This window comes from Candidatus Bandiella woodruffii (assembly GCF_034359465.1).
Classification (GTDB): domain Bacteria; phylum Pseudomonadota; class Alphaproteobacteria; order Rickettsiales; family Midichloriaceae; genus NDG2.
Window position 1 is genome coordinate 725248 of sequence record NZ_CP110820.1, and the last position, 112309, is coordinate 837556.

At 36.5% G+C, this 112309-nt stretch carries 124 protein-coding genes, 6 tRNA genes and 9 pseudogenes (1 of these 139 cut by a window edge); 55 read left to right on the forward strand and 84 right to left on the reverse strand.

From position 1 onward, the window contains the following. The 9 genes from kdsB to rpe form a co-directional block, all read right to left on the reverse strand. A protein-coding gene (gene kdsB / locus Bandiella_RS04470) for a 3-deoxy-manno-octulosonate cytidylyltransferase (RefSeq protein ID WP_323732555.1) crosses the window boundary here: on the reverse strand, positions 1–589 show its 5' portion. Its footprint begins 119 nt before the window's first position; 589 of the gene's 708 nt are visible here — the first part of the coding sequence; it begins with the start codon at positions 587–589; the stop codon falls past the left edge of the window. Positions 590–731: 142 nt separating this feature from the next. Then, positions 732–807, reverse strand: a tRNA-Lys gene (locus tag Bandiella_RS04475). 71 nt (positions 808–878) lie between these two features. Then, positions 879–1298, reverse strand: coding sequence for a nucleoside-diphosphate kinase (ndk, locus tag Bandiella_RS04480; protein WP_323732556.1), 420 nt, complete (start codon positions 1296–1298; stop codon positions 879–881). Positions 1299–1475: 177 nt separating this feature from the next. Then, positions 1476–2270 carry an enoyl-ACP reductase FabI gene (locus Bandiella_RS04485; RefSeq protein WP_323732557.1) on the reverse strand — a complete coding sequence of 265 codons (795 nt, stop codon included), beginning with the start codon at positions 2268–2270 and terminating at the stop codon, positions 1476–1478. A gap of 15 nt (positions 2271–2285) precedes the next feature. After that, complete coding sequence (locus Bandiella_RS04490) at positions 2286–2762, reverse strand: RT0821/Lpp0805 family surface protein (RefSeq protein WP_323732558.1); 477 nt, start codon at positions 2760–2762, stop codon at positions 2286–2288. A gap of 124 nt (positions 2763–2886) precedes the next feature. Then, on the reverse strand, positions 2887–4797 hold the full coding sequence (gene rpoD / locus Bandiella_RS04495) for an RNA polymerase sigma factor RpoD (protein ID WP_323732559.1): 1911 nt from the start codon (positions 4795–4797) through the stop codon (positions 2887–2889). A gap of 45 nt (positions 4798–4842) precedes the next feature. Further along, positions 4843–6621 (reverse strand): DNA primase, encoded by a 1779-nt coding sequence (gene dnaG, locus Bandiella_RS04500; RefSeq protein WP_323732560.1) that lies wholly within the window; start codon positions 6619–6621, stop codon positions 4843–4845. A gap of 31 nt (positions 6622–6652) precedes the next feature. Then, positions 6653–6949, reverse strand: a complete 297-nt coding sequence (locus Bandiella_RS04505; protein ID WP_323732561.1) for a hypothetical protein — start codon at positions 6947–6949, stop codon at positions 6653–6655. Between the two features lie 161 nt (positions 6950–7110). Next, positions 7111–7779 carry a ribulose-phosphate 3-epimerase gene (rpe, locus tag Bandiella_RS04510; RefSeq protein WP_323732562.1) on the reverse strand — a complete coding sequence of 223 codons (669 nt, stop codon included), beginning with the start codon at positions 7777–7779 and terminating at the stop codon, positions 7111–7113. 87 nt (positions 7780–7866) lie between these two features. Here rpe and glpX point away from each other — a divergent pair, with 87 nt between their 5' ends. Both glpX and recO read left to right on the forward strand, forming a co-directional pair. Continuing rightward, entirely contained in the window at positions 7867–8799 is a 933-nt protein-coding gene (gene glpX / locus Bandiella_RS04515; protein ID WP_323732563.1) for a class II fructose-bisphosphatase, read from the forward strand. Between the two features lie 7 nt (positions 8800–8806). Next, positions 8807–9541: a DNA repair protein RecO gene (gene recO, locus Bandiella_RS04520; RefSeq protein ID WP_323732564.1), complete on the forward strand. Its 735-nt coding sequence runs from the start codon at positions 8807–8809 to the stop codon at positions 9539–9541. A gap of 158 nt (positions 9542–9699) precedes the next feature. Here the strand turns inward: recO and Bandiella_RS04525 are convergent, their stop codons facing one another. The 7 genes from Bandiella_RS04525 to Bandiella_RS04555 form a co-directional block, all read right to left on the reverse strand. Continuing rightward, positions 9700–10200, reverse strand: a complete 501-nt coding sequence (locus Bandiella_RS04525) for a hypothetical protein (RefSeq protein WP_323732565.1) — start codon at positions 10198–10200, stop codon at positions 9700–9702. A 73-nt stretch (positions 10201–10273) separates the two neighbouring features. Then, on the reverse strand, positions 10274–12175 hold the full coding sequence (mutL, locus tag Bandiella_RS04530) for a DNA mismatch repair endonuclease MutL (RefSeq protein WP_323732566.1): 1902 nt from the start codon (positions 12173–12175) through the stop codon (positions 10274–10276). Between the two features lie 17 nt (positions 12176–12192). Next, positions 12193–12780, reverse strand: a complete 588-nt coding sequence (plsY, locus tag Bandiella_RS04535) for a glycerol-3-phosphate 1-O-acyltransferase PlsY (protein WP_323732567.1) — start codon at positions 12778–12780, stop codon at positions 12193–12195. After that, a complete protein-coding gene (pheS, locus tag Bandiella_RS04540) occupies positions 12780–13808 on the reverse strand; it encodes a phenylalanine--tRNA ligase subunit alpha (protein WP_323732568.1) in 1029 nt (342 codons plus the stop codon). Before pheS ends, plsY begins: the two co-directional genes overlap by 1 nt. A gap of 5 nt (positions 13809–13813) precedes the next feature. Further along, the gene (gene rplT, locus Bandiella_RS04545) at positions 13814–14182 is read right to left on the reverse strand and encodes a 50S ribosomal protein L20 (RefSeq protein ID WP_323732569.1); all 369 of its coding nucleotides are present in this window, start codon (positions 14180–14182) and stop codon (positions 13814–13816) included. Between the two features lie 19 nt (positions 14183–14201). Further along, positions 14202–14402: a 50S ribosomal protein L35 gene (gene rpmI / locus Bandiella_RS04550; protein ID WP_323732570.1), complete on the reverse strand. Its 201-nt coding sequence runs from the start codon at positions 14400–14402 to the stop codon at positions 14202–14204. A gap of 358 nt (positions 14403–14760) precedes the next feature. Then, positions 14761–15465, reverse strand: a complete 705-nt coding sequence (locus Bandiella_RS04555; RefSeq protein ID WP_323732571.1) for an IS6 family transposase — start codon at positions 15463–15465, stop codon at positions 14761–14763. 238 nt (positions 15466–15703) lie between these two features. Between Bandiella_RS04555 and htpG the strand changes: the two genes are divergently transcribed. From htpG to Bandiella_RS04575, 4 genes are all read left to right on the forward strand, one after another. Beyond that, on the forward strand, positions 15704–17584 hold the full coding sequence (htpG, locus tag Bandiella_RS04560; RefSeq protein WP_323732572.1) for a molecular chaperone HtpG: 1881 nt from the start codon (positions 15704–15706) through the stop codon (positions 17582–17584). After that, positions 17581–18492: a signal recognition particle-docking protein FtsY gene (ftsY, locus tag Bandiella_RS04565; protein WP_323732573.1), complete on the forward strand. Its 912-nt coding sequence runs from the start codon at positions 17581–17583 to the stop codon at positions 18490–18492. Before htpG ends, ftsY begins: the two co-directional genes overlap by 4 nt. A 175-nt stretch (positions 18493–18667) precedes the next feature. Beyond that, positions 18668–19431, forward strand: a protein-coding gene (locus Bandiella_RS04570) for an IS5 family transposase (RefSeq protein WP_458693264.1) whose coding sequence is annotated in 2 segments (ribosomal slippage) — positions 18668–19028 and positions 19028–19431 — 765 coding nt in all. Because the reading frame shifts where the segments join, the coding sequence is not laid out codon by codon here. Beyond that, on the forward strand, positions 19428–19850 hold the full coding sequence (locus tag Bandiella_RS04575; RefSeq protein ID WP_323732574.1) for a thermonuclease family protein: 423 nt from the start codon (positions 19428–19430) through the stop codon (positions 19848–19850). Before Bandiella_RS04570 ends, Bandiella_RS04575 begins: the two co-directional genes overlap by 4 nt. Before the next feature lie 422 nt (positions 19851–20272). On the opposite strand, the gene Bandiella_RS04580 is transcribed toward Bandiella_RS04575, so the two are convergent. Further along, positions 20273–20722 carry an IS1 family transposase gene (locus tag Bandiella_RS04580; protein WP_323732575.1) on the reverse strand — a complete coding sequence of 150 codons (450 nt, stop codon included), beginning with the start codon at positions 20720–20722 and terminating at the stop codon, positions 20273–20275. Between the two features lie 58 nt (positions 20723–20780). Between Bandiella_RS04580 and Bandiella_RS04585 the strand changes: the two genes are divergently transcribed. Further along, positions 20781–21119, forward strand: a complete 339-nt coding sequence (locus Bandiella_RS04585; RefSeq protein ID WP_323732576.1) for a hypothetical protein — start codon at positions 20781–20783, stop codon at positions 21117–21119. A 167-nt stretch (positions 21120–21286) separates the two neighbouring features. Here the strand turns inward: Bandiella_RS04585 and Bandiella_RS04590 are convergent, their stop codons facing one another. The 6 genes from Bandiella_RS04590 to tig all read right to left on the reverse strand — a co-directional run bounded on the left by Bandiella_RS04590 (position 21287) and on the right by tig (position 28370). Beyond that, complete coding sequence (locus tag Bandiella_RS04590; RefSeq protein ID WP_323732514.1) at positions 21287–21637, reverse strand: transposase; 351 nt, start codon at positions 21635–21637, stop codon at positions 21287–21289. 20 nt (positions 21638–21657) lie between these two features. Beyond that, positions 21658–22269 (reverse strand): transposase, encoded by a 612-nt coding sequence (locus Bandiella_RS04595; RefSeq protein ID WP_323732577.1) that lies wholly within the window; start codon positions 22267–22269, stop codon positions 21658–21660. 484 nt (positions 22270–22753) lie between these two features. Beyond that, a complete protein-coding gene (pheT, locus tag Bandiella_RS04600; protein WP_323732578.1) occupies positions 22754–25135 on the reverse strand; it encodes a phenylalanine--tRNA ligase subunit beta in 2382 nt (793 codons plus the stop codon). Positions 25136–25154: 19 nt separating this feature from the next. Next, on the reverse strand, positions 25155–26420 hold the full coding sequence (clpX, locus tag Bandiella_RS04605; RefSeq protein WP_323732579.1) for an ATP-dependent Clp protease ATP-binding subunit ClpX: 1266 nt from the start codon (positions 26418–26420) through the stop codon (positions 25155–25157). Continuing rightward, positions 26413–27024 (reverse strand): ATP-dependent Clp endopeptidase proteolytic subunit ClpP, encoded by a 612-nt coding sequence (clpP, locus tag Bandiella_RS04610; protein WP_323732580.1) that lies wholly within the window; start codon positions 27022–27024, stop codon positions 26413–26415. Before clpP ends, clpX begins: the two co-directional genes overlap by 8 nt. Before the next feature lie 26 nt (positions 27025–27050). Beyond that, positions 27051–28370 (reverse strand): trigger factor, encoded by a 1320-nt coding sequence (tig, locus tag Bandiella_RS04615; protein WP_323732581.1) that lies wholly within the window; start codon positions 28368–28370, stop codon positions 27051–27053. 113 nt (positions 28371–28483) lie between these two features. Here tig and Bandiella_RS04620 point away from each other — a divergent pair, with 113 nt between their 5' ends. Then, the gene (locus tag Bandiella_RS04620) at positions 28484–29851 is read left to right on the forward strand and encodes a cation:dicarboxylate symporter family transporter (RefSeq protein ID WP_323732582.1); all 1368 of its coding nucleotides are present in this window, start codon (positions 28484–28486) and stop codon (positions 29849–29851) included. Between the two features lie 294 nt (positions 29852–30145). Here the strand turns inward: Bandiella_RS04620 and Bandiella_RS04625 are convergent, their stop codons facing one another. The 11 genes and pseudogenes from Bandiella_RS04625 to Bandiella_RS04675 form a co-directional block, all read right to left on the reverse strand. Beyond that, positions 30146–30802: a phosphatase PAP2 family protein gene (locus Bandiella_RS04625; RefSeq protein ID WP_323732583.1), complete on the reverse strand. Its 657-nt coding sequence runs from the start codon at positions 30800–30802 to the stop codon at positions 30146–30148. Then, a complete protein-coding gene (locus tag Bandiella_RS04630) occupies positions 30799–31218 on the reverse strand; it encodes a cytochrome c maturation protein CcmE (RefSeq protein ID WP_323732584.1) in 420 nt (139 codons plus the stop codon). The genes Bandiella_RS04625 and Bandiella_RS04630 overlap by 4 nt, the downstream gene beginning before the upstream one ends. Positions 31219–31343: 125 nt before the next feature. Beyond that, positions 31344–31727 (reverse strand): DNA-directed RNA polymerase subunit omega, encoded by a 384-nt coding sequence (gene rpoZ, locus Bandiella_RS04635; protein WP_323732585.1) that lies wholly within the window; start codon positions 31725–31727, stop codon positions 31344–31346. 14 nt (positions 31728–31741) lie between these two features. Next, entirely contained in the window at positions 31742–32353 is a 612-nt protein-coding gene (rplI, locus tag Bandiella_RS04640) for a 50S ribosomal protein L9 (protein ID WP_323732586.1), read from the reverse strand. Positions 32354–32370: 17 nt separating this feature from the next. Further along, entirely contained in the window at positions 32371–32628 is a 258-nt protein-coding gene (gene rpsR / locus Bandiella_RS04645; protein WP_323732587.1) for a 30S ribosomal protein S18, read from the reverse strand. A gap of 7 nt (positions 32629–32635) precedes the next feature. After that, on the reverse strand, positions 32636–32974 hold the full coding sequence (rpsF, locus tag Bandiella_RS04650; RefSeq protein WP_323732588.1) for a 30S ribosomal protein S6: 339 nt from the start codon (positions 32972–32974) through the stop codon (positions 32636–32638). A 73-nt stretch (positions 32975–33047) separates the two neighbouring features. Next, positions 33048–34385: an AarF/UbiB family protein gene (locus Bandiella_RS04655; RefSeq protein WP_323732589.1), complete on the reverse strand. Its 1338-nt coding sequence runs from the start codon at positions 34383–34385 to the stop codon at positions 33048–33050. Between the two features lie 149 nt (positions 34386–34534). Then, complete coding sequence (locus tag Bandiella_RS04660) at positions 34535–35305, reverse strand: cytochrome c1 (protein ID WP_323732590.1); 771 nt, start codon at positions 35303–35305, stop codon at positions 34535–34537. 126 nt (positions 35306–35431) lie between these two features. Then, a pseudogene (locus Bandiella_RS04665) lies at positions 35432–36134 on the reverse strand (IS6 family transposase). Positions 36135–36297: 163 nt separating this feature from the next. After that, positions 36298–36465, reverse strand: coding sequence for a hypothetical protein (locus tag Bandiella_RS04670; RefSeq protein ID WP_323732591.1), 168 nt, complete (start codon positions 36463–36465; stop codon positions 36298–36300). After that, a complete protein-coding gene (locus Bandiella_RS04675) occupies positions 36466–36801 on the reverse strand; it encodes a hypothetical protein (RefSeq protein ID WP_323732592.1) in 336 nt (111 codons plus the stop codon). 143 nt (positions 36802–36944) lie between these two features. Here Bandiella_RS04675 and Bandiella_RS04680 point away from each other — a divergent pair. Then, positions 36945–37033 (forward strand) — tRNA-Leu (locus Bandiella_RS04680). Between the two features lie 88 nt (positions 37034–37121). Here the strand turns inward: Bandiella_RS04680 and dgt are convergent. The 4 genes and pseudogenes from dgt to Bandiella_RS04705 form a co-directional block, all read right to left on the reverse strand. Further along, positions 37122–38267 carry a dGTP triphosphohydrolase gene (gene dgt, locus Bandiella_RS04685; RefSeq protein ID WP_323732593.1) on the reverse strand — a complete coding sequence of 382 codons (1146 nt, stop codon included), beginning with the start codon at positions 38265–38267 and terminating at the stop codon, positions 37122–37124. Between the two features lie 10 nt (positions 38268–38277). Continuing rightward, positions 38278–38354 (reverse strand) — tRNA-His (locus Bandiella_RS04690). A 166-nt stretch (positions 38355–38520) separates the two neighbouring features. After that, a pseudogene (locus Bandiella_RS04695) lies at positions 38521–39191 on the reverse strand (IS6 family transposase). 16 nt (positions 39192–39207) lie between these two features. After that, entirely contained in the window at positions 39208–39447 is a 240-nt protein-coding gene (locus Bandiella_RS04705; RefSeq protein WP_323732595.1) for a hypothetical protein, read from the reverse strand. Between the two features lie 20 nt (positions 39448–39467). On the opposite strand from Bandiella_RS04705, the gene Bandiella_RS04710 reads away from it, so the two are divergent. From Bandiella_RS04710 to Bandiella_RS04720, 3 genes and pseudogenes are all read left to right on the forward strand, one after another. Beyond that, entirely contained in the window at positions 39468–39680 is a 213-nt protein-coding gene (locus Bandiella_RS04710) for a hypothetical protein (protein ID WP_323732596.1), read from the forward strand. A gap of 88 nt (positions 39681–39768) precedes the next feature. Next, positions 39769–40526, forward strand: a pseudogene (locus tag Bandiella_RS04715) (IS5 family transposase). 56 nt (positions 40527–40582) lie between these two features. After that, positions 40583–41128: pseudogene (locus Bandiella_RS04720) on the forward strand (IS6 family transposase). A gap of 109 nt (positions 41129–41237) precedes the next feature. Here the strand turns inward: Bandiella_RS04720 and Bandiella_RS04725 are convergent. Together Bandiella_RS04725 and ygfZ are read right to left on the reverse strand one after the other, a co-directional pair. Then, positions 41238–41489 (reverse strand): hypothetical protein, encoded by a 252-nt coding sequence (locus Bandiella_RS04725; RefSeq protein WP_323732597.1) that lies wholly within the window; start codon positions 41487–41489, stop codon positions 41238–41240. Between the two features lie 312 nt (positions 41490–41801). Continuing rightward, the gene (ygfZ, locus tag Bandiella_RS04730; protein ID WP_323732598.1) at positions 41802–42581 is read right to left on the reverse strand and encodes a CAF17-like 4Fe-4S cluster assembly/insertion protein YgfZ; all 780 of its coding nucleotides are present in this window, start codon (positions 42579–42581) and stop codon (positions 41802–41804) included. Between the two features lie 191 nt (positions 42582–42772). Here ygfZ and Bandiella_RS04735 point away from each other — a divergent pair, with 191 nt between their 5' ends. The 3 genes from Bandiella_RS04735 to Bandiella_RS04745 are packed head-to-tail and all read left to right on the forward strand — an operon-like array spanning position 42773 to position 44425. After that, positions 42773–43318, forward strand: a complete 546-nt coding sequence (locus Bandiella_RS04735; RefSeq protein WP_323732599.1) for a shikimate kinase — start codon at positions 42773–42775, stop codon at positions 43316–43318. A gap of 52 nt (positions 43319–43370) precedes the next feature. Beyond that, positions 43371–43580 carry a hypothetical protein gene (locus Bandiella_RS04740; protein WP_323732600.1) on the forward strand — a complete coding sequence of 70 codons (210 nt, stop codon included), beginning with the start codon at positions 43371–43373 and terminating at the stop codon, positions 43578–43580. A gap of 23 nt (positions 43581–43603) precedes the next feature. Continuing rightward, complete coding sequence (locus tag Bandiella_RS04745; RefSeq protein WP_323732601.1) at positions 43604–44425, forward strand: GTP cyclohydrolase II; 822 nt, start codon at positions 43604–43606, stop codon at positions 44423–44425. A 169-nt stretch (positions 44426–44594) separates the two neighbouring features. On the opposite strand, the pseudogene Bandiella_RS04750 reads toward Bandiella_RS04745, so the two are convergent. After that, positions 44595–44807, reverse strand: a pseudogene (locus Bandiella_RS04750) (DDE-type integrase/transposase/recombinase); the annotation flags it as partial. 95 nt (positions 44808–44902) lie between these two features. Here Bandiella_RS04750 and Bandiella_RS04755 point away from each other — a divergent pair. Beyond that, positions 44903–45573: pseudogene (locus Bandiella_RS04755) on the forward strand (IS6 family transposase). 179 nt (positions 45574–45752) lie between these two features. Continuing rightward, positions 45753–45878: a hypothetical protein gene (locus Bandiella_RS04760; protein ID WP_323732602.1), complete on the forward strand. Its 126-nt coding sequence runs from the start codon at positions 45753–45755 to the stop codon at positions 45876–45878. Between the two features lie 52 nt (positions 45879–45930). Here the strand turns inward: Bandiella_RS04760 and Bandiella_RS04765 are convergent, their stop codons facing one another. Genes Bandiella_RS04765 through yajC form a run of 4 tightly spaced genes read right to left on the reverse strand, consistent with a single transcriptional unit; the run spans position 45931 to position 47510 of the window. Beyond that, complete coding sequence (locus tag Bandiella_RS04765) at positions 45931–46464, reverse strand: NuoB/complex I 20 kDa subunit family protein (RefSeq protein ID WP_323732603.1); 534 nt, start codon at positions 46462–46464, stop codon at positions 45931–45933. Continuing rightward, complete coding sequence (gene ndhC, locus Bandiella_RS04770) at positions 46455–46826, reverse strand: NADH-quinone oxidoreductase subunit A (protein WP_323732604.1); 372 nt, start codon at positions 46824–46826, stop codon at positions 46455–46457. Before ndhC ends, Bandiella_RS04765 begins: the two co-directional genes overlap by 10 nt. Positions 46827–46833: 7 nt before the next feature. Then, positions 46834–47160 carry a 2Fe-2S iron-sulfur cluster-binding protein gene (locus tag Bandiella_RS04775; RefSeq protein ID WP_323732605.1) on the reverse strand — a complete coding sequence of 109 codons (327 nt, stop codon included), beginning with the start codon at positions 47158–47160 and terminating at the stop codon, positions 46834–46836. A gap of 8 nt (positions 47161–47168) precedes the next feature. After that, on the reverse strand, positions 47169–47510 hold the full coding sequence (gene yajC / locus Bandiella_RS04780; RefSeq protein ID WP_323732606.1) for a preprotein translocase subunit YajC: 342 nt from the start codon (positions 47508–47510) through the stop codon (positions 47169–47171). Positions 47511–47825: 315 nt separating this feature from the next. On the opposite strand from yajC, the pseudogene Bandiella_RS04785 reads away from it, so the two are divergent. Further along, a pseudogene (locus Bandiella_RS04785) lies at positions 47826–48535 on the forward strand (IS6 family transposase). A 40-nt stretch (positions 48536–48575) separates the two neighbouring features. Here the strand turns inward: Bandiella_RS04785 and Bandiella_RS04790 are convergent. Then, positions 48576–48962, reverse strand: coding sequence for an IS6 family transposase (locus Bandiella_RS04790; protein WP_407651238.1), 387 nt, complete (start codon positions 48960–48962; stop codon positions 48576–48578). A gap of 373 nt (positions 48963–49335) precedes the next feature. Here Bandiella_RS04790 and typA point away from each other — a divergent pair, with 373 nt between their 5' ends. After that, positions 49336–51147, forward strand: coding sequence for a translational GTPase TypA (typA, locus tag Bandiella_RS04795; protein WP_323732607.1), 1812 nt, complete (start codon positions 49336–49338; stop codon positions 51145–51147). Positions 51148–51301: 154 nt separating this feature from the next. Continuing rightward, entirely contained in the window at positions 51302–52006 is a 705-nt protein-coding gene (locus Bandiella_RS04800) for an IS6 family transposase (RefSeq protein ID WP_323732571.1), read from the forward strand. Positions 52007–52152: 146 nt separating this feature from the next. Here Bandiella_RS04800 and Bandiella_RS04805 read toward each other — a convergent pair whose 3' ends face one another. The 6 genes from Bandiella_RS04805 to Bandiella_RS04830 form a co-directional block, all read right to left on the reverse strand. Then, positions 52153–52635: a DNA polymerase III subunit chi gene (locus Bandiella_RS04805; protein ID WP_323732608.1), complete on the reverse strand. Its 483-nt coding sequence runs from the start codon at positions 52633–52635 to the stop codon at positions 52153–52155. Then, positions 52632–57401 carry an NAD-glutamate dehydrogenase domain-containing protein gene (locus tag Bandiella_RS04810; RefSeq protein WP_323732609.1) on the reverse strand — a complete coding sequence of 1590 codons (4770 nt, stop codon included), beginning with the start codon at positions 57399–57401 and terminating at the stop codon, positions 52632–52634. Before Bandiella_RS04810 ends, Bandiella_RS04805 begins: the two co-directional genes overlap by 4 nt. A gap of 192 nt (positions 57402–57593) precedes the next feature. After that, a complete protein-coding gene (locus tag Bandiella_RS04815; RefSeq protein ID WP_323732610.1) occupies positions 57594–58445 on the reverse strand; it encodes a zinc-binding dehydrogenase in 852 nt (283 codons plus the stop codon). Between the two features lie 17 nt (positions 58446–58462). After that, on the reverse strand, positions 58463–59038 hold the full coding sequence (locus tag Bandiella_RS04820; protein WP_323732611.1) for a DUF5394 family protein: 576 nt from the start codon (positions 59036–59038) through the stop codon (positions 58463–58465). Positions 59039–59249: 211 nt separating this feature from the next. Then, a complete protein-coding gene (locus Bandiella_RS04825) occupies positions 59250–62366 on the reverse strand; it encodes an efflux RND transporter permease subunit (protein WP_323732612.1) in 3117 nt (1038 codons plus the stop codon). 126 nt (positions 62367–62492) lie between these two features. Next, positions 62493–63197 (reverse strand): IS6 family transposase, encoded by a 705-nt coding sequence (locus tag Bandiella_RS04830; protein WP_323732571.1) that lies wholly within the window; start codon positions 63195–63197, stop codon positions 62493–62495. 41 nt (positions 63198–63238) lie between these two features. Between Bandiella_RS04830 and Bandiella_RS04835 the strand changes: the two genes are divergently transcribed. Beyond that, positions 63239–63577 (forward strand): DDE-type integrase/transposase/recombinase, encoded by a 339-nt coding sequence (locus Bandiella_RS04835; protein ID WP_323732613.1) that lies wholly within the window; start codon positions 63239–63241, stop codon positions 63575–63577. Between the two features lie 43 nt (positions 63578–63620). Here the strand turns inward: Bandiella_RS04835 and Bandiella_RS04840 are convergent, their stop codons facing one another. Continuing rightward, positions 63621–63902 carry a hypothetical protein gene (locus Bandiella_RS04840; RefSeq protein ID WP_323732614.1) on the reverse strand — a complete coding sequence of 94 codons (282 nt, stop codon included), beginning with the start codon at positions 63900–63902 and terminating at the stop codon, positions 63621–63623. Between the two features lie 105 nt (positions 63903–64007). Beyond that, positions 64008–65270, reverse strand: a complete 1263-nt coding sequence (locus tag Bandiella_RS04845; RefSeq protein WP_323732615.1) for an MFS transporter — start codon at positions 65268–65270, stop codon at positions 64008–64010. Between the two features lie 176 nt (positions 65271–65446). Here Bandiella_RS04845 and ppa point away from each other — a divergent pair, with 176 nt between their 5' ends. The 5 genes from ppa to Bandiella_RS04870 all read left to right on the forward strand — a co-directional run bounded on the left by ppa (position 65447) and on the right by Bandiella_RS04870 (position 68349). Beyond that, complete coding sequence (gene ppa, locus Bandiella_RS04850) at positions 65447–65977, forward strand: inorganic diphosphatase (RefSeq protein ID WP_323732616.1); 531 nt, start codon at positions 65447–65449, stop codon at positions 65975–65977. A 3-nt stretch (positions 65978–65980) separates the two neighbouring features. Then, positions 65981–66682, forward strand: coding sequence for an oxygen-dependent tRNA uridine(34) hydroxylase TrhO (gene trhO / locus Bandiella_RS04855; RefSeq protein WP_323732617.1), 702 nt, complete (start codon positions 65981–65983; stop codon positions 66680–66682). A 139-nt stretch (positions 66683–66821) separates the two neighbouring features. Then, on the forward strand, positions 66822–67181 hold the full coding sequence (locus Bandiella_RS04860) for an NADH-ubiquinone oxidoreductase subunit NDUFA12 family protein (RefSeq protein ID WP_323732618.1): 360 nt from the start codon (positions 66822–66824) through the stop codon (positions 67179–67181). Positions 67182–67208: 27 nt separating this feature from the next. Continuing rightward, entirely contained in the window at positions 67209–67775 is a 567-nt protein-coding gene (mlaD, locus tag Bandiella_RS04865; protein ID WP_323732619.1) for an outer membrane lipid asymmetry maintenance protein MlaD, read from the forward strand. Positions 67776–68055: 280 nt separating this feature from the next. Next, positions 68056–68349: a DUF2155 domain-containing protein gene (locus tag Bandiella_RS04870; protein WP_323732620.1), complete on the forward strand. Its 294-nt coding sequence runs from the start codon at positions 68056–68058 to the stop codon at positions 68347–68349. 68 nt (positions 68350–68417) lie between these two features. On the opposite strand, the gene Bandiella_RS04875 is transcribed toward Bandiella_RS04870, so the two are convergent. From Bandiella_RS04875 to secA, 3 genes are all read right to left on the reverse strand, one after another. Continuing rightward, on the reverse strand, positions 68418–69071 hold the full coding sequence (locus tag Bandiella_RS04875) for an L-threonylcarbamoyladenylate synthase (protein ID WP_323732621.1): 654 nt from the start codon (positions 69069–69071) through the stop codon (positions 68418–68420). Between the two features lies 1 nt (position 69072). After that, positions 69073–69816, reverse strand: coding sequence for a uracil-DNA glycosylase (locus Bandiella_RS04880; RefSeq protein ID WP_323733406.1), 744 nt, complete (start codon positions 69814–69816; stop codon positions 69073–69075). Between the two features lie 81 nt (positions 69817–69897). After that, on the reverse strand, positions 69898–72552 hold the full coding sequence (secA, locus tag Bandiella_RS04885) for a preprotein translocase subunit SecA (RefSeq protein WP_323732622.1): 2655 nt from the start codon (positions 72550–72552) through the stop codon (positions 69898–69900). A gap of 376 nt (positions 72553–72928) precedes the next feature. On the opposite strand from secA, the gene Bandiella_RS04890 reads away from it, so the two are divergent. The 6 genes from Bandiella_RS04890 to Bandiella_RS04910 all read left to right on the forward strand — a co-directional run bounded on the left by Bandiella_RS04890 (position 72929) and on the right by Bandiella_RS04910 (position 74901). Continuing rightward, the gene (locus Bandiella_RS04890; RefSeq protein ID WP_323732544.1) at positions 72929–73354 is read left to right on the forward strand and encodes an IS1/IS1595 family N-terminal zinc-binding domain-containing protein; all 426 of its coding nucleotides are present in this window, start codon (positions 72929–72931) and stop codon (positions 73352–73354) included. Beyond that, positions 73303–73647: an IS1 family transposase gene (locus tag Bandiella_RS07550; RefSeq protein ID WP_407651266.1), complete on the forward strand. Its 345-nt coding sequence runs from the start codon at positions 73303–73305 to the stop codon at positions 73645–73647. The genes Bandiella_RS04890 and Bandiella_RS07550 overlap by 52 nt, the downstream gene beginning before the upstream one ends. Positions 73648–73736: 89 nt before the next feature. Then, positions 73737–74060 (forward strand): 50S ribosomal protein L21, encoded by a 324-nt coding sequence (gene rplU, locus Bandiella_RS04895; protein ID WP_323732623.1) that lies wholly within the window; start codon positions 73737–73739, stop codon positions 74058–74060. 1 nt (position 74061) lies between these two features. Continuing rightward, positions 74062–74310 (forward strand): 50S ribosomal protein L27, encoded by a 249-nt coding sequence (rpmA, locus tag Bandiella_RS04900; protein ID WP_323732624.1) that lies wholly within the window; start codon positions 74062–74064, stop codon positions 74308–74310. 34 nt (positions 74311–74344) lie between these two features. Next, positions 74345–74421: transfer RNA gene (locus tag Bandiella_RS04905), tRNA-Ile, on the forward strand. A gap of 240 nt (positions 74422–74661) precedes the next feature. After that, positions 74662–74901, forward strand: coding sequence for an IS1/IS1595 family N-terminal zinc-binding domain-containing protein (locus Bandiella_RS04910; protein ID WP_323732625.1), 240 nt, complete (start codon positions 74662–74664; stop codon positions 74899–74901). A gap of 58 nt (positions 74902–74959) precedes the next feature. Here Bandiella_RS04910 and Bandiella_RS04915 read toward each other — a convergent pair whose 3' ends face one another. Next, positions 74960–75643, reverse strand: coding sequence for an IS6 family transposase (locus tag Bandiella_RS04915; RefSeq protein WP_323732626.1), 684 nt, complete (start codon positions 75641–75643; stop codon positions 74960–74962). Next, positions 75640–76403 (reverse strand): IS5 family transposase gene (locus Bandiella_RS04920; RefSeq protein WP_323732627.1). Its coding sequence is split into 2 segments (ribosomal slippage): positions 75640–76031 and positions 76031–76403, totalling 765 coding nucleotides; the frame shifts between segments, so codons are not numbered across the junction. Before Bandiella_RS04920 ends, Bandiella_RS04915 begins: the two co-directional genes overlap by 4 nt. Before the next feature lie 169 nt (positions 76404–76572). Here Bandiella_RS04920 and Bandiella_RS04925 point away from each other — a divergent pair. The 4 genes and pseudogenes from Bandiella_RS04925 to Bandiella_RS04940 form a co-directional block, all read left to right on the forward strand. Then, positions 76573–76791, forward strand: a pseudogene (locus Bandiella_RS04925) (DDE-type integrase/transposase/recombinase); the annotation flags it as partial. A gap of 18 nt (positions 76792–76809) precedes the next feature. Next, positions 76810–77556: an IS1 family transposase gene (locus tag Bandiella_RS04930; protein WP_323732628.1), complete on the forward strand. Its 747-nt coding sequence runs from the start codon at positions 76810–76812 to the stop codon at positions 77554–77556. Continuing rightward, positions 77541–78152, forward strand: coding sequence for a transposase (locus tag Bandiella_RS04935; RefSeq protein ID WP_323732477.1), 612 nt, complete (start codon positions 77541–77543; stop codon positions 78150–78152). The genes Bandiella_RS04930 and Bandiella_RS04935 overlap by 16 nt, the downstream gene beginning before the upstream one ends. 20 nt (positions 78153–78172) lie before the next feature. Further along, positions 78173–78523 (forward strand): transposase, encoded by a 351-nt coding sequence (locus Bandiella_RS04940; RefSeq protein WP_323732514.1) that lies wholly within the window; start codon positions 78173–78175, stop codon positions 78521–78523. 371 nt (positions 78524–78894) lie between these two features. Here the strand turns inward: Bandiella_RS04940 and Bandiella_RS04945 are convergent. Together Bandiella_RS04945 and Bandiella_RS04950 are read right to left on the reverse strand one after the other, a co-directional pair. Next, positions 78895–78971: transfer RNA gene (locus Bandiella_RS04945), tRNA-Asp, on the reverse strand. Between the two features lie 18 nt (positions 78972–78989). Continuing rightward, positions 78990–79065 (reverse strand) — tRNA-Val (locus Bandiella_RS04950). Positions 79066–79389: 324 nt separating this feature from the next. Between Bandiella_RS04950 and Bandiella_RS04955 the strand changes: the two genes are divergently transcribed. The 4 genes from Bandiella_RS04955 to Bandiella_RS07670 all read left to right on the forward strand — a co-directional run bounded on the left by Bandiella_RS04955 (position 79390) and on the right by Bandiella_RS07670 (position 84809). Then, entirely contained in the window at positions 79390–80391 is a 1002-nt protein-coding gene (locus Bandiella_RS04955) for an aspartate-semialdehyde dehydrogenase (protein WP_323732629.1), read from the forward strand. After that, positions 80388–81605 (forward strand): pentapeptide repeat-containing protein, encoded by a 1218-nt coding sequence (locus tag Bandiella_RS04960; protein WP_323732630.1) that lies wholly within the window; start codon positions 80388–80390, stop codon positions 81603–81605. The genes Bandiella_RS04955 and Bandiella_RS04960 overlap by 4 nt, the downstream gene beginning before the upstream one ends. Position 81606: 1 nt before the next feature. Continuing rightward, positions 81607–84597, forward strand: coding sequence for a hypothetical protein (locus Bandiella_RS04965; RefSeq protein WP_323732631.1), 2991 nt, complete (start codon positions 81607–81609; stop codon positions 84595–84597). Positions 84598–84695: 98 nt separating this feature from the next. After that, complete coding sequence (locus Bandiella_RS07670; RefSeq protein WP_458693265.1) at positions 84696–84809, forward strand: transposase-like zinc-binding domain-containing protein; 114 nt, start codon at positions 84696–84698, stop codon at positions 84807–84809. Here the strand turns inward: Bandiella_RS07670 and Bandiella_RS04970 are convergent. The 4 genes from Bandiella_RS04970 to Bandiella_RS04985 form a co-directional block, all read right to left on the reverse strand. Continuing rightward, positions 84806–85114 (reverse strand): IS1 family transposase, encoded by a 309-nt coding sequence (locus Bandiella_RS04970; protein ID WP_323732632.1) that lies wholly within the window; start codon positions 85112–85114, stop codon positions 84806–84808. The two genes, Bandiella_RS07670 and Bandiella_RS04970, sit on opposite strands and share 4 nt — an antisense overlap. Beyond that, positions 85111–85874 (reverse strand): IS5 family transposase gene (locus Bandiella_RS04975; RefSeq protein ID WP_323732633.1). Its coding sequence is split into 2 segments (ribosomal slippage): positions 85111–85502 and positions 85502–85874, totalling 765 coding nucleotides; the frame shifts between segments, so codons are not numbered across the junction. Before Bandiella_RS04975 ends, Bandiella_RS04970 begins: the two co-directional genes overlap by 4 nt. Before the next feature lie 30 nt (positions 85875–85904). After that, a complete protein-coding gene (locus Bandiella_RS04980) occupies positions 85905–86045 on the reverse strand; it encodes a hypothetical protein (protein ID WP_323732634.1) in 141 nt (46 codons plus the stop codon). Continuing rightward, positions 85994–86386, reverse strand: coding sequence for a transposase-like zinc-binding domain-containing protein (locus tag Bandiella_RS04985; protein ID WP_323732635.1), 393 nt, complete (start codon positions 86384–86386; stop codon positions 85994–85996). Before Bandiella_RS04985 ends, Bandiella_RS04980 begins: the two co-directional genes overlap by 52 nt. Positions 86387–86406: 20 nt before the next feature. Here Bandiella_RS04985 and Bandiella_RS04990 point away from each other — a divergent pair, with 20 nt between their 5' ends. The 6 genes from Bandiella_RS04990 (at position 86407) to lpxB (ending at position 92626) form a co-directional block, all read left to right on the forward strand. After that, entirely contained in the window at positions 86407–86751 is a 345-nt protein-coding gene (locus Bandiella_RS04990; RefSeq protein ID WP_323732636.1) for a hypothetical protein, read from the forward strand. Further along, positions 86700–87044: an IS1 family transposase gene (locus tag Bandiella_RS07555; protein WP_407651266.1), complete on the forward strand. Its 345-nt coding sequence runs from the start codon at positions 86700–86702 to the stop codon at positions 87042–87044. The genes Bandiella_RS04990 and Bandiella_RS07555 overlap by 52 nt, the downstream gene beginning before the upstream one ends. A gap of 125 nt (positions 87045–87169) precedes the next feature. Then, positions 87170–88513, forward strand: coding sequence for a M23 family metallopeptidase (locus Bandiella_RS04995; RefSeq protein WP_323732637.1), 1344 nt, complete (start codon positions 87170–87172; stop codon positions 88511–88513). Between the two features lie 3 nt (positions 88514–88516). After that, positions 88517–89635 carry a peptidoglycan DD-metalloendopeptidase family protein gene (locus tag Bandiella_RS05000; RefSeq protein WP_323732638.1) on the forward strand — a complete coding sequence of 373 codons (1119 nt, stop codon included), beginning with the start codon at positions 88517–88519 and terminating at the stop codon, positions 89633–89635. A 13-nt stretch (positions 89636–89648) separates the two neighbouring features. Continuing rightward, the gene (metG, locus tag Bandiella_RS05005) at positions 89649–91133 is read left to right on the forward strand and encodes a methionine--tRNA ligase (protein ID WP_323732639.1); all 1485 of its coding nucleotides are present in this window, start codon (positions 89649–89651) and stop codon (positions 91131–91133) included. After that, entirely contained in the window at positions 91130–92626 is a 1497-nt protein-coding gene (gene lpxB, locus Bandiella_RS05010; RefSeq protein ID WP_323732640.1) for a lipid-A-disaccharide synthase, read from the forward strand. Before metG ends, lpxB begins: the two co-directional genes overlap by 4 nt. 198 nt (positions 92627–92824) lie before the next feature. Here the strand turns inward: lpxB and hemC are convergent, their stop codons facing one another. The 6 genes from hemC to Bandiella_RS07560 form a co-directional block, all read right to left on the reverse strand. Next, the gene (hemC, locus tag Bandiella_RS05015; protein ID WP_323732641.1) at positions 92825–93730 is read right to left on the reverse strand and encodes a hydroxymethylbilane synthase; all 906 of its coding nucleotides are present in this window, start codon (positions 93728–93730) and stop codon (positions 92825–92827) included. 4 nt (positions 93731–93734) lie between these two features. After that, positions 93735–95402: a ribonuclease J gene (locus Bandiella_RS05020; protein WP_323732642.1), complete on the reverse strand. Its 1668-nt coding sequence runs from the start codon at positions 95400–95402 to the stop codon at positions 93735–93737. Positions 95403–95407: 5 nt separating this feature from the next. Continuing rightward, positions 95408–96451 (reverse strand): rod shape-determining protein, encoded by a 1044-nt coding sequence (locus Bandiella_RS05025; RefSeq protein WP_323732643.1) that lies wholly within the window; start codon positions 96449–96451, stop codon positions 95408–95410. Between the two features lie 268 nt (positions 96452–96719). After that, the gene (locus tag Bandiella_RS05030; protein ID WP_323732644.1) at positions 96720–97310 is read right to left on the reverse strand and encodes an MFS transporter; all 591 of its coding nucleotides are present in this window, start codon (positions 97308–97310) and stop codon (positions 96720–96722) included. After that, positions 97307–98152 carry an MFS transporter gene (locus Bandiella_RS05035; RefSeq protein WP_323732645.1) on the reverse strand — a complete coding sequence of 282 codons (846 nt, stop codon included), beginning with the start codon at positions 98150–98152 and terminating at the stop codon, positions 97307–97309. Before Bandiella_RS05035 ends, Bandiella_RS05030 begins: the two co-directional genes overlap by 4 nt. 140 nt (positions 98153–98292) lie before the next feature. After that, complete coding sequence (locus tag Bandiella_RS07560) at positions 98293–98526, reverse strand: IS1 family transposase (RefSeq protein ID WP_407651279.1); 234 nt, start codon at positions 98524–98526, stop codon at positions 98293–98295. A 77-nt stretch (positions 98527–98603) separates the two neighbouring features. On the opposite strand from Bandiella_RS07560, the gene Bandiella_RS05040 reads away from it, so the two are divergent. Continuing rightward, positions 98604–99367, forward strand: a protein-coding gene (locus Bandiella_RS05040; protein ID WP_458693264.1) for an IS5 family transposase whose coding sequence is annotated in 2 segments (ribosomal slippage) — positions 98604–98964 and positions 98964–99367 — 765 coding nt in all. Because the reading frame shifts where the segments join, the coding sequence is not laid out codon by codon here. A 54-nt stretch (positions 99368–99421) separates the two neighbouring features. On the opposite strand, the gene Bandiella_RS05045 is transcribed toward Bandiella_RS05040, so the two are convergent. Next, on the reverse strand, positions 99422–99571 hold the full coding sequence (locus Bandiella_RS05045) for a hypothetical protein (RefSeq protein WP_323732646.1): 150 nt from the start codon (positions 99569–99571) through the stop codon (positions 99422–99424). 81 nt (positions 99572–99652) lie between these two features. Here Bandiella_RS05045 and Bandiella_RS05050 point away from each other — a divergent pair, with 81 nt between their 5' ends. Further along, positions 99653–99805 carry a transposase-like zinc-binding domain-containing protein gene (locus tag Bandiella_RS05050; protein WP_407651239.1) on the forward strand — a complete coding sequence of 51 codons (153 nt, stop codon included), beginning with the start codon at positions 99653–99655 and terminating at the stop codon, positions 99803–99805. Positions 99806–99972: 167 nt separating this feature from the next. Here the strand turns inward: Bandiella_RS05050 and Bandiella_RS05055 are convergent, their stop codons facing one another. From Bandiella_RS05055 to Bandiella_RS05065, 3 genes and pseudogenes are all read right to left on the reverse strand, one after another. Continuing rightward, positions 99973–100323: a transposase gene (locus Bandiella_RS05055; protein ID WP_323732514.1), complete on the reverse strand. Its 351-nt coding sequence runs from the start codon at positions 100321–100323 to the stop codon at positions 99973–99975. 20 nt (positions 100324–100343) lie between these two features. Then, positions 100344–101024 carry a transposase gene (locus tag Bandiella_RS05060; protein ID WP_323732647.1) on the reverse strand — a complete coding sequence of 227 codons (681 nt, stop codon included), beginning with the start codon at positions 101022–101024 and terminating at the stop codon, positions 100344–100346. A gap of 57 nt (positions 101025–101081) precedes the next feature. Further along, positions 101082–101668 (reverse strand): annotated as a pseudogene (locus Bandiella_RS05065) (IS5 family transposase); the annotation flags it as partial. 17 nt (positions 101669–101685) lie between these two features. On the opposite strand from Bandiella_RS05065, the gene Bandiella_RS05070 reads away from it, so the two are divergent. After that, positions 101686–102297, forward strand: coding sequence for a transposase (locus Bandiella_RS05070; protein WP_323732577.1), 612 nt, complete (start codon positions 101686–101688; stop codon positions 102295–102297). Positions 102298–102317: 20 nt separating this feature from the next. After that, positions 102318–102668 (forward strand): transposase, encoded by a 351-nt coding sequence (locus Bandiella_RS05075; protein ID WP_323732514.1) that lies wholly within the window; start codon positions 102318–102320, stop codon positions 102666–102668. 160 nt (positions 102669–102828) lie between these two features. On the opposite strand, the gene Bandiella_RS05080 is transcribed toward Bandiella_RS05075, so the two are convergent. Continuing rightward, positions 102829–102951 carry a hypothetical protein gene (locus Bandiella_RS05080; protein WP_323732648.1) on the reverse strand — a complete coding sequence of 41 codons (123 nt, stop codon included), beginning with the start codon at positions 102949–102951 and terminating at the stop codon, positions 102829–102831. Between the two features lie 258 nt (positions 102952–103209). Here Bandiella_RS05080 and Bandiella_RS05085 point away from each other — a divergent pair, with 258 nt between their 5' ends. Both Bandiella_RS05085 and Bandiella_RS05090 read left to right on the forward strand, forming a co-directional pair. Then, positions 103210–103770 carry a nucleotide exchange factor GrpE gene (locus Bandiella_RS05085; protein WP_323732649.1) on the forward strand — a complete coding sequence of 187 codons (561 nt, stop codon included), beginning with the start codon at positions 103210–103212 and terminating at the stop codon, positions 103768–103770. A gap of 129 nt (positions 103771–103899) precedes the next feature. After that, positions 103900–104385: an IS1 family transposase gene (locus tag Bandiella_RS05090; RefSeq protein ID WP_323732650.1), complete on the forward strand. Its 486-nt coding sequence runs from the start codon at positions 103900–103902 to the stop codon at positions 104383–104385. Here the strand turns inward: Bandiella_RS05090 and Bandiella_RS07565 are convergent. Both Bandiella_RS07565 and Bandiella_RS05095 read right to left on the reverse strand, forming a co-directional pair. Further along, complete coding sequence (locus tag Bandiella_RS07565) at positions 104380–104760, reverse strand: IS1 family transposase (RefSeq protein WP_407651267.1); 381 nt, start codon at positions 104758–104760, stop codon at positions 104380–104382. The genes Bandiella_RS05090 and Bandiella_RS07565 overlap by 6 nt on opposite strands. Beyond that, positions 104673–105098: an IS1/IS1595 family N-terminal zinc-binding domain-containing protein gene (locus Bandiella_RS05095; RefSeq protein ID WP_323732544.1), complete on the reverse strand. Its 426-nt coding sequence runs from the start codon at positions 105096–105098 to the stop codon at positions 104673–104675. The genes Bandiella_RS07565 and Bandiella_RS05095 overlap by 88 nt, the downstream gene beginning before the upstream one ends. Here Bandiella_RS05095 and Bandiella_RS05100 point away from each other — a divergent pair. Then, a complete protein-coding gene (locus Bandiella_RS05100; RefSeq protein ID WP_323732651.1) occupies positions 105070–105456 on the forward strand; it encodes an IS1 family transposase in 387 nt (128 codons plus the stop codon). The two genes, Bandiella_RS05095 and Bandiella_RS05100, sit on opposite strands and share 29 nt — an antisense overlap. Positions 105457–105641: 185 nt before the next feature. Here Bandiella_RS05100 and pnp read toward each other — a convergent pair whose 3' ends face one another. The 6 genes from pnp to Bandiella_RS05130 form a co-directional block, all read right to left on the reverse strand. Then, positions 105642–107924, reverse strand: coding sequence for a polyribonucleotide nucleotidyltransferase (gene pnp, locus Bandiella_RS05105; protein ID WP_323732652.1), 2283 nt, complete (start codon positions 107922–107924; stop codon positions 105642–105644). Then, positions 107925–108197, reverse strand: coding sequence for a 30S ribosomal protein S15 (gene rpsO / locus Bandiella_RS05110; RefSeq protein WP_323732653.1), 273 nt, complete (start codon positions 108195–108197; stop codon positions 107925–107927). A 14-nt stretch (positions 108198–108211) separates the two neighbouring features. Next, entirely contained in the window at positions 108212–109087 is an 876-nt protein-coding gene (gene truB / locus Bandiella_RS05115; protein ID WP_323732654.1) for a tRNA pseudouridine(55) synthase TruB, read from the reverse strand. 27 nt (positions 109088–109114) lie between these two features. Further along, positions 109115–109840, reverse strand: coding sequence for a pseudouridine synthase (locus tag Bandiella_RS05120; RefSeq protein ID WP_323732655.1), 726 nt, complete (start codon positions 109838–109840; stop codon positions 109115–109117). A gap of 303 nt (positions 109841–110143) precedes the next feature. Beyond that, complete coding sequence (gene pal / locus Bandiella_RS05125) at positions 110144–110674, reverse strand: peptidoglycan-associated lipoprotein Pal (RefSeq protein ID WP_323732656.1); 531 nt, start codon at positions 110672–110674, stop codon at positions 110144–110146. Positions 110675–110787: 113 nt separating this feature from the next. Continuing rightward, on the reverse strand, positions 110788–111339 hold the full coding sequence (locus tag Bandiella_RS05130) for a CarD family transcriptional regulator (RefSeq protein WP_323732657.1): 552 nt from the start codon (positions 111337–111339) through the stop codon (positions 110788–110790). Between the two features lie 115 nt (positions 111340–111454). On the opposite strand from Bandiella_RS05130, the gene Bandiella_RS05135 reads away from it, so the two are divergent. Together Bandiella_RS05135 and Bandiella_RS07570 are read left to right on the forward strand one after the other, a co-directional pair. After that, positions 111455–111880: an IS1/IS1595 family N-terminal zinc-binding domain-containing protein gene (locus tag Bandiella_RS05135; RefSeq protein ID WP_323732464.1), complete on the forward strand. Its 426-nt coding sequence runs from the start codon at positions 111455–111457 to the stop codon at positions 111878–111880. Next, on the forward strand, positions 111829–112173 hold the full coding sequence (locus tag Bandiella_RS07570; RefSeq protein WP_407651266.1) for an IS1 family transposase: 345 nt from the start codon (positions 111829–111831) through the stop codon (positions 112171–112173). The genes Bandiella_RS05135 and Bandiella_RS07570 overlap by 52 nt, the downstream gene beginning before the upstream one ends. Positions 112174–112309: the final 136 nt, after the last annotated feature.

A 112309-nucleotide genomic window follows, 5' to 3' on the forward strand; every position in this document is an offset into this window, starting at 1 on the left:
TTTCCAAATAAGATGGAGCCATTGAAATAAAGCTTTTTAATGACTTAGGGTTGAACCCATAAATACCTACATGCTTATAATTTTTATCAAACTTTATCGGCGATCTCGTGAAATATAAAGCCATATTTTGGTAGCTCACGATCGCTTTCACAACGTTTGGGTCATCAATTGAATTCTTTTCCGATATTACAGTAACAGCAGTTGCAATATCAACATCACAATTGCTCTCGTCATTTAATAAGTCATTTACAGCAATTATTGTTTGCGGGCTTATATAAGGCATATCGCCTTGCAAATTAATTATATAATCATATTCTTGATCCAGTGCATCATACCCTTGAAAAACCCTATCCGTCCCAGATTGTAACTTGGAATCAGTGGCAATGTAATTATATCCATAGAGCTTCACCAAATTTTCCAGCTCCTCGTCACATCCAGCAATCACAACATCTCCCAAGTTTGCCTTAAGCGCCTGTTGATACACCCTAATTACCATAGGCAATCCATCTATGTTGATTAAAGGCTTTTTAGGCAATCTAGTAGAACCAAGCCTTGCTGGTATAATAATAACTGTTTTTTTTGAAGACATTACAACAACCTGAAGACAATTTTGGCACACTGAGCGAGACGCAAAGCGTGGCAACCCCACACAAGCAACAAGCAAAGTGGTAACAAATTTAAGGTTATCCAACTATACAAGGACACTTGCAGTATTTTGTCTATAGCATGGATGGTGATCCCGACAGGATTCGAACCTGTGACCTACTGATTAAAAGTCAGTTGCTCTACCAGCTGAGCTACGGGATCTCAAAACTAACGAATTGTAACATATAGTGCAGGCTAAAACAAAGCTTTTTTCACTATATGCTTTAATTAATTCATCTAACGATTTCAGTTTCAGCAAAGAAAAATGCGATTTCTTTGCATGCATTATCAAAAGAATCAGAACCGTGTACCGAGTTGGCCTCAATATCCTGGGCAAATTCTTTTCTAATAGTACCGATTGCAGCTTCAGCCGGATTTGTTGCCCCCATCACTTCTCTATTCTTCAACACTGCATTTTCACCTTCCAATACTTGAACAACAACAGGAGCAGAGATCATAAAGGCAACCAAGCTATTGAAAAAAGGCCTGTCCTTATGAATATCATAAAACGCTTTTGCTTGGGCTTCAGTCAGCTGGATTCTTTTTTGTGCAACAATCCTCAACCCAGCCTCTTCTAACTTTGCATTAATTTTGCCAGTGATGTTTCTTTTAGTGGCGTCTGGTTTTATTATGCTAAACGTTTTTTCTATCATTTTTTATTTACTAAACTAGTTTATTACCCAAGGGAGTTCTTTTTATACATGGTTCGCTGCCATTTGTATACTCTTTTTTGCTGGATGCGCAAGGACTTTTTATATCGTAAACAGATGGGTCCTTAGGCTTACAACTCACTAAAAGAAGTAGAAAGCAGAAGATTGTTACTCTTTTCATTATGAATTACCAGATAAATTCTTAGGAGCACCAATCACATTATACCCCGCATCCACGTGCATAATCTCACCAGTTACACTTGATGATAGGTCACTAGCCAGATAAACAGCTGCGTTGCCTATATCATGAATCGTAACATTTCTTCTTAACGGCGAATTTTCTTCGTTAAACTTAAGCATACTACGGAAATCACCAATACCAGAAGCAGCCAAAGTCTTAATTGGACCGGCAGAGATTGAATTAACGCGGATACCAAGTTCTCCCAGGTCTGCAGCAATATATTTCACACTCGCTTCTAATGCAGCTTTGGCGACTCCCATAACGTTATAATTGGGAATAACCTTCTCTGCTCCGTAGTAGGTTAGCGTTAATATACTTCCATTTGGACTTAGAATTTCTGCAGCTTTTTTTGATGTATACACGAAGGAGTAGCATGAAACATCAAGGGTGTTAAGGAAATTTGCTCTTGATGTGTCCACATATCTGCCCTTAAGCTCCTCTTTATCGGAAAATGCAATGGCATGAATAAAGAAATCTATTTGTCCGTGTTTATCTTTGATCATTTTAAATGCCCCATCAACCGATTCTGGATTGGTTGCATCACATTCTATTAGAGTATCTGACTGCAATTCATCAGCCAACGGACGCACTCTTTTTTCAAATATCTCGCTTTGGTAGGTTATAGCAAGCTTTGCACCATGTGCGTGGCAAGCTTTAGCTATCCCCCAAGCAATTGATCTATCATTTGCAAGCCCCATTATTAGCCCGACTTTACCAGATAATAAGCTTTTCATAACCTTTATTTTAAATTATTTTACAATTTCCCAAGAACCATCAGCTCTTCTACACGCAGTTCCAAAGCCTTCTTCAACCTTGTTACCAATCTTAATTTTTTGGGTATACTCTCTGCAGTTTTGTCCGTAGTCATTTACAAAAGTTTTTACAGGAACTACCTCTCCAGAAGCATGCGAATCAGGATTATTCCAAGATGCAGGAGCTCCAGACTTGTTATACTCAAGCGCCTTAAGTTGTGCGTTTTGCTGCAGCTCCAAATCTCTCTGATCTAAAGACCTACCAAGCGCATTCCCCGCCAAGCCACCCAGCACTGCCCCGGTTGCAATAGCAACTTTATTTCCGGTTCCTTTACCTATGGCAGACCCAATCAAAGCCCCAGCTATGCCGCCTCCTATGGTGCCCATCGTAGTTTTGCTTGTTTGCCCTGCTTCATTGGTGTAACATCCAGAAAGGGCAGATACAACACATAAACCAATTATTATTCTTTTCATTTTTCTCTGTTTAAGTTAACCCTTATAACGTAAATAATAGGCATAATATCTCATAAATGCAAGCAAATCAATATAGTGGCTAAGAATGCATACTATTGCTTAAAGGCAAAAATAATTTTAAGGTTTACACAAAACTGCTTAGCTTTTTCGCCCTTGTTTTATGCCTTAATTTTCTAAGCGCTTTTGCCTCAATCTGTCTAATTCTTTCTCTTGTAACATCGAATTGTTTGCCCACCTCTTCTAATGTGTGGTCTGTTTCCATACTAATTCCAAACCTCATTCGAAGAACCTTCTCTTCCCTTGTAGTTAATGTTGCCAACACCTTTGTTGTTATCTCCCTAAGATTTGAATGAACAGCAGAGTCTATGGGTTTGATAGCATTTGGGTCCTCGATAAAATCACCCAACGTGCTTCCTTCATCATCCCCAAGCTGATTCTCTAAACTCATTGGTTCTTTTGAAATTTTCAGCACTTTTTTCACTTTTTCAACAGGGATGGAGAGCTGCTCAGCTATCTCTTCAGAGGTTGGTTCTCTGCCTAAATCATGCGCCAATTGCTTGGATGTACGTACAATTTTATTGATGGTCTCAATCATATGTACTGGTATCCTAATGGTTCGGGCTTGATCAGCGATTGAACGGGTAATCGCTTGTCTGATCCACCAAGTTGCATAAGTTGAGAATTTATAACCTCTGCGATATTCAAACTTATCTACAGCTTTCATAAGTCCTATATTTCCTTCTTGGATCAAATCCAAAAACTGCAATCCACGATTGGCATATTTTTTGGCAATTGATATAACAAGTCTTAAATTAGCCTCTATCATCTCTTTTTTTGCCTTATTAACAGCCCTCTCCCATTTCTGCACGTTATGAAAAAGCTCTTTAAAAGCTGAAATAGAAAGCCCACACTGTTCCACAATCTGGTTAAATTTTTGCTCGGTCTTGGTGAAAAACGAGGTATTATCTTCAAATAGTTGATTATATTTAACACCTTGGGCTTTAAAAGACTCAAACCAGTCGTTTTCTAATTTTATTTTATTATACCCCTCTAAGAAGTTAATTTTGTTAAAATTGGCTTTAACGGCAACTTTTATCAACTCACTTTCAATTTGAATAATAGCTTTGTTGATGTTTTTGAGCTTGGTAAAAACACTTTCTATATATTGCTCATTTAGCCTTATATCGCATAATAATTCGGTAATTTTTGCTATGTACTCTTCCTGTGCTTTAGTAATGGTTGAAATTTCCATATCGTCTTTCTTCTTCAACGCCCCAGCACTTAATTTTTTCAAAGCGTTGATGGCATGGTAAGATTTCAGCAATTCTCTGCTATATTCAGATATTTCTGACAGCTTATTCAAAATTTTAGGCTTTAAATCGTTTTCCATTGCAGAAATAAAACTTCTTCCATCATCAAAATCCTCGACTTCCTCGCTATCTTCACTCTCCTCAACATTATCACTTGTATTTATATCTTCTTTTTGATGATCAAAAGTTTGCGATGTACCATCGCTATTGGCCGTAGCATCTATATCAATAATTTCCCTGAGAAGCTTTTTCCCTGTTAATATATCATCATACCAGTCTTGCATCTCTTTTAGAATAGTTGGGGTCTGGATCAAATAATATATTTTTTTATTTCTACTATCTTCAATTTTCTTGGCAACCCCAACCTCGCCTTCTCGTGTTAACAACACTTTGTATCCCATTTCTTTTAGATACATCCGCACCGGGTCATCGTTGTTAATGCTAGAGTCTAAACCTGAAGAGCTTGTTTCAAAACCATCCATGTCCTCAGCTCCATCAACCTCACCTGGCAATCTAACATCCAAATCCTGGTCAGTGGCAACCGGAGTTACAACTGTTATACCAGATTCATCTAAAAACGATAATACCGCATTTATAACCTCAGGCGTGGTATCTTGGGGAATTATCTTGTCCAAAGCCTCTGATGATATCTTTCCAATTTTGATGTATTCCTGTAGTTTTTCATGAAGTTTTGTATCTTTTAACTTGGTGTGGACTTGCTGCATTATGAATTTAAATTATTTTGATTAAAATGAAACATTTGTAGTTAACTAGTATTTTCTCAACCTATTTTCAAGTTTTTGCTCATACTCTTTTAGATATAACATTTTTTTCATTAACTTGTCATCTATTGTTACTAATAGTTGAGTTTTTATTTGTTCAAGCTCTCGCTTTATAACCGCAACTTTCTTTATGTCAAAAGCCCTAAGCAAATTGATTCTAGCATCTTCTATGGAGCCATAGCCAGCACGCCCTTTCAGTTTTGGCAACATTTCCAATATGTCGCTGTTAATTCCTCTAATTGTGTTTACGTCTTTACAAGAGGAGTCCATCGCGACATTTTTGCCAAAATGGCGATCTAACAATATTTTTCTGATTTTGTCAAGAAAATCCGGGAGGTCGATTGCCACCAGCTCTTCAATAATTTCATTCTCTTCAAGAAATGTAGGATAATTACACAAGATAGTGATGATGAACAAACTTTCTTGATCCTTATCCGGGGCTGACAAATTAAGTTTAAATTGTGATATGTCTAATTTGGAAGTGGGCCTGACATCTTTATAACCCTGCATCCTCAGATTATGCAACAAGTCATAATATCTGCCAAGCAGGTGCTGCATATAATTTTTTCTTATTGCTGGGTCCTTTATTTCCCCTGCTAACTTTTCCAGGTTTTTCTTGAGCAAAACTTTTTTCTCAGGGGTGTTTAAGCTAAATTTATTAGCCTCATGATTAAATATGTAATCAACAAGTGGAGCGCTTTGTCTCAACAATTGTAAAAAAAAGTCAACACCATTATTCTTTATCACTTCATCTGGATCCTTGCCACGCACAAGCTTTGTGAAATTTAAAGACCTATTGTGAGAAAGGTGCTGCAAGCTTTTATGGGCTATCTTTATAGCAGCGTTTTGGCCAGCTTCGTCATCATCAAAACAAATTGTCGGTTCAGAACACATACCCCACAACATCTCAACTTGGGCTAGCTTGATGTTAGCCCCAAGCGGGGCAACAACGTTGTATATGCCGTGATTTGCCAATGCTATAACATCCATATAACCTTCAACCACCAAAACCTCTTTTTGCCTATGAATGTACGGCTTAGCAAAATGATATCCATATAAGTTATCACTTTTGTGGAATATTGGGTTTTCAGCAGAGTTAAGATATTTTGGCTGCCCTTCATCTATTATCCTCCCTCCAAAAGCAATGAAATCTTCTGATTTGTTTTGAATAGGAAAAATCAACCGGTTGAAAAATGGATTATAAGTAAAGTTATTTTTACTTTGTATAATGCCAGAATCAAACAAGTCTTTTTCTTGGAATTGAGATCTCAGTAACTTTATGAAAGAGGATGAGTCCTTAGGCGCAAATCCCAGTTTAAAGCGCTTTATGGTGTCTGAAGTTATACCTCTTGATAAAATATAGTTCATGGCTTTTTTGCCACCTTCCGAAAATAATTGCTGATGAAAAAAGTCCGCAGCTTTTTTATATATCTGGTAGAATAGTTTATTTTTTTCTATTTTGGCCAATACTTTAGGAGTTTGCTTTTGAAACTCAACCCCAGCTATATATGCCAGTCTTTCCAAAGCATCCTTATAACTGATTCCTTCATATTGCATTAAAAAGGTAAATGCATCCCCATGAGCTCCACACCCAAAACAATGGTAGCTTTGCTTTGCGTCATTTACAAAGAATGAAGGAGTATTTTCTTTATGAAAAGGACACAGCCCAACATAACCAGAATTCCCCTTATTTTGAAGACTGACTTTTTTACTTACTATTTCGGATAATAGTATTTTGGACTTGATTAATTCAGCTTCTAAAGCCATTGATTTGCAAGATTTTTATAGTTTAAGTCTACTAAGCCTTACGACTCATCAAACCTGGCACTTTGGCTCCAGCTCCTATCGGAGTGACGGGCGGAGACAATTGAGTGGTTATGGTTAATGAGGAAAGCACAAGCACATCATGCATCCCTTTCATAGCATTTACAACTTTGTCGATCGCAAGGAAGGGAGTGAACTTACCAACAACAGAACCAAAGTTTTTAGATTCTTGCATATTCTCAAAAGAGATACCTAGTTCTCCCTTCAACAACGTGATATCTATATTCATTCCACCCCCTATAGAGCCCCCTGTGGTCAATCCTTCAGACATGCGTATAATGTTATAAAAAATGCTCGTATCCCAGCATACTAGAATCTGACTTTATTATCAATCTAAGACTGTTGAGCTCCTCTAGTAAACTTAATTTATCAGATGTGCAGCTTTGTATAAACGAAGGCAAACTTTCCACTAAAATATAGAACAAATGGTTTTTAGTCAAAGGTCTTTTGCATTTTCTCTCTTATCGAAGTCACCTGACTCTTATAGTCATTGCCTTGGAAAAGATAGCTCCCCACTATTGCCAAATCAGCTCCAGAGTCTTGACACAAACTTACGGTTTGTGGGTTTATCCCGCCATCCACACCTATTTGAATATTATCCAACCCTTTTGTCATTTCCGCAATGGCTTTAATTTTCTCAAGCTGGCTTTCAAGGAATTGCTGCCCACCAAACCCTGGGTTTACTGTCATAACCAATATTTCATCCAATTTATGATAGATATATTGAAGCACGCTTGCTGGTGTTGATGGAACAATGGCAATACCAACTTTTACGCCTAAAGCCTTTATACGCTCTATCAAACTGTCCACATGAATGACTGCCTCATAGTGGAAAATAATCAAATCACTCCCAACATTCGCAAAATCCCCAATATATCTTTCCGGCTCACTCACCATCAGATGAGTTTTTAGTGGAAGATGGGTTTTGGCTCTTATGCATTTAACGATGTCTGGGCCAAAGCTGATATTTGGTACAAAATGCCCATCCATGATGTCAAGGTGGATAGAGTCTGCACCGGATTGCGTTATCAACTCCACTTCTTCTCCGAGCTTCGAAAAATCAGCTGCAAGAATAGAAGCCGATACTTTACTTTTCTTCATTGAAATCGCCATAAATTTGTTATCATTTTGACATAAATATCGTTAAATGTTAACTTAATAGTGATTTAATATACATATTTTTGCAAAATGCTGGACAGGTGGTTATTCGAAGCGCTAAAAGTCACTGAGACTACAGCTGTAGGCTGTTATGATTGGATAGGCAAAGGCAATAACATTGCAGCCGACCAAGCTGCCGTTAACGCAATGAGGGAGGCATTAAACGCATTACCGTTTGATGGACGCATAGTGATTGGGGAGGGAGAAAGAGATGCTGCCCCAATGTTATACATAGGGGAAAAAGTTGGAGCTGGCGGAGAGGTGATAGAAGTAGCTGTGGACCCACTTGAAGGCACTAACATTTGTGCAAGAGGTGATTATGGCTCTATGGTCGTGATGGCTTTAAGTACAGCAGGTTCATTCTTAAATGCCCCTGACATATATATGGAAAAAATAGTTATAGGCCCAGATTATCCTGAAGAAATAATTTGCGTGAATGATGGAACTAGAGAAAATTTAACCAGGTTGGCTAAACATAAGAAGTGTCGCACCGATGATTTGGTCGTGATGATATTGGATAGAGAAAGGCATAAAAACTCTATCGACGGCGCCAGAGCACTGGGCGCGAAAGTATTTTTACTGGCCGATGGCGATATCTCAGCCGCCATTGCGGCAGCAACTCCGGGAAGTGGAGTTGACATGTATATCGGGGTTGGTGGGGCGCCAGAAGGTGTTTTGGCAGCTGCAGCTTTGAAATGCATCGGTGGCCAAATGAAAGCAAGGCTAGTTTTTAAAACTTCGGAAGAAATAAAGAGAGCCAAAGCGATGGGTATAGAAGACATAGACAAAGTGTATAATGCGCATGGTCTGGTAAAAAATGATGCAATATTCTCTGCAACTGGCGTTACTGACGGACTGCTAGTGAATGGCATAAAGAAGCAAAACAGCCATATTATCACGGAAACTTTGCTGATGAGCACCTTACAGAAAAAAGCGTTTAAAATCAAAACCAAAAGTTGCTAGGCTTGGCATGATAGAAATTAAAGATGTGGGGATTATAATTTCTTCAAGCCATTTTCAGGAGAAATTTTTGATTGTCAGATGCTTCTCTGAAAACCATGGTATTATTGCTGGATTAGTGAGGGTTGGAAGGAAAAAAAATGATGTTATACCTGGAAACATTGTTGTTTTACACTGGAAAGCCAGGATAAATGAACAATTAGGATATTTGAGCGTTGAAGTCTTACACTCAACTTTAGCTCAGATTATGTTTTCTAGTAGCAAAATTAGCATTCTCAATTCAACAATTTCTATGCTAAAAAGCGCATTAAAAGAGCGCGAAGTCAATAAAGCAATTTTTGAGGAGGCGCAGGATTTACTATACTCAGTTTGCGGGAATACAGATGCAAACGTTAATTACAAATCTTACGTAAATTTTGAAGCCAAGCTATTAAATAGTTGTGGTTATGGCTTAGATTGGTCTAAATGCGCAGTGACAAATAGCCAAAAGAACATTAAATATATCTCACCTAAAACTGGAAATGCTGTAACACAGGTGGTTGGGGAGAAATATAAAAATCAGCTATTTGAGTTGCCAATGTTCTTGATTGACGGCAGTATAGATGCATGTGCGAAAGATATTTTATCCGCACTCAATATACTGGGTTATTTTATTGAGAAATATATTTTCGCCCAACATCACATAAAGATACCAAAAATGAGAAGCATTTTAGTAATGGATATAGAAAGAAATCTTGAGCAGTAGGATTATACTACTCCGCTAAATTCAACTTTTGACGTAAGGACTAGCTAAAGCAGACTAAAAGCACTTTAAGTTCTAGGATTGCAAATTGCGGAGCTGGCATGCAAGATGATGACAAGCCCCGCAGTCTTATTTTGTTAGATTTATAACAAAATTAGTGGTTAAAAATCCAATTCATCAGCTTTAACACCTTCAATGCCAAGATATTCTTGAGTACTTTCCGGTGTATTACTACCCCAAAAATAATTTTTAATATCTTGTAGCGTATACTCTGTAACAAAAACAGATGCAACCCCAACAAACGCAGACCCTACAGCATACACGCCATATTTAGCATAGTCACTTGTTTCCTCAACAATTTTTTGTTCTACGCCAAGAAGTGTATGCAAAAGATCAACTTGCGCACCGTCTGGATTCCACATCTTATAAACGTGTTTCTGACCTAATGATGATTTTATTAATTCTGCACCTTCTAAAGGTAATTTGCTCCATTGCACGAAAGTGTCGATAGTGCCTTCTTTATAGATTGTATTTAGAGCTTTTTGCAACGCATCAGATGTTTTGAGTGCAGTGTGGTGTTTATCTTTGATATTCAAAGATATCGTAGCTAAATAGCAAGTATTAATAGCTACTATTGATAATGGTAAAAGATAATTTAACATTTAGTCCCTCTCAGTTTAATAAAAGCACATTGTAGCAAATTAGTAACATATAAACAATCTAAAGTATAAAAAATTATAGTCTTTCAAAGATTTTTCTTATGTCTTTGAGGTCTAGTCTGATGAAGGTAGGTCTACCATGGTTACATTGAGAAGAAAGTGGGGTTTGCTCTATTTCTCTCAATAGCCCATTCATCTCCTCTAAATTCAACACTCTACCTGCTCTGATACTTGAATGGCAAGCTATATTGCCCCAAACTTCATCTATTTTATCTTGAATTAAATCCATATCATCGAACAGATATATATTCTCTGCAATTACTGTAATAAACGCACTTACATTAAGCCCTTGTAATATTGCCGGTACTTGCCTTACCAGAACTTGTGAGATCCCATTTCGTTCAATGCTAACCCCAAAACGTTCCAGCTCTTGTTTTTTCTCAACAATTCGCTCTGTCATAACTTGCCCTAAGTCGACGACCTCAGGAATCAACAACATTTGACTGGCGATATTACCTTCCTTTAATTGTTGTTTTATTCTCTCTAAAGTAATTCTCTCATGCGCTGCATGTTGATCAACTAAAATCAGGCCATCACTTTTTTCAGCAACAATATAAGTTTTGTCAATCTGGCATTTGGCAAACCCAAGTGGGTATTCAGTATCGTCTACTGTATTTTGTAATTCTACATCAGGAGATTTATCCGTCTCAGCAGCCAGCTTTGAATTATGGGTGACATTATTTTGCAGCATTTTTTTTGCAACAAAATCACTTATATATTTCGCTTCATGGTTTTTTTCTGACGCTTTTTGATGATCATTCGGATTTTTTTTGTATAAAGCTTCCTTTCCCAAAGCGGCCTCATGATTTCTTATCAAATCCGTAAAACCGGTTTGTTTAATTATTTCCTGATTGGTATTAAAGGCAGTCTCAGGTTTAAACAATTTGATTGCATTATCTGCCACTTCAGTTGAACTTCTAAGGTTGCTTGCGGTAATTGCGCTTCTGATCGCATCAATGATAATGGATTTTACTTTCTGTTCGTCTCTAAACCTAACTTCAGCTTTAGTTGGATGGACGTTCACATCCACAAATTGAGGATCTATATCTAAATATATCGCTACTTGTGGGAATCTATTATGTGGGATTAAATTTCGGTATGCAGCTCTTATTGCGATTGATAAAACCTTATCTCTTACGATTCTTTTGTTGATAAAAACATGTTGATTCACCGATGTTGCTGAATTAAAGGTTGGGATTGATACGTACCCATAAACTTTTATTTCATCACATTCATGTGAAAATTTCACAGTATTCTCAATGAAAGTTTTGCCTAAGATATCCTCAATCCTCGAGGTTAGCTCTAGGATAGAGCCTATTTGGCTTTTGGTTTCTATAATCTTTTTTTCGTTAGCAATCAACCTAAAGCTTATGTCTTCCCTTGAGAGGGCAAGTTTATTTACCAGTTCTATACATGCACTTGTTTCGCTCGCTTCTGATTTCAGAAATTTCAGTCTTGCTGGTGTTGTAAAAAATAAATCACGTATTTCTATGCGAGTGCCAGTCAATTGAGATGCTGGTTTAATCTGTGATTTTTGGCCTCCTGATACATTTATTTCCCAAGCGTCATTTGCGCCCCGAGCTTTACTTATTATCTTCATTTTACTGACAGATGCAATTGAAGGTAGTGCCTCGCCACGAAAGCCCAAAAATTGAATATTGTTTATATCATCTTCATTTAGCTTTGATGTGGCATGCCGTTCTAACGCAATTTCTAGTTCCTCTCTCCCAATTCCGATCCCGTTATCTATGACTGATATGAAATTTCTACCACCCCTGTTTATTTCAATAGATATTTCTGAGGACTGGGCGTCTATAGAATTTTCTGTTAATTCTTTTACTATGGATAAAGGTCTATCAATAACTTCTCCAGCGGCAATCTTGTTGATTGTGTTGATTGATAGAACACGTATTGTCATAGAAAAACCTTAGTAAACTATTGTTTAGGAATTTTATTTTCCTTGCCAGCACATAACCTCATTATGTTATCTTTATGCCTAAATATAATTAAAATCAAACTAATTACTAAGAATATTAGATTTGTACCGTCAGTGATCATAATGCACTCAATAAATACTGAGGTGCCTAAAGAAACCAATGCTGCTAAAGATGATATCCTTGAGACCTTAAAAACAAGTATCCAAAGCAATAATGAAAAACCGCCTAATATCGGGTTGATTCCCAAAATTACACCAAAAGCAGTAGCTACGCCTTTGCCTCCTTCAAACTTCAACCATATGGGGAAAATATGCCCCACAATACAAATAAACCCATAAAACGTTAGATATTGTTCGTTGAACGCATTTGCAAGCAGAATAACGCAAAGCCCTTTCGCCATGTCTATTAGCAAAGTTAAGCCTCCAAGCAGCTTTCCTCCAGCTCTAAAGGCATTAGTGGCACCTATGTTGCCAGACCCTTGTTTTCTTAAGTCGCCCTTGCCTAAAACCTTGCTTAAAAGTACCCCAGACGGAATACTGCCTAATAGATACGATGCAATTGTTAGAAAAAAATTAATAGAATCCATTAAAATCCATAATGATTAAGCCATCTAACATCCCCTTCGAAGCAACTTCTTAAATCCGGGATATTGTATTTTAGCATTGCCAACCTTTCTATGCCAATACCAAAGGCAAATCCTTGATATTTCTCTGGATCGATTCCTACATTATGTAGCACTCTTTTGTTCACCATCCCAGAACCTAAAATTTCAAGCCAATCATTACCCGTCCCAATTTTAATCTCACCCTTTATGCTACGGTCACACCTAATGTCAACCTCAAAGGATGGTTCAGTGAATGGAAAATAGCTAGCTCTGAATCGCATCGCGATATTGTCAGTTTTAAAAAACAACCGAAGGAATGTCTCAAGGCATGCATGTAAATCTTGCACACTAGACTTCTCATCAACAACCAAACATTCAACTTGGTGAAACATCGGGGTGTGAGTTGCATCGTAGTCTGATCTGTAAACTTTGCCTGTTGAGAATATTCTAAGCGGCGGTTTATTCTCCATCATATGGCGAACCTGCACTGTAGACGTATGAGTCCGTAAAAGGAGTTTATCTTCCTCTAAATAGAATGTATCATGCATCTGTCTTGCAGGGTGGTTTTCTGAAATGTTGAGCGCGGAAAAATTGTTCCATTCGTTATCTATCTCAGGACCTGCAACATGCTCAAATCCCATAGACCTAAATATATCCTTGATAAGCCTTATAGTATGAGTTATGGGGTGTATTCTACCCCTCTTATAGCCTCTACCAGGCAGCGTTACATCTATGCATTCTTGACGAAGCTTAAAGTCCAGAGCTTCATCTGCAAGCCTTGTCTGAACCTCTTCCAGCTCTTTGATAACCAGCTGCTTCACTTCGTTGATTTTTTGCCCAAACTCCTTTTTTATCTCATTTGGAAGCGCTGCTATTTTTTTAGCTTCGATCGTAATAAGACCATTTTTTCCCAAAAACTTAACACGTATATCTTCAACAATTTTACAATTTTCAGCGCCACTTATTGTGACCTTGAATTGTTTGTAGATTGAATCTATGTTACCTAGCATATTAGTTAGCTAGCACTCTTTTCCAATGCTTTTTTCGCTTTGTTCAGTATCTCTGTAAAAGCTTCTGGGTTATGAATTGCAATTTCAGATAACATCTTTCTGTTAAGACCAATTCCACAAAGCTTTATTCCATTAATAAACTGTGAATAAGCCAAACCTTGTTCTCTTGCAGCAGCATTTATCCTTTGTATCCAAAGTCCTCTAAAGTCTCTTTTCTTAGCTCTTCTATCGCGATAAGCGTATTGAAGACCTTTCTCTACTTTCTCTATTGCAACTCTGAAACAAGTACTTGCTCTACCACGATAGCCTTTAGCTAATTTTAGAATTTTTTTATGACGAGCTCTCGCTGTAACACCGCGTTTTATTCTTGACATCTCTTACCTCCCACAACAATTAAAAAGCATACGGCATGTAGTCTGGCACTCTCTTTGCCTCTACCTCAGGCAGAATACACATACCCCTTTGGTTTCTAAGTTGGCGTTTACTACGCTTTCTCATGTTGTGTTGTTTATTGGCTTGTGGGGCCATAACATGTCCATTAGCAGTAATTTTAAAGCGTTTTTTTGCGCTTGATTTTGTTTTCATTTTAGGCATTTGTCTCCATAATATTATTATTTTTATGCCACAAAGGCATGCCGTTTAATAAGCCCTTGCCGCTATAGTAATTGTCTGGATAATATGAGAGAATCCAACGAATATCAAGCTCTTTTTTGGTTTCAACAAAATAATATATTGCAATCATTGGCAAGTTATTTTACGCTGGGCGCTGAGTGGCGAGAATAGAAAATTTTCGGAAGAACAAAAAATTTGTAAAAAAGTGTGGGTGGCTTTATGAAAAAAGTGGTTGATGTTTTGGGAGTGTTGCCATAAGATAGATAAGATGCTAAAATGAAGGCTCTGTCGCATCTGTAATATGATGCAAAAACTTTCAAATTATTTGTATATTTTTCCATTAAGCAGTTAGTGAAAGAAATTTATCAAAGTCAGAATTATAATTGTCATTGTCAGCAAGTTGTCCTTTTTTAATCATGTGCAAGAGCTCTATTCCTGCAATAGTCCTGGCGGCACTTCTAAAGGATTTGAAACCAAGCATCGGTCTAGTTCGTTTCTTTACAAATCTGTGATCGCCTTCTATCCTATTGTTTAGATATTTGTTATGCCTAATTTCTATTTGGTCTTCTTTAGATAATGGCTTATTGATCGAATTCAAAGCAGAAGTATTAGAGCCACTTTTATCTATATTAACCTTTATAGGCTGGCCACTAGATTTAATTGCTTTCCTGAAAAACGCTTTAGCTGCCCTTTTATCTCTTTTTGCTCTTAGCATAAAATCTATGGTATCCCCGTATTTATCAACTGCTCTATACAAATAGACCCATTTACCTTTAACCTTGATATATGTCTCGTCCATTCTCCAGCTGCCGTTGACTGGCTTTTTTCTTTTTCTGAATCTTCCTTCAAGTATTGGCATAAACTTTACTACCCATCTTTGTAGAGTGGCGTGATCTATGTTGAGTCCTCTCAACCCGCCTATCTCTTCTATCTCTCTGTAACTTAAAGAATATCTTCCTTTCATATACAGCGATACCATAATGATTTCTGCGCCATATTCATGGTTCTTAAAATACTTCATTAATTTTGGGTCTACTTTAAACATTATTACCAGCAACTATTTCTTTCAGAATATCAAAAATTCTTATGTGTTTCAACAGATGCGACAGAACCACATTTTGAGGATAACAATAATTTCCTAAGTGAGCAGAGCAATTTTATATCTATCTTTGGCTAACACTCTGATAATACGTTTGTGCTAAAAAATTGACATTGCTTTGTTGATTTGTGCTCCTTTTATTACTATATCTTAAAAAAGGTTTATAAAGTATCACTAGAAAATCATGGAAAACAGTAAACAAATAAAAAAATTTGATGCCGAAGTTGGTAAAGTTTTAAACTTAATGATCAACTCCATATACACTAACAAAGATATTTTTTTGAGGGAATTGGTTTCCAATGCATCTGACGCGTGTGATAAATTGAGGTATCAAGCCATAAATGACCCCAAACTCATGGAAAGTGTTGGTGAGTTTAAAATTGTGGTCCAAATAGACCGGAAAGAACAGAGCATCAGCATATCAGATAATGGCATAGGGATGAATAAGGAGGAACTTATAAGTAGCTTAGGTACAATAGCAAGCTCTGGAACTCAAAAGTTTGTTGAGCAATTTGCTAATAATGATAAAAAAGCTGATTTACAATTGATAGGGCAATTTGGGGTTGGGTTTTACTCTGCATTTATGGTTGCGGATTCGGTTGAGGTTATAAGCAAGAAAGCCGGGGAAAAAAACGCTTATCTTTGGGCATCAGATGGTAAGGGAGAATATTCAATAGAAAAGTACAGTGGGTTACACGCAAGCGGGACAAGAATCACATTAAAAATCAAGGAATCTGAAACTGAGTTTTTAGAACCTTATAGACTGCGCCATATAATACATACCTACTCTGATCATATAGAATTTCCAATTGAGCTTATTGACGATGAAGGCAAAAGCGAGGTGGTTAACAAAGCTGCTGCAATATGGATGAGAAACCCTTCAGAAGTCACACAAGAGCAATATGAAGAGTTCTTTAAGCATGCTTCGCACTCTCCTGGCAAGCCTTGGATGACTTTACACAATAAAGTTGAGGGAGCTGTGGAATATACTAATTTATTATTTATCCCTGAAAGCAAGCCATTCGATCTTTTCCATCCAGATAGAAAAACTCGGGTAAAACTATACATAAAACGTGTGTTTATATCAGAGGAAGGTAATGATTTGATACCACCATACTTAAGATTTTTAAGGGGTGTGATAGACTCGCAAGATTTACCGTTAAATATCAGTAGGGAAACTTTGCAGCACAATCAGGTTGTACGAAAAATAAAAAAATCCATCGTCAAAAAAGTGCTAAGTAGTCTTAAAACTAAAGCTGACAAAGAACCGGAAGAATATGCAAAATTCTGGAATAATTTCAGCGAAGTGGTTAAGGAAGGGCTATGCGAAAGCACTTTGGAGGAAAAAGAACAACTGCTGGAAATTTGCAGGTTCCACTCCACCAACTCTCAAGAAACTACTGTTAGTCTTGATGATTATTTATCCAGAATGGTAGAAGGACAAAAGGAAATATATTTCCTCAATGGCGATAACATCAATGCACTAAGGGCTAATCCTCAATTAGAGGGGTTTAAGAAAAAAGGGATAGAAGTTCTCTTGCTGAAAGATCATGTTGATAACTTTTGGGTAAATATAGTACATAAATATAAAGATATGGACTTTAAATCCGTTACCAGTGAGAATATCGATCTAGATAAAGTGAAGGATAGTGACTCTAAAAAAGAAGGGGAAGAAGAAAAGGGAAAAATTGAATATCCCGAATTGTTGCAGTTCATCAAAGATGTTTTAAAAGACAAGGTAAGGGATGTTGTGGTCTCTTCTAAGTTGGTTGATAGTCCCGCATGTATTTCAATGCCAGAAGGTTCTATGAACCCCAGAATGGAAAGATTTTTAATAGATCAAAGGCAACTTCACTCTAAATCTGCCAGAATATTGGAAATCAATCCAAACCATGCAATTTTCAAAAAAATCAATGGTTCGCTATCAAATGGTGAAGAATTGCAACTAAACTCTAATTTGGTAGATGTGATATATACTCAGGCTTGCTTAATAGAGGGGGATTCAGTTGACAACCTGAGTGACTTTGCATCTAAGCTTAATTCTATATTAGCAAAAATTGTATGAGGCAGTGGCTTGACAGGCTAAAAACTGGTTTAAGCAAAACATCTGCCAATCTCAACGTTAATTTAAAGAGAGCTTTCTCTTTAAATAAACCCAGGCAAGAAGTTTTGGATGAATTGGAGGAAGCATTAATATTAAGTGACTTAGGGGTTGAGTGCAGCTCACAAATTATCGGAAGATTGGCAAAAAAGAATTTTGAGCAAACGATAACGAAAGAAATAGTTGTGGAATGCGTTGTTCAGCATATATGCGAGATATTAACTCCATATACCAAAACGCTGACCATACCAGATTCAAGTTCTCCTTACACAATATTATTTTCTGGTATAAACGGTAGCGGTAAAACCACGTCACTAGGGAAGATAGCACATCAATTAAGAAAGTCTGGCAAAAAAGTCCTTATCGCTGCAGCTGATACTTTTAGAGCATCGGCGAAAGAACAGTTAGAAATATGGGCGCATAGATCTGAGAGTGACATTATATCTGGGGATGCTAATTCTGATCCTGCAAGTATAGCGTATAAGGCGTTGGTAAAAGCTAAGCAAGAGCGATACGATGTGTTATTAATAGATACTGCGGGTAGAATGCATAATAAGGCAAGCCTGATGGCAGAGTTGCAAAAGATCAGTAAAGTTTTGCAAAAGATAGACAATTCTGCCCCCAACCTAAATCTATTAGTACTAGATGCAACAGTAGGACAAACAACGCTCCAGCAAGTGGAAATTTTTAAAAGCATAACTAACATAAATGGCATTGTGCTAACAAAGTTGGATGGCACATCAAAAGCAGGTGTAATAGTACCTATAGTCCAAAATTTTAAGATACCTATATATTATATAGGTATTGGGGAGGAAATTGATGATCTAAGCTCGTTTTCTGCAGAAGAATTTGCCAGAGCTCTTGTAATTTGAGCTTCAAGAGGAAAAAATGCAGGGTATGAAGTGCCCCCAAAAACTATAACGCAATAGCTTTAATTTTAGGGAGCGTTGAAAGATAAAATAAGGATAAATGTGATGGTTTGATTTAGATAGTGTCGTCATGAGATTTGTGGTATAATATGAAAGAAAAGATAAATCAGGAGTAAAAATGGATTTAGGGCTACATAGGCATGATATAACAGATAATATGTGGGATTTGATAAAGGATCATTTGCCAGGAAGGGAGGGTACGTGGGGAGGTTTGGCACATAATAACAGAAGATTCATTAACGCAGTATTTTGGATATTAAGAACAGGTTCTCCCTGGAGAGATTTGCCTTCAGAATATGGAGGATGGAAAAATACACATAAAAGATTTTGCAGATGGAGAGACAAAAGGATATGGGAGGCTTTATTGGAGATATTTGTGAAAGAACCTGATATGGAATGGTTAATGATAGACGCAAGTCATAGTAAAGTGCATCCACATGCTTCAGGTGCAAAAGGCGGCAATCAAGATATGAGTCGTACAAAAGGGGGCTCAATACAAAGATTCACCTTGCCGTGGATTCACATGGTATGCCACTCAAAGTTATTGTCACAAAAGGCTCAGAAGCTGATTGCAAGCAGGCTGTTAATCTTATTGAAGAGATGAAAGCTGAGTACTTACTAGCCGACAGAGGGTACGATGTTAATTACATAATTGACCATGCCCAAGAATTGGGCATGAGAGTTGTTATTCCTCCTAAAAAGAACAGAATCACCCAGAGAAAATACAATAAAGATTTATATAAAATAAGGCATATTGTAGAAAACACCTTTCTTCATCTTAAAAGATGGAGGGGAATTGCAACCAGATATGCTAAAAATTCAGCTTCTTTCCTTGCCGCAATTCAGATTAGATGTTTATCTCTTTGGCTTAAAATCTCATGACGACATTATCTAGAGTTGTTGATGGCGACACAATAGTATTGAATAATGAAAAGATTAGGCTAAAAGGAATTGATGCACCTGAATCAAAGCAGTGGTGCTGGTATATTGGAGATCATAAAGAAAAGATATCATATAAATGCGGAGTTGAATCAGCGAAATATCTAAGCAAGCTTATTGAGGGGGGAGAGAGGATAGAATGCACAAATGAAGGTAAAGATTTATATGGGAGAACGCTATCTTACTGTTATGTAGGTATAACAAATATAAATAGGGATATGGTTTATAAAGGCTGGGCAGTTGGATATGGCGAGTTTAAAGTAGAGGAATTGATAGCGATGTATAATAAAGCTGGGATTTGGAGAGGTGATTTTGAAATGCCATCTGAGTGGAGAAAAAAAAGAAAAAAGAGGAGGCGATAATAAGCATAGGGGAGAGGTATAGTTGGTAGGGTATAGAGTTGGTATGGGAGTGGGGTCGTTTAAGGATTGGCTGAGTATATTTAGTTTAAAGGTGTAGAGTTAGCTAGTGGTTGAGTTTTGGGTATATTTGTCAACGAGAGCCAAAGCGTATCCCGTTAGTAAAATTTTGGCATTGCTAAACAAATATAGTGTCAAAGAAGGAATGGATATACACAGATAATTCAGCCATATCAGCAGCTTTGGAATAAGCCTTGGTTTTTCGATTGTATCTCTTGATAAAGTCTCTGAGAGATCTATTTTTGGGCCTCAATATTATAGGTGTGCTTTTTACTTTGTATCAAAAGATCATTTGGGATAACTCTTGCATATACTTTGTAATTGTCAGTACAAATAATATCTGGCTTAAACAAAGAAACCTTCTGCTACAGCTTTTTTAAAGTTTTGACACCACCAGAGCCAACTTCACAGGCAATGATTCTTTTTCTGGCACCAGAGTAAGTAAGCCATATCCATAGTTTTCTCTTTTTTTGGACGTAATGCCATAATTCGTCCATCTCTACAACCTCTAAATCCTTGCTGCTTTGAACCCCACTATCTAGCACTGTATCTTTGATAAACTTTCCTATGTTTTTTATCCAGTATAATACAATGACATTATTAGCTCCTATTACTTCAGCTATACTCCTTAAGCTAAGGCCTTTTTTAAATAACGTGATTGCCACAATTTTTTGTTTTACGCTATACTTCTCTATTCTGTCATTTATTGTAAAATGACAGCCGCAACTTTTACATTTATACCTTTGTTTCCCGTTCACTTTCCCAGATCTGTAATAATTACTTTCTCTGCATTTGCAACATATTATTTCTGACATATACTAACCTTATTTGTATTAGTATTATTGTACATATCATAGCAGCTTTCTCAATTGTATGCTATGTTTGCTTAGCAATACAGAATATAATGAGGCAATAGAGGAAAGGTTAGATGCAATATTTGATTCCTTCGATCTAAATAACAATGTTAGAGAAGAAGAGGATTTAGTTAATATACTTAAGTTTTGCAAGGATTTTAATCTTAATATCAAATCACAAACTGATGAGGAGTTATTAGACGCCATAGAGATAATAAATGAGCTAATAAAAGTTCATAGTTGTAAAGCCATAGTAGAAATAACGCTAAAAGAATTAATTAAAATTAAACTGGTATACCAGACATTTGGTAAAGGATTAGCAGATTTAAATTTGAATAATATAGAAAGGGAGCGTTGAAAGATAAAATAAGGATAAATGTGATGGTTTGATTTAAGGAAGTTTGGACCATGGTCTAAAAAAATTAACAAAAAACTGGTTTCCCCAAGAATTCAAAAGATTTCTTTGAGGTGGGATATGGTAATTTTTAGCTTTTTATTGATTCTGCGAAGCGTGATTTTATGAGCTTAGGCAGTAAGAACCGTTAAACGTTTTAAATTAAAGCAGATAGCATTCATAAATTCAGCAAACTGATTTTTGGCAATTCCTATGTATCGCAATCGTTTATTATCTTGAGAAAACACCCTCTCAAACGGAGCCCTTATGGAAGTATAGTATCGATCAAGGTCAAAATTCTTTTGCTTCATATTGTTTTTCTTGATGGCGCAAAAATGAATACCTCTGCTTTTAGCTGCATTCTTTGCTGGTGCAACACAATACCCTTTGTCAGCATAAACTGCTCCACTATTTGGTAAAACATGCGCAACTCCCTTTGCATCGGTAACATTAGCAGGCGTTATAGCAACCTTGTTGATCATTCCGGATTGAATATCTACGCTTACATGTTTTTCTTATAGCCATACCAAAATTTACTACCACCCTTGCACCCTATTTTGGCTTGTTTATCATGTGCGACTTTAGGCAAGACTTCGTTGTTAAGTTTTTCATATTTTTGTTTTCTGGCTTCATCCCGCTCTTCCCATAAATTAGCTTTGGAGATCAAGTGACTTGCATCAACAAAAGTAAATACCTCGCTCATATATCCTTGAGATTTTAGTTGATCTCTAAAAATGGCAAAGATTTTTGATAACAAATTTGTTCCTATCTTTGAGCGGATTCTACTAAAAACGCTATAATCAGGTGTGGCTTCGGTTAAATCAAAATCACAAAACCACTTGGCTGCAACACTGTCACTCAAATATCTTTCTAGTTCACGATCTGACAAATCTTCCATAAACTGTAACAACAAGCATTTAAATAAACGTAAAACACCATATCCCTTATAATTAGCAGGAGATTCAATTCCCTTCAGCTCTTGCTCTGCTGCCCCAAAATTAAACAGCTCCTTAAATTTGCGATATTGATGCTCACTACCAACCAATTGATCCAAACATACCATTATTATTTGATGCGCTGATGACATTTTTCTCTTCTTTATTCTGTAATCCACTCCACTATACCTTTCTTTATTCCATCTTGCAACACTCCCTTTTAGTATACCTCTCGTAAATCAAGAGTTGATGAAATTTATAAACGACAGAGAACTTGGAAAAGAGCGAGGAATACGAGTGATGAGCATGAGGAACGTACAAAAGTACGTGACGAAATGCGAAGTCCGAAGTATGACGACGCCAATTTTTCAAGTTATCGGAGTATACACTGAGCGGACACAAAGTGTGGTAAACCCACATGAGCAACGAGCGAAGTGGTAACAAATTTAAAGCTATCGAGCTATAGACAGAAAAAAGACAAATCTGAGAGAGTTTTGGGGAGCATTTTACTACCTTGGATTATCTTGCCAACTTTTTTCACCAGTCCCCTGAACAGATCCCACTGCATAATATAAAAATCGACCTCTAGTGATAAAATTTACCCCCTTTTTCAGAAAACTCACATCAGAACACAAATTAAATTCATGACTTTTGACGGAGGGACTATTTTCCTCTTAATTCTCCATTCAGCTTCTCTTTTATAACATGAACAACCATTTTTGAGATATTTTCAATATCCTCCTCAACTAAAGTTTTTGTTTTTGGTTGTAGCCTAATACTGAAAGCCACTGATTTCTTTGATGAACTTGAATTTTTATCTTTATAAACGTCAAATATACTCACCTTGTCAATAATATCGATTTTCAGCGATTTCACAGCCTTAATAACTTCCATACTTTCTACATCATCATCAATAAAAAAAGCAAAATCTCTATTTACACTTTGAAACTCTGATAAAGATAGTGATGTACGTTTATCCAAATTTTTTTGGGGTAATTTATCACAAAATAATTCCATACAATTAATACAGTCGCTCATGTTGAATTGTCCTGCTACCTTCGGGTGCAGTTCTCCAACGTAAGCGATCAATTGTTTTCCTATATAGATAGAAGCAGATTTCCCAGGGTGATAATATGACGGAGCTGCTTTCTTCATTAGCAAGTTGTCTTCAGATATGTTAATCTCTCTAAGCAGTGCATATAAATCATCTTTTACATCGTAGAAGTCAAACTTGCGTTGTCTTGAAAGAACACCATTTTGTGTAGCATCGCCAATTCTAACAACAGCCAAACAATTTTCTTCATTTCCATGGAAAATTTTACCTATCTCGAAAAAGGAAAAGTCTCTTAAACCCCTAGCCATATTATTTCTTATAACTTGTAGAAGCCCTGGAATAATGCTACACCTCATCACTGCCAGTTCCTGGCTGATTGGATTAACAAGTTTTTTCAATTGCCCATCTGTAAACAACTTCGCATGATCTTGATTGATGAATGACCATGAAATGGCTTCGTCAACCCCCCTGGCAACTAAGACATCTCTGAATAATTCGTTAAATTCAACCCCTTTTACTTTCAAAGCTTGTATACTATAGGAGTAGTCATGCGCAATTTTATTGTCCGCATTTATTCCTTGCAACCTAATTATTTCTTCGGCTATGTCAGCGTTATCTATGATATCGCCTTGTCTCCAGGTTGGTATAACAATTGAATCACCAACCTGTGTAAAGCCTAGTTTTTGCAGGATGTCGTTCGCTTTTTTTTGATCAACTTTGATACCCAAAAGCTTTTCTATTTCAGTATAATTAAGTTGGATTTTGTCGATATAATCGATTGGAGATCCATATGCGCGAAGAGAGCCAGCCACTTGACCACCGCAAGACTTTCTAATTAAATCAACAATGTAGTACATAAAAGCACTGGTACTTGCATAGTCCACCCTTCTTTCAAACCTAAATGAAGACTCTGTCTTAATATGCAGGATCCTGGTGGATTTAGCTACTTCATCTGGGTGAAAATTGGCAACTTCTATAACAACGTTTTTCGTGTTTTGATCCACCTTGCTACTGCTGCCTCCTATGACTCCCGCAATCGCTAATATCTTTTGATCATCAGCTATTACCAATATCCCATCTGGCAAAACGTAATCTTTTTCTTCAAGCGATGTAAATTTTTCCCCCTCCCTGGAGAATCTAACCAAGATATCGCCCTCTATCTTATCCGCATCATAGATATGATTTGGCCTGCCATACTCGTACATCGAGAAGTTTGAGATATAGATTAATGGAGTATGGGATTTGATCCCCAACAACCTAAATATTGACGTTATATTTTTGTTCGTATCCAAAGTGTTATCAACACCCTTGATGTAACAGAATGCTATTTCTTGGCATGCAGCTTTGTCCTTGATATCAACATTAAATGGTATTGTCGCACCATGTTCAAAATCAAAAGTACCACCATCAAATGGCAATGCTACCAGCTCTCCTATTCCTGCAGCTGCAACATCACGCGCTATCCCACGGACTGATGCACAATCTCCACGATTTGGTGTGATGTTTATGTCGATCAGTTTATCATTCAGCCCTGTAAACTCCGCAAAATCCATGCCAACTGACTGGCTAGATGCTATGATTTCCATAATGCCATCAGAATCATCTTTAGTGAGTGCTAATTCAAATTCAGAACATAGCATACCATGGCTCTCAACATCACGTATTTTACATGCTTTGATAATCATTCCGTTTTGAGGTATAACACAGCCCACAGGTGCTAAAACCACCTTTATCCCAGCCCTTGCGTTTTTAGCGCCGCAAACAATTTGTAAATGTTCCTTACCGTTATCCACTATACAAACCCTAAGTGCATCAGCGTTTGGGTGTTGTTTGGCTTCTATTATTTCGGCTATCAAAAATTGAGAATAAATTTTTTCTTTGTCCACTACTTCTTCCACCTCTAAACCTATACTAGAGAGAGTTTGAGCCAACAATTCGCACCCCATATTAATTTTCACATGTGCATTAAGCCATTTACGGGTAAACTTCATACAAAATACTCAAAATAGTTTATTTGTTTTTTGCAGCTTGGGTGGCTGTTTTATATATAATCTTAGGAGCAGCGTGTGATTTGACAACATCGGCACTGATTAAAATTTGTTCGATCCCGGTTTTATTAGGAAAATCAAACATTATGTCCAATAAAACACTCTCCAAAATCGCTCTTAGCCCTCTGGCTCCAGTTTTTCTTTTAACAGCAATTGCAGCGATTGCTTTCATTGCTTCATCTTCTATCACCAAGTCGATATCATTGGATTCAAACAATTTTTGATATTGCTGAACCAAAGAGTTTTTTGGTTCCTTTAAAACTCTAACAAGCATTTCTTCTGTAAGATCATCAACCGTAACAACTTGTGGCAACCTTCCTATAAGCTCTGGGATCAAGCCGTACTTTACCAAATCTTCTGGCTCAACCTTTTTCATTATTTCTGAGAATCTTATATCTGAATACTTTTCTTTAATTGGCGCTTCAAAGCCTATTGCCCCCCCTTTTTCTCTTTGCATAATTATTTTTTCTAACCCGCTGAAAGCGCCGCTGCAAATAAACAATATGTTAGCGGTATTGACTTGCAACAATTCCTGTTGAGGATGTTTTCTACCACCTTGGGGAGCAACGGACGCAATAGTTCCCTCCATCAATTTTAACAGAGCTTGTTGGACACCTTCACCGGATACATCCCTTGTAATTGATGGACTCTCTGATTTCCTTGATATTTTATCAATCTCATCGATATATATGATACCTCTTTGGGCTTTTTCAACATCGTAATCGGAGGCCTGAAGCAATCTTGCCAATATGCTCTCAACGTCTTCCCCAACATATCCAGCTTCTGTTAAAGTAGTTGCGTCTGCTATTGCAAAGGGGACATCTAAAAACTTCGCAAGTGTTTGTGCAAGCAAGGTTTTTCCACATCCTGTTGGACCGAGCATTAAAATATTAGATTTCGCAATTTCAACATCTTTATATTTGGTGCTGGCTTTTTTTTCGAACCGCTTATAGTGGTTGTATATGGATACCGCCAAAACTTTCTTGGCTTGCTGCTGCCCAATTACATATGAATCGAGGATTTCATACATTTTTTTTGGTATAAGGTCTTTTTTAATGGGTAAGGTTTCTACATCCACGCCCTGGGAGTCGTTATTAATTGCCTCTGCACACAACGTAACACACTCATCACAGATGTAAACAGACATGCCTGAAAGAAGCTTTTTTACCTCGGTTTGACTCTTCCCACAAAAAGAACAGTGTAATATTGTTCCAGTTTCGTTAGTCATTCTTACTTTTTTGCTTATTGTTGACTCTTTTATCTATCACTTTATCGATGATACCATATTCTTTTGCTTTTTCAGAAGACATAAAGTTGTCTCTATCTACATCTTTTTCAATTTTACTGAGCTTTTGCCCAGTGTGACTCGCCAAAATTGCATTGAGCTTATCCCTGAGCTGTAGGATTTCTTTTGCATGTATCTCGATATCTGATGCCTGCCCACGATATCCCCCTAAAGGTTGGTGGATCATAATTCTTGAATTTGGGAGGGCATATCTTTTCCCAGCCGCCCCTGCTGCGAGTAGAAACGCTCCCATAGAACATGCTTGTCCAGCACAAATTGTAGATACTTCCGGCTGTATATACTGCATGGTATCATATATGGCAAATCCTGCAGTGACAACTCCCCCAGGAGAATTAATATACATAAATACCTCTTTGTTAGGATCTTCGGCTTCTAAAAAAAGTAACTGAGCAACCACTACAGAAGCCATGTTATCTTCTATTTGCCCATTAACAAATATAATTCTATCCTTTAATAGACGGGAAAATATATCAAAAGCCCTCTCGCTTTTGGCAGTTTGCTCAATAACAACGGGTATATACGCCATAAATTCTTCAGAAAAAGTCTAATGTTTTATTTATTCTGTTTCATAAAATCGATGAATTCTTCCGACGTCATATCTTTATTCTTGATTGTTACTTTAGATAAAATTACATCCAATGCCTTTTCTTCTAGTATTGGTCCTCTGATTTTTTCTAAATTTTCAGAATTTCTGTAAAACTCCAAAATTTTATGCTTAAGCTGAGGGTTCTGATTGGCTTGTATCTCTATTATATTTTGAAGTTCTTCATCACTAACATTCACTTGGTTTCTTCTGGACACATCTGCCAACACCAAACCTAGTTTCACTCTTCTTTTGGAAATCTTTTTGTATTCTGCTAAAAGATCCTCTTCCGTCCTGTTCTTAAGATTTTCATCTGTCTCTTTATTCTTTTCTACTTCTTTCCATATAATATCAAAATCTTGTTCTACCATTTTGTTAGGCAACTCAAAATCATACTTCGCATCGATCTGATCGAACAGTTCCTTTTTCATCATTGTTCTTATTGCGTGCATAGAATCCATGTTCAATTTCTGCTTAATCAGCTCGTCAAGCCTTGCTTCGCTCTCTAAGCCCAATTTTTTTAGCATCTCCGCATCAACTTCTTGGATTGGCTCAAGCTCCATAATCTGGTTGACTTTTACCTTGAACACAGCTGTTTTTGACGCTAAATCTTCTTGCGGATAGTCTTTTGGGAAGATCAGTTCAAACGATTTCTCTTCACCAACTTTGCAACCGACCAATTGCTTTTCAAAGTCTTCCAAGAAATAACCTTCTCCTAAAACCAAATCCATGTCTGTGCTTGAATTTCCGTCAAAATCTTTGCCATCAACTTGGCCATGGAAATCAATATTTACCTTATCCCCCATCTTAGCCGCATAATCGTCTTTGGTTTTTGCGTACTTTCTAAATTCTCTCAACAGCACATCTTTTGTTTTTTTTATTTCATCATCAGATATATTGATGTTGATTTTTTCGATTTCAAATTCTTCCCATTTTATTTCCGGTAATTCTGGTAAAACCTCAAAGCTTACTTTTATACAAAGTCCATTTTCCTCATCAAAAGACTCTATCTCTACGTTTGGTTTTGATGAAGGGTTAAGATTTTTTGACTCTATTAGTTCTCCTATGGAAGACGAAACATGCTCTTGTATTTGTCTTCCAGTTTCTTCTTTACCCACCTTTTGGCGCACTATACTTAATGGAACTTTACCTTCTCTAAAACCAGGCATCCTAAAAGTTTTTGCAGCTTCTGCCACACGCTCTTCAACTTTTTCATTTATTTGGTGGAAAGGGATTGTAACCTTATACTCTTTAAAAAACCTTTCGTTCTTGATCTCTTGTATCTGCATGTGCGTTACGAATTAACATTGATTTAACATTGGAATCTAGCAGATTTTTCGTTGGTGTTCAATGATAATTTCAAAGCTGTTGTCTATAAAGTACAGTTCTTGGTTTACTATATATGCATAATTATAGTACTTGCAATCTATTTCAAGCAGATATAGAATGCCGCCGAATAAGGGATGCTATAAAAATCTATAACATGACAAATAAAAAGAGAGTACACCAGCAGCTTTATTTTTGGTTATTGCTTGCTATTGTTGCGGGAGGTTTGTGCGGCTACTTTGCCCCAGATTTTGCTACGAAATTACAGCCAATTTACCAAGGATTCATAAAGTTAATCAAAGCATTTATCGCCCCTGTTATTTTCTGCTCAATTATCTCAGGATTTGTCTCAGGACTTGACCATTTTGGTGATAAACCAAAGATTGGTATGTTAAGTTTAAAAACAATAGTATATTTCGAAGTAATGGCATTTATATCCCTGCTACTTGGCATATTTGCAGCGGACATACTGAAACCAGGAGTCGGATTGAATATTGACCCCAGGATATTAGATACCTCAATCAATGATAAAATAATATCTCCAGTAGCTGATGCCAAATTTGATATTGTAGATTTTCTGCTTCATATCATACCTGATTCAGTAGTTGGTGCCTTTGTGAACAACAACTTTTTGCAAGTGTTGCTGGTCGCGGTGTTATTTGGTATTGCTCTTAATGCGTTAGGCAAAAAAGCCAAGCCTTTGTCTGATATTATTGTTATCACAAATCATACACTGTTTAAGCTAATAAAAATGATAGTGAAATTAGCCCCTATAGCGGCGTTTGGATCAGTTGCTTTTACCATAGGAAAATATGGTGTGGCCGTATTTGCCAACCTATTTGGGATGATATTAGCTCTTTATCTAACGTCAGCTTTTTTTATTCTGATAATTTTAGGGGGTATATGCTGGCTGTACGGTATAAACTACATCAGATTCATCAAGTATATAGGCCCTGACATACTTTTAGTGTTCAGTGCAAGCTCTTCAGAAGTGGGGCTACCAAGCCTTATCAAAAAGCTGGAAGATTTAGGATGTACAGAAAAAACAACCTCTATAGTTGTATCTTCTGGTTACTCATTTAATTTAGATGGCACAAATATATATATCACGATGGCAGTGCTATTCCTTGCTCAAGCCCTAAACATCGACCTTTCGTGGTATGATAAATTAATCTTATTTTCAATAGCGATGATAACAGGTAAAGGCGCTGCCGGCGTTACTGGCAGTGGCTTCATAACATTGGCTTCGACGTTAACCCTATTTCCAATAATACCACTATCTGGATTGGCATTGATACTTGCAATTGATCAACTGGCATCCATATGTAGGGCGATAACAAACTATATTGGCAATGGTGTTGCGGTGTTGATAGTATCGATATGGACAAAAGAGATAGATGGAAAAAAAATTAACCAAGCCCTGGCTTCTATAGAGGCGGATTAATCAGAGCTCTGATATAACTCTAGTAAATCAAGAGGTTTGGCGAATTTATAGACGACAAAGTACTTGGAAAAAAGCGAGGAATACGAGTGATGAGCATGAGGGACGCACTATTTGTTATTTGTATACTCAAAGTATTTTAAGAATTGGCAAGGAATTGAGTGCCGAGCGTGAGGAGCGTACAAAATTACGTGATAAAATGTGAAGTCCGAAGTATTTTGAGGCCAATTTTCCAAGTTATCGGAGTATATATATGCAGCCAAAGTAATGTGAAAATATCGTATAAAATTTTTAAAATTAGTCTTGATTTGGTTTCAATGTCATCAACAGTATTGACATAACAATCGTCATAAAACACGCAGAGAATATAACGTCACTTAAAAAATGTTTTCCTTGGGCAATTCTGGTCGCCATAAATAACATGGTAGAACAGGTTGATAATATAACAAATCTTCTTCTCCCCCTTGTTAGCTGCATTGCATATGCTACCAATACCATTCCAAGAGAAGTGTGGAACGAAACAAATGAACAATCGGATTTACATTGGTTGGAGACCTCAAATGCACGTGTAAATTCAAGTTCCCCACCAAACTGTTGGATTTGATAAGGTCTCGCTCTGCCAAAATATGGTTTTATAATTCCCTGTACTAAAAGCATAGAGCCCAACAGAAAGACTGCGATTACAAAAATCTCCTTCTTGTATAGTTTAATACTATACGAGCGTGTTTTAAAGAATTTTTTGAGAATTACTATGCCGCTATAAGACAATACCAAAAAAGCAAATAGAAATGCGGAATTTGCTATTATAGCTAAAAAGATATTTTTTTGTAAAAAAAATGTATTCGCAGATTCCGAAAAAAACAACCGTGATGAATATATATCAATTTCTGCTTTATAAACAAATAAACTAGCTAAAAAAAATGTTATTAGTATCAAATAAATCAGCTTTTTCATCGCACCTCGTTTTTTGTTTTTGGTATATAGTTTTCATCATGTTTTGCCAGCAGTTCTTTAGCTTCAAACACGTGATTTTCTCCTAACTTTCCATAAACAACCACTTCTTGCCCCTCTTTAAATAGACTTGGTATAATACCTTTATATGTTACTTTGATTTGTTGTTTATTATCGTAGATAACAAATGTGGTGATTTTTGAGTCAACCATATAACTTATACTACCATTTTGCACTTTGCCTCCAAGCCTGACTGCGCTGCCAATTTGATTGGTGCTTATTATTTCTGAAGGGGTAGTATATAAGAATATGTTGTTGCTAAAAACCCAAAGCAATAAATACACACCGAGTGCGCCAAGAAATATAAAAACTGATATTAATATAGCTCTTTGTCTGGTATATTTATTTTTATAAAGCATTTCTTTGTGTTAAGCCTGTTATTTGCTATAACGAACCTGATTGCAACAAAGAGCATAAAGAGAAACGTGGTCACAAAAAAAACAACATAAGCTGTAAATACATAGTAATCAAATGTGTTTTGCATTCACTCTTCGCTAATCTCTTCGTCTTGGTATAACTGGTCAGTTTGGATATGAGCTGGTTCTTTAAAAGATTCGATTTCCTCAACTATTGCTTGGTCCATCTCCTCTTCATCCACTTGTGTTCTTGTTGCACGCACGTGTTCGGCATCTTCGTCCAGAGAGGATTTCCTTATAATAGAGTTTTTTAACGATTCAATATTTAACTGATTCGCTGCAATCTCTCTTAACGCTATTATTGCGTCTTTATCCTTTTTAATCTTGGGATTATCGTTGATAACTGGCACAGCGCCATGATTTAGCTCTTTCCCTCTTTGAGCTGCAACAACCACAAGCTCAAATCTATTTTGAACATATTTTATGCAATCTTCTACTGTAATTCTTGCCATAGCCTACATTATATTTATATTTTTTCAGCAGCTTGTTCAACTTCATCTTTTTTATTTGCTGCTGCTTTTTTTGCGGTTTTTACAGACTCTTCAGATTTTTCACTGGATTGCTGAGCTGTATCACTCTTACTAAGATTGCTTGCCTCTTTTTCTTTTTGCAACTCGTTCTTAGCTTCTTCCTGCGACCTAGCAACAATTATTCTTATTTTTGCTTCAACATCCGCATGCAACTCAATACTCACATGATGAAACCCAATTTCCTTAATCTTATTGTGCAAAGTAATGCTTTCCACATTAATTTTTATGTCAAAGTTGGATGCTAGTATGTTTGCAATGTCTCTATTGGTTACAGACCCATATAGTCTGCCATCATCTCCAGCTTGTCTAACAACAGCGAATGTTTTTCCGTCAATTTTCTGCAAATCAAGCAAAGCTTCTTTTCTTTTTTCTATATTTGCTTTTTCTATCAGCTCCTTTTGTGCCTCAAATTTCGCTTTGTTTGACGCAGTAACACGTAAAGCCTTGTTTCTGATCAGTAAATAATTGCGAGCATAGCCATCTTTAACTTGCACCACATCCCCTATATTTCCTAACTTCTTTATTTTTTCTAAAAGTATTATTTCCATAAAAGCTCCTCGCTTAATTATAAAACAGTATAAGGCAGTAATGCCAAGTGTCTTGCAACTTTTATAGCATTTTTCAGCTTCCTTTGTTTGTTTGCAGACACGTTAGTAATCCTAGGGGGCATGATTTTTCCCTTCTCCGAAATATATTTTTTGCATAACTCGATGTTTTTGTAGTTGATTAAATCATCGCTAACATCTGCTAAAGGGCATTTTTGTACATGTTTTACAGCAACGCTTCTATTAAACAATAAGGTGTTTGGTATTAGATTTTCCATTTCTCAATTATTTTTCAGTTTCGCTTGGGGTTTGCATCATCAACGAAGGTTTTTCGTCAATTCTGTCCACACGGATTGTCAAAAATTTAATTACATCTTCACTGATCTTAAAGTCATTTTCGACTTTGGTGATAGTTTCCGGCGTTGCTTTTAGGCCAAAAAATATGTAGTGTCCTTTTTTATTCTTTTTAATTTCATAGGCCAAACTTCTTAAGCCCCAATATTCTTTTTTTATAACTTGACCACCTGTTTTTTCTACCACACCTTTATATTTTTCAGAAAGCTTGTGCACATCTTGGGCCGGCAGGTCTTGTCTTATTATGAAAGTACATTCATAAAATCTCATTTATACTCCGTCAGTATTGTATTTTAAAGTTCATAAATATTGCATAAAAGCAACCAAACTGCAAGCTTAATAATCAACTTGAAGATAAAATTCTCCCCAAAATTAGTCCAATCAACAGAAATAAGCCAGCAACAATAACCAAAACATGATGTTTGAACGGAGAATGTTGTTTTTGCATTCCACTTCCTGTGATGCTGTTATCGATAACATGTTTTATCTTATTAATAAATTGATTCTTTTGGTAGTTCAATTTAGCCAACTTCCACCTTGCGCCTAAATTCTTCTTGGCCCAACTTTGAATCCAAGGGCTTGCTAAATTCCACATATTAATCTTAGGGTTGAGATAATGACCAGTACCTTCAATGGTCAATATTGTTTTGTGAAGCAATAAAAGTTCTGGATGAATCGTTACTGAAAAATCTCTACTAATCTCAAACAGGTGTTTTAACAATTTTGATAGGGATATTTCCTCCAAGGACTTGCCAACAATCGGTTCCCCAATGCTTATGCATGCAAGTTCAAACTTATACTCAGATTGACCTTTGGGGACGAAGCCGGTTTGGAAGTGGATTTCTTTTATCTTGGTGTAGTCCTTATTCAAAAAACCATAAACCACTTCTGCTACGAAAGTTTTTAATTCGTAGTCTAAATAACAAACGATTCCAAAATCAACCATGGCAATGTCGCCATTTTGTTTGATAATAATGTTGCCAGGATGAATGTCTGCATGGAAGAATCCATCTCTACATGCCTGATTAAAGAAAATAACAGCTAATTTCTCTATTATCAAGTTCAGATCTAAATTTGCCCCTATGAGTTTATCCCTCTGATTAATAGGTATCCCATCTATCCATTCGGAGGTTAGAATATTTTTACTTGTCAACTGCCAGTATATTTTTGGGATATGTAAGTTCATGTCCCTTTTGCAGTTTTCTTTGATTTTTTCGGCGGCAGCTCCCTCAAGTCTTAAGTCCAGTTCAATCTCGGAGGACTTTTTAAGCGTCTCCAAGGCTTCATTTATTTTGATTCTTTTCTTTTTCTTTACAAATAAATTAACCAGGTGGGAGAAGGTTTTAATTACCCTTAGGTTATCCATATATGCCTTTGATATTTTAGGGCGCAGGATTTTTACTGCAACCGGAACCCCATCCTTAGTGATGGCTTTGTGAACTTGGGCTATAGATGCGGCCGCAACACTTTCTTGGTCAAAAGAAAGGAACATGTCTTCTATATTGGCGCCAAACTCAGATTTAAAAATTTTTTCAACCGTTTGGATGGCAAAGGATGGCAACTTATCTTGTAAACTAAGCATAGAGTTTGCGATGTCTGCCCCTAATAAGTCTCCTCTGGTTGACAAAATTTGCCCTAGCTTTATAAATGCTGGGCCTAATTTTGGCAAAATAATAACCAATTTTTTACCTATACTAGTTTTAATCTTAGACCTTTCTGTTGGCTCTTTTACTACGAACATAGGGATTATGCTGAATACCAGGCCATATCTTACACATAAGAATAGTAGTTTTATGAGGAAAAATATCAACTTTAAGCAAGATCGCATGGCTACTTAACTTTTTTCCAAATTCTTTTCATTGCTATGTAAAACAATACGGTGAAGATGGATAAAAATATCAAAACCTTTATGCCTAGAGACTTAGACTCCTCCATCTCAGGCTCTGCCGTCCACTGCAAAAAATTGGTCACATCTTTTGCCATAGCATCGATGGTGGATTTTGTGCCGTCATCATATTCAACTTGCCCTTCTGTGGTAAGTGGAGGTGGCATAGCTAATTGATCTCCTCCTGCTATAAAATATGGGTTATAGTACATATTTTCTCCAAGATTGAACCCAGAAGGCGGGGTTGTATATCCAGTCAATAACGAGTACACGTAATTTTCACCATCTGGCCTTGCCTTTGTTATCAAAGATAAATCAGGAGGGTACGCACCATTGTTAGATGCTCTTGCTGCTTTTTCATTGGCATAGGGGCCAGGAATGTAATCCGATGGAGTCGCTGGTCTATCAAACATTTCCCCTTCATCATTCGGACCATCTTTTACAGTATATTCGGAAGCCAAAGATTTTATTTCATCTTCGTTAAATCCAATCTCACTTAGGTTTCTAAAAGCAATTCTCTTGACAGAATGGCATGCAGAGCATACTTCCTTGTACACTTTAAATCCTCTTTGGATTGACTGTCTATCAAATTTCCCAGTTACTCCACTGAATGACCATTGCATTTTTTTCGGTGGGTTAGCTTCATCCGAACTATGTGCTTGATGCACTATAAGGGCAATCAAACAGACAAACAATAATGCTAATATCTTTTTCATTTACTTTATATTTTTGAAGTACTTTTGCATTTCTATAACAAAAACTAAGCTCTAACAAGTTTTTGTTGGCTCTGTCGCATCTGTAATATGATGCAAAAACTTTCAAATTATTTGTATATTTTTCCATTAAGCAGTTAGTGAAAGAAATTTATCAAAGTCAGAATTATAATTGTCATTGTCAGCAAGTTGTCCTTTTTTAATCATGTGCAAGAGCTCTATTCCTGCAATAGTCCTGGCGGCACTTCTAAAGGATTTGAAACCAAGCATCGGTCTAGTTCGTTTCTTTACAAATCTGTGATCGCCTTCTATCCTATTGTTTAGATATTTGTTATGCCTAATTTCTATTTGGTCTTCTTTAGATAATGGCTTATTGATCGAATTCAAAGCAGAAGTATTAGAGCCACTTTTATCTATATTAACCTTTATAGGCTGGCCACTAGATTTAATTGCTTTCCTGAAAAACGCTTTAGCTGCCCTTTTATCTCTTTTTGCTCTTAGCATAAAATCTATGGTATCCCCGTATTTATCAACTGCTCTATACAAATAGACCCATTTACCTTTAACCTTGATATATGTCTCGTCCATTCTCCAGCTGCCGTTGACTGGCTTTTTTTTTTCTGAATCTTCCTTCAAGTATTGGCATAAACTTTACTACCCATCTTTGTAGAGTGGCGTGATCTATGTTGAGTCCTCTCAACCCGCCTATCTCTTCTATCTCTCTGTAACTTAAAGAATATCTTCCTTTCATATACAGCGATACCATAATGATTTCTGCGCCATATTCATGGTTCTTAAAATACTTCATTAATTTTGGGTCTACTTTAAACATTATTACCAGCAACTATTTCTTTCAGAATATCAAAAATTCTTATGTGTTTCAACAGATGCGACAGAACCTTTTTTACACTCTGTATTCATATTTCTATTTTCTTTGTTGCTCGCTATATTCATTTTAGCATCTTATCTATATTCATTTTAGCATCTTATCTATCTTATGGCAACCAGTAAAAACTTTTTCTAAATCCCAGTTCCTCATCATGAATGAAATTTTTAAGAATCCCCATCGCCTCTTTGATCTCAAGACGCATTTTTTTATCATTAATGTTATCATAACCAGTAAAAACTTTTTCTAAATCGTACACGTATTGAGTTTTTTTCATCTACCTGTATGATTGGCAAAAAATACAGTGCTCCTCATCATGAATGAAATTTTTAAGAATCCCCATCGCCTCTTTGATCTCAAGACGCATTTTTTTATCATTAATGTTATCATAACCAGTAAAAACTTTTTCTAAATCGTACACGTATTGAGTTTTTTCATCTACCTGTATGATTGGAAAATACAGTGACTCTCTCCTCATATTATCTCCTTCGTTCGCTCTATACTGCTCGTATACCTCACTATTGCCATAATAAATTGGAATAAAATTATTTCCAAAGTTTTCCTTACTATCGAATAAGTTAAGCAGAGCCACGTAGGTAAAAAAGTTTTTCATAAGACAACACCTCCACATTGCAAAATACTGCATCACAGGATAAAATGCCTTGCAATGTTTTGTCAATACTTATCTTTCCTCAATAGAGGTAAGTTTTGATTGCTATTGAAAATTAACAAATTTACTCTACAATATTGGATTCCGCGGTCGTGGTGGAATTGGTAGACACGCAACGTTGAGGTCGTTGTTCTCTGTTAAGGGATTGAAAGTTCGAGTCTTTTCGACCGCACCAGTCATGGGCCATATTTTTTATGGTGCACTGTGCAAAGTAGTGATGAATTCAGAGCTATCAAACGACAAATAATTTTTGGCAAAGAGAGTTAATAATCATGTAAGTCAAAAACCCTTCTATGCTCGTCAACAGCAAATCTATCAGTCATCCCTGCTATATAATCTGTAATTATGGTTGCAAGGTTGGCCTCATTTTTTAGGTCAGTTTTTTGTTGCCAATCTTGAGGGAGGTTTACTGGATAATTCATGAAATATGTAAAAAGATCCTGTATAATTTTGCAAGCCTTGTAATTCACCCTGTTGATTGGGAAATTTCTATAAACCTTGTCAAATAAAAACTTTTTAAGCTCGATCAACTGGATTTTTACGGGGTCTGAGAAACTGACTATCACCTCATTCGCATCCACTACCTGCTTAGCCTCTGTAATATCCAAGCTTTTAAGATTACTTTTTGTTTGATGTAGTAAATTTTCTACCAAAAATTTACCAAACTCTCGCAATACCTCTATTTTAAAAACTTCCTTTTCCACATCTTTGTACTCCGAATATACTTTGTCATATACATTTTTAAACATCTCTATCTGGCAAAAATCGCGCATTTTTACAAATCCCGCTCTTACTCCATCGTCAATATCGTGTTTGGAATAAGCTATATCATCTGCTAATGATGCAATTTGAGCCTCTAAAAAAGCATTACCAGAAAGTTTTATTGGAATGCCGTCAAGAATATCTTTTAATTGATTGTAGTACTTACTTTCCTGATTAATCGGACCGTTGTGTTTCAAGATTCCATCTAGCGCTTCTAATGTCAAATTAAGACCATTAAACTTCGGAAATTGTTTCTCAAGTTGTGTTACGATTCTAACCACTTGCACATTATGATCAAAACCACCGAACTTAAGTGATACTTCGTTTAGTGCACGTTCTCCAGCATGCCCAAACGGTGGGTGCCCCAAGTCGTGTGATAAAGCAATCACCTCAGCCAGCTCTTCGTTCGCCCTCAATTGCTTTGCGATATAAACAGCAATTTGCCCAACCTCAAGCGAATGCGTCAGTCTGGTTCTGTAGTGATCACCGATGTAATTGATAAATACTTGTGTTTTATACTCCAGCCTTCTAAAAGCTTTCGAGTTGATAATTCTAAACTTATCTTCAAGAAAATCATACTCCATGTCTTCACAGTAGACCCTGCCAGATGACTTAAAAAGTCCTAAAGAATAATTTTTCTTATACATATTAAAACAATGGGGCGAGCAACGGAACTCGAATCCGCGACCTCAAGTGCCACAAACTTGCGCTCTAACCAACTGAGCTATGCCCGCCATAAATTAACATCAATAGATATAACTAAATTCACACAAAATCAACAACTTCCTTTTTTAATTATCCGTGGTATGGAATGCTACTCAATAGCTGGTGTGGGCTCTGTCGCATCTGTAATATGATGCAAAAACTTTCAAATTATTTGTATATTTTTCCATTAAGCAGTTAGTGAAAGAAATTTATCAAAGTCAGAATTATAATTGTCATTGTCAGCAAGTTGTCCTTTTTAATCATGTGCAAGAGCTCTATTCCTGCAATAGTCCTGGCGGCACTTCTAAAGGATTTGAAACCAAGCATCGGTCTAGTTCGTTTCTTTACAAATCTGTGATCGCCTTCTATCCTATTGTTTAGATATTTGTTATGCCTAATTTCTATTTGGTCTTCTTTAGATAATGGCTTATTGATCGAATCTCAAAGCAGAAGTATTAGAGCCACTTTTATCTATATTAACCTTTATAGGCTGGCCACTAGATTTAATTGCTTTCCTGAAAAACGCTTAGCTGCCCTTTTATCTCTTTTTGCTCTTAGCATAAAATCTATGGTATCCCCGTATTTATCAACTGCTCTATACAAATAGACCCATTTACCTTTAACCTTGATATATGTCTCGTCCATTCTCCAGCTGCCGTTGACTGGCTTTTTCTTTTTCTGAATCTTCCTTCAAGTATTGGCATAAACTTTACTACCCATCTTTGTAGAGTGGCGTGATCTATGTTGAGTCCTCTCAACCCGCCTATCTCTTCTATCTCTCTGTAACTTAAAGAATATCTTCCTTTCATATACAGCGATACCATAATGATTTCTGCGCCATATTCATGGTTCTTAAAATACTTCATTAATTTTGGGTCTACTTTAAACATTATTACCAGCAACTATTTCTTTCAGAATATCAAAAATTCTTATGTGTTTCAACAGATGCGACAGAACTGCCAATGGCCATGACATAGCAAACAATTCATTGAGGTTTGGAACTTTGCTCCAAACCCATTTTAGGTCATCACTCAAACCACTTCCACGATATGCACAATAAGCAAGGCAAGTGCTCAAATACTTCAATGCACGTATATAATTCATATAAGGGAGTGTTGCCATAAGATAGATAAGATGCTAAAATGAATATAGCGAGCAACAAAGAAAATAGAAATATGAATACAGAGTGTAAAAATGCAGTAGCAGTAAATACGTTAAGAATGGTAATATTAGGGGTATGCAAAGGTATAAATGCAAAGAGTGTGGATGTAATTTTACAGGTTCTGTCGCATCTGTTGAAACACATAAGAATTTTTGATATTCTGAAAGAAATAGTTGCTGGTAATAATGTTTAAAGTAGACCCAAAATTAATGAAGTATTTTAGATAGTGTCGTCATGAGATTTGTGGTATAATATGAAAGAAAAGACAAATCAGGAGTAAAATGGATTTAGGGCTACATAGGCATGATATAACAGATAATATGTGGGATTTGATAAAGGATCATTTGCCAGGAAGGGAAGGTACGTGGGGAGGTTTGGCACATAATAACAGAAGATTCATTAACGCAGTATTTTGGATATTAAGAACAGGTTCTCCCTGGAGAGATTTGCCTTCAGAATATGGAGGATGGAAAAATACACATAAAAGATTTTGCAGATGGAGAGACAAAAGGATATGGGAGGCTTTATTGGAGATATTTGTGAAAGAACCTGATATGGAATGGTTAATGATAGACGCAAGTCATAGTAAAGTGCATCCACATGCTTCAGGTGCAAAAGGCGGCAATCAAGATATGAGTCGTACAAAGGGGCTCAATACAAAGATTCACCTTGCCGTGGATTCACATGGTATGCCACTCAAAGTTATTGTCACAAAAGGCTCAGAAGCTGATTGCAAGCAGGCTGTTAATCTTATTGAAGAGATGAAAGCTGAGTACTTACTAGCCGACAGAGGGTACGATGCTAATTACATAACTGACCATGCCCAAGAATTGGGCATGAGATTGTTATTCCTCCTAAAAGAACAGAATCACCCAGAGAAAATACGATAAAGATTTATACAAAATAAGGCATATTGTAGAAAACACCTTTCTTCATCTTAAAAGATGGAGGGGAATTGCAACCAGATATGCTAAAATTCAGCTTCTTTCTTGCCGCAATTCAGATTAGATGCTTATCTCTTTGGCTTAAAATCTCATGACGACATTATCTAAGAACCATGAATATGGCGCAGAAATCATTATGGTATCGCTGTATATGAAAGGAAGATATTCTTTAAGTTACAGAGAGATAGAAGAGATAGGCGGGTTGAGAGGACTCAACATAGATCACGCCACTCTACAAAGATGGGTAGTAAAGTTTATGCCAATACTTGAAGGAAGATTCAGAAAAAGAAAAAAGCCAGTCAACGGCAGCTGGAGAATGGACGAGACATATATCAAGGTTAAAGGTAAATGGGTCTATTTGTATAGAGCAGTTGATAAATACGGGGATACCATAGATTTTATGCTAAGAGCAAAAAGAGATAAAAGGGCAGCTAAAGCGTTTTTCAGGAAAGCAATTAAATCTAGTGCCAGCCTATAAAGGTTAATATAGATAAAAGTGGCTCTAATACTTGCTTTGAATTCGATCAATAAGCCATTATCTAAAGAAGACCAAATAGAAATTAGGCATAACAAATATCTAAACAATAGGATAGAAGGCGATCACAGATTTGTAAAGAAACGAACTAGACCGATGCTTGGTTTCAAATCCTTTAGAAGTGCCGCCAGGACTATTGCAGGAATAGAGCTCTGCACATGATTAAAAAAGGACAACTTGCTGACAATGACAATTATAATTCTGACTTTGATAAATTTCTTTCACTAACTGCTTAATGGAAAAATATACAAATAATTTGAAAGTTTTTGCATCATATTACAGATGCGACAGAGCCCAAATCTTCCATAAACTGTAACAACAAGCATTTAAATAAACGTAAAACACCATATCCCTTATAATTAGCAGGAGATTCAATTCCCTTCAGCTCTTGCTCTACTGCCCCAAAATTAAACAGCTCCTTAAATTTGCGATATTGATGCTCACTACCAACCAATTGATCCAAACATACCATTATTATTTGATGCGCTGATGACATTTTTCTCTTCTTTATTCTGTAATCCACTCCACTATACCTTTCTTTATTCCATCTTGCAACACTCCCACGATAAAAACAAGCGCAGATTCCTGGTAAAGCACGTAGACGATTCAGTGTTCGCCGAAATGGAAATATCGGATTTGAAAGAAGTGTTAAGCTATTTAGGTTGATTAGACGTCCCTAGCCTTTTGAAGGTATACTCTCCATCTTTTAAAAGTTGGTATCGTCATTTTTGCGTTCTCGCATTTCGTCACTTACTATTTGTACGCTTCTTCACATTTGTCACTCATATCCCCTGCTCTTTTCAAAGTTATCTGTCTTCTATAAATCCACCAATTCTTAATTTGACTTGGGTGTAGAATTATTTTTGATCAACGCGAGGGCTGTTTTGTTGTATTTTTTTAATATTAGCCCCACTTTTTTTGAGTCTTGAAAAAGCTCCCTGTCTTTGATTACAAAGTTTTGCAAAGAAATGTTAGAAAGCTGTTTTTTATTTGTGCCTCTGTAATTCATTCTGGCTGTAACTTCTTGTCCGATGTAACAGCCTTTTTGAAAGCTTATGGCATTTAACTTGTCCATACCAAGCTCCAGCGCCCAAAACTCACCAGGCATGAAGTCTACCCCGAATTCTGGGACTAAAAATACCAATCTCTTCTCTTCATATAACCCTAATAAATCGCTATTCATTGTAAAAGTAGTCAGTTCTGACGTATTAGCTGTATATCCCCTAAAGCCTAAATTTATGTTTCTGGGATCGGGATAAAAGCTTTGGGTTAGTCTATCGTTGCTAATGTAAACGCTGATTTCTGGCTGAAGCGCAATATCAATATTTGAATGCAGCTTATGCATGTACAACCTCTTAATGATTTCTTCTGCATAAGCCTTGTTGCAATCTAAACAAATGTCTCCTTGTAACTTAAAGACAAAAAAGTCGTACAACACTTTTCCTTGAGGTGACAGAAGAAGGCTATATTGTAACTCATCAGGTTTTAGTTTCTCAATGTCATTTGATAGCAGGTTTTGTAAAAACTTATTCTGATCTCTGCCAGATAGTTTTATTATGCCCCTATGTTTTAAATCGCTGTATACTCCGCTAACTTGCAAAGTTGGTGTCCTCATTTTTTCGCCCTCGAATTCATTTTATATTTCTTTTTACATTAATCATATCCTGCACTCAATTCCTTGCCACTTATTCATATGGACTATCATAACGTTGTTTGTGCAATAATAATACTTGAAAATATAGTCATCACTTATTATTTATAAGGGGGTAACTATTTTTCAATCTAAAATTAATTGTAATTGAGCGCGTGATAAAAGGAATGATTATAAAACCTATAGTCCTAGTTGGTATGATGGGAAGTGGCAAAAGCACAGTGGGGAAAAAATTGGCGAGAAAACTTAACCTTCAATTCTATGATAGTGATAAAGTGTTGGAGGAAAGAGAAGGGCTGAATATTGTGGATATTCATGAATTTATGGGACCTAAATATTTTCAACAGATAGAAGAAGAAACAATTAAAGAAATCATCGACTACGGTACGGTTATTCTCTCCACAGGTGGCAGCAGTTTTATGAATGAGAATATAAGGCAGATGATAAAGGAAAAGGCAGTTTCTGTATGGCTAGATGTGGATTGTGAAACGATATATGAAAGAGTTTCTAGAAGAAATACAAGACCTGAGCTAATGGCAATAGGAAATAAGAAGGAATTGCTAATGAAGATGATAGAAGAAAGAAGGCCGATTTTTGAGTCGGCAGATATTAAGGTGGAGAGCGCGTTGGAAGCTCATCATTTGGTTGAAACAATCGCCAAAAGAATAGAAAAATATTTCGCAGAAGATGGTTCCCAATAAATCATTGATGTTTGATTCGCGAGACATCTCTCTTATAAACGTTGCTAGGGTTATGTCGGATATCAAACTTGGGATACCAATTGTTTTACAGACCCAACACGGTGAGGGCAGAATTCTAGTGGTTCCAGTAGAAAGAATTAATATTTCACTTTTTGACAAGTTAAAATCACTTTTTTCAAACCTAAGTTTAATAATCACAGAACAGAGAATGGATTTCCTGCATCTGGGCAAAAGGGAGGAAAAATCAATTGTAAGAATATAAGTTATAATAATTTGCTAAAGCTTGTGTTTTGCTTAAATAGCGTTGCAGAAGATAATCTACTGATTGCTCCGAAAACAAGTCTGGAAGAGAAATCTTTGTCTCTTTTGAAGTTGGGGGAACTTATCCAAGCTGCAATTACAGTTATTCTTGGGCCAGATGATAAAGTTAGTTTTCCAGTGAACAGTTTAGACGCAGACGATGTAGAAAACTATTTGAAGCATATACAAGATGAGGAGCTTAAAGAAATATGCGAAGCAGAGATCCATTTGAAACTAGCCAAAGGTAAGATCAAAGCTTTTAGATCAGAGTTTGGTAAAGACCATTATGCAGTGATTATTTATCCAAAAGAAAAAAATACCATTGGTTTCACACCACTTGTCAGGGTTCATTCTTCATGCTTCACAGGTGATATATTAGCGAGTATAAAGTGTGATTGCTTTGATCAATTACAAAGTGCAATCAAAATTATGAGCGAACAGGATGGAGGAGTAATAATTTACTTAAACCAAGAGGGACGTGGGATAGGTTTAACAAACAAGATCAGGGTGTATCAAGCTCAATCTTTGGGGCTGGACACCGTTGAAGCGAATGAGGCCATTGGTCTTCAAGAGGATGCAAGAAATTTTACCACCGCCGCAAAAATTTTAAAATTACTTAATATACGCACAATAAAATTGCTTTCCAACAATCCAGCCAAAAGCGATGATTTAACAAAAGATGGGATAATTGTGAGTGAGATTGTGTCACACCAATTTTTAAACGCAGAAGTGAAGAAATATTATCAAACTAAGGTAGATAAATTAAAGCATAAGATTGATCTCAGCACAGAACAAAAAAGTATGTAGTTTCTCCATCAAAACTAACGGGACAGAGGTAATAAGATGGTTAAGAAGAGAAAAAGAATTGAAAAATCAGTAAGTAGTAATTTTAGTAAAAAACCTTGTGGATTTGATAAGGCTCTGTCGCATCTGTAATATGATGCAAAAACTTTCAAATTATTTGTATATTTTTCCATTAAGCAGTTAGTGAAAGAAATTTATCAAAGTCAGAATTATAATTGTCATTGTCAGCAAGTTGTCCTTTTTTAATCATGTGCAAGAGCTCTATTCCTGCAATAGTCCTGGCGGCACTTCTAAAGGATTTGAAACCAAGCATCGGTCTAGTTCGTTTCTTTACAAATCTGTGATCGCCTTCTATCCTATTGTTTAGATATTTGTTATGCCTAATTTCGGTTCTGTCGCATCTGTTGAAACACATAAGAATTTTTGATATTCTGAAAGAAATAGTTGCTGGTAATAATGTTTAAAGTAGACCCAAAATTAATGAAGTATTTTAAGAACCATGAATATGGCGCAGAAATCATTATGGTATCGCTGTATATGAAAGGAAGATATTCTTTAAGTTACAGAGAGATAGAAGAGATAGGCGAGGTTGAGAGGACTCAACATAGATCACGCCACTCTACAAAGATGGGTAGTAAAGTTTATGCCAATACTTGAAGGAAGATTCAGAAAAAGAAAAAGCCAGTCAACGGCAGCTGGAGAATGGACGAGACATATATCAAGGTTAAAGGTAAATGGGTCTATTTGTATAGAGCAGTTGATAAATACGGGGATACCATAGATTTTATGCTAAGAGCAAAAAGAGATAAAAGGGCAGCTAAAGCGTTTTCAGGAAAGCAATTAAATCTAGTGGCCAGCCTATAAAGGTTAATATAGATAAAAGTGGCTCTAATACTTCTGCTTTGAATTCGATCAATAAGCCATTATCTAAAGAAGACCAAATAGAAATTAGGCATAACAAATATCTAAACAATAGGATAGAAGGCGATCACAGATTTGTAAAGAAACGAACTAGACCGATGCTTGGTTTCAAATCCTTTAGAAGTGCCGCCAGGACTATTGCAGGAATAGAGCTCTTGCACATGATTAAAAAGGACAACTTGCTGACAATGACAATTATAATTCTGACTTTGATAAATTTCTTTCACTAACTGCTTAATGGAAAAATATACAAATAATTTGAAAGTTTTTGCATCATATTACAGATGCGACAGAGCCGATTTTTTGAGTATAACAAAGATAAGGTGAGTTAGTCTGCGCACAGCAACAATGATAACCTATCATAGCAAAATAACCTAATGTGGGAAAACTATACTACTTTAGATAAAAAATGAAAGATATTAGCTCTGAAATATACAAGAGATTAGAGAAGCTAGAAGTTGAGAATGAGGAGTTGAAAGCGGAGAACAAAGCATTAAGAAGACCACTGCGTAATATATATACTTCGTTAATTTGAAAAATTGGCGTAGTCATACTTCGGATTCCGCATAACATTTAGGTATAGTCTTTCACAAAGATGTAGTTCTTTTTATCTTGCGCTGAAGTATCAAAAGGCCGTATAAAAGCGCCTCTGCAGTTGGAGGACATCCTGGCACATATACGTCAACAGGTACTATCCTATCACAACCTCTAACAACAGAATAAGAATAATGATAGTATCCACCACCATTAGCACAACTTCCCATCGATAAAACCCACCTTGGTTCTGGCATCTGGTCATAAACTTTTCTTAAAGCCCCAGCCATTTTATTGGTCAGAGTTCCAGCCACTATCATCACATCCGACTGACGTGGACTTGGTCTAAAAAGCATCCCAAACTTATCCATGTCATACCGACTTGAAGCAGTATGCATCATTTCAACTGCGCAACAAGCAAGACCAAACGTCATCGGCCATAATGAACCAGCTCTGGCCCATTTAACTAAATCGTCTAGCTTTGTAGTCACAAAGCCCTTGTTGTTAACGTCTTGAATAGCGTGTTTCAACAAAGCATCTTGCTCTTCATTTAGCTTGTTAACATCGCACGAATTACTTATTCCCATTCTAACGCGCCTTTTTTCCACTCATAAATGAACCCTATGCCCAACGTAATGATAAAAACAATCATCGACCAAAACCCAAACACACTTATATCCCTTAACTTAATAGCCCAAGGGAACATGAACGCTATTTCCAAGTCAAAAATTATAAACAAAATTGAAACTAAATAAAATCTAACATCAAAGTTACCCTTAGTGTTGCCGAAATTTTCAAAGCCACATTCATAGGTAGACAGCTTCTCTCTATCGGGTTTTAAATTGTTGACCAAAAAAGGTAGTAATACAAGTAGCAAAGCCAAAACCAAGCTCAAAACAATAAATACCGAAACAGCTAAATAATTTTCTAAATATTTTTGCAGTTCCATAGCTTCATCATTCTTTAGTTGGTATTTTCACTGTTAACCCATCCAAATTATCTTGCATAATTATCTGGCAACTCAGCCTTGAGGTTTTAGTTAAACCAAATGCTAAGTCAAGCATATCCTCCTCTTCTTCTTTTTTAGGCATTATGTTTTCCAACAAATCATAAAATTGTGGTTCCACAACAACATGACATGTAGCGCAAGACAAAGAGCCGCCGCAAGCCCCCTCAATTTCAAAAATATCGTTTTTATGAGCTATTTCCATAACAGAAAGACCGTTTGGTGCTTCTACTTCCCTTACCCTACCGTCATCAAAGATAAAATTAACCTTTGGCATCTTTAAATTTAATTTGTTTTTTCAGCATCCATAATCCGAGACACAGTCTCTTTTTTTATTTTCACCTTTACTTCAGGTGCAATTTCAACCAATAAAACACCATCTTGCGCTTCCACTTTAGATATAGTGCCGATAATTCCTCCAGCTGTAACTACCTTATCTCCTTTTTTCAAGTTATTCACCATATTTTGATGGTCTCTTAGCTTCTTTTGTTGCGGACGAATGACCAAAAAATAAAAAATAACCATAATGATCAGAAGAGGCGCAATATTCTGCAACATCTGCCAAATCGAATTCTGTCCTGTTGCCACTGTTTCTGTTGTATCTGCTAACGCTTGTGTTATAAACATATTCATTTCTAAATTACGTATTTACGAACATTTCTATATTAAAAGTGGTGATTTTTCAATATAATTTATTCACAGATTCTTATCCTTACCTGAACAATATGTTAGACTGCGTCTAAATAATAAGATATGCCCCCCATAACTTCACGATATAATCTAGCATGTTATCGAGTGTTTATAACTCACCCACGCTTTTATCGGACACTCTAACTTAGTTATTTCCATAATACTCAAATCGTACATTAATTTTGGTTCTGTCGCATCTGTTGAAACACATAAGAATTTTTGATATTCTGAAAGAAATAGTTGCTGGTAATAATGTTTAAAGTAGACCCAAAATTAATGAAGTATTTTAAGAACCATGAATATGGCGCAGAAATCATTATGGTATCGCTGTATATGAAAGGAAGATATTCTTTAAGTTACAGAGAGATAGAAGAGATAGGCGGGTTGAGAGGACTCAACATAGATCACGCCACTCTACAAAGATGGGTAGTAAAGTTTATGCCAATACTTGAAGGAAGATTCAGAAAAAGAAAAAAAAGCCAGTCAACGGCAGCTGGAGAATGGACGAGACATATATCAAGGTTAAAGGTAAATGGGTCTATTTGTATAGAGCAGTTGATAAATACGGGGATACCATAGATTTTATGCTAAGAGCAAAAAAAGAGATAAAAAGGGCAGCTAAAGCGTTTTTCAGGAAAGCAATTAAATCTAGTGGCCAGCCTATAAAGGTTAATATAGATAAAAGTGGCTCTAATACTTCTGCTTTGAATTCGATCAATAAGCCATTATCTAAAGAAGACCAAATAGAAATTAGGCATAACAAATATCTAAACAATAGGATAGAAGGCGATCACAGATTTGTAAAGAAACGAACTAGACCGATGCTTGGTTTCAAATCCTTTAGAAGTGCCGCCAGGACTATTGCAGGAATAGAGCTCTTGCACATGATTAAAAAAGGACAACTTGCTGACAATGACAATTATAATTCTGACTTTGATAAATTTCTTTCACTAACTGCTTAATGGAAAAATATACAAATAATTTGAAAGTTTTTGCATCATATTACAGATGCGACAGAGCCGATTTAATTGCTTTCCTGAAAAACGCTTTAGCTGCCCTTTTATCTCTTTTTGCTCTTAGCATAAAATCTATGGTATCCCCGTATTTATCAACTGCTCTATACAAATAGACCCATTTACCTTTAACCTTGATATATGTCTCGTCCATTCTCCAGCTGCCGTTGACTGGCTTTTTTCTTTTTCTGAATCTTCCTTCAAGTATTGGCATAAACTTTACTACCCATCTTTGTAGAGTGGCGTGATCTATGTTGAGTCCTCTCAACCCGCCTATCTCTTCTATCTCTCTGTAACTTAAAGAATATCTTCCTTTCATATACAGCGATACCATAATGATTTCTGCGCCATATTCATGGTTCTTAAAATACTTCATTAATTTTGGGTCTACTTTTTAAACATTATTACCAGCAACTATTTCTTTCAGAATATCAAAAATTCTTATGTGTTTCAACAGATGCGACAGAACCGTATATATACTCCGAGCACTTGAAAAGTTGGCGTCGTCATACTTCGGATTTCGCATAACGTTTAGGTACATATGTACGTGCCTCATGCTCATCGTTTGTATTCCTAACTATTTTCCAAGTTCTCTGTCGTTTATAAATTTGTCAATCCTTGATTTACTCTAGAGGTATATGGTGTATAATTGGTCATGCCGAGGTAAAAGAAGTATATAGCTTGACTAGATCAATTAATTTATATATTAATACAACTTCTTTAGACCATTCATAACAATTAGTACAAGTATGTCAGAAATTCGTAATATAGCTATTATCGCACACGTTGACCATGGGAAGACAACTTTGGTTGATAATATGTTAAAACAAAGTGGAACATTTCGCGACAATCAAGATGTTATGGATAGGATAATGGACTGCAACGATATTGAACGCGAAAGGGGTATTACAATACTTGCAAAGTGCACATCTATGAATTACGAAGGCATTAAATATAATATCATAGACACACCAGGGCATGCTGATTTTGGTGGGGAGGTGGAAAGGGTTCTCTCTATGGTAGATGGGGTGATAGTGCTCGTTGATGCTTCCGAAGGGCCGATGCCACAAACCAAGTTTGTTGTTTCTAAAGCATTGGCACTTGGTTTGAATCCCATAGTGGTGATTAATAAGGTCGAGAGAGCGGATAGCCGTATTGATGAGGTGCTTGATGAGGTGTTTGACCTTTTCTTCTCCTTAGATGCGACAGAAGAACAGCTAAACTTTCCTGTATTATATGCCTCAGGAAGGAGCGGTTGGGCTCAAACAAGCAATACAACAGGTACTGACTTAAAGCCAATGTTTGAGGTGATGAAAAAGCATGTGAAGGCACCAAAAGTTGATAAGACAGCACCTTTTTCAATGCTTGCAAGTATTTTAACGGCAGATTCCTATCTTGGGCGAATTTTGATCGGTAAGGTATATTCAGGAAGCGCTAAAGTAGGCGATACGATCAAATCCATTGATTTGAATGGCAAACTTATTGAGACAACAAAATTGACTAAGTTGTTTGGGTTTAAAGGGATTGAAAAGATACCTATAGAAGTTGCAGAAGCTGGTGATATAGTTGCAGTTGCAGGGATTGAGAAAACGTCTGTGGCAGACACCATTTGCGATGTAAAAGTTGAAAACCCAATACCATCCACCCCGATTGATCCGCCAACCATGGCAATTAACATCAGTGTAAATAATTCTCCATTAGCTGGTTTGGAAGGATCTAAGGTAACATCCAGAATGATTTTGGCTAGGCTTGAAAAAGAGGCTGAAAGTAATATCACCATAACCTTAACGGTGTCTGAAGGCGGTGAAAACTTTGAAATTGGTGGTAGGGGAGAATTACAACTTGGCGTTTTAATAGAAACCATGAGGCGTGAAGGATTTGAGCTTTCTGTTTCAAGGCCTCGAGTTTTGTTTAAGAAGGATGAATCAGGAAAGACCTTAGAACCGATAGAAGAAGTGGTGATAGATGTGGATGAATCTCATAGTGGCGTTGTTATCGAAAAACTCTCTTTGAGAAAAGGGGACTTAAAAGAAATGAAACCATCCAGCGGTGGTAAAGTTAGGCTGATTTTCCACGCTCCATCACGTGGGTTAATTGGGTATCAAAACGAATTTCGTAATGATACTAGGGGAACAGGTACTATCAACCGTGTGTTTCATGAATATCAAGAATTCAAGGGAGAAATTATCTCTCGTCGAAACGGCGTTTTAATCTCCAATTCTAATGGAGAGACTTCTGCTTATGCCTTATGGAATCTGGAAGATCGAGGGATAATGTTTGTTCCTCCAAAAACAAAGGTATATGAAGGAATGATTATCGGCGAACATAACAGGGACAACGACCTGGAAGTTAACCCAGTTAAAGGAAAACAGCTGACCAATGTCAGGGCGTCAGGCAGTGATGAAAACATTAAGCTCACACCACATAAAGTAGCAACCCTAGAGGAGATATTGTCATATATTAAAGACGACGAACTCATCGAGGTCACTCCTAAAAGCATACGTTTGCGTAAAATGTTTCTTTGTCCTAACGAAAGAAAAAGAGCTTCAAAAAAACAGTAACTTTGTAACAATCTAGAATAGTATTTTCTTGATAATTTCACAAGATTATGTATAATGCACAAAAGGGCTCTGTTGCATCATATTACGGTTCTGTCGCATCTGTTGAAACACATAAGAATTTTTGATATTCTGAAAGAAATAGTTGCTGGTAATAATGTTTAAAGTAGACCCAAAATTAATGAAGTATTTTAAGAACCATGAATATGGCGCAGAAATCATTATGGTATCGCTGTATATGAAAGGAAGATATTCTTTAAGTTACAGAGAGATAGAAGAGATAGGCGGGTTGAGAGGACTCAACATAGATCACGCCACTCTACAAAGATGGGTAGTAAAGTTTATGCCAATACTTGAAGGAAGATTCAGAAAAAGAAAAAAGCCAGTCAACGGCAGCTGGAGAATGGACGAGACATATATCAAGGTTAAAGGTAAATGGGTCTATTTGTATAGAGCAGTTGATAAATACGGGGATACCATAGATTTTATGCTAAGAGCAAAAAGAGATAAAAGGGCAGCTAAAGCGTTTTTCAGGAAAGCAATTAAATCTAGTGGCCAGCCTATAAAGGTTAATATAGATAAAAGTGGCTCTAATACTTCTGCTTTGAATTCGATCAATAAGCCATTATCTAAAGAAGACCAAATAGAAATTAGGCATAACAAATATCTAAACAATAGGATAGAAGGCGATCACAGATTTGTAAAGAAACGAACTAGACCGATGCTTGGTTTCAAATCCTTTAGAAGTGCCGCCAGGACTATTGCAGGAATAGAGCTCTTGCACATGATTAAAAAAGGACAACTTGCTGACAATGACAATTATAATTCTGACTTTGATAAATTTCTTTCACTAACTGCTTAATGGAAAAATATACAAATAATTTGAAAGTTTTTGCATCATATTACAGATGCGACAGAGCCCAATGACAATTATAATTCTGACTTTGATAAATTTCTTTCACTAACTGCTTAATGGAAAAATATACAAATAATTTGAAAGTTTTTGCATCATATTACAGATGCGACAGAGCCTGCACAGATACCATGTTGCCATGAGCCATCCGATTTCTGCACAAAATGCTTTGCGTTAAGTTCTTCTGTGCATCTGTTTAAGGAATTCATAAATTCCTGCACGTTAATTGGCTGATTGTTAATGACGAAAATCTTCGTATAACTCTCTAAGTCCTGCTGTAAAACTAATTTTTCGGAAGTTGCAACCAAAACCCTGTTGTCTGGGTTATTATTTGGTTGTTTGGTTACAAGCAGCACGTCTTGTAGACTTGCATCGCATGCATCGTCTTCTGTTGCGTGAGGTAAAAAAGACAGTTGCGCAAATGTCCAAAGCAAATTGTCCAACTGCCTCATTTCTTCTTTATTAGCACATAAAATAATAACTTTTCCCTCTTCTTTTAAAATTTTAGTAACCACTTTTGGGAAGGTTGCGTTGTATAATAAATTTTCTATTTGGTAGAAACTAAAAGTTTTCATCATACGTCGCAAATGCTATCCAAATGCAATAACTCTTTGAGCTTACTAATAATCACCTGTATTAATAAAAAGCTGTGGCGATAGTCAACTTCCATTAACGCTTTCGTGGTAAAATCATCGAATCTCCTCAATTGTTCTTCGTCTTTGATAAAACTTAGGTTTAGAGTTTCCACATTTTTGCCATTTACTGATTGTTTTAACTGAGCAAACACAAGTTTGATAGTAAGCTTTCTCAATTCGTCTTCGATATAATCATTAGCAAGCCTTTCAACAGGATACACGTCTTCATGCTTACTAATAAGTTCTAACATTTGGTCAATATATAACCGAGACCTGATTTTAAAATACACCCTTGCTATATGTATTATGTCAAGGTTAGTTGACTTATTGATAACGATGATGTCAAAAAGTGAGCTAACTAAACTGAGGTAAGCAATATTGACAACTTCCTCTTGCGGCAATTCATAACCGTTTATCAAAGTGATGATCTTGCTAACTTGTTTGGAAATAACATTGCCGGACAGATACTCATCTTTGCTGAGCCCCGTGATGAGTTTTTGGAATCCTTGGCTGTAAGTTGCTATGTTATCACTAACTTTTGCTGGGTCTAGATAATGCATCAACATCCAGTTTATCCCTTTTTTTACTATTTTCTGTATGGTTAAAAGCAATTTATATTTGACTTCAGAAGAAACACTAGTAGGTAATTCGCGGATTTTAAGCCAGGTATCCTTAACACACATACTCTTTATTACAATGTAAAACGCATCAACTATTGCAACTGATTTATATTCTTTTTCTTCTGACAATTGATAAAACGTAACGCAGCCCAACATATTAACAAAATCATTAGAAATTATGGTTGTAATTATCTCATTGTTCAGTTTATGTGATAATATCGCATTTTTAAAATGTTCTTGCAGGTACTTGGGAAAGTATGAAAGAAGAATGTCTTGGAAAAATTTGTTTTGCGTAAAATCATAAGAATTCAACATCTTTGCGATGGAATTTTTTGTGTACGCAATTAAAACTGCAATCTCTGGTCTGGTCAAAGATCTGCCCTCTAAGTCCATCTTCGCGATCTCCTCTTTGGTTGGCAATTTTTCCACCTCTCTTTGCAGTTCTCCACTTTCTTCAAGATAAGTGATAAGCCAAGCATAGTCTTTGAGTTTGTTGGTGCCAGAAACTTCTATATCAAGCAAAATAGACTGCCTGTGATTATCTTTTAATACCAATTCCTCAACGTCTTTGTTTAGTTGTCCCAGTATTTCGTTTCTTCTTTCTAAGGTAATATTGCCAGTTTGTACTTCATGTTGTAGTGCAATTTTAATATTTACTTCATGATCTGAGCAATCAACACCCGCAGAATTGTCGATGAAATCCGTATTAATCCTTCCGCCATTGTTCGCATATTCTATCCTACCTTTTTGTGTGAATCCAAGGTTACCACCTTCTCCCACAACTTTGCATCTTAGCTGTTTGCCAAATATCCTTAGATTGTCATTTTCTTTGTCACCTATGGCGTTGTCATCCTCAAACTCTCCTTTAACGTACGTTCCTATGCCACCGTTCCACATTAAGTCTACAGGGGCCTTCAGAATCGCAGTGATTAACTGAGCCGGAGAGAGATGATCTGCAGTTATTCCTAAAGCTTGTTTCACCTCTTGCGAAATTGTTATTTGTTTTACAGACCTATCGTAAACTCCACCACCATGAGAGATTAAAGCCTGGTTGTAGTCAGACCACCTCAGCTGTGGGTTGTTAAACAATCTCTCCCTTTCTTTAAAGCTGATTTCTGGGTCTGGGTTAGGATCAAGAAATATGTGGATGTGGTTGAAGGCCGCAAGCAATTGCATCTTACGTGAGAGCAACATACCGTTGCCAAACACATCACCTGACATGTCGCCTATTCCAACTGCGGTGAACACATCTCGGTCTAAATCCACGCCCATAGCGCTGAAATGATTTTTAACGCAAATCCAACCACCTTTTGCTGTGATACCGATTTTTTTATGGTCGTATCCAGCAGAACCACCGGACGCAAAAGCATCTCCAAGCCAAAAATTATATTCTTTGGAAACCGAATTTGCAAAGTCAGAAAACGTTGCCGTTCCTTTATCAGCTGCAACAACAAGGTAAGGGTCAATGTCGTCATACCGCACAACAACATTTTTTGGATGCACAACCACCTTGTCTATGATGTTATCTGTTATGTCCAAAATACCTCTTAAGAAGTTTTTATAACACTCCACACCAACTTTCATTGTTTCCTCTTTTGTATCGGAAGTTTGTTTCACAACAAAACCACCTTTGCAGCCAAGTGGCACTATCAGGGAATTTTTCGTCATCTGCGCTTTCATGAGGTCAAGCACAACTTTTCTGAAATCCTCAGGCCTGTCCGTCCATCTAATTCCACCTCTTGCAACCTTTCCTCCACGCAAATGTACTGCTTCAAATTTTGCTGAATACACAAAAGTGTCAACTTCCGGTTTTGGAAGTGGCATGCCCTCAATCTCTCTAGAACTCATTTTCAATGAGATGAAATCTTTACTCTCCCCGTTTTCTTCAACTATAAAAAAGTTCGTTCTTTTGGTGGCCAATATCAAATTTAAATATGTGCTTAAAATTTTGTCTTCAACAAAAAAGGAGACATTAGAAAGCTGGGTTTTAATAGTCTTCAGCACCTCATCTTCTTCTTGGCTGTTGTAATCTGAAATTGGGCTGAACCGAATATTAAATAATTTCACCATGTCGTTTACCAAACTATGGTACTTTACCAAAGTGCTCAAGATATATTCTGTGCTAAATTCAAATCTTATTTGTCTTAAGTACTTTGCATATGCTCTTAACAGGTTGGCTTCGCGGTAATTGACATCAACATAAAAAATCAAGCTGTTAAATCCATCATTCTCCACTGTGTTGTTCCAAATTTTTTCCAACCCCTCTTCCAAGTTGAAACGTAATTTGTCATCAAAAATAAGCTCATTAAACCTTGGTTTTGTCCTGAAATAACTTATGTACACCTTTTGCTGCGTGCCAAAATGGTTGATTACGACTTCAAAAGTTTCCACGTCTATTGTAAAGAACCCAAGATTGTCGATTATAGGGAAAACAGAAGATAGTGGCAGCTCTGTACCCGCTGAGAAAATTTTTAACTGGATTAATCCCTTCCCACTTTTTGCTGAATTATAAATTTTGAATATAACTTTATTTTTCTCCAATGCCTCTTCTATGGCGTCAATATCATGTAAAGACTGTTCTGGCGAAAACCCATTTGTATACTTTGCATTAAAAGCATGTTGATATTTTTTAAACAGCTTATCCGCCTCTTTTTTAGAAACTTTATTCTCCAGTGCTTCTTTTAAATTGTCTTCCCAAACATTTACAGCGCTTGCGATTAATTTTTCAATTCTATCCACACTATATTGCGGGATTTTCCTTTCTGGCAAGTTAATCGTCAATTGTAACCTGGTAAGCTGCCCTTCACCAATTTTCACATAATACCTTGCAACAAAACCATTAAATTGGTGACATAATATGTTTTCAATCCTTTCTCTTACTTGCGTGCTGAACTTAGTTTTAGGGATAAAGATTAAGGAACTAATATACCTTTTGTCTTGATCTTCCCTTATAAACAATTTCGTCCTTGGGTTGATGGTAAGAGACACGATACCAGCCGCAATGTTAAACAAATCATCTTGGCTGATCTGTAGCAGTTCACTTCTTGGAAATTCTTCTAAAGCTGTTACCAATTCTTTTGCGTTATAACTATCCTTCGGGTATCCATACTTATCAATTACATAAGTTATTTTCTCCCTTATGAATGGTATATTAAGCACACTCATATAATAAACTTTGGTAACTAAAAATCCATAGAAAACATGCACAAAATCGCAATTGCCGTCCTTATCAAAACTCTTGACAGTAAGACACAACATGTAAGATTTTCTATGCACGACTGACTTGAGGTCCGATTTTTTAACGCTGATGACAGATTGTGGTAGTCTGGAGTTTTCAAGTTGTATCACTTTATTATGATAATTCTTATGGGATAATAAACCTAAGGATTTATTATCTTCGATGGTTATTGTTTTGCTCCCTGTGACTATTCCTCTTAAGGATCCTAGGAAAATAAAGTTATCCTCAAGTAAAAAGTTTAAAAAGTTGATATTTTCCTGAGTTACAGCTGAGTTGCTGTGTTTAAGATTTTCGGATAAATTTTCTATGCAATTTGCCAAAACACCTTTCATCCCACTCCATCCATCAACAGAAAGTCTCACACATTCAAGGGTTTCCGAAATTCTATTCTTTAACGTTTGATGAAATTCTTCATCAAACCAATTAGATACATAGAACTGCAATACAACGGTTTTATCATTTTTTATATCTTCCAGTTTATAGTCATGATAATCAATTGAATTAAAAACTTTGTGAGTTAACAGTTTGATGTCAATATCATAAGACTGCAGCTCGTTTTGAACTGAATCTATTAAAAATGTGATATCCCGACCAATTATGGTGAGAATCATATAATCCGATTCCTGATCAGAGGTTGAAATGTCAATTATGCACTCTTCCTTGAAGCTGTTTTTTATAATACCATAAGCACGGTTGCACGCAGCACTTATGATTTTTGGTTGGATGCTGGACAAAGATTCCAAAGATATGTCTTCCAAGAATTTGCTGGTGAATCTTATTACTGCTTGGTCGTTTAAAAAACTGTTGATAATTTCGATTTGTTTATTGCTGTTAGGATTGTTTCTGTCCATTATATTTTTTTACACCTAAAATGTATAATCTAATGACCTATACTAGCATAGATGATAATTATTTGTACTAATAACTTCAAAAAAATTGCCATCGTAATTATACTGCAGCAATTTTTTTAAATGGGAAAAGTTATGATTCGGCCATTTACAATATGGAGTTGCTATGATATTTTGGTTACGCATGGGTTCCATTTAGGTTTTAAGTATTACCTTGCCAATACTACGGCCAGACTGGATGAACTGGTGTGCCTCTTTATAATCTTTTAATGAAAATACTTTACTAATCAGAGGAGTGACTTTGCCTTGATTGATATAAGGCAGTAAGTTTTTCACTGCTTGGTCAAGTAATGATGCTTTTTCGTCCGGTGTTTTATTCCTCAGTGTGGAGCCAGTGATCGTGAGGTTTTTCATCAGAATTCTTGCAGCATTGACTGTGGAAAGCTTTCCATCCATCACTGCGAAAAGAATTAATCTCCCATGTTCATTTAAAATGCTTAGGTTATCCTCAAAATACCTACCACCTAAAATGTCAATTAGTAAATCTACCTTTTCAGCACTTGCAATTCTGGTTTTAAATTCGTCGAAAGTTGATCTTATGCAGTTGCCATAATTTTTCAGGTAATCCAACTTAGCGACAGCCTTAGCAGTCGTATAAACTATCTTTCCATCACAAAGAGCAAATTGCACCATAAAAGAGCCAATCCCACTAGCCCCTCCATGAATTAAAACACTTGTACTCGGTTTAAGACCTCCAATTTGATATAAATTCAACCATGTGGTTACAATGGCTTCTGGTATGGCTGCAGCTTGTACGAAGTCTATATTATGATCGACCAAAAAAGTCTGTCTTTCATCAACCTCCACCATTTCACTATAACCACCGCTAGTTAATAATGCGCACACTTTCTGATTCGTGTCCATACGTATACCAGAAATTTCAAGACCAGGCACAGCGTTTCCATCAGGTGAGGGATATTTACCTTGTAACTGGAGTATGTCCGCTCTGTTAACGCCAATTGCATGAACTTTGATTTTAACTAACATAGGTTTTAGGAAAGTAGTTACAGACCTTTGCCACCGCCACGTTGCCCCGAAGCCCTTAATTTCTCAACAAAGCTCTCCTTATAAGATTCTAAGTTGTCCAACTCCTTTTTTTCAAAATGTTTTTCATATTGTGCACCATCATATTCTCTTGCTATAGCGATACCTCTTGTTATTATGTTAGAAACAAAATTTTCCAAGCTAGTCTCCCCTGCAATTCTTTCTGGGTTTAATATCTTATATGCTTCATATATGATGCGTTGGTAGCGTAATTTCTTTTGCTCTTCCGTAAGTTTTTCCTCTTTTTCTTCCTCTTGCTTTTTACTTTTATCTTTATCTTTTGATTTTGTAATATTTAATATTTTTTCAAGAAACTCAACCAGAGACGTGTCCATGTTGGGGTTGTTTTGATTTAGTAGCAGATACTGGAGCAGCCCTATTAATTGCTCTTTATGCTTTGATAAATTATCAGCTAATGAGAGTCCATTCATTTCCATCTCAACCTGAAGTTTGCGTGCTATTGCTACTGCATCAGCAAGAACTTCTGGATCTAAATCCTCCACTTTTTTTGTATCATCGCTGCTATATTTCTCCATTTGTCCTCATAAAGAATAATTTCAAACTATTTTATGTTTCATAAAAGTTTAGTTTTAAGCATGGGATATATTGCCATAATATGCCTACTTACGTCTATGATGTCTGCCAGATTAGCAGCATAATCCTTAAAAGAAGCAGAATAAAGAAATGCTAACCTAATTTTAGTTAATTGCAAACCTAAATATATTTTACTAACTTCAAAAATTAGCCTCAAATTTTTTTGTTAAATGGGTCAAATCTTTTGCCAATCAACAGCAAACACGGCGTAAAAAATAGCGTTAAAGCTGTGGCAAACGCAAGCCCTCCAGCTATTGAAGTTGAAAGCTGTCTCCACCACTGGCTTGATGGTGCATCGTAAAAAATGTCTCGGTGAAAAAAATTAATGGTAATACCTAGTATCATAGGTAAAAGGCCTAAAATAGCAGTTGCTGCTGTCAACAGAATTGGTCTTAATCTCTGAACACCAGCTCTAATGATTGAATCTTCAATATCATGCCCATGCTTTCGCAGGTGTTGGTAGGTATCTATAAATAATATATTATTGTTCAGCACTATTCCAGACAATGCAATAACGCCAATCCCACACATTACAATACCAAATGGTTGCCAAGTGATTATAAGCCCTAAAAGTACTCCAACTGTTGATAGAAACACAGCGCTCATGACTACGATGGTATGGTAAAACGAATTAAACTGTATTAGCATAATCATAAACATCATAATAAATGCTAGTGGGAAAGCCTTCGATAAGAAACTTGAAGTTTCATTCTGGTCCTCGCTTTCTCCTTTGAATTGATAGTCTATGCCATCCTCTATATTAGCTTCAAGCCATTGATTTAGTTGTTTTATTTTATCGTTAACCAATACCCCTTTTTGAACGTCGGCTTTGACAGCAACTATGCTGTTTCTATCCACTCTATTGATTTTACTGACTTTTTCAGCTGCTTTTTTAGTAGCCAAATTTGTCATTGGAATTGGGATATTATCAATATTGGTGATATTCATTTTTTCTATCTCTGTAATCTTCCTGCTTTCCGGATTAAGTCTAAGCAATATATCAACTTCGTCGTCTGCGTAATCTGGTCTGAAGCTTGATATCTTTAAGCCATCCCCTAATAAGCGAAGAGTGTTACCAACTTCTTGCGCAGTTAATTTAAACATTGCGGCTAGCTCCCTATCCACATTCACGACCCAATCAATCCCAGGCGTAGAGTTGGTGTCTTCAATGTCCTTAAACCCGCCCATTTCTGCCATTGCCATCTTTACTTTTTTTACAAAGGCTGGTACCTTTTTAAAATCACGGGAGGTAAAATTTATTGTTATTGGTTTCAACTGTGGTGGCCCATCTTTTTGTGCCAAAATTTCCACTTCAACCCCGTCAATCCCATCCACTCTTTTTTGCATATCATCGAAGATGGCGTCAGCTTTTCTTCTTATTTTCCAGTCCACCAGCTCTAATTCTATAACCCCAACAGCGTTTTGAGGAATGGAGTCGCTTGTTTCGAAACTACCACTTTTGGCATAGAACACCTTAACTTCCGAACTCATATCAAGAATTCTTTTTTCCACTGATTTTGTTATCTTATCTCTTTCCACTTGTGATAAATCCCCACCCGATTTAATGACTAGCATGGCGTTTTGAGGTTCAATTTTGGGGAAAAACTCCACTCCTGTGCCAAAAATTCCGAAGAAAACATATACTGTGATCAAAACCCCAAAACCGGAAAAAACAAATGTTTTTGGTTTTTTTAGGACTTTTTGAAGCATATTGTAGTATATCTTTGATAACCCACTTAGGTCTTCTATATTCCCCTCTTCAGCTGCTTTCATTGAGTTGATCGTGTTGGCATCAAACTCTTTTGGCTTGCCAAATAATGGGCCTAACGATGGTTGAAAAAATAGTGCAAACAACAAAGAATTTGTAAGTATTATCACAACTGTAATAGGCATATATTTCATGAATTGTCCTATAACTCCAGGCCAAAAAAGCAGCGGTAAGAACACCACAATTTTCACAAGAGTGGAGCTTACTATGGGCCAAAACATTCTATCTGCTGAGTGTATAAAAGCTGTTTGTATTTCCATTCCATCAACAATTTTCCTGTCAGCATATTCACTTACAACAATTGCATCGTCAACTATCATCCCAACAGTCAATATTAAGCTAAATAGAACGACGATATTTAAAGTATAACCAGCGATGCTCATAATTAAAATTCCAACTAGGAAAGATGATGGGATTGAGAGCGCAATCAATAATGCGGATCTTCCTCCAACAGAAAACACAACAACGATGGTCACCAATATAATTGCAAGCAAAATTCCATTTTCCAACTCATCCACCATGTCGATGATTTTTTCTGATTCATCCTGCGCATAAATGATATTAAGGTTATTTGGCAAGAACATTTGCTCTTTTTGGATTATCTCTTTCACAGTTTTGATTGTGGAAATTACGTTGGCCCCAGTTCTTTTACTTACCTCAAGTGCTATAGCAGGTTGGCCGTTAACTCTTGCGATATATTTTGGGTCTTTGTAAGTTTTTTTGATTGTGGCTATATCCTTTAATTTCACTACCTCACCATTATAGGTGAAAACAGGGAAATTATATAAATCATAGACATTTTCTATCGTACTTGGAACTTTTACAGCAAAGGTTCCACCATCGTTTTTTACTTTTCCCACAGCAATGAGGGAATTATTGCTTGCAATTATCTGTGAAAGTTTGTTCAAACTCAAGTTATAAGCATCCAGAGTTTCTGGAGTGACTAAAATTTCAACAATATACTTGCGGTCCCCGCTAATTTCTACGTTTAATACGTCTTGAATGCCTTCAACTTTGTCTTTTAATTTTCGTGCAATGGCAATTAATGTTTCTTCTGGCATGTCTCCAGTAAGTATCACATTGAGGACAGGCATCAAGCTCAGGTTTATTTCCTGAATGATTGGTTTGTTAGTGTCTTTTGGTAGGTTATGCTCAGCGTCATTAACTTTGGCTCTAATATCATTCAAAGCCTTGTTACTGTCAAACCCAGCGTTAAATTTAACTATTATTACACCACTTCCTTCATATGCATATGACTTCAGCTCTTTAACACCAGAGACTGATCGTAAAACCAGTTCCATAGGTTTTAAGAGCAACTTCTGTGAATCTTCAGGCGATATACCTTGATGTATGATGACAATATAAATCATCGGGATCTTCACATCCGGGCTGTCTTCCTTTGGTATTGAAAGGTATGCAAAATAACCCCACACAACCATTATTGCTAAAAACAAAATGGTTGCTCTTTTTTTATGCGTGAATGCCTGAATTATTTTTTCCACAGTAATATATTTTCTTTATTTGTTATTTTTAGGATGAGCGGAAGTTGATTCTATAAGCTCTCTCGTTGGCTCTGTCGCATCTGTAATATGATGCAAAAACTTTCAAATTATTTGTATATTTTTCCATTAAGCAGTTAGTGAAAGAAATTTATCAAAGTCAGAATTATAATTGTCATTGTCAGCAAGTTGTCCTTTTTTAATCATGTGCAAGAGCTCTATTCCTGCAATAGTCCTGGCGGCACTTCTAAAGGATTTGAAACCAAGCATCGGTCTAGTTCGTTTCTTTACAAATCTGTGATCGCCTTCTATCCTATTGTTTAGATATTTGTTATGCCTAATTTCTATTTGGTCTTCTTTAGATAATGGCTTATTGATCGAATTCAAAGCAGAAGTATTAGAGCCACTTTTATCTATATTAACCTTTATAGGCTGGCCACTAGATTTAATTGCTTTCCTGAAAAACGCTTTAGCTGCCCTTTTATCTCTTTTTGCTCTTAGCATAAAATCTATGGTATCCCCGTATTTATCAACTGCTCTATACAAATAGACCCATTTACCTTTAACCTTGATATATGTCTCGTCCATTCTCCAGCTGCCGTTGACTGGCTTTTTTCTTTTTCTGAATCTTCCTTCAAGTATTGGCATAAACTTTACTACCCATCTTTGTAGAGTGGCGTGATCTATGTTGAGTCCTCTCAACCCGCCTATCTCTTCTATCTCTCTGTAACTTAAAGAATATCTTCCTTTCATATACAGCGATACCATAATGATTTCTGCGCCATATTCATGGTTCTTAAAATACTTCATTAATTTTGGGTCTACTTTAAACATTATTACCAGCAACTATTTCTTTCAGAATATCAAAAATTCTTATGTGTTTCAACAGATGCGACAGAACCATTAAATCTAGTGGCCAGCCTATAAAGGTTAATATAGATAAAAGTGGCTCTAATACTTCTGCTTTGAATTCGATCAATAAGCCATTATCTAAAGAAGACCAAATAGAAATTAGGCATAACAAATATCTAAACAATAGGATAGAAGGCGATCACAGATTTGTAAAGAAACGAACTAGACCGATGCTTGGTTTCAAATCCTTTAGAAGTGCCGCCAGGACTATTGCAGGAATAGAGCTCTTGCACATGATTAAAAAAGGACAACTTGCTGACAATGACAATTATAATTTGACTTTGATAAATTTCTTTCACTAACTGCTTAATGGAAAAATATACAAATAATTTGAAAGTTTTTGCATCATATTACAGATGCGACAGAGCCGTCTCGTCCATTCTCCAGCTGCCGTTGACTGGCTTTTTTCTTTTCTCTGAATCTTCCTTCAAGTATTGGCATAAACTTTACTACCCATCTTTGTAGAGTGGCGTGATCTATGTTGAGTCCTCTCAACCCGCCTATCTCTTCTATCTCTCTGTAACTTAAAGAATATCTTCCTTTCATATACAGCGATACCATAATGATTTCTGCGCCATATTCATGGTTCTTAAAATACTTCATTAATTTTGGGTCTACTTTAAACATTATTACCAGCAACTATTTCTTTCAGAATATCAAAAATTCTTATGTGTTTCAACAGATGCGACAGAACCCAATAGTCTGATCATACAGAACCGCTATGCTTTCAACTTATGGACAAAAGTCTTCCGCATAGGGTTCTTCGCGAGTTGGGATTTGTAAAGTTTGTGAGGCTTTTCTTTTCTCAAGATAAGCTAATAATATAAAACCAACAGTCGCTATGACTAAACCAACTGGAATTATCGCAAATGTTTTGCTGAAGCTATCAGCACTATATATAGGGCTGCCAGTCTCGCTAACAGAGACCCCATCCCATAAATGATGAAGCATTTTACCAATTCCTGTATGGAAGAAATAACCAAGCAACATCATGGTCATATTAGATATGGCAGAAATAAAGGTGGCATACTTTTCAAGTGAAAGTGCTATAGATTTTGCCACTATATATATCTGGTATGCGCAAAAGAAACCGATTACTAAAAACACAGTTTTAAGTATAAAAATGTCATTTATTATACCAGCCAACACTATCCCAAAGCATATTGTCATCAATACAGAGCTTGTTATGATTAGGGTATAATAGGCTTTAGTTTTTTCAAAGATATAACCCATAACAATTAATCCTAGTGCCATTCCGATATAAACGAATGATGAGATATAACCGGCTTCTTCATTACTTAATTGGTATACAATTCTTAAGTAAGGGCTGCTCCATGCGTCAGCGAACCCTTCCAAGGGACCTATCATTAAACCGCCTAAAAAGCTTATAACTAACACCGTTTTATTGCTAAATAAATATTTGAAGTCATCTTTAATTGCAATAAGGCTGAACCCTTTCTCTGAACTGGTATTTGGTATAACGAGGTAGCTAAAAACTGCCAACACCAAACCACTTATTACCACATAGTGCAATGTTTCTACCCAACCAAGATAAGCAACAAGATTTGCAAGAGGACCACTGCCAAACACCGCACCAATTAACCCAAACGTCACCATCCACCCAAGCATTCTTGGGAATTTTTCTTCGCTAAAGCATATGCGAAACATCTTGAATGATCCAATCACAGCTCCAGCTGAACCAAAGCCTATTAACAAACGTCCGTATGACGCAACTGCGAAGTTGTCAAGATAAGCAAGAGGTGCGAAGCCAGCAACAGCTAAAAGTATGCATATTGGTATGACTTTTTTTGCATTGAAATGATCAAGCAGAATCCCTAAGGGAATATGCGCCGCCACGTAACCTACGTAGTATATTCCTGCAAAACGCCCAATTTCCCCTGCTCCGACATGATATTTGTCCATAATATTCTGCATCACCACATTCGGGATTATTCTTTCGATGAGTTGGTATGCATAAAACAAAGATAATGCCAACCACGTTGACCATGCCGTTAACAATGATGAGGGGATTTTTGCGTTCATAATTTATTTGTATATAGTGTTGAAACCTAACCGACTGATTGTAGCTATATTTTTCTTTAGTTCAATTATTTTCTTTACTTTTCGTTAATTAATTGGTAGCCATAAGATAAAATTGAAGTTGCAAGAACATGAAGTACTCAAACATTACAGTAGGCAAAAATGCTCCGCATGAAGTGAATGCGATCATAGAAATTTCGATGAATTCTGGCCCTATCAAATACGAGTTCGACAAAGATACTGAAGCACTTGTGGTTGATAGATTCATGAATACCAGTATGCAGTATCCGTGCAACTACGGGTTCATACCACATACATTGTCTGGCGATGGTGATCCTGCTGATATCTTGGTTTACACTAGTTACCCGATTTTGCCTAAGTCCGTGATATCTGTAAGACCAATAGGGGTTTTGCTGACAGAGGATGAAAAAGGGCAAGACGAGAAGATTTTGGCTGTTCCTGGGCACAAGATCGACCCATATTTCTCTAAAATCGAAAATTACACAGATTTACCAGAAGTTTTATTACAGAAAATAGAACATTTCTTTAAAAGATATAAAGATTTAGAGAACGGTAAGTGGGTGAATGTGAACGGCTGGAAAGACGCTCAACACGCTTGCAAAGTAGTTCAAATTGCCATTGACAATTATAAAAACACCTAAGTTATGTCACCATACTGCGTTATTTCTTTTTATAAATTTGTAAACATTGAAGATACTGATGTTCTTAGAGCAAATCTTCTAAACTTCTGCAACCATAATCGAATAAAGGGAACCATACTTCTTGCCGAAGAGGGCTTGAATTCAACTTTGGCTGGAAGTGAAGAGTCAATTCAAAAATTCTGCGCATACTTAAGAAGTTACGATATCTTTTTCGATATTAACTTTAAGAGGAGTACGTCAACAGTCCCCCCTTTTAAAAAGATGAAGGTGAAAATTAAAAAAGAAATAGTCACATTTGGAGTTGAAAGCTTGGATATATCACAAAGAGGAGAATATTTAGACTCTAAAACATGGGATGAGGTAATAAAACAAGATGACACCATTTTAATTGATACACGCAATTATTACGAATACGCAATGGGCACGTTTAAAGGGGCAATCAATCCACGTATTCACAATTTTACGGAGTTGGTAAAGTGGCTTAATACACATCTTACTGAGCGTGACAAAAAAAAGAAAATTGCAATGTTCTGCACTGGAGGCATCAGATGCGAAAAATCCACAGCCTACTTGAAACAACATGGGTTTGAAAATGTCTATCATTTAAAAGATGGAATTATCAAATACATAGAAGATAACAGGGGTAATCCAGCGTCCTCTTGGAATGGTGAGTGTTTTATTTTTGATGATAGGGTTACCTACTAAAATCAATGGTCATTACTTCCTAAATTAAAAGTAAGAATTTTGCCTTTTAGTAGCTGCTAATTGATAAATTTATATTGAAAGTAAGCTATAATTAACCTATTATCTAACCTGAAATTAATTATATGTTAGTTAACACTTAATGGAGTTGGCCAATTGGGTTTATTGCAGGATTTTTGGAAATAAAGTCGCTGTGGATGAATATGGGAATGTTTTTTATGAATCTAAAAAAGCCTCGAGATATTTCGGACGACCAATGAGATGGGTTTATTATAATGGGATAGTCGAGCCTACTAAAATTGCTCCCAAGTGGCATGCTTGGTTACACCACCAAAGCAACATAATTCCGTCAGATAAAGATGGTATTTATTCAAAAGAGAATGACAGAAAAGTTAATTTAACTGGGACAAAATTTGCTTATTATCCACCTGGACATTTTTTAGCAAAATTTTCCAAACCAGTGTCAACAGGCGACTATCATGCATGGCGCCCGCCAGAATAAAATTTAAATTATTTAAACTATTTTATTATGAAGAATATTTTTGAGACAATAGTAGGGTTTTTGGTGCTGTTTATCGCCGGAATGTTTACCTATTTTGCTTATCAAAGTAGTGGTGAAAAGCTAGACGTAAACAGTCAATATGCACTTACAGCAAGCTTTGATAACATAGATGGCATAAAAGTAGGTAGCGAGGTAAAAATCAGCGGCATTACTGTCGGGAAAGTTATATACCAGGAGCTTGATTACGATACATATTCTGCAATTATCAAGATAACTTTAGATAAAAAAATAAGAATCCCAGAAGATAGTTCGGCACAAATTATGAGCTCAAGTTTAATAGGAGACAAATATGTCTTAATTGTCCCCGGAACAGAAGAGAAAATGCTACAAGATGGTGAAACAATCGAGTTTACTCAGTCGTCAATGAATATAGAAGGGGTTATCAGCAAATTTTTGTTTGGATTAAAAGAAGGGGGGGGATCAAATAATAATGAAAACGAAAATGAAGATGATAATGTAAATAAGAGCAATGATAAAGCAAACGAGCAAAATTATATATTTAATGACTCAGGAACAGAAAATTCTATCAGTTAACTTGATAAAATTTCTGTACAAAATTAAGCCTATGTGTGCATCAAGTATAATGCGCATTTTTTTTCGCTATTTCCCTGCCATTTCCAATATGTTTGCAATTGTTACATGTACCCTAGTGATTTTTTTCTACGTTATGGGTACATGGACAGCGTCTGCCGAGACTTTTCAAAGCTCACAGCCGGTCACGTCTTCTTCACCTTTCAGTGCTTTGGATAATAACTTATTACCCTCTGATAAAGATGATCTCCTAATAATAAAACAACCATTGAACTCTACAGAGATGGAAGAACTCAACAATGCAGTGATACGTTTACTTAATCATGGGACAGGTATAAGTATAGAACGCAAGATAAAAATAGGGGCTGATTACCAGCATTTAGATGGATTTTCTATTTCTCTTAACAAATGTAAAAAGGAGATGGGATCTGGGCTGAATCCGGTCAGTATGGCATCAATATCCGTTAAAAATAAGGGGGAAGTTGTTTTTGATGGTTGGATTTATTCCAAAAATTCTTCTATCTCCTTACCTAAAATAGATGATTACTTTATATACTTAACTGAATGCCAGAAATAGTATACTCTGATAACTTCAAAAATTGGAAACGTGGCGTAATGAATGCCCAGGCTGCGAGTGGTCCAACTTTAGCGTGAGCCACGCATCCTGTTTCTCTCTGCAAAGCTAGCGTTTAAATCATGCTTTGCAATTTTACCTTCTCGCACAACCTTAAGGGCATCATCGTCGATAAACTCCACGATGGTGGATGGTATAAGATTGTTGCTTTGGTGTTTAATCTCATCCTCTTTGACCACACCGTATACTTTATCTGCAAATTCTTCTAATATACCTTTTGCCGAAATAATGTTGGGCTTTGAGGAGAAATTAGCGCTCGTTGCAACAATTGGTTTATTAAGGCTTGTGCAGATTTTTTGGATAAGCTCATTATCCGGTATACGTATGGCTAATTTATCGTTATTGGTTAAATTAGCAGATACGTCACTGTTTTCGATTTTTGTCGCAATAATTGTAAGGGGTCCCGGCCAAAATTCTGCTGCAAATAGCGATTGCTTTGCAGAGAGCTGCACATAATCCATAGCCATTGTCATATCCGATATAAAGATGGGCAGGGGTTTATTGACATCCCTTTTTTTTATGGAGTAAATACGTTCCACTGCTTGTGCATTGGTTGCATCACAAGAAATAGCATAAACTGTATCCGTAGGAAGGCATAAGACTTGGCCAGCCTTGAATGCATCAACGATTTTTTCTAGATCACTCTTATCAAATATTATGGGCATTTTATTTATGTAGGATGGATAGGTAGAATTGATTAATTTTCTGTATATCTAGCCACATAACCTTTTTTTGAGAAGGTTGTCGTAAAAGATAAGAAGGGTGGAAAATCACAAATGTATCTATGGGCGTGCTTAAATAAACATTCTTGTATTTGAAAGTTTGATTTCTTAGAAGATTCATCGGAGTTTTCGCATCTAATAATGATTCCACAGCAGTACTACCAACAAGAATGATGATTTTTGGGTTAACAAGAGAAACATGTTTCTCCACAAAAGGTCTGCAGATTTTAATCTCTTCTGAAGTGGGCCTGCGATTAGCAGGGGGCCGCCAAAAAATCGTGTTGGTAATATAGCACTTGCTCCTGTCTATGTTTATTGCAGCTAAAATATTGTCAAGTAATTTACCACTTTGCCCGCAAAATGGAATGCCGTATATATCCTCATTGGCTCCAGGCGCTTCTCCTATTAACATAATATCTGACTTTGGATTGCCATCGGCAAATACTGTGTTGGTTGCCCCTTTTTTTATGTCTAACCCCTCGTATTGTCTTACAGCCTCTCTTAATTCATCGATTGAATTGCAGTTATCGGCTAATTGGCTTGTAGTTGGGTTTAATGTTGGTGTTTTAGTTGTTTCGGCCTCTTTATGGATATTGCTTTCCTCTTTACCCAGTTGCTCCTTAGCAGCTGCAAATCCTGCAGGGAACATAGTGTCTGATGATATTTTGCTGTTAGGTGTTTGATGCATAAAACAATCTACACCAGATTCTATATACCACTCTAGTAAATTTTTTTTATAAGCATCCACGTGTTTTTAGGTCCTTTATGTTTAAACGATACTTCCGTGGCAATGTTTATATTTCTTTTTCGAACCACATGGGCATGGTTCATTCCTTGATATTTTTCCAAAAAATTCTTGGTTACTTTGGGTTTTACCGGAAGCATCAGATAAATTACTGCTCAGCATAGACTCTATTTCATTTTTATTCTCAATGGTGTTTTGCATTACTTCTGAGTCGTCTAAAGGAGGTAGGGCATGGGAAATTTGCATTTTTACTGCTGTACTGATTATGCTTTCGTCCAGCTCAAAGAACATATTTTCAAATAGTTTAAATGCCTCAAATTTATATTCATTTAATGGATCCTTTTGTCCATAAGCTCTCAGACTTATGCCAGTTTTCAATCTGTCCAACTCATGCAGATGTTCTTTCCAAAATTGGTCCAAGGTCATCAGAAAAACCCTTTTTAATGCCTCATTGAAGAGCTCATCTCCACATTCATTTTTCTTAACCTCAAGTGTTTTTGTAGTCAGCAGGTCTAATTCTGAAGCGACTTCTTCTTTCGTGGTTTTGTTCTCAAAGCTGAATGGGATGTTATAAATCCTATGTATCTCATGCAACATTTCCTTTTTCTGCCATTCTTCTTGGTATGACTTGTCTTGGATAAACTGATCAACCAAGCTTTGGTTTAAAGTTAACACTTTTTCTTTTAAGATGTCATCAAACCTGGTTTCTTTCATGATACTTAGCCTTTGCTTGTACACAACTTTTCTTTGCTCGTTCATCACATCATCAAACTTAAGGAGATTTTTCCTAATTTCATAGTTCCTGGCCTCAACCTTGTGCTGAGCCTTCTCCAAAGATTTATTGATCCACGGATGTTCAATCGCTTCGTCATCTTTCAAGCCTAACTTACCTAAAAAGTTCCCTATTTTTATTGAGCCAAAAATCCTCATCAAATCGTCTTCCAGCGACAGAAAGAATTTGGTTCTACCATTGTCCCCCTGTCTCCCAGACCTACCCCTTAGTTGATTGTCTATCCTTCTGGATTCGTGTCTTTCTGTTCCTATTACAAACAATCCCCCGGCCCTTAAAACAGATTCCTTGTCATTACTAACTTGTTCTTTAATCTTCTCAATTTCTTTCTGCGTGATACCCTCACCCATTTTCTTGATTAGCACTTCCTCATTACCACCTAATTTTATGTCCGTACCGCGTCCAGCCATGTTGGTTGCGATTGTCACCGCACCAACTTGCCCAGCTTGAGCAATAATTTCTGCCTCAGCTTGATGATATTTAGCATTCAGCACGTTATGTTTTATACCTTCTTTTTTCAGTAGTTTAGAAATCAGTTCAGATTTTTCAATACTAATGGTCCCTATCAAAATAGGTTGCTTATTTGCATGTGCAGTTTTAATTTCCTGAATGATTGCGTTATATTTTGCTGCTTCAGTTTTATAAATAACATCGTGTTCATCAATTCTTTTAACGGGAATATTAGTTGGAATTGGGATGACCTCAAGTTTATAAATACTTAGAAATTCTCCAGCTTCTGTGATTGCAGTACCTGTCATACCTGCTAATTTTGGATACATTCTGAAGTAATTCTGAAACGTAATGGAAGCTAAAGTTTGAGTCTCCTCTTGAATCTTTACCTTCTCTTTTGCTTCAATTGCTTGATGCAACCCTTCCGAATATCTTCTTCCATCCATAATCCTACCAGTAAACTCATCAATGATAAGTACTTTGCCGCCTTTAACAATGTAATCTGTATCTAATTTGAAAATTTTATGGGCTTTGATTGCTTGATTCAAATGGTGCACAATGCTCATATTCTCTATGTCGTAAAGGCTGCTATCACTTTTTATCAGTTGTCTTTGCTTAATTAGACTTTCCATATGCTCACTGCCTTGATCGGTCAACACCACAGTTTTGCTTTTTTCATCCAATTCATAGTCTTCTTCTCTCAACAAAGGCATAATATCGTTTATTTTGATATATACCTCAGAGCTATCAGTTGAGGAGCCAGAGATAATTAGTGGAGTTCTTGCTTCATCGATCAAAATGCTGTCCACTTCGTCTATAATTGCAAAATGGAAATCTCTTTGAACTAGTGCATCGAGATTATGTTTAAGGTTATCGCGTAAGTAGTCAAAACCAAATTCGTTGTTTGTTCCATAGATGATATCACATGCATAAACTTGTTTCCTCTCTTGCTCCGGAGTGGAATTGGTTAAACAACCAACGCTTAACCCATGAAATTTAAAGATTTTCCCCATCCACTCAGAGTCTCTTTTTGCAAGATAGTCATTGACAGTTACAACATGAACTCCATTGCCTGATAAAGAGTTCAAATATGCGGGAAGTGATGATACAAGAGTCTTTCCTTCTCCGGTCTTCATCTCAGCGATCATGCCATAATGAAGTACCAAACCCCCTAAAATCTGGACATCGTAATGACGTTCGTTCAACACTCTTTTGGCAGTCTCCCTAACAACTGCGAATGCTTCTGTCAAAATTTGATCAAAAGTTTCTCCACCTTTTAATCTCTCTTTGAACTCTTGTGTCTTCGCTTTTAATTCCGCATCAGAGAGCGTTTGTATATTTTTCTCTAGATTGTTGATTTTTCTGACTATTGGCATTAGTGACCTCAGTATTTTATCACTTCTGCTGCCAAAGATTTTTTTCGCGATATATTTTAACATTTTATATATAAATTTTAAGGTGTGTGCATTTTATCAGAATGGGTAAGCATCTCTAAAATTTCAAAAGATTGCAAACTTTAGCATTTTCAACACATTTTGCATCCCCGTTTGTCATTCGCAGATTCAGCTTCTAAAATATGTCGAGCATGATAGCATATTTCTCTCAAATTAAAAATATAAAATACAGTAATTCCCGGAGGATTTTTTTGAAATAGCAAGTGCCCCATTCCATCATTGGCATACCCCTCTGGGAATTAATGTCTAAAATGTGTTATTCGCATGGTAGAATAACTATACATGGGGAGTGTTTTAAAAGGGATAGGAAAGAAGAAAAGAATGTGATATAAGGAGAGGGAAGGAAAAAAGAAAGGGAAAAATGGAGAAAATAGAATGTAAATATTGCAAAGGGAAAGAGGTATCAAAAAATGGATATGCAAGGAAAAAGCAGAGATACAAATGTAAGAGTTGTAATAAAAACTTTACAGAAGGAGATGGTAGGAAGAATTGGAAATATGGTAATAAAGAGAGGAGCATGGTGATAAAGATGTATCTAAATAACTGCGGAATTAGGAGGATAGCTCACATATTAAATATCCCGTTAAGTACAGTATTTTATTGGATCAAACAAGCAGGGAAAGTAGTAGATGAGATGGTGACGAATCAAAAGATAGAGGGAGATAAGAAGCGTATAGAGATATTAGAGATGGATGAGCTATATACATACGTCAAAAAAAAGAGAATAAAACAAGAATATGGACTGCTGTCGATAGGGACAGATTCAAAACTGTTGCGTTTAAAGTAGGTTCAGGTGATAAAGAAAATTACGTAGATTTAGCTCGTGAGCTAGGAGAAAAATACCAAATTCGTTATATGTGTACAGATGGGTATGAGGTCTATTGTCATTATAAAATTGCTCAAATACATCTGCAGACAAAGTCTGAAACTTGTTTGGTTGAGAGCTTCAATTCCTCCTTAAGGGATATGCTTGCTAGATTAAATCGCAAGACTAAACGCTTTAGCAAGTGTTCTGAAATGCTAAGATTATCCCTTGTTTTATTTTTTAACAAAGCTTTAGCTCTTTCTATCTATTTATGAACACTCCCTATACATGCACTTTATTTTGGTTGACTTTTTTTACATAAACAGCTACACATGGTTTTATCCTTAACTAAGTGTAAATATAAATGCTAGCTATAATAGAGACAGGTGGTAAACAATACCATGTAAAAACTGGAGATATAATCAAGGCTGAAAAGCTTGAAGCCAAACATGGTGATATGGTTAGTTTTGATAAAGTCCTAGCTCTTTATCATGCTGAAGGCGGAGCTTCAGTGGTGTTGGGAGAGCCATACGTTAAGTCTGCAGTGGTGAAGGCTGAGGTATTAGAACAGATGAAGGATAAAAAAGTGATTGTGTTTAAGAAAAAAAGAAGACACAATTACAGACGTAAAAATGGTCACAGACAAAATCTTACAGTATTAAGAATAACAGCAATAGAGGATAAATAAAATGGCAACGAAAAAAGCTGGTGGTAGTTCGAAAAATGGCAGAGATTCGCATAGCAAAAGACTTGGTTTTAAGAAGTTTGGCGGTGAATCTGTAATAGCGGGTAATATAATTGTGCGTCAACGTGGCACAAGATTCCACCCAGGTTCTAACGTGGGGCTTGGAAAGGATCATACACTTTTTGCCATGGCGGAGGGCAAAGTATCTTTCTCTTCTGACAAAAGAAATCGTACGATCGTTTCTGTAGTATAGGTTGAGTCTACGTTTCTTTTAGTATTAAGCAAATGGGTCTGTAGCTCAGGTGGTTAGAGTGCACGCCTGATAAGCGTGAGGTCGGAGGTTCGAGTCCTCCCAGACCCACCATTCATTCGTAAATTGATAAGGGGGGTGAGTAGCGAGCGTGAGGAGTATATTAAAAAGACGCAGAGTATACAAAACAATACTGATCATAATAGCTATCTGTCTGGTGAGCGGATGTGCTAAAAAGTCCGCAGTTGATGAGTTGTCAGAGAAAGGCTTTTTTCAGTGGGAGTGTTTTAAAAGGGATAGGAAAGAAGAAAAGAATGTGATATAAGGAGAGGGAAGGAAAAAAGAAAGGGAAAAATGGAGAAAATAGAATGTAAATATTGCAAAGGGAAAGAGGTATCAAAAAATGGATATGCAAGGAAAAAGCAGAGATACAAATGTAAGAGTTGTAATAAAAACTTTACAGAAGGAGATGGTAGGAAGAATTGGAAATATGGTAATAAAGAGAGGAGCATGGTGATAAAGATGTATCTAAATAACTGCGGAATTAGGAGGATAGCTCACATATTAAATATCCCGTTAAGTACAGTATTTTAGGCTCTGTCGCATCTGTAATATGATGCAAAAACTTTCAAATTATTTGTATATTTTTCCATTAAGCAGTTAGTGAAAGAAATTTATCAAAGTCAGAATTATAATTGTCATTGTCAGCAAGTTGTCCTTTTTTAATCATGTGCAAGAGCTCTATTCCTGCAATAGTCCTGGCGGCACTTCTAAAGGATTTGAAACCAAGCATCGGTCTAGTTCGTTTCTTTACAAATCTGTGATCGCCTTCTATCCTATTGTTTAGATATTTGTTATGCCTAATTTCTATTTGGTCTTCTTTAGATAATGGCTTATTGATCGAATTCAAAGCAGAAGTATTAGAGCCACTTTTATCTATATTAACCTTTATAGGCTGGCCACTAGATTTAATTGCTTTCCTGAAAAACGCTTTAGCTGCCCTTTTATCTCTTTTTGCTCTTAGCATAAAATCTATGGTATCCCCGTATTTATCAACTGCTCTATACAAATAGACCCATTTACCTTTAACCTTGATATATGTCTCGTCCATTCTCCAGCTGCCGTTGACTGGCTTTTTTCTTTTTCTGAATCTTCCTTCAAGTATTGGCATAAACTTTACTACCCATCTTTGTAGAGTGGCGTGATCTATGTTGAGTCCTCTCAACCCGCCTATCTCTTCTATCTCTCTGTAACTTAAAGAATATCTTCCTTTCATATACAGCGATACCATAATGATTTCTGCGCCATATTCATGGTTCTTAGATAATGTCGTCATGAGATTTTAAGCCAAAGAGATAAGCATCTAATCTGAATTGCGGCAAGAAAAGAAGCTGAATTTTTAGCATATCTGGTTGCAATTCCCCTCCATCTTTTAAGATGAAGAAAGGTGTTTTCTACAATATGCCTTATTTTGTATAAATCTTTATCGTATTTTCTCTGGGTGATTCTGTTCTTTTTAGGAGGAATAACAACTCTCATGCCCAATTCTTGGGCATGGTCAATTATGTAATTAGCATCGTACCCTCTGTCGGCTAGTAAGTACTCAGCTTTCATCTCTTCAATAAGATTAACAGCCTGCTTGCAATCAGCTTCTGAGCCTTTTGTGATAATAACTTTGAGTGGCATACCATGTGAATCCAAGGCAAGGTGAATCTTTGTATTGAGCCCCCTTTTGTACGACTCATATCTTGATTGCCGCCTTTTGCACCTGAAGCATGTGGATGCACTTTACTATGACTTGCGTCTATCATTAACCATTCCATATCAGGTTCTTTCACAAATATCTCCAATAAAGCCTCCCATATCCTTTTGTCTCTCCATCTGCAAAATCTTTTATGTGTATTTTTCCATCCTCCATATTCTGAAGGCAAATCTCTCCAGGGAGAACCTGTTCTTAATATCCAAAATACTGCGTTAATGAATCTTCTGTTATTATGTGCCAAACCTCCCCACGTACCTTCCCTTCCTGGTAAATGATCCTTTATCAAATCCCACATATTATCTGTTATATCATGCCTATGTAGCCCTAAATCCATTTTTACTCCTGATTTATCTTTTCTTTCATATTATACCACAAATCTCATGACGACACTATCTAAAATACTTCATTAATTTTGGGTCTACTTTAAACATTATTACCAGCAACTATTTCTTTCAGAATATCAAAAATTCTTATGTGTTTCAACAGATGCGACAGAACCCCAAATAGAAATTAGGCATAACAAATATCTAAACAATAGGATAGAAGGCGATCACAGATTTGTAAAGAAACGAACTAGACCGATGCTTGGTTTCAAATCCTTTAGAAGTGCCGCCAGGACTATTGCAGGAATAGAGCTCTTGCACATGATTAAAAAAGGACAACTTGCTGACAATGACAATTATAATTCTGACTTTGATAAATTTTTGGGAGTGTTGCCATAAGATAGATAAGATGCTAAAATGAATATAGCGAGCAACAAAGAAAATAGAGATATGAATACAGAGTGTAAAAAATGCAGTAGCAGTAAATACGTTAAGAATGGTAATATTAGGGGTATGCAAAGGTATAAATGCAAAGAGTGTGGATGTAATTTTACAAGCACTAAATTAAGAGGCTGTTCGCCAGAGATGAAGGCTCTGGCAGTGTTATTGTACAGCATGGAAAAAAGTAGCTTTAGATGGCTAGGGAAATTATTTAAAGTAGCTCATACTAGCGTATATAAGTGGATAATACTGTATGCTAAAAAGATACCAAGACCAACAGTGCCGGAAGAATTGAGAGAAGTTGAAATAGATGAGATGTGGCATTTTGTAGATTCAAAAAAAAACAAATTATGGATATGGAAAGCCTATAGTAGGGAGCTCAAGAGAGTTGTTGCCTGGGTGGTTGGTAAGCGTAACGTTACAACCTTTAGAAAATTGTGGAAAATCATAAGTAGAGATAATTGCACTTATTACACAGACGATTGGTCTGTTTATTCAGAGGTTATACCTCGCCATCAACATGTTGTTGGCAAACAACATACACTCTCAATTGAGTCCAATAACTCAAACACAAGGCACAGAATTGCAAGAATGACCAGAAAAACAAAGGTAGTTTCAAAATCTGAAGAAGTTGTCGATCTTACGATTAAGCTCTGGCTACATTTTGAGGGAGTGTTGCAAGATGGAATAAAGAAAGGTATAGTGGAGTGGATTACAGAATAAAGAAGAGAAAAATGTCATCAGCGCATCAAATAATAATGGTATGTTTGGATCAATTGGTTGGTAGTGAGCATCAATATCGCAAATTTAAGGAGCTGTTTAATTTTGGGGCAGTAGAGCAAGAGCTGAAGGGAATTGAATCTCCTGCTAATTATAAGGGATATGGTGTTTTACGTTTATTTAAATGCTTGTTGTTACAGTTTATGGAAGATTTGTCAGATCGTGAACTAGAAAGATATTTGAGTGACAGTGTTGCAGCCAAGTGGTTTTGTGATTTTGATTTAACCGAAGCCACACCTGATTATAGCGTTTTTAGTAGAATCCGCTCAAAGATAGGAACAAATTTGTTATCAAAAATCTTTGCCATTTTTAGAGATCAACTAAAATCTCAAGGATATATGAGCGAGGTATTTACTTTTGTTGATGCAAGTCACTTGATCTCCAAAGCTAATTTATGGGAAGAGCGGGATGAAGCCAGAAAACAAAAATATGAAAAACTTAACAACGAAGTCTTGCCTAAAGTCGCACATGATAAACAAGCCAAAATAGGGTGCAAGGGTGGTAGTAAATTTTGGTATGGCTATAAGAAAAACATGTAAGCGTAGATATTCAATCCGGAATGATCAACAAGGTTGCTATAACGCCTGCTAATGTTACCGATGCAAAGGGAGTTGCGCATGTTTTACCAAATAGTGGAGCAGTTTATGCTGACAAAGGGTATTGTGTTGCACCAGCAAAGAATGCAGCTAAAAGCAGAGGTATTCATTTTTGCGCCATCAAGAAAAACAATATGAAGCAAAAGAATTTTGACCTTGATCGATACTATACTTCCATAAGGGCTCCGTTTGAGAGGGTGTTTTCTCAAGATAATAAACGATTGCGATACATAGGAATTGCCAAAAATCAGTTTGCTGAATTTATGAATGCTATCTGCTTTAATTTAAAACGTTTAACGGTTCTTACTGCCTAAGCTCATAAAATCACGCTTCGCAGAATCAATAAAAAGCTAAAAATTACCATATCCCACCTCAAAGAAATCTTTTGAATTCTTGGGGAAACCAGTTTTTTGTTAATTTTTTTAGACCATGGTCCAAACTTCCTTAAATCAAACCATCACATTTATCCTTATTTTATCTTTCAACGCTCCCTTTGAGGATAACAATAATTTCCTAAGTGAGCAGGGCAATTTTATATCTATCTTTGGCTAACACTCTGAAATACTTATATATCTCTCCGACAAATTAAACGTCAGCAAGAATGAGGGCGGCAATTTTTGAAGTTAGTGCAACTTTTGCGGAGGATATTTGCACCAAAAACGCAATTCGCTACATAAGTGTGTGATGGCGGGGATGACGAGACTCGAACTCGCGACCTCCGACGTGACAGGCCGGCGCTCTAACCAACTGAGCTACATCCCCTAAAGTGCGGGAAACACATGGTGGGCGATGACAGGGTCGAACTGCCGACCTCCTCGGTGTAAACGAGATGCTCTACCAACTGAGCTAATCGCCCCCTAAAATTAATATACCATAACTAACGGCATATAACTTAAAAATCAAGTAAAAAAATAAAATAAGAAACAAATATTTATCATGAGCAATTCGCATCGCTTCCTTATACAAAACAGGTGGCTGATTAAATTTTTTCTAACCCAACAAAATAAGATGAATTTTACTTCATCTCCTGCTATACGTTTGAAATATACAATCTTACCTTTCAAAGATTGGATTGCATATCTGTGGAGTGAAAATGTGTGCTTTTATATGCAAAGAGCAAATGCTTTTAGAATAAAATGTATGCGTTAATCTTGGTAGAACTTTTAATTTATAAACAAATATGAAATATAAAATTGCAGTTGTGGGAGCAACGGGAAATGTTGGCAGAGAGATATTGAGAACTCTTGCGGAATCTTCCATCCCCATTAGGGAAGTGATGGCATTTGCATCCGAACGTTCGGTTGGTAAAGAAGTTAGCTATGGCAATTATGATATAGAAGTTAAGCCATTTAAGGGGTTTAGCTTTGATGGCGTAGATATTGCATTCTTTGCAACTGATTCTGACATATCAAAAGAATATGTGCCTCTTGCCAGCAAGAAAGCAAAGTTTGTTGTGGATCTTTCTTCATATTTCAGAATGCATAAAGATATCCCACTTATTGTGCCTGAAGTAAACCCGGAAGCTTTGGAATTAGCAAAAAAAAGTAAAATTATATCAACACCAAACTGCATAGTCATACCATTAGTAATGGCTTTAAAAAAACTTGATGATTACGCAGAAGTTTCAAGAGTGGTTGTTTCCACATATCAATCAGTTTCAGGTGCTGGGAAAAAAGCCATGGAGAATTTATACTCGCAGACAAAAAGCAAAATATTTGACGTATTTGCAGAGCCAGGAGCACAGGAAACAATAGCCTTTAACATAATCCCTAGAATTGACGATTTAACCCAGAATGGTTACACAAAAGAAGAGATTAAGGTAATTGTTGAAACGCAAAAAATCTTGTCTAACGATATAGAAATAAGCCCAACATGCGTTAGAATACCTGTGTTTGTAGGGCATAGCATCTCTGCAAACGTTGAATTTGTTAAAAATATCTCTGCCGAAACGGCATACGACATATTAAGCAATGCAGAAGGGATAACCACCGACAAAGAGCACCATTTGCCTTACTTTACTCCCCTTGACTGCGTTGGAAAAAAAGACGTTTTAGTGTCACGAATTAGACAAGACACGGCAAAAAATATTTTGAATTTATGGATAGTATCTGATAACCTGAGAAAAGGTGCTGCGTTGAACGCTGTACAGGCCGCAGAAAAATATATAGAACAATACCTATGATTAAAGTACCACTGGCGTTTTGCATCCAACTGTGTATGTTCTTCAGCGTTCTAAACACAGTTGCTGCTGAGACGACAGAGGATGTTTTAGAAAAATTTAGAGTTACACGAGAGAGCATCAAAGCTGAGCAGAAAACTTTAGAAACCTCAGGGAATCCACAAAGACGCTCATTAACAAGAGGGGATGTTGAACAATTCATCGCAGAAAAAAGAAAACTGAATCAGACGATTGATTTAACCGGGGCTCTAGGCACAAACTTAAGTGGACTTGATCTGTCCGGGATTGATTTTTCTGATGCGATAATGCACAGAGTAGACTTAACAAAGTCTAAATTAGATGGATGTAAGTTTGTCAACACATTCATAGAAAAGGCTATATTTGTAGAAACATCTTTAAAGGGCGCAAAATTTGTGAATTGCGAAATAGGCGGAGCGGATTTTACAAAAGCAGATTTACAAGACAGCTACTTCGAGAATGATTTCTCAGAGAATGCTATATTTAACTCCACTAATCTTTCAAACAGCACAATAATAAGCTCAGATTACACAAATTCTTTTTTTGATAAAACAAATTTTACGAAATCAAGAATCACCAATTCTAAATTTAAATCCTCCATCTTCAGTAATTTAAAGAACTCTAATGTATACTGGGAATCAAGTAATTTTGCCCATAGTCAATTTATCAACACGACTTTTAACAACAGTGTATTAAAAGCCATTTATTGTGGGCATTGCAAAATTGATTCCGCCAACTTTAATGACTCTGTGGTATTCGCTTGTAATTTTCAACAAGCAAAAATGGCGAACCTAGCAATGGATAACGTCCAGGCGGAGGCCATGAACTTTAGTAACGTCACAGCAAATTCGATTAGCTTTACAAACAGTGACCTTAAGTTTGCACTTTTTGCAGAGAGCATGATACAAAACGCAAAATTTATACTATGCGGCTTGGTTAAAGCTAATTTCAGCAAAAGTACAATAAAAAAGGGCAATTTTAGTTCAGTCAACCTGAAAAATTCTAATTTTTATAACACCATGCTGAGTGATGTGCAGATAAATAATGCGTATTTATTCGCTATAAATTTTGCTAAGAGTACACTGGATGGAGTCCAAATTAATTGGAGCAATCTCAAGGCTGCTAACTTTACGAAAAGTGATGCTAAAAGCATTAAGGTAAATAATAGTTTAATGGACTCAGAATTACCTAGCAATTAACATGAATAAAATAAAAATAGGATCAATTTTAAAAAAATTCTGTCTTTACGGTACGGCCTTAGTTGTCTGCATGTTGAGTTACTTTAGTTTTTTTGGTCCTAAAAACTTGGCCGTTGTGGATGCAATTGTAAAAAACCTAATAGAGATAAATATAGCAAATTTAGAGATAGAGGATATCAAAACTGGGGTTTTATTAGATTGGAAAGACAGAAGTTTGCTACTAAGCATCGAAGAATGCCGTCTTAACTATAACAAAAAAACATCCCTCACTCTACCAGACTTTAAATTAAAGCTAAACCTTCTAAGCCTGGTACTCAACAAACCTGGTCAAATATTGAAAGGAGTTGTACTTAATGAACAGAAAATGGAAATAGTGTACCATAAAGAAAATCAGGGAAAGCATGCAACTCAAGAAAAAATACCGATTACGAATGTTCTCACATTTGTTGAAAAATACAAAGAAGAGCTAAAAAACTCCGCATATAGAACTGACGACTTTGTGATTGGCATTCATAACAACGGCGGAACTGAGCTGGATGTGGTTTTGCAAAACTTTGAAATAAATTTTGGTGACTTCAGTACCAATCTGAATGCGAACATCAAGACAACAATTAAAATTGGTAATGTGTCGACTCAAGCAGAATTTTTAATCAAAGACAACTCAAAGAATGCTCTTAATGTTGATGGGATACTAACAAACACCCCCCTAACATCAAACGGCAAGGGATTCGAAATTTTAGGCACCACTTTGCAAACAAATTTTCAACTTAGTATTAGCACAAAAATTGATTTCTTAAACGCTTTTGATAAAATCAGCTTCCAATTCCTGCAGAAAGGAGGTGGCTACATTCATAACGATACGTACCTCAACAATGGGCTCAAAATAAATCATCTGGAATTAAAGGGGGAAGTTTTGGATAATGCTAAAGAGTTGCGTATATCAGAGATTGATGCGAGGATAGAAGATAATATCATAATTTCTGGAAATGCAAAGTATGCCCAAAAAAACTTTTCCAGTGCTTTTTATATTGAGAATTTATCTGCAGCACAATTATTTAAAAAATGGCAAAAAAAACTCTACTCTGAAGCGTATCAATGGCTGGTGCAGCATATATTATCTGGGGAAGTTTCAAAACTGGAAATCGCAAAACAACATAATGAGGCCGGCACATCCTCTATAGGCACTAAGATTTCCTTTAAAAACGTTGACATGAAATATCTTAGCACTGCCCCAAATTTATACTTAAAAGAAGGAGAAGTGAGAATTTTGTCAAACACTCTAAGCGTTCATAGTACTGACGCCGCAATGTCTAATAGTCAAATCAACCAGATCAATGCAACTATAGAAGACCTAACCGAAGAGCAAATAGCAATGAGATTTAGTGCCAACATTTATGGAGATATAACAGATCAAATCAATATAGCAAACAGTCACTATGCAATCGGCTTATTACCAAATATCAAAGGCAAAGCCAACAGTAAAATAGACTTTATCGTCCCTTTCTATAAAACACCAACATTTGAAGATATTGAGCTTAACCTTCAATCCCAATTATCACAAGTTGCTATATCTGACATATTCTACGGGTATGACATAAACCAAGGGGTGTTTAAAACGAAATTGCTTGGGCAAAATCTATATGTTGAGGGACAAGGTAATATTAACGGATACCTTAACACTAAAATTAATGGTGAATTCTCTATTAAAGATCGAAATAGTTTTAACATCAATCTGTCTTCAAAAACCTCGCTAGAGAATTTTCAAAAGGCTGGCGTCCCATTCTCTCAATTCTTTGGTGATAAAATAAAAGTGAAAGGTGTTATAAACGGTCATAACAACGTTGTGGAATCAGAGTTTACAGCAGATTTACACAATACTTCTGTTAATTTACAATCCATTGGTATTGAGAAGAAAGTGAAAATGCCAGGAAAAATACAAGTCAAACTATACAACGAAGGGCTGGGAGAAACTAAAATTTTAAAATGCACATGCAGTATCCCAGGACAAAATTTTTCAGGTATAGGGCAAATAAATCACAAACTCAATGAGCTAACACACTTTAAAGGAACCCTGTCTCAGAAAAATAGTAAGGGGTTAACTTTTCAATACGATAAGAATGTTAGCTTAAGAAAATTTGTGTTGGATGGCGTTGAAATAGACCTTAGCAGCATTAATATTGTTGATATACCTACATTCTTCAATTTAAGTAAGGAAAAAGAGAAAGAAAAATCCCCCTTATCCTTCTCTGCTAAAGTAGATAGAGTAAAACTAAAAAATGATATATTGCTAACAAACTCTATTATCCAAGCCAATAATTTAAAAAACAAAAAGTTTGAGATGGTAACTTCATTAGCCGAAGATAAGAAAATTAGAATTTATTATAACTATCCCGTATTATCTATTACGTCTCCTGATGCTGGAGCTGTTTTTAAAGGCTTAGGGATTACAGATAAGATAAATTCTGGCACGCTAGAAATCAAGGGGCAATTTAAAAGCCCGTCACATTTTCAAGGCTCTTTAGAGCTAAGTAAATTTTATGCGTTAAAAACACCATTTTTAGTCAACTTATTGACTTTGTCTGCTCCCTTAACGTCTTTGCAAAGCATGATGAAAAATAAGGGAATAGAGTTTTATTCTTTCAGATGTCCTATAGAATATATAAATGACAGGCTAGAATTCACAGACTGCATCGCTGAATCTATAATATTGGCTTTGAAGATACGTGGCAATGTAGACCTTCAAACTGGGTATCTAGATGCTAAGGGTGTTATGGTCCCAGAAAACATTGTCAATACATTATTTAAAAAAATACCTTTGCTGAATGTTTTGTCCGGCCATAAAAACGAAGGACTGATACTTAGTACATTATTTGACGTCAAAGGCTACATAAATAAAGATATAAAAATATATGCTAATTATCTTTCCACATTTACACCTGGATTTCTGAGGGAGATATTCAAAAAACCAATTAATACTCGTAACGCAAATTAGTAAATTTTACCAATTTTTCAGGGAGTGTTTTAAAAGGGATAGGAAAGAAGAAAAGAATGTGATATAAGGAGAGGGAAGGAAAAAAAAGAAAGGGAAAAATGGAGAAAATAGAATGTAAATATTGCAAAGGGAAAGGGGTATCAAAAAATGGATATGCAAGGAAAAAGCAGAGATACAAATGTAAGAGTTGTAATAAAAACTCAGAGTGTTAGCCAAAGATAGATATAAAATTGCCCTGCTCACTTAGGAAATTATTGTTATCCTCAAAATGTACCCAGAGCTTAATCGTAAGATCGACAACTTCTTCAGATTTTGAAACTACCTTTGTTTTTCTGGTCATTCTTGCAATTCTGTGCCTTGTGTTTGAGTTATTGGACTCAATTGAGAGTGTATGTTGTTTGCCAACAACATGTTGATGGCGAGGTATAACCTCTGAATAAACAGACCAATCGTCTGTGTAATAAGTGCAATTATCTCTACTTATGATTTTCCACAATTTTCTAGATAATGTCGTCATGAGATTTTAAGCCAAAGAGATAAGCATCTAATCTGAATTGCGGCAAGAAAAGAAGCTGAATTTTTAGCATATCTGGTTGCAATTCCCCTCCATCTTTTAAGATGAAGAAAGGTGTTTTCTACAATATGCCTTATTTTGTATAAATCTTTATCGTATTTTCTCTGGGTGATTCTGTTCTTTTTAGGAGGAATAACAACTCTCATGCCCAATTCTTGGGCATGGTCAATTATGTAATTAACATCGTACCCTCTGTCGGCTAGTAAGTACTCAGCTTTCATCTCTTCAATAAGATTAACAGCCTGCTTGCAATCAGCTTCTGAGCCTTTTGTGATAATAACTTTGAGTGGCATACCATGTGAATCCACGGCAAGGTGAATCTTTGTATTGAGCCCCCTTTTGTACGACTCATATCTTGATTGCCGCCTTTTGCACCTGAAGCATGTGGATGCACTTTACTATGACTTGCGTCTATCATTAACCATTCCATATCAGGTTCTTTCACAAATATCTCCAATAAAGCCTCCCATATCCTTTTGTCTCTCCATCTGCAAAATCTTTTATGTGTATTTTTCCATCCTCCATATTCTGAAGGCAAATCTCTCCAGGGAGAACCTGTTCTTAATATCCAAAATACTGCGTTAATGAATCTTCTGTTATTATGTGCCAAACCTCCCCACGTACCTTCCCTTCCTGGCAAATGATCCTTTATCAAATCCCACATATTATCTGTTATATCATGCCTATGTAGCCCTAAATCCATTTTTACTCCTGATTTGTCTTTTCTTTCATATTATACCACAAATCTCATGACGACACTATCTAAAGGTTGTAACGTTACGCTTACCAACCACCCAGGCAACAACTCTCTTGAGCTCCCTACTATAGGCTTTCCATATCCATAATTTGTTTTTTTGAATCTACAAAATGCCACATCTCATCTATTTCAACTTCTCTCAATTCTTCCGGCACTATTGGTCTTGGTATCTTTTTAGCATACAGTATTATCCACTTATATACGCTAGTATGAGCTACTTTAAATAATTTCCCTAGCCATCTAAAGCTACTTTTTCCCATGCTGTACAATAACACTGCCAGAGCCTTCATCTCTGGCGAACAGCCTCTTAATTTAGTGTTTGTAAAATTACATCCACACTCTTTGCATTTATACCTTTGCATACCCCTAATATTACCATTCTTAACGTATTTACTGCTACTGCATTTTTTACACTCTGTATTCATATTTCTATTTTCTTTGTTGCTCGCTATATTCATTTTAGCATCTTATCTATCTTATGGCAACACTCCCTAAAAACTTTACAGAAGGAGATGGTAGGAAGAATTGGAAATATGGTAATAAAGAGAGGAGCATGGTGATAAAGATGTATCTAAATAACTGCGGAATTAGGAGGATAGCTCACATATTAAATATCCCGTTAAGTACAGTATTTTATTGGATCAAACAAGCAGGGAAAGTAGTAGATGAGATGGTGACGAATCAAAAGATAGAGGGAGATAAGAAGCGTATAGAGATATTAGAGATGGATGAGCTATATACATACGTCAAAAAAAAGAGAATAAAACAAGAATATGGACTGCTGTCGATAGGGACAGATTCAAAACTGTTGCGTTTAAAGTAGGTTCAGGTGATAAAGAAAATTACGTAGATTTAGCTCGTGAGCTAGGAGAAAAATACCAAATTCGTTATATGTGTACAGATGGGTATGAGGTCTATTGTCATTATAAAATTGCTCAAATACATCTGCAGACAAAGTCTGAAACTTGTTTGGTTGAGAGCTTCAATTCCTCCTTAAGGGATATGCTTGCTAGATTAAATCGCAAGACTAAACGCTTTAGCAAGTGTTCTGAAATGCTAAGATTATCCCTTGTTTTATTTTTTAACAAAGCTTTAGCTCTTTCTATCTATTTATGAACACTCCCATTTTTCAAGTTAGCGGAATATATAAACTCACATAGGCTTTAATGTCTCTCTTGAAAAACCTTAATAATTATGTATAGTTGGTACCATAGTTGTTTTATCAATAAAAATTTCGTCTAATGAGCAGTTATAACTCCTTAAAAATTGAGAGAGTTAACTTTTTTTTGTTTGGGTTTACTATATTTGCTATCGTATCTAACTTTGTTTTGAGCGCATACTATGATTTACCTGCAATAATTGAAAAAAATGTCGCTACGGAAATAGCTTTTGGGCAAGACGTGGATACTAGTATAAAGACGCACCCTGTAAAAGATCCCTTATACATAAACACAGAGCATGTATATAAAATAAAAAAGGGGGACACATTCACCAAAATATTGACCAGCATTGGCGTCAAAAACGAGGAAGCAAATAACATCGCAAAAGAGATGGAACGTATATACGATGTTAAAAATCTTGCTTTAGGGCAAACCATCAAGTTGAGTCTGCAAGGGAAAGATGGTGGTAGAATATTAAGTGGCAGCGCTCCTTATAAAATTACTGTACATATCCAAGACACGGTTATTAATGGCGTATATAGTCAGGATAAGAAGCAATATGCTATGAAGTTTGCGCAACCCGCTTTAAATAATGATAGAAAAATGATACAGGGGGTTGTAAAAGATAGTTTATATCGTAGTGCAGTTAACGCCGGGGCATCTCCGACAGAAGTTGCAAATTACATAAAGCTTTTGAGTAATGAGGTGGATTTCAGAAGAGATGTTCGAGCGAATAGCGAATTTAAAATGTTAGTGAGCTCCAAAGACAATACAAAGGATAAAAAAGGAAACGAAGGGGGGATACTGTATGCTTATTTGGCAGTTGGAAATAAAAAGTTTGAAATGTATCAATACAAGGATAAAAATGGCAAAATAAATTACTTCCACAGTGATGGAAGAAGCGTGAAAAAATCTTTACTCAATAAGCCAATTAAGTATGCCAAAGTGACTTCTGGATATGGTGTTAGGGTGCACCCCATCCTTAAATACAGGAAGATGCATACAGGCATTGATTATTCCGCCAAGATTGGAACCCCTATCTTGGCAGCGGGGGATGGTATAATCCAAAAAGTTGAATACAACGCAGGCTATGGAAGGTACGTTACCATAAAACACAATGGCGAATATTCAACATTATACGGCCATATGAGTAAGGTTGACTCACGGATAAAAAGAGGAGCTCGCGTAAAACAGGGGGAAGTAATTGGATATGTGGGGAACTCAGGCAGGTCAACAGGAGCACATTTACACTATGAAATCAAGAGATATGGTAAACCCATTAATCCCTCCAAAGCCGTTCCCAATGTTGCTGCGCCTTTAGAAGGAAAAGGGCTAATGGCGTTTAAAGACCAAAAAAGAACTATAGATAAACTGATGAATAAGTCCGGAAACGTTAGGTTGGCTAAAAATAATACTTCTAAATAGTGTATGACAATAAAATTTGCAAAGAATTCAGTTTATATACTGAGTATGCTTTTGATTGGATGCAGCGGGGCTAATAAGCCTGCAAGTATAGAAAATAATCAATCTATATATTATGGAAGGAAAGAGAGGTTACGTTTTGTCCAAATACAGGGTGAGCATACGGTAAACGAAATAGCAAAGCAATATAGCGTGCCTGTTAGGGAATTAACAAGACTTAACTCTTTGAATTCTTATGACATATTAAGAACAGGACAAACTATTAAAATCCCTATCGGGGTCTACCATTTGGTAAAAGAAGGGGACACCTTGGAGAGCGTTGCACGAATTCATGATGTAAACCTTAAAGACCTTGCAATTGCAAACCATCTTTCGTTAAGATCAGAAATTGCTCCCGGTGATTACATTAAAATTCCACAGAATGCAGACGTTTTTATAGAAACCAAAAATTACCATCAATCAACTTTTGAATCCTCTGAAGTTGATGATTTTGACCAACCAGCACCAAATATTGAAGATTACATACCGCCAAAACCCTCTGAGCAAGAGCAAAGCGGATTTTTAGACCCTGCAAATGCTAATAAGTCACCATACTCAAAGGATGTAGAAAAAGAAGAGCCAAATAAACTCATAGGTCCAACTCCTGAAGCAAAAAAGACTGCTGCCCCAAAGGATATTGGTATGCTAACGGCGAAGCAAAGTGTGTCGGTTGCGCCACAACAAGCAGCTAAACCGGCAGCAACTGCACGTTCATTCAAAAACAAAAATCCCCTTAACTCCCAGGAATTTATTTGGCCTATTGATGGTAAAGTGGTCAAACCATATGGCAATGGTAATGATGGAATTAACATAGCAGCAATTAAAGGTTCGCCTATCAAGGCAGCTGGCGGTGGTGACGTCGCTTATACAGGTACACAGGGAAAATATGGGAAGTTAATCATACTAAGACATAATAATGGATATATGACTGCGTATGCTCATCTTGACAAGATATTAGTAAAAAAGGGACATATTGTAAACAAGGGTACGCAGATAGCAACTGTCGGCACTTCAGGCGGTGTTGAACAGCCACAGCTTCAGTTCTCTATGAAAAAGGGTAGCGCTACACTCAACCCAGACGGCTAATTTTAGTGAGTTTATGAGAAATTTTTACATCACAACACCAATTTACTATGTTAACGACAAACCACACATAGGACATGCGTACACAAGCATTGCAGCCGATGTGATCGCCAGGTTCAAAAGACTGGACGGATTTAACGTAAAATTTTTGACTGGAACCGATGAACATGGTGAAAAAGTTGAAAAATCTGCAAAACACTTTGGATACGAAACGCAAGAGTTTGTGGATAAAATGGCGTTAAATTTCAGTAATTTGGCAAAAGACTTGAATTTATCAAATGATGATTTCATCAGAACAACTGAAACAAGACATAAAGATTTTGTAACAAAAATCTGGCGCACCCTTCTGGCAAATGGGGAAATTTATTTGGGGAAATACGCTGGTTGGTATTCTGTAAGAGACGAGGCTTATTATAGTGAAGCTGAGTTGGTTGGAGGTAAAGCACCAACAGGCGCAAGCGTTGAATGGCTTGAAGAGCCAAGTTATTTTTTTAAACTGTCAGCTTGGCAGGATCGATTATTGGCGTTTTATGAAGCAAATCCCGATTTTATTAAGCCAGAAAGTCGAAGGAATGAAGTTATTTCGTTCGTAAAATCTGGCCTTCACGACTTATCTATCTCAAGAACCTCATTTACTTGGGGGATACCAGTACCAAATGATGGCAAACACGTCATTTATGTATGGCTTGATGCCCTTTTTAACTATGTTTCAGCACTGGGCACTGAACAATTTTGGCCAGCAGACTTACATATAATAGGCAAAGATATATTACGTTTTCATGCTGTTTATTGGCCAGCATTTCTAATGGCAGCCAATTTAATGCCACCCAAGAGAGTTTTCGCCCACGGTTGGTGGACAAATGAGGGTGAAAAAATATCAAAATCATTAGGGAACGTAATTAACCCGTATGATGTAATGGACAAGTACGGTCTTGATTATTTTCGTTATTATTTAATGAAGGAAATGACATTTGGAAACGATGGAAATTTTTCTTATCCATCTTTCATTGACCGAATAAATTCAGAATTGGTAAATAAAGTTGGTAATCTAATTCACAGAACCATAAGTTTTATATATAAAAATTGCGGTCAAAAAATGCCATATCCAGCAGAATATGCGGAGAAAGACAGGGCTATTTTGTCACATAGTTATCAGTTGATTGAAAAAATCAGAGTATTGGTTGACAATCAGTCTTTAAAACAAATTTTAGAGGAGATCATTGACCTTGCCAACGCTGCCAATGTGTTTATAGATGAAGAAGCTCCGTGGAAACTTAAGGAATCCGATCCCATAAGAATGCAAACAGTAATGTATGTGCTGGCTGAAGTCATTAGGGTTATTGCTGTTTTGTTGCAACCTTTTATGCCAGAGTCATCAGCGCAGGCTCTTGATTGCTTAGATGTCAAACAACGCACTTTCAATTCCCTGAACTCTGCTAATGGAGTAATTCCAGGGACTGAAATAGTTCAACCAAAAATCATCTTTAATAAAATTGAGTGACTTTACACGAATTGAAGAAAAAGCTTCTATACCAAAGTACACATAGGGGGTGCAAGGAACTGGACATAATTTTAGGGGATTTTGCAAGAAAACATCTTATGGGGTTTGATTCACAAAAAACCAAAGACTATGAAACACTTCTTAACGCACCTGACAATGATATTTATAGATGGATCACTGGACTACAAGCGGTTCCAAAAGAGTATAAGACTGAAGTGATGGATCAGCTCAAAACTTCCGACAAAAAGATATGCAAGATATTTATATCGGCCGGAGAAGCATCGGGAGATAACCTGGCAGCACGACTGATCAATTCTTTAATAGAACAAAATAAGCATACTTATGAGTTTTATGGAATTGCAGGGCCTAATATGCAAAATGCTGCTGGCATAAAAAGCATCTTTCCAATGGAAGAGTTATCTGTAACAGGTTACTTGGAGATTTTGCCTAAACTATTTAAGATATTATTTCGGTTATTTCAAACAGTCCTATTTGTTAAGAAATTGAAGCCACAGATTATTATCACAGTTGACTCTCCCGGGTTCAATTTTTTATTGGCAAAATTAGTAAGATATCTAAAAATACAGTCATTTATAATCAATTACGTTGCTCCTAGTGTTTGGGCGTACAAACCTGAACGCGCGATTAAATGTGCAAAACTGTTTGATCACATGATGGTGATATTTCCTTTCGAAAAGAAATATTTTGATGAAGTTGGTCTAAAATGCACTTATGTTGGGAATCCAACCATTAGGAATACAAACATTTACACCCACAAACAGAAAGAAGAGACTAAACAAAGATATGGCGTATCAGGCAAAAAAATCATTTCCATTATGCCAGGCAGTAGGAATAATGAACTGAAGCAACACCTCCCTACTATCAGAGCCTTTATACAGAAAATGAATAAAGTGCATGACGATATGTGGTTCTTCATCCCAACCTTGGACAATATTGAGGAGAAAATTAGAGGACATTTACCTATGGCCAACGTTTTTATCTCCAAAGATGAACATGAAAAAAAAGAATTGATTAATAGCAGCGACCTTATCATATGCAAATCTGGCACGGTGGTGCTAGAATCTGTCGCAAAACTTATTCCCACCATTGTATTTTATAAAATGAGTTGCATAACAGCTTATTTCGTCAAAAAAAAGCTGAAAACAAAGTATGTAAGCATTTGCAACATCATGATGGATGAAGAGGTTATTCCCGAACTATTACAAGACGGCTTCAATCTCTCAAACTTATTGAAAAAAAGTGAAGTGCTTCTTTTCAATAAAGCTGAGAGAGATAAACAGATTGCAAGTTTCAACTCTTTTTTACAACAATTTCACGATAAAGATAAAGAGTCGTCACAGCCTAGAAGTGTTATTGACGAGTATACTCAAAGTATTTTAAGAATTGGCAAGGAATTAAGCGCCGAGCATGAGGAACGTATAAAAGTACGTGACGAAATGCGAGAGCGCAAAAATGACGATGCCAACTTTTAAAAGACGGAGAGTATACCTCTCGTAAATCAAGAGTTGATGAAATTTATAGACGACAGAGAACTTGGAAAAGAGCGAGGAATACGAGTGATGAGCATGAGGAGCGTACAAAAGTACGTGACGAAATGCGAAGTCCGAAGTATTTTGACGCCAATTTTTCAAGTTATCGGAGTATATATAGCTAAATCGAAATTCGGATGCTTATCTTGAACAATAGAGGGCACGTTCCTTACTCATACTGATTGCAGTTTCAAAAGCCAACTCTATTATTATACCAGCCTCCCCTTCTTTAACAGAGTATAATTGAGCCATACCATCTTCCATAAAATAACCAGCCTGCAGAATAATATCGTCGCCATGCATAGTACAATTTGCAGCAATCGGGGTTGAGCAATCGCCACCAAACCCCATAAGGAATGCTCTTTCTGCACCAATTAGTATCTGCGTTACTTCATCATTAATTGGGCTAAGCAATGCGTTTATCTTGGCATCACCTATTCTGTTTTGCACTCCAATGGCGCCCTGTGCAATAGCCGGAAGCATTTCTTGATGGCTGAAGTAATGGTTAATCTTATCATCCAGTCCTATCCTTTTTAGCCCAGCTGCCGCCAAAATAATCGCATCAACCTCGTCGTTTTCCAATTTCTTAAGTCTGGTCCCGACATTGCCCCTGAGCGACATCACTTTTAATTCTGGTCTTAAGGCAAGAATTTGCCCTTTTCTTCTGCATGAAGAAGTTCCAATAGTTGCCCCTTTAGGAAGGGTATAAAAACTCTGGTACTTGGATGATATAAATACGTCTCTGTCATCCTCACGCTTCAACACACAGCTGATTTCCAACGCATCATGAAATCTGGCAGGTACATCTTTCATAGAATGAACAGCAATATCGGCTTTATCATTCATCAAGGCTTGTTCAAGTTCCTTCAAAAACAAGCCTTTGCCACCAATTTTCGATAAAGATTGATCTAGTAAAATATCCCCTTGCGTTTTCATTTTTACCAACTGACACTCAACATTACTGTGAGCTTTTTGCAAAGCATTAGCAACTAACATAGCCTGCTGAACTGCAAGAGGACTCTCCCTAGTGGCTATCCTAACTAACATGCGTTTAAATAATAACGATATTGATGCAAATCAACGGACTCTTTTTAATAAGATTATGTACGTGTTTCTTCACAAAAGACTCAAGCGAACTTTTTATTTTGTTTGTATCAAGCGTGTTCAAAGATGAAAACACCTTTGCCAAATTCATCTTTATATCATCAAGTATCTCTTTGTCTTCAATGTCTTCAAACACTCCAGGAGCTGTGATGTTGGAATCGTGCAGACTTTTTTTCTTAGAATTGATAGTTAAGGTAATGAAAACTGCACCATTATCCCTTAAAATTCTTCTATTTTTGATAATCTGGTTTCCTGAATCCAAAATTAAGTTACCATCAATCGCATAATATCCCGATTCTACCTTGCCGATTTTTCTTGTATCTTGTTCATCAATAACAAGAACGTCACCATTCCTAATATTGACCGTGTTGAATACTCCAGCGCTGGCTGCCACATTGCAGTGCTCTCGTAAATGTATTGCCTCCCCATGAACTGGTATTGCAATTTTTGGCTTGATATACTTATACATCTTCATAACTTCAGGACGAGAAGGATGTCCTGAAACATGGACGAATTCATTTCTTTCACTCAATACATTAACGTTCATCTCAGCCAATTTATTAAATAATGCGTAAATTTTCTTTTCGTTTCCTGGGATAATTTTTGAGGAAAAAATAACCACATCGTTTTCAAGAAGTGAGATATGAGGGTGAGTTTTATTTGCAATTTTATTAGTCACAGCTAAAAGTTCGCCCTGGCAACCTGTACATATTACAAGCAACTCGTTACGTTTGAATTTTTTAATTTGTTTTTCATCGTATACCTCAATATCTTGCAAATAGCCCGACTCTTTCGCAGCTGCATACATTCTCCGCAATGAACGTCCTTGCAACACCACTTTTCTACCACTTTTCTTTGCTGCCACGCACATTGAATACAGACGCGCCACATTCGAAGCAAAGGTCGTGATAACAATAAGGTTACCAGTATACTTAGCAATTAACCTTTCCAAATTGCGTCCCACTTCTCCCTCTGAACCAGAAGGCTCTGTCTGGAATATGTTGGTAGAATCACCAACCATAGCTAGTATTCCACTTTCACCTATTTCCCTCAATCTCTCCTCGTTCGTAACTTCACCTATTACAGGCTCATCATCAAATTTCCAATCCCCCGTGTGGAATATCTTACCCTTTTCTGTTTTAATGACCAATCCGTTCATCTCTGGAACAGAATGGGTGATTGATATCATATTAATATTGAACTCACCAACTTGGAATGGCTTGTTTGGATGGGTTTCAACAATTTGCATTTTATTTAAAAAGCCATATTCCCTACATTTCGCTCTTACTATTTCAGCTGTAAATTTTGTAGCATAAATTGGGCATTTTATCTCAGACCACAGGTACGGCACAGCCCCTATATGATCCTCATGAGCATGAGTGAGTACAAGACCTTCTATGTTATTTTTGATTTCTTTAATAATGAAGTTAATATTTGGCACTATGATATCTATGCCTGGCAGATCTAATTCTGCAAATCCCAAACCTAAATCTACTATTAACCATCTTCCATTGTAATGATATAAATTTAAATTCATACCAATCTCACCAGAACCGCCTAATGGTAAAAATATGAGATCCTTTTTGTGATTCTTAAAGTTTATTTTTTTTTGCATTTAATTTAATCTTGTTGGAATAATACGTGTCTAAATCGTGAGAACTCTTCCAATACCTTGCCAGAGCCCATCACCACACAAGTAAGGGGATTATCCGCTTTTTTTACTTGCAGGCCTGTGGCATCACTAATCACGATGTCTAAATTTTTTAATAACGCTCCACCTCCAGTCAGGACGATACCATTTTCTGCGATATCTGATGATAATTCAGGGGGAGACTTTTCAAGGACTAATTTTATAGCATCAACAATCTGGACAATAGAATCTGTAATGCTCTCTGCTATAATTTTCTCAGATAATATAATTTCCCTTGGTATCCCACTAACTGCATCCCTACCTTTGACAGACACATGTTTTATATCATCGTCTGAAGCCATAAATAGCGCACTTCCTATTTCTTTTTTGATTTTTTCTGCCGTTGAATCACCAATATACAGGCTATAATTCTTTCTGATATAAGAAATTATATTTTCATCAATAATGTCACCACCAACTCTGATAGACTGGGCGCTCACTATACCACCCAAAGAAATTACACCAACCCCGGTTGTCCCACCACCAACATCAACAATCATAGAGCCAGTTGCTGATGTAACAGGTAACCCAGCACCTATAGCAGCAGCCATTGGTTCATATATCAGGTAAACTTCTCTCGCACCTGCACTTTCCACTGCATCCTGAATTGCCCTTCTTTCCACAGGAGTTGAACCATAAGGAACACAGACAATAACCCTTGGTCTCGCAAAAAAACTTCTTTTATGCACTGAATTGATAAAGTGTTTTATCATTTCTTCAGCACCTTTGAACTCCGCAATCACACCATCCTTAAGAGGCCTAATTGCTTTGATATCAGATGGCGTACGTCCCAACATCGCCTTTGCATCATTTCCAAAAGCATAAGGGGTAAGCGCCCCCTTATCTTGCAAAAAGGCAACAACTGAAGGCTCATTTAACACTATTCCTTGGTCCGGTACATATACCAACGTATTGGCCGTACCAAGATCTATTGCCATATCGGAAGAAAATAATCCCAAGAAGGATGTAAGCATTTTTTAATTATGTCCTAAAAACCGTTTGTCTTATTCTGACGTATTAGCTACGTAAAGTACAGTTTTTATTCTAAAAAACTATTTTTTGCAAACTAAATTACAAATTATACAAAAGTATTGTTAAAAAATAATTTATTAAATGTAGCTAAACCAATATAAAATGGTTACAATGGCCTTACCACCCATAAAGAAACAGCTAAAATAGCTGCATTTTTCCGCTAAATCATCAGCTTCTTTAATTTTTTCGTTTAACATTAAACAGCAAATTTTATACGCTGCGTAACTCTTTTTCTTCAGCGGATTCATTATTCCCAACTTCTTCCATCGATCTAGAGTCTAACATACTGCGCTCATTTGGATAGCTATAATACCTTCCTTTTTTTATTTCTAATTTCTTAACATAATTGACCGCCCAATTAAGAGCAACCACAAGTAATATATATATAACCCAAAGGGCATAAGAACCAAGATAATTAGTTAACGGAATTAAACTAAATGAAACAACAGTGTACCCCACAGCAGAAGCACACCCAAATGTGGTTGCTAAAACAGTAAAACGCTTAGTGATTGGTAAATGTTGGAAACATGCCATTTCTACTGCAAATACAGAGAAAGCTAAAAAGTACGTCATAAACTGTATGAATGATAAAACTACTGAACTCGTTCCTATATTTTCAATGCATAATGGCAGAAATGGAAGAAAGACACAAAAAATCATAATACACCTATTGATTATTTGCAGCGGATGATATTTCTTAAAAAGAAACATAAACACAAAAATCCCTATCATCGCCAGTACGGAAAATTTTAAGTTTTGTGCAGACACCTGATCAGCGCTCATGCCAAGTGATTTACTCATGAAATCGCCCATATATATGTGGTAAAAAAACACGTAGGTGTGACTAGACGAATTAAAAAATACGCCATAACAGCTTTTTTATCCACCTTCTGTTTAACAGCAGAAACTTTTTTCACAACCGCTAGATTAATGTTACTGGCTTCCATCTTAATTTTTAGTCGGCGTTGATATTCAATAAATTCAGGAGTTTCTCTCAACCTTGTCCTAGCAGCGATACCAATTATCGCTATAATGGCACCGATCCAAAAGGCAATACGCCAATCAAAATAACCAGAAGTAACTAATAAAGTGACAGATAAGGCAACCAAAGTTCCAATCGTACTGCTAATTTCGATCATTCCACTTGTTATGTAGTTATACGGACGTTTCAAGCTTTCTGCCAGGTATATCATAGCTCCCAATCCCTCACCTAAGGTTGATATGCCTTGTAGTGCCCTGCATAAAATGACCACGACAGTCGCTGTTATACCTATTTCAGCATACGTTCCAATTATTGCCATAGTAACACAAGTAGCAGCCATTAGAGTGGTTGTTAGCATTATCGTTACCTTTCTGCCAAACTGGTCACCAATCCATCCTATGATAAAACCACCAAGAGGCCTTAAAAGAAAAGTGGAACAAAAAGTAAAAGTGGTTAGTAGTTGAGTTGCCGCCGGATTATCCTGTGGAAAGAACAGCTCGTTTAAAAGAACTGCCATATGAATGTACAACATCAAATCAAAATACTCAAGGAATGTGCCAATCGAAAGGAGTGCCACAGCTTCTTTCTGATTCTTAGTAAGCCCTTTTGAATTATTAATCATGTTTTTCTTCCTATATCGTGTTAAAAGAAAGTCTTTCAACGCTTCATATTATGCCACCCCAAACAGTGAACACAACACACCCTAATTTCTCAATAATACTTCACATTTGCTTTCGCGTATGAATATACACAGGTTTGGTACAAATTCAACCCCTATTCTTACTGTTTCTTTGGGAGTGTTCATAAATAGATAGAAAGAGCTAAAGCTTTGTTAAAAAATAAAACAAGGGATAATCTTAGCATTTCAGAACACTTGCTAAAGCGTTTAGTCTTGCGATTTAATCTAGCAAGCATATCCCTTAAGGAGGAATTGAAGCTCTCAACCAAACAAGTTTCAGACTTTGTCTGCAGATGTATTTGAGCAATTTTATAATGACAATAGACCTCATACCCATCTGTACACATATAACGAATTTGGTATTTTTCTCCTAGATAATGTCGTCATGAGATTTGTGGTATAATATGAAAGAAAAGATAAATCAGGAGTAAAAATGGATTTAGGGCTACATAGGCATGATATAACAGATAATATGTGGGATTTGATAAAGGATCATTTACCAGGAAGGGAAGGTACGTGGGGAGGTTTGGCACATAATAACAGAAGATTCATTAACGCAGTATTTTGGATATTAAGAACAGGTTCTCCCTGGAGAGATTTGCCTTCAGAATATGGAGGATGGAAAAATACACATAAAAGATTTTGCAGATGGAGAGACAAAAGGATATGGGAGGCTTTATTGGAGATATTTGTGAAAGAACCTGATATGGAATGGTTAATGATAGACGCAAGTCATAGTAAAGTGCATCCACATGCTTCAGGTGCAAAAGGCGGCAATCAAGATATGAGTCGTACAAAAGGGGGCTCAATACAAAGATTCACCTTGCCGTGGATTCACATGGTATGCCACTCAAAGTTATTGTCACAAAAGGCTCAGAAGCTGATTGCAAGCAGGCTGTTAATCTTATTGAAGAGATGAAAGCTGAGTACTTACTAGCCGACAGAGGGTACGATGTTAATTACATAATTGACCATGCCCAAGAATTGGGCATGAGAGTTGTTATTCCTCCTAAAAAGAACAGAATCACCCAGAGAAAATACAATAAAGATTTATATAAAATAAGGCATATTGTAGAAAACACCTTTCTTCATCTTAAAAGATGGAGGGGAATTGCAACCAGATATGCTAAAAATTCAGCTTCTTTCCTTGCCGCAATTCAGATTAGATGTTTATCTCTTTGGCTTAAAATCTCATGACGACATTATCTAGCTCACGAGCTAAATCTACGTAATTTTCTTTATCACCTGAACCTACTTTAAACGCAACAGTTTTGAATCTGTCCCTATCGACAGCAGTCCATATTCTTGTTTTATTCTCTTTTTTTTGACGTATGTATATAGCTCATCCATCTCTAATATCTCTATACGCCTCTTATCTCCCTCTATCTTTTGATTCGTCACCATCTCATCTACTACTTTCCCTGCTTGTTTGATCCAATAAAATACTTGGGAGTGTTGCCATAAGATAGATAAGATGCTAAAATGAATATAGCGAGCAACAAAGAAAATAGAAATATGAATACAGAGTGTAAAAAATGCAGTAGCAGTAAATACGTTAAGAATGGTAATATTAGGGGTATGCAAAGGTATAAATGCAAAGAGTGTGGATGTAATTTTACAAACAGGGAGCGTTGAAAGATAAAATAAGGATAAATGTGATGGTTTGATTTAAGGAAGTTTGGACCATGGTCTAAAAAAATTAACAAAAAACTGGTTTCCCCAAGAATTCAAAAGATTTCTTTGAGGTGGGATATGGTAATTTTTAGCTTTTTATTGATTCTGCGAAGCGTGATTTTATGAGCTTAGGCAGTAAGAACCGTTAAACGTTTTAAATTAAAGCAGATAGCATTCATAAATTCAGCAAACTGATTTTTGGCAATTCCTATGTATCGCAATCGTTTATTATCTTGAGAAAACACCCTCTCAAACGGAGCCCTTATGGAAGTATAGTATCGATCAAGGTCAAAATTCTTTTGCTTCATATTGTTTTTCTTGATGGCGCAAAAATGAATACCTCTGCTTTTAGCTGCATTCTTTGCTGGTGCAACACAATACCCTTTGTCAGCATAAACTGCTCCACTATTTGGTAAAACATGCGCAACTCCCTTTGCATCGGTAACATTAGCAGGCGTTATAGCAACCTTGTTGATCATTCCGGATTGAATATCTACGCTTACATGTTTTTCTTATAGCCATACCAAAATTTACTACCACCCTTGCACCCTATTTTGGCTTGTTTATCATGTGCGACTTTAGGCAAGACTTCGTTGTTAAGTTTTTCATATTTTTGTTTTCTGGCTTCATCCCGCTCTTCCCATAAATTAGCTTTGGAGATCAAGTGACTTGCATCAACAAAAGTAAATACCTCGCTCATATATCCTTGAGATTTTAGTTGATCTCTAAAAATGGCAAAGATTTTTGATAACAAATTTGTTCCTATCTTTGAGCGGATTCTACTAAAAACGCTATAATCAGGTGTGGCTTCGGTTAAATCAAAATCACAAAACCACTTGGCTGCAACACTGTCACTCAAATATCTTTCTAGTTCACGATCTGACAAATCTTCCATAAACTGTAACAACAAGCATTTAAATAAACGTAAAACACCATATCCCTTATAATTAGCAGGAGATTCAATTCCCTTCAGCTCTTGCTCTACTGCCCCAAAATTAAACAGCTCCTTAAATTTGCGATATTGATGCTCACTACCAACCAATTGATCCAAACATACCATTATTATTTGATGCGCTGATGACATTTTTCTCTTCTTTATTCTGTAATCCACTCCACTATACCTTTCTTTATTCCATCTTGCAACACTCCCATTACTTATAATCGTGTTAACTATGTGCATTGGATGTTCTGGAAAAGGACAAAGTACGTATGGAACAAAACAAACTAGATAATGTCGTCATGAGATTTTAAGCCAAAGAGATAAACATCTAATCTGAATTGCGGCAAGGAAAGAAGCTGAATTTTTAGCATATCTGGTTGCAATTCCCCTCCATCTTTTAAGATGAAGAAAGGTGTTTTCTACAATATGCCTTATTTTATATAAATCTTTATTGTATTTTCTCTGGGTGATTCTGTTCTTTTTAGGAGGAATAACAACTCTCATGCCCAATTCTTGGGCATGGTCAATTATGTAATTAACATCGTACCCTCTGTCGGCTAGTAAGTACTCAGCTTTCATCTCTTCAATAAGATTAACAGCCTGCTTGCAATCAGCTTCTGAGCCTTTTGTGACAATAACTTTGAGTGGCATACCATGTGAATCCAAGGCAAGGTGAATCTTTGTATTGAGCCCCCTTTTGTACGACTCATATCTTGATTGCCGCCTTTTGCACCTGAAGCATGTGGATGCACTTTACTATGACTTGCGTCTATCATTAACCATTCCATATCAGGTTCTTTCACAAATATCTCCAATAAAGCCTCCCATATCCTTTTGTCTCTCCATCTGCAAAATCTTTTTTGGGAGTGTTGCAAGATGGAATAAAGAAAGGTATAGTGGAGTGGATTACAGAATAAAGAAGAGAAAAATGTCATCAGCGCATCAAATAATAATGGTATGTTTGGATCAATTGGTTGGTAGTGAGCATCAATATCGCAAATTTAAGGAGCTGTTTAATTTTGGGGCAGCAGAGCAAGAGCTGAAGGGAATTGAATCTCCTGCTAATTATAAGGGATATGGTGTTTTACGTTTATTTAAATGCTTGTTGTTACAGTTTATGGAAGATTTGTCAGATCGTGAACTAGAAAGATATTTGAGTGACAGTGTTGCAGCCAAGTGGTTTTGTGATTTTGATTTAACCGAAGCCACACCTGATTATAGCGTTTTTAGTAGAATCCGCTCAAAGATAGGAACAAATTTGTTATCAAAAATCTTTGCCATTTTTAGAGATCAACTAAAATCTCAAGGATATATGAGCGAGGTATTTACTTTTGTTGATGCAAGTCACTTGATCTCCAAAGCTAATTTATGGGAAGAGCGGGATGAAGCCAGAAAACAAAAATATGAAAAACTTAACAACGAAGTCTTGCCTAAAGTCGCACATGATAAACAAGCCAAAATAGGGTGCAAGGGTGGTAGTAAATTTTGGTATGGCTATAAGAAAAACATGTAAGCGTAGATATTCAATCCGGAATGATCAACAAGGTTGCTATAACGCCTGCTAATGTTACCGATGCAAAGGGAGTTGCGCATGTTTTACCAAATAGTGGAGCAGTTTATGCTGACAAAGGGTATTGTGTTGCACCAGCAAAGAATGCAGCTAAAAGCAGAGGTATTCATTTTTGCGCCATCAAGAAAAACAATATGAAGCAAAAGAATTTTGACCTTGATCGATACTATACTTCCATAAGGGCTCCGTTTGAGAGGGTGTTTTCTCAAGATAATAAACGATTGCGATACATAGGAATTGCCAAAAATCAGTTTGCTGAATTTATGAATGCTATCTGCTTTAATTTAAAACGTTTAACGGTTCTTACTGCCTAAGCTCATAAAATCACGCTTCGCAGAATCAATAAAAAGCTAAAAATTACCATATCCCACCTCAAAGAAATCTTTTGAATTCTTGGGGAAACCAGTTTTTTGTTAATTTTTTTAGACCATGGTCCAAACTTCCTTAAATCAAACCATCACATTTATCCTTATTTTATCTTTCAACGCTCCCATAATGTGCCAAACCTCCCCACGTACCTTCCCTTCCTGGCAAATGATCCTTTATCAAATCCCACATATTATCTGTTATATCATGCCTATGTAGCCCTAAATCCATTTTTACTCCTGATTTATCTTTTCTTTCATATTATACCACAAATCTCATGACGACACTATCTAAGAAACTAAAATAATTATTAAGAGTGGATGCAAAACTGAATAAATAACGCTTTATGTTAGTGGCTAGTCAACTTTTGAACTTACCTATCGTCTTCTCATTTGCCAATCTTTAATTTGACTTGAGGTATATTATGCTTGAAAAAATAACGTGATGTGCCTAAATAAGTGATACAGATTAATATGTAATGAAATAAGTATGGACCAAGACAACAAGCAGCAAAATGAACAAAATAAGCCAGCTCAAGAAGAAGTACAAGAAAACAAAGTAGAAGACAACGCTACGTTGAAGCATTGCCAAGAGTATGAGGAGGAAACAAAGAAGTTGAAGGATGCGCTAATCAGGGAGAAGGCAGAGAACGAAAATTTAAGAAAAAGGTTCAAAAGAGAGCTGGAAGAAGCCCATAAATTTGGTATCGCAAACTTTGTGAAATCCATTATAGAACAATTTGAGAATTTGTTCAGAGCTTTAGAAAATGTGGATAGAGAATCATGCAAATCCCATAAAGAATTCAATACCTTATTTGAGGGTGTGGAGATGAGTAAGAATAATCTACTCAAGAGCTTTCAAGAATTCGATATCAACAGGATATATCCATTGAATGAGCAGTTTGATCATAACTTTCATCAAGCAATATCGCAGGTTACAGACGAACATAAAGAGCCAAATATCATAGTAAACGTGGTTCAGGCTGGTTATACGATAAAGGACAAACTGTTGAGGCCAGCGATAGTAATTGTGTCGAAAAAAGAAGGCTAAAGAATTTCAAAACCGCAAATGGCAAGCTTTGCACTTGCGTGCGATCCCCCAGGCTTGCCATTTTACTCTTCTTATTTAAAGGTGGTTAGAATTTTGGGAGTGTTGCCATAAGATAGATAAGATGCTAAAATGAATATAGCGAGCAACAAAGAAAATAGAGATATGAATACAGAGTGTAAAAAATGCAGTAGCAGTAAATACGTTAAGAATGGTAATATTAGGGGTATGCAAAGGTATAAATGCAAAGAGTGTGGATGTAATTTTACAAACACTAAATTAAGAGGCTGTTCGCCAGAGATGAAGGCTCTGGCAGTGTTATTGTACAGCATGGAAAAAAGTAGCTTTAGATGGCTAGGGAAATTATTTAAAGTAGCTCATACTAGCGTATATAAGTGGATAATACTGTATGCTAAAAAGATACCAAGACCAACAGTGCCGGAAGAATTGAGAGAAGTTGAAATAGATGAGATGTGGCATTTTGTAGATTCAAAAAAAAACAAATTATGGATATGGAAAGCCTATAGTAGGGAGCTCAAGAGAGTTGTTGCCTGGGTGGTTGGTAAGCGTAACGTTACAACCTTTAGAAAATTGTGGAAAATCAGGGAGTGTTCATAAATAGATAGAAAGAGCTAAAGCTTTGTTAAAAAATAAAACAAGGGATAATCTTAGCATTTCAGAACACTTGCTAAAGCGTTTAGTCTTGCGATTTAATCTAGCAAGCATATCCCTTAAGGAGGAATTGAAGCTCTCAACCAAACAAGTTTCAGACTTTGTCTGCAGATGTATTTGAGCAATTTTATAATGACAATAGACCTCATACCCATCTGTACACATATAACGAATTTGGTATTTTTCTCCTAGCTCACGAGCTAAATCTACGTAATTTTCTTTATCACCTGAACCTACTTTAAACGCAACAGTTTTGAATCTGTCCCTATCGACAGCAGTCCATATTCTTGTTTTATTCTCTTTTTTTTGACGTATGTATATAGCTCATCCATCTCTAATATCTCTATACGCTTCTTATCTCCCTCTATCTTTTGATTCGTCACCATCTCATCTACTACTTTCCCTGCTTGTTTGATCCAATAAAATACTGTACTTAACGGGATATTTAATATGTGAGCTATCCTCCTAATTCCGCAGTTATTTAGATACATCTTTATCACCATGCTCCTCTCTTTATTACCATATTTCCAATTCTTCCTACCATCTCCTTCTGTAAAGTTTTTATTACAACTCTTACATTTGTATCTCTGCTTTTTCCTTGCATATCCATTTTTTGATACCTCTTTCCCTTTGCAATATTTACATTCTATTTTCTCCATTTTTCCCTTTCTTTTTTTTCCTTCCCTCTCCTTATATCACATTCTTTTCTTCTTTCCTATCCTTTTTAAAACACTCCCAATCATAAGTAGAGATAATTGCAGTTATTACACAGACGATTGGTCTGTTTATTCAGAGGTTATACCTCGCCATCAACATGTTGTTGGCAAACAACATACACTCTCAATTGAGTCCAATAACTCAAACACAAGGCACAGAATTGCAAGAATGACCAGAAAAACAAAGGTAGTTTCAAAATCTGAAGAAGTTGTCGATCTTACGATTAAGCTCTGGCTACATTTTGAGGATAACAATAATTTCCTAAGTGAGCAGGGCAATTTTATATCTATCTTTGGCTAACACTCTGAGAATTTTAAGGATTTTGTATTGGCATTTACCATCAAATTCATAAGGTTTTTCCACTGAAATTACCATTTTCTTATGGATATAATCAGATTTTTATCTGCTTATTCCCTCGTTTCGCCATACTTCTATGACTCTTGATAGAGGGGCCAGGTACGCGGATTAGAGGTTTTAACAATCTTTTAAAAGTCCTCTAAAATTTTCCGTATAAAGCTTTTTTCAGAACTAGGTTCCTTCTCTAAGTCGCCTTTTTTCTCAGGGCTTGGAGCGGGTACTTCTTTGCTTTTCATTTCAGGGTTAACCTTTTTGTCTTCCTTTTCTGCCGTATGTTTTTTCGTAGGTCCTTCCAGCAACTTTTTCCAAGCGGCCTTGTTGATAAGTTCATCGCTTTGTTTGACATCCTTCATTGTAAGCTTAAACTTTCCTCTATTGTCGACGCCTAGATATTTTACGTTGACAAATTCACCTTCAGATAAAACATTTTCTAATGTATCTATTTTTCTGTCTAAAATCTCGCTTATATGAACAAGCCCCTCTGCACTACCCAAAAACCTTGCAAAAATACCAAACGGCATAATTTTTACAACCGTTGCTGTATAGACCTCACCTCTTTCTGGTTCTGCTACTATGTCGGTGATCATTTTTTTTGCAATAATTAAAGATGCCTCATCCTTAGCAAAAACAGATACTTTGCCATCATCCTCTATATCAACCTTTGCTCCACTTTTTTCGCAGATATCTTTTATAATTTTCCCGCCTGGTCCGATGATTGCCCCTATTTTTTCCTTATTTATGTTAATTGATACAATCCTAGGAGCAGATGAGCTCAAGTTGGCATTTGGCTGTGAAATCACTTTTAACATCTTGCCCATTATGTGATCACAACCCTTTCTTGCCTGGGCAACTGCTTGCTTCATAATCTCTATGGTGATCCCACGTACTTTTATGTCCATTTGTAGTGCTGTAACACCATTTTTTGTGCATGCCACTTTGAAATCCATATCACCAAGAGCATCTTCATCTCCTAATATATCCGACAGAATTGCAAACCTATCCTGTTCTAAAATTAATCCCATAGCAATCCCTGCTACAGGTGTTTTAATTGGCACTCCTGTGTCCATTAAAGACAGTACGGAAGCGCAAACAGTTGCCATTGAGGACGAGCCATTGGATTCCGTAATCTCGTTCACTATACGTATTGTATAGGGGAAAGCGTCGATGTTAGGAAGTATGGATAATATGGCTTTGTGGGCTAACTTACCATGGCCTATTTCTCTTCTGCCTGGTGGTCTCAACATTCCAACTTCCCCCACAGAGTAAGGTGGAAAGTTGTAATGCAGCAAAAATCTGTCAGAAGAGACACCAGTTATATCATCCCTTAACTGAGAGTCTTGCATGCTGCCTAAAGTCACTACGGCTAATGCTTGTGTTTCTCCTCTTGTAAATAACGCAGAACCATGTGGTTGTGGTAACAAACCAACTTCACATTCTATGTTTCTGATATCTTCTAGGTTTCTGCCATCAATCCTGACATTTTGATCCAAAATTTTAGTTCTAACCACCTCTTTTTGAAGCTTTTTAAATGCCATGTCAAAAACATTTTGCTCAAAATTTTCATTTTGTGCATGCTTTTGAAGGGCCGTTTCATAGATACCTTTTAGTTGTTCATTCCTCTCTTTTTTATTGACTATTTTATATACGTCTTTTACATCATTTTGAAATTCTTGCTTCAAGACTTCATAAACGTTAGAGATGCTGAACTTAACGTAATCATATTTACTTTTTCCTGCAACAGATGCGAAATCGTTGATCAAATCAATGATTGGCTGAATATTATTATGTCCGAATTCTATAGCCGAGATTAGCTTTTCCTCACTAATTTCTTTTGCTGATGACTCAATCATTAAGACAGAATCCTTTGTTCCTGCAATCACTAAATCCAGATCAGATTTCTCTAAATCTAGTGAGGATGGGTTAATAGTAAACTCTCCATCTACTATGCCAACCTTAATTGCTGCTAACGCATTAGTGAACGGCACTTCTGAGATTTGTAGTGCAGCAGCTGTTCCTATTATTGCAAGTACATCAGTTGGCGCATTATCATCATAGGACAGCACCTTACATATCACATTGACTTCGTGGAAAAAATCCTCGGGAAACAAAGGTCTGATCGGCCTGTCTATGAGCCTTGAAATTAAAACTTCTCTATCAGACGGCTTCCCTTCTCTCTTCATGAATCCACCAGGTAATTTGCCAGCGGCGTAATACTTTTCTAAATAGTGAACGGTGAGAGGAAAGAAATCAATCCCTTCCTTTATTTTCTTGTTATAAGTAACGGTGCAAAGGACAACGCTGCTCCCCATCCGTACCATTACTGCGGCGTCAGCTTGTCTTGCGATTTTGCCTGTTTCTAACTCTATCCTTTTGCCACCCCATTCTATGGATTTGCTCACTATGTTAAACATCTATATTCCTTTTAATTGTAGTTCCTGTATTAATTTCTCGTATCTAGCGTGATCTGTTCTTTTTAAGTAAGTTAATAGCCTTTTGCGCTTTACTACGAAAGCCAGAAGACCTCTCTTTGCTTGATAATCCTTCTTGTTTGCTTTTAAGTGCTCAGTCAAGTTTTTGATATGGTGAGTAAACAAAGCGCACTGTACTTCTGAAGAACCTGTGTCATTGTCTCCCCGTCCAAACTTAGTAATAAGCTCATTTTGTAGTTCTTTAGTAATCGACATCTATATTCCTCCTTTTAAAAAGTTTTTATTGGTTTTAAGTAACCGTCTAAGAAAGTACAAAGAGCGATAAGTACGCCATCACTTTTTGCTGCTACCGTAGAGTTACTTTTAAACGAATCTAAGCAGACGATAGTTTGACCATTTTTTAATTTACTAACGCAAGCTTGCTCTGAATTATAAACAGGGATGTCGTCTAGCACATAATCCAGAGGCAAAATTCTTGACGATAGATAATCATAAAATTCACTTGGATGCAAGAAATCTTTTTCTTTTTCGCTGCTAACCATCTCTTTGTTTTGAAATATGCCGCTTAGATTTCTCCTTAGTGTTGTCACATGAGCCAATGTACCTAAAGATTCAGCCAAATCTCTTGCAAGCGACCTAATATAAAATCCTTTACCACAGACCACATGAAAAGAAGTTTCGTTTTTATTATGCGCTAGAACAGAGAATTTTTTGAGCGTAACTAATTTTGGTTTTAAAGAGATATCATCACCATTTCTTGCGTAATCATAAGCTCTTCTTCCATTGACTTTAACTGCTGAAAAGATTGGTGGGACTTGTTCTATTTTGCCAATGAAGTCATTTAACTTCTCCTCTATATCCTTTTGTGTTGGGATGTGGCTGCAAGTTTCTTTAACATCCCCCGTCAAATCATCGCTATCTGTTGAAATCCCCCATTTTACCCTAAAAGTATAGTCTTTTTCGAGTGCCATAGCATACTCGACCAGTCTGGTTGCTTTCCCAACTGCCATTAGAAGAAAGCCAGATGCGAAAGGGTCAAGGGTTCCGCAATGACCCACTTTGGTATTTAATATTCTTTTGAAACGGTTGATGGTTTGAAAAGATGATAGGTTTGTGGGTTTGTCTATTAAAAGCCATCCATCCATATTAATTGCGCCCCTAAAATATGTCGTCTATAGATTTAATTTACAGGAGGTATACTCGTTGAATTCTTGATTGTCAATTTCTATCAGATCCCTTTCTTTCATACTTCCTATGGAAAACTTACCATATGACGTTCTAATCAGCCTTGTTACCTGTAGGTCAAAACGTTCAAAAACACGTCTTATCTCCCTATTTTTGCCCTCGCTTAGAGTAACTTTATACCAGGCTTTTGTGTTATGTTGTTTTGTGATTTCTATGAAAATTGGGGCATACTTTATACTGTCTATTGTGACACCTGCAGCTAACGCTTCTGGCATTTTTGTTGGCATCTTGCCATGAGCTTTGCATAAGTAGACCCTTTCTATCTTTGTTGATGGCAATTCTAAGGTTCGGGCTAAATTACCACTGTTAGTAAGTAGTATCAGTCCCTCTGTATTGTAATCCAGTCGTCCAACAGAAATTACACGTCCTATGCTTGATGGCAATATTTCGAATAAAGTTGTTCTTTTTAATGGATCTTTATGGCTTGTTATCACGCCCTTTGGCTTGAAGTACTTCCATAGCTTGACGTTAATGTTTTTTGATAAAACTTTCCCAGCTACCGATATTTCATCCTCATCTTTGACAAAGAAAACAGGAGTGTTGATGGTAACGCCATTGACTTTAACCAGTCCGTGGGCGATAAGTTTCTCTGCTTCTCTCCTTGAGGATGCGCCGCAGGCTGACAAGGCTTTAGATATTCTGATTAATGACATGTTGGATTTTAATAATAAGAAACATGAGAATATTGAGACAAAAAACTTACACCTTAATACAACACTCTTCAACATAATGCCTGAAGCATACCCACGATAACTTAAAAAGTTAGTGACATCATGTTTCGGACTTCCCATTTAGTTGTGTGCCTTTGTGCGCTCTTCATGCTTATCACTCGCACCCCTAGCTCTTTCTGAATTTTTTAATTTACCAGAAGTACGGCTTCGGGAGATAGGTGGTAGTTAATATGACAACGTAAAAAAAAGGGGCGCAAAGCCCCTTTTGCGATTTTGATATAGGTGTTATCTGATTACTGTAACGCCCCTTCTGTTTTGTGAGAAAGCTTCTTCTGTGTCGCCTTCAACTGCAGGTTTTTCTTTGCCGAAACTAATCACAGTAACTCTGTCTGGGTTAACTCCGTTTTGCACCAAATATTCTTTTTCGCTATTTGCACGTCTTTCGCCAAGAGCAAGGTTGTATTCGATCGTTCCTCTTTTATCGCAATGCCCCTCGATAACGAATTTGAGATTAGGATATTCTTTCATGAAGCCAACTTGTTTGTCAAGAGTAGCTCTTGCATCATTGGATAGAGCTGAGCTATCGAAAGCAAAATACACTTTATCCCCAACTTTTGTTTCGAATTCTTGTAGAGTTGCATGAGAAACTGAACTGCTATCGTCTCCCAAGTTGTTTTTTTGTTGCGATTTGTGAGTACAACCAACTGCCATCAAAGCCACTAGGCAAACAGTAAGCGGTAATTTTTTCATTTGACTCCTTATAATAAAATTTAATGTTATAGAGGACAATCTACTATGTTTTGTGAGTTTGGTCAAATATTTTGAATCAATGCGCAAAAAATTTTTGGTTCAAGCTATAAGTGCGTTAAAACCACGCTTGGCAACTATAAAATTGCAATGTAAAATCTGACAAAAAGCTTGAATATCAATTAGTGATAGTTAAGTTTTGCCCGCAACTTGTTTATTGCTTCGTTTAGTTCTAATTTATGAGTAGCTGCGTATTCGCCTGCCAATCTTTCAAGAGCGTCGTTATATATAACCTTCTCGCTGTATGATCTCTCTGATTTCTCAATGTTGACGTGCAATTCTTTAATAACTTCTGCTATTGCGATAATGTCGCCAGAATTAATTTTGTTTTCGTACTGTTGAACCCTCTTGCTCCACATTCCCTTGTGAAGTTTAATTTCATTGCCTGAAAGAATATCAAGCGCCCTGTCTAAGAACTCATTTGAATTAAGGTGTCTAAGTCCAACCTTATTTGCCCTGGATTTTGGCACTCTTAAAGTCATACTTGTATTGTCAAAGCTAATAACATAAACCACCACCTCTATTCCTCCGTATTTTTCCTCTTCTTCTGCAGTGATTTTCCCTACTCCATGGGTTGGGTACACAACATCGTCACCAACCTGAAAGTTAAGTTGTTTGGGCATAACCGTTACTCCTTTATAATGTTTTTGCTTGAGCGAGATTGTATCATACACTTTTTCAAAAGTAAAATTATATCGCTCTCTATTTGTGGGGAGTGTTTTAAAAGGGATAGGAAAGAAGAAAAGAATGTGATATAAGGAGAGGGAAGGAAAAAAAAGAAAGGGAAAAATGGAGAAAATAGAATGTAAATATTGCAAAGGGAAAGGGGTATCAAAAAATGGATATGCAAGGAAAAAGCAGAGATACAAATGTAAGAGTTGTAATAAAAACTTTACAGAAGGAGATGGTAGGAAGAATTGGAAATATGGTAATAAAGAGAGGAGCATGGTGATAAAGATGTATCTAAATAACTGCGGAATTAGGAGGATAGCTCACATATTAAATATCCCGTTAAGTACAGTATTTTATTGGATCAAACAAGCAGGGAAAGTAGTAGATGAGATGGTGACGAATCAAAAGATAGAGGGAGATAAGAAGCGTATAGAGATATTAGAGATGGATGAGCTATATACATACGTCAAAAAAAAGAGAATAAAACAAGAATATGGACTGCTGTCGATAGGGACAGATTCAAAACTGTTGCGTTTAAAGTAGGTTCAGGTGATAAAGAAAATTACGTAGATTTAGCTCGTGAGCTAGGAGAAAAATACCAAATTCGTTATATGTGTACAGATGGGTATGAGGTCTATTGTCATTATAAAATTGCTCAAATACATCTGCAGACAAAGTCTGAAACTTGTTTGGTTGAGAGCTTCAATTCCTCCTTAAGGGATATGCTTGCTAGATTAAATCGCAAGACTAAACGCTTTAGCAAGTGTTCTGAAATGCTAAGATTATCCCTTGTTTTATTTTTTAACAAAGCTTTAGCTCTTTCTATCTATTTATGAACACTCCCTATTTGTGGGCGCACAGTCCATATGAACAAGTCGATGTGGCAGTTTAAACGTGGGTTTTGAGAAATGCTTGACTACCTTTTTATCAAAAACTTAACAAAATGAAAGCTTGAAAAATGCTATTTGTGCT

What these genes read in the sequence shown, in the direction of transcription:
- Bandiella_RS04820 (WP_323732611.1), bottom strand. Translation starts at nt 59,038, where the DNA reads ATGGAGAAATATAGCAGCGATGATACAAAAAAAGTGGAGGATTTAGAT.
- Bandiella_RS04835 (WP_323732613.1), top strand. Translation starts at nt 63,239, where the DNA reads ATGTGTTTCAACAGATGCGACAGAACCATTAAATCTAGTGGCCAGCCT.
- Bandiella_RS04490 (WP_323732558.1), bottom strand. Translation starts at nt 2,762, where the DNA reads ATGAAAAGAATAATAATTGGTTTATGTGTTGTATCTGCCCTTTCTGGA.
- Bandiella_RS04775 (WP_323732605.1), bottom strand. Translation starts at nt 47,160, where the DNA reads ATGCCAAAGGTTAATTTTATCTTTGATGACGGTAGGGTAAGGGAAGTA.
- Bandiella_RS04585 (WP_323732576.1), top strand. Translation starts at nt 20,781, where the DNA reads ATGCTATGTTTGCTTAGCAATACAGAATATAATGAGGCAATAGAGGAA.
- Bandiella_RS04705 (WP_323732595.1), bottom strand. Translation starts at nt 39,447, where the DNA reads ATGGCAACACTCCCTTATATGAATTATATACGTGCATTGAAGTATTTG.
- Bandiella_RS04915 (WP_323732626.1), bottom strand. Translation starts at nt 75,643, where the DNA reads ATGACGACATTATCTAAGAACCATGAATATGGCGCAGAAATCATTATG.
- Bandiella_RS04960 (WP_323732630.1), top strand. Translation starts at nt 80,388, where the DNA reads ATGATTAAAGTACCACTGGCGTTTTGCATCCAACTGTGTATGTTCTTC.
- rpsF (WP_323732588.1), bottom strand. Translation starts at nt 32,974, where the DNA reads ATGAGATTTTATGAATGTACTTTCATAATAAGACAAGACCTGCCGGCC.
- Bandiella_RS04485 (WP_323732557.1), bottom strand. Translation starts at nt 2,270, where the DNA reads ATGAAAAGCTTATTATCTGGTAAAGTCGGGCTAATAATGGGGCTTGCA.
- Bandiella_RS04675 (WP_323732592.1), bottom strand. Translation starts at nt 36,801, where the DNA reads ATGAAAAACTTTTTTACCTACGTGGCTCTGCTTAACTTATTCGATAGT.
- Bandiella_RS04870 (WP_323732620.1), top strand. Translation starts at nt 68,056, where the DNA reads ATGGAAGAACTCAACAATGCAGTGATACGTTTACTTAATCATGGGACA.
- clpX (WP_323732579.1), bottom strand. Translation starts at nt 26,420, where the DNA reads ATGACTAACGAAACTGGAACAATATTACACTGTTCTTTTTGTGGGAAG.
- ndhC (WP_323732604.1), bottom strand. Translation starts at nt 46,826, where the DNA reads ATGGAACTGCAAAAATATTTAGAAAATTATTTAGCTGTTTCGGTATTT.
- Bandiella_RS05135 (WP_323732464.1), top strand. Translation starts at nt 111,455, where the DNA reads ATGGAGAAAATAGAATGTAAATATTGCAAAGGGAAAGGGGTATCAAAA.
- rpoD (WP_323732559.1), bottom strand. Translation starts at nt 4,797, where the DNA reads ATGCAGCAAGTCCACACCAAGTTAAAAGATACAAAACTTCATGAAAAA.
- Bandiella_RS04985 (WP_323732635.1), bottom strand. Translation starts at nt 86,386, where the DNA reads ATGAATATAGCGAGCAACAAAGAAAATAGAAATATGAATACAGAGTGT.
- Bandiella_RS05025 (WP_323732643.1), bottom strand. Translation starts at nt 96,451, where the DNA reads ATGCTTACATCCTTCTTGGGATTATTTTCTTCCGATATGGCAATAGAT.
- Bandiella_RS04790 (WP_407651238.1), bottom strand. Translation starts at nt 48,962, where the DNA reads ATGAAGTATTTTAAGAACCATGAATATGGCGCAGAAATCATTATGGTA.
- metG (WP_323732639.1), top strand. Translation starts at nt 89,649, where the DNA reads ATGAGAAATTTTTACATCACAACACCAATTTACTATGTTAACGACAAA.
- pnp (WP_323732652.1), bottom strand. Translation starts at nt 107,924, where the DNA reads ATGTTTAACATAGTGAGCAAATCCATAGAATGGGGTGGCAAAAGGATA.
- Bandiella_RS04860 (WP_323732618.1), top strand. Translation starts at nt 66,822, where the DNA reads ATGGAGTTGGCCAATTGGGTTTATTGCAGGATTTTTGGAAATAAAGTC.
- Bandiella_RS05120 (WP_323732655.1), bottom strand. Translation starts at nt 109,840, where the DNA reads ATGTCATTAATCAGAATATCTAAAGCCTTGTCAGCCTGCGGCGCATCC.
- rplT (WP_323732569.1), bottom strand. Translation starts at nt 14,182, where the DNA reads ATGTCAAGAATAAAACGCGGTGTTACAGCGAGAGCTCGTCATAAAAAA.
- typA (WP_323732607.1), top strand. Translation starts at nt 49,336, where the DNA reads ATGTCAGAAATTCGTAATATAGCTATTATCGCACACGTTGACCATGGG.
- Bandiella_RS04880 (WP_323733406.1), bottom strand. Translation starts at nt 69,816, where the DNA reads ATGCATCAAACACCTAACAGCAAAATATCATCAGACACTATGTTCCCT.
- Bandiella_RS05030 (WP_323732644.1), bottom strand. Translation starts at nt 97,310, where the DNA reads ATGAGTAAATCACTTGGCATGAGCGCTGATCAGGTGTCTGCACAAAAC.
- Bandiella_RS04940 (WP_323732514.1), top strand. Translation starts at nt 78,173, where the DNA reads ATGATCAACAAGGTTGCTATAACGCCTGCTAATGTTACCGATGCAAAG.
- Bandiella_RS04575 (WP_323732574.1), top strand. Translation starts at nt 19,428, where the DNA reads ATGACGACATTATCTAGAGTTGTTGATGGCGACACAATAGTATTGAAT.
- mutL (WP_323732566.1), bottom strand. Translation starts at nt 12,175, where the DNA reads ATGACAATACGTGTTCTATCAATCAACACAATCAACAAGATTGCCGCT.
- Bandiella_RS04710 (WP_323732596.1), top strand. Translation starts at nt 39,468, where the DNA reads ATGAATATAGCGAGCAACAAAGAAAATAGAAATATGAATACAGAGTGT.
- Bandiella_RS04505 (WP_323732561.1), bottom strand. Translation starts at nt 6,949, where the DNA reads ATGTCTGAAGGATTGACCACAGGGGGCTCTATAGGGGGTGGAATGAAT.
- htpG (WP_323732572.1), top strand. Translation starts at nt 15,704, where the DNA reads ATGGAAAACAGTAAACAAATAAAAAAATTTGATGCCGAAGTTGGTAAA.
- rpoZ (WP_323732585.1), bottom strand. Translation starts at nt 31,727, where the DNA reads ATGGCAAGAATTACAGTAGAAGATTGCATAAAATATGTTCAAAATAGA.
- tig (WP_323732581.1), bottom strand. Translation starts at nt 28,370, where the DNA reads ATGCAGATACAAGAGATCAAGAACGAAAGGTTTTTTAAAGAGTATAAG.
- Bandiella_RS05055 (WP_323732514.1), bottom strand. Translation starts at nt 100,323, where the DNA reads ATGATCAACAAGGTTGCTATAACGCCTGCTAATGTTACCGATGCAAAG.
- Bandiella_RS04955 (WP_323732629.1), top strand. Translation starts at nt 79,390, where the DNA reads ATGAAATATAAAATTGCAGTTGTGGGAGCAACGGGAAATGTTGGCAGA.
- dnaG (WP_323732560.1), bottom strand. Translation starts at nt 6,621, where the DNA reads ATGGCTTTAGAAGCTGAATTAATCAAGTCCAAAATACTATTATCCGAA.
- ftsY (WP_323732573.1), top strand. Translation starts at nt 17,581, where the DNA reads ATGAGGCAGTGGCTTGACAGGCTAAAAACTGGTTTAAGCAAAACATCT.
- trhO (WP_323732617.1), top strand. Translation starts at nt 65,981, where the DNA reads ATGTCACCATACTGCGTTATTTCTTTTTATAAATTTGTAAACATTGAA.
- Bandiella_RS05075 (WP_323732514.1), top strand. Translation starts at nt 102,318, where the DNA reads ATGATCAACAAGGTTGCTATAACGCCTGCTAATGTTACCGATGCAAAG.
- rpsR (WP_323732587.1), bottom strand. Translation starts at nt 32,628, where the DNA reads ATGGAAAATCTAATACCAAACACCTTATTGTTTAATAGAAGCGTTGCT.
- Bandiella_RS04840 (WP_323732614.1), bottom strand. Translation starts at nt 63,902, where the DNA reads ATGTTTAAAGTAGACCCAAAATTAATGAAGTATTTTAAGAACCATGAA.
- Bandiella_RS04800 (WP_323732571.1), top strand. Translation starts at nt 51,302, where the DNA reads ATGTTTAAAGTAGACCCAAAATTAATGAAGTATTTTAAGAACCATGAA.
- Bandiella_RS04875 (WP_323732621.1), bottom strand. Translation starts at nt 69,071, where the DNA reads ATGCCCATAATATTTGATAAGAGTGATCTAGAAAAAATCGTTGATGCA.
- rpsO (WP_323732653.1), bottom strand. Translation starts at nt 108,197, where the DNA reads ATGTCGATTACTAAAGAACTACAAAATGAGCTTATTACTAAGTTTGGA.
- pheT (WP_323732578.1), bottom strand. Translation starts at nt 25,135, where the DNA reads ATGAAGTTTACCCGTAAATGGCTTAATGCACATGTGAAAATTAATATG.
- Bandiella_RS04525 (WP_323732565.1), bottom strand. Translation starts at nt 10,200, where the DNA reads ATGTTAAATTATCTTTTACCATTATCAATAGTAGCTATTAATACTTGC.
- Bandiella_RS04670 (WP_323732591.1), bottom strand. Translation starts at nt 36,465, where the DNA reads ATGAAAAAAACTCAATACGTGTACGATTTAGAAAAAGTTTTTACTGGT.
- Bandiella_RS04990 (WP_323732636.1), top strand. Translation starts at nt 86,407, where the DNA reads ATGGCAACACTCCCTAAAAACTTTACAGAAGGAGATGGTAGGAAGAAT.
- Bandiella_RS05085 (WP_323732649.1), top strand. Translation starts at nt 103,210, where the DNA reads ATGGACCAAGACAACAAGCAGCAAAATGAACAAAATAAGCCAGCTCAA.
- Bandiella_RS07670 (WP_458693265.1), top strand. Translation starts at nt 84,696, where the DNA reads ATGGAGAAAATAGAATGTAAATATTGCAAAGGGAAAGGGGTATCAAAA.
- plsY (WP_323732567.1), bottom strand. Translation starts at nt 12,780, where the DNA reads ATGGATTCTATTAATTTTTTTCTAACAATTGCATCGTATCTATTAGGC.
- Bandiella_RS04995 (WP_323732637.1), top strand. Translation starts at nt 87,170, where the DNA reads ATGAGCAGTTATAACTCCTTAAAAATTGAGAGAGTTAACTTTTTTTTG.
- ppa (WP_323732616.1), top strand. Translation starts at nt 65,447, where the DNA reads ATGAAGTACTCAAACATTACAGTAGGCAAAAATGCTCCGCATGAAGTG.
- Bandiella_RS04760 (WP_323732602.1), top strand. Translation starts at nt 45,753, where the DNA reads ATGAAAGATATTAGCTCTGAAATATACAAGAGATTAGAGAAGCTAGAA.
- dgt (WP_323732593.1), bottom strand. Translation starts at nt 38,267, where the DNA reads ATGTATAAGAAAAATTATTCTTTAGGACTTTTTAAGTCATCTGGCAGG.
- Bandiella_RS05090 (WP_323732650.1), top strand. Translation starts at nt 103,900, where the DNA reads ATGAATATAGCGAGCAACAAAGAAAATAGAGATATGAATACAGAGTGT.
- recO (WP_323732564.1), top strand. Translation starts at nt 8,807, where the DNA reads ATGATAGAAATTAAAGATGTGGGGATTATAATTTCTTCAAGCCATTTT.
- yajC (WP_323732606.1), bottom strand. Translation starts at nt 47,510, where the DNA reads ATGTTTATAACACAAGCGTTAGCAGATACAACAGAAACAGTGGCAACA.
- Bandiella_RS04890 (WP_323732544.1), top strand. Translation starts at nt 72,929, where the DNA reads ATGGAGAAAATAGAATGTAAATATTGCAAAGGGAAAGAGGTATCAAAA.
- glpX (WP_323732563.1), top strand. Translation starts at nt 7,867, where the DNA reads ATGCTGGACAGGTGGTTATTCGAAGCGCTAAAAGTCACTGAGACTACA.
- Bandiella_RS04815 (WP_323732610.1), bottom strand. Translation starts at nt 58,445, where the DNA reads ATGTTAGTTAAAATCAAAGTTCATGCAATTGGCGTTAACAGAGCGGAC.
- rplU (WP_323732623.1), top strand. Translation starts at nt 73,737, where the DNA reads ATGCTAGCTATAATAGAGACAGGTGGTAAACAATACCATGTAAAAACT.
- Bandiella_RS04930 (WP_323732628.1), top strand. Translation starts at nt 76,810, where the DNA reads ATGAATATAGCGAGCAACAAAGAAAATAGAGATATGAATACAGAGTGT.
- ygfZ (WP_323732598.1), bottom strand. Translation starts at nt 42,581, where the DNA reads ATGAGGACACCAACTTTGCAAGTTAGCGGAGTATACAGCGATTTAAAA.
- secA (WP_323732622.1), bottom strand. Translation starts at nt 72,552, where the DNA reads ATGTTAAAATATATCGCGAAAAAAATCTTTGGCAGCAGAAGTGATAAA.
- ndk (WP_323732556.1), bottom strand. Translation starts at nt 1,298, where the DNA reads ATGATAGAAAAAACGTTTAGCATAATAAAACCAGACGCCACTAAAAGA.
- Bandiella_RS04965 (WP_323732631.1), top strand. Translation starts at nt 81,607, where the DNA reads ATGAATAAAATAAAAATAGGATCAATTTTAAAAAAATTCTGTCTTTAC.
- Bandiella_RS05000 (WP_323732638.1), top strand. Translation starts at nt 88,517, where the DNA reads ATGACAATAAAATTTGCAAAGAATTCAGTTTATATACTGAGTATGCTT.
- Bandiella_RS05095 (WP_323732544.1), bottom strand. Translation starts at nt 105,098, where the DNA reads ATGGAGAAAATAGAATGTAAATATTGCAAAGGGAAAGAGGTATCAAAA.
- rpe (WP_323732562.1), bottom strand. Translation starts at nt 7,779, where the DNA reads ATGAAGAAAAGTAAAGTATCGGCTTCTATTCTTGCAGCTGATTTTTCG.
- clpP (WP_323732580.1), bottom strand. Translation starts at nt 27,024, where the DNA reads ATGGCGTATATACCCGTTGTTATTGAGCAAACTGCCAAAAGCGAGAGG.
- Bandiella_RS05080 (WP_323732648.1), bottom strand. Translation starts at nt 102,951, where the DNA reads ATGGATTTAGGGCTACATAGGCATGATATAACAGATAATATGTGGGAT.
- Bandiella_RS04970 (WP_323732632.1), bottom strand. Translation starts at nt 85,114, where the DNA reads ATGACGACATTATCTAGAAAATTGTGGAAAATCATAAGTAGAGATAAT.
- hemC (WP_323732641.1), bottom strand. Translation starts at nt 93,730, where the DNA reads ATGTTAGTTAGGATAGCCACTAGGGAGAGTCCTCTTGCAGTTCAGCAG.
- rpmI (WP_323732570.1), bottom strand. Translation starts at nt 14,402, where the DNA reads ATGCCTAAAATGAAAACAAAATCAAGCGCAAAAAAACGCTTTAAAATT.
- Bandiella_RS04740 (WP_323732600.1), top strand. Translation starts at nt 43,371, where the DNA reads ATGTCGGATATCAAACTTGGGATACCAATTGTTTTACAGACCCAACAC.
- Bandiella_RS04810 (WP_323732609.1), bottom strand. Translation starts at nt 57,401, where the DNA reads ATGGACAGAAACAATCCTAACAGCAATAAACAAATCGAAATTATCAAC.
- Bandiella_RS04765 (WP_323732603.1), bottom strand. Translation starts at nt 46,464, where the DNA reads ATGGGAATAAGTAATTCGTGCGATGTTAACAAGCTAAATGAAGAGCAA.
- Bandiella_RS04630 (WP_323732584.1), bottom strand. Translation starts at nt 31,218, where the DNA reads ATGCTTTATAAAAATAAATATACCAGACAAAGAGCTATATTAATATCA.
- Bandiella_RS04590 (WP_323732514.1), bottom strand. Translation starts at nt 21,637, where the DNA reads ATGATCAACAAGGTTGCTATAACGCCTGCTAATGTTACCGATGCAAAG.
- Bandiella_RS04805 (WP_323732608.1), bottom strand. Translation starts at nt 52,635, where the DNA reads ATGATGAAAACTTTTAGTTTCTACCAAATAGAAAATTTATTATACAAC.
- Bandiella_RS04555 (WP_323732571.1), bottom strand. Translation starts at nt 15,465, where the DNA reads ATGTTTAAAGTAGACCCAAAATTAATGAAGTATTTTAAGAACCATGAA.
- Bandiella_RS05050 (WP_407651239.1), top strand. Translation starts at nt 99,653, where the DNA reads ATGAATATAGCGAGCAACAAAGAAAATAGAAATATGAATACAGAGTGT.
- Bandiella_RS04910 (WP_323732625.1), top strand. Translation starts at nt 74,662, where the DNA reads ATGGAGAAAATAGAATGTAAATATTGCAAAGGGAAAGAGGTATCAAAA.
- truB (WP_323732654.1), bottom strand. Translation starts at nt 109,087, where the DNA reads ATGGATGGATGGCTTTTAATAGACAAACCCACAAACCTATCATCTTTT.
- pheS (WP_323732568.1), bottom strand. Translation starts at nt 13,808, where the DNA reads ATGCTAGGTAACATAGATTCAATCTACAAACAATTCAAGGTCACAATA.
- mlaD (WP_323732619.1), top strand. Translation starts at nt 67,209, where the DNA reads ATGAAGAATATTTTTGAGACAATAGTAGGGTTTTTGGTGCTGTTTATC.
- rplI (WP_323732586.1), bottom strand. Translation starts at nt 32,353, where the DNA reads ATGGAAATAATACTTTTAGAAAAAATAAAGAAGTTAGGAAATATAGGG.
- Bandiella_RS04830 (WP_323732571.1), bottom strand. Translation starts at nt 63,197, where the DNA reads ATGTTTAAAGTAGACCCAAAATTAATGAAGTATTTTAAGAACCATGAA.
- Bandiella_RS04625 (WP_323732583.1), bottom strand. Translation starts at nt 30,802, where the DNA reads ATGAAAAAGCTGATTTATTTGATACTAATAACATTTTTTTTAGCTAGT.
- Bandiella_RS04620 (WP_323732582.1), top strand. Translation starts at nt 28,484, where the DNA reads ATGCATAATTATAGTACTTGCAATCTATTTCAAGCAGATATAGAATGC.
- Bandiella_RS05060 (WP_323732647.1), bottom strand. Translation starts at nt 101,024, where the DNA reads ATGCACATAGTTAACACGATTATAAGTAATGGGAGTGTTGCAAGATGG.
- Bandiella_RS04660 (WP_323732590.1), bottom strand. Translation starts at nt 35,305, where the DNA reads ATGAAAAAGATATTAGCATTATTGTTTGTCTGTTTGATTGCCCTTATA.
- rpmA (WP_323732624.1), top strand. Translation starts at nt 74,062, where the DNA reads ATGGCAACGAAAAAAGCTGGTGGTAGTTCGAAAAATGGCAGAGATTCG.
- Bandiella_RS04580 (WP_323732575.1), bottom strand. Translation starts at nt 20,722, where the DNA reads ATGTCAGAAATAATATGTTGCAAATGCAGAGAAAGTAATTATTACAGA.
- Bandiella_RS05020 (WP_323732642.1), bottom strand. Translation starts at nt 95,402, where the DNA reads ATGCAAAAAAAAATAAACTTTAAGAATCACAAAAAGGATCTCATATTT.